The 115,343-nt window shown below is 29.4% G+C and carries 117 protein-coding genes, 2 tRNA genes and 1 rRNA gene (1 of these 120 running past the window's edge); 88 read left to right on the top strand and 32 right to left on the bottom strand.

The genetic code is table 11. The annotated features are described in order from the left end of the window. The 8 genes from pheS to HMPREF9309_RS00565 all read left to right on the top strand — a co-directional run. Positions 1 to 727, top strand: partial view of a phenylalanine--tRNA ligase subunit alpha gene (gene pheS, locus HMPREF9309_RS00600; RefSeq protein WP_231370841.1) — the 3' portion only. Its footprint begins 257 nt before the window's first position; only the last 727 of its 984 coding nucleotides appear in the window; its start codon lies off the left edge, out of view; the stop codon is at positions 725 to 727. Then, positions 724 to 3,051 carry a phenylalanine--tRNA ligase subunit beta gene (gene pheT, locus HMPREF9309_RS00595; protein WP_016645973.1) on the top strand — a complete coding sequence of 776 codons (2,328 nt, stop codon included), beginning with the start codon at positions 724 to 726 and terminating at the stop codon, positions 3,049 to 3,051. The genes pheS and pheT overlap by 4 nt, the downstream gene beginning before the upstream one ends. Beyond that, positions 3,048 to 4,325, top strand: a complete 1,278-nt coding sequence (aroA, locus tag HMPREF9309_RS00590) for a 3-phosphoshikimate 1-carboxyvinyltransferase (protein ID WP_016645972.1) — start codon at positions 3,048 to 3,050, stop codon at positions 4,323 to 4,325. The genes pheT and aroA overlap by 4 nt, the downstream gene beginning before the upstream one ends. Further along, positions 4,315 to 5,142: a 4-hydroxy-3-methylbut-2-enyl diphosphate reductase gene (locus HMPREF9309_RS00585; protein ID WP_016645971.1), complete on the top strand. Its 828-nt coding sequence runs from the start codon at positions 4,315 to 4,317 to the stop codon at positions 5,140 to 5,142. The genes aroA and HMPREF9309_RS00585 overlap by 11 nt, the downstream gene beginning before the upstream one ends. A 104-nt stretch (positions 5,143 to 5,246) precedes the next feature. Beyond that, on the top strand, positions 5,247 to 6,923 hold the full coding sequence (locus HMPREF9309_RS00580; protein ID WP_016645970.1) for a 30S ribosomal protein S1: 1,677 nt from the start codon (positions 5,247 to 5,249) through the stop codon (positions 6,921 to 6,923). A gap of 45 nt (positions 6,924 to 6,968) precedes the next feature. Then, a complete protein-coding gene (gene serA / locus HMPREF9309_RS00575; RefSeq protein WP_231370840.1) occupies positions 6,969 to 8,549 on the top strand; it encodes a phosphoglycerate dehydrogenase in 1,581 nt (526 codons plus the stop codon). Further along, positions 8,549 to 9,421: a Ppx/GppA phosphatase family protein gene (locus tag HMPREF9309_RS00570; protein WP_016645968.1), complete on the top strand. Its 873-nt coding sequence runs from the start codon at positions 8,549 to 8,551 to the stop codon at positions 9,419 to 9,421. The genes serA and HMPREF9309_RS00570 overlap by 1 nt, the downstream gene beginning before the upstream one ends. Continuing rightward, positions 9,418 to 12,150 (top strand): M16 family metallopeptidase, encoded by a 2,733-nt coding sequence (locus HMPREF9309_RS00565; protein WP_016645967.1) that lies wholly within the window; start codon positions 9,418 to 9,420, stop codon positions 12,148 to 12,150. The genes HMPREF9309_RS00570 and HMPREF9309_RS00565 overlap by 4 nt, the downstream gene beginning before the upstream one ends. Before the next feature lie 26 nt (positions 12,151 to 12,176). Here the strand turns inward: HMPREF9309_RS00565 and HMPREF9309_RS00560 are convergent, their stop codons facing one another. The 6 genes from HMPREF9309_RS00560 to pdxR all read right to left on the bottom strand — a co-directional run bounded on the left by HMPREF9309_RS00560 (position 12,177) and on the right by pdxR (position 19,634). Continuing rightward, complete coding sequence (locus HMPREF9309_RS00560) at positions 12,177 to 12,674, bottom strand: threonine/serine exporter family protein (RefSeq protein WP_016645966.1); 498 nt, start codon at positions 12,672 to 12,674, stop codon at positions 12,177 to 12,179. Further along, entirely contained in the window at positions 12,671 to 13,444 is a 774-nt protein-coding gene (locus HMPREF9309_RS00555) for a threonine/serine exporter family protein (protein WP_016645965.1), read from the bottom strand. Before HMPREF9309_RS00555 ends, HMPREF9309_RS00560 begins: the two co-directional genes overlap by 4 nt. Beyond that, the gene (locus HMPREF9309_RS00550) at positions 13,425 to 14,750 is read right to left on the bottom strand and encodes a sodium:solute symporter family protein (RefSeq protein ID WP_016645964.1); all 1,326 of its coding nucleotides are present in this window, start codon (positions 14,748 to 14,750) and stop codon (positions 13,425 to 13,427) included. The genes HMPREF9309_RS00555 and HMPREF9309_RS00550 overlap by 20 nt, the downstream gene beginning before the upstream one ends. A 2-nt stretch (positions 14,751 to 14,752) precedes the next feature. Continuing rightward, on the bottom strand, positions 14,753 to 16,696 hold the full coding sequence (gene bioA, locus HMPREF9309_RS00545) for an adenosylmethionine--8-amino-7-oxononanoate transaminase (protein ID WP_016645963.1): 1,944 nt from the start codon (positions 16,694 to 16,696) through the stop codon (positions 14,753 to 14,755). A 50-nt stretch (positions 16,697 to 16,746) separates the two neighbouring features. Beyond that, positions 16,747 to 18,174, bottom strand: a complete 1,428-nt coding sequence (gene glnA, locus HMPREF9309_RS00540; protein ID WP_016645962.1) for a type I glutamate--ammonia ligase — start codon at positions 18,172 to 18,174, stop codon at positions 16,747 to 16,749. Positions 18,175 to 18,281: 107 nt separating this feature from the next. After that, positions 18,282 to 19,634 carry a MocR-like pyridoxine biosynthesis transcription factor PdxR gene (pdxR, locus tag HMPREF9309_RS00535; RefSeq protein WP_016645961.1) on the bottom strand — a complete coding sequence of 451 codons (1,353 nt, stop codon included), beginning with the start codon at positions 19,632 to 19,634 and terminating at the stop codon, positions 18,282 to 18,284. 102 nt (positions 19,635 to 19,736) lie between these two features. On the opposite strand from pdxR, the gene pdxS reads away from it, so the two are divergent. The 37 genes from pdxS to HMPREF9309_RS00355 all read left to right on the top strand — a co-directional run bounded on the left by pdxS (position 19,737) and on the right by HMPREF9309_RS00355 (position 48,585). Further along, positions 19,737 to 20,618, top strand: coding sequence for a pyridoxal 5'-phosphate synthase lyase subunit PdxS (gene pdxS, locus HMPREF9309_RS00530; protein ID WP_016645960.1), 882 nt, complete (start codon positions 19,737 to 19,739; stop codon positions 20,616 to 20,618). 66 nt (positions 20,619 to 20,684) lie between these two features. Then, complete coding sequence (locus HMPREF9309_RS00525; protein WP_016645959.1) at positions 20,685 to 21,314, top strand: hypothetical protein; 630 nt, start codon at positions 20,685 to 20,687, stop codon at positions 21,312 to 21,314. Between the two features lie 69 nt (positions 21,315 to 21,383). Next, positions 21,384 to 22,643 (top strand): peptidase U32 family protein, encoded by a 1,260-nt coding sequence (locus tag HMPREF9309_RS00520; RefSeq protein ID WP_016645958.1) that lies wholly within the window; start codon positions 21,384 to 21,386, stop codon positions 22,641 to 22,643. A gap of 15 nt (positions 22,644 to 22,658) precedes the next feature. Next, positions 22,659 to 23,165 carry a 5-(carboxyamino)imidazole ribonucleotide mutase gene (purE, locus tag HMPREF9309_RS00515; protein WP_016645957.1) on the top strand — a complete coding sequence of 169 codons (507 nt, stop codon included), beginning with the start codon at positions 22,659 to 22,661 and terminating at the stop codon, positions 23,163 to 23,165. Continuing rightward, positions 23,162 to 24,064 (top strand): glycine--tRNA ligase subunit alpha, encoded by a 903-nt coding sequence (gene glyQ, locus HMPREF9309_RS00510; protein ID WP_016645956.1) that lies wholly within the window; start codon positions 23,162 to 23,164, stop codon positions 24,062 to 24,064. The genes purE and glyQ overlap by 4 nt, the downstream gene beginning before the upstream one ends. Beyond that, the gene (locus HMPREF9309_RS00505; RefSeq protein ID WP_016645955.1) at positions 24,051 to 24,773 is read left to right on the top strand and encodes a Nif3-like dinuclear metal center hexameric protein; all 723 of its coding nucleotides are present in this window, start codon (positions 24,051 to 24,053) and stop codon (positions 24,771 to 24,773) included. The genes glyQ and HMPREF9309_RS00505 overlap by 14 nt, the downstream gene beginning before the upstream one ends. 11 nt (positions 24,774 to 24,784) lie before the next feature. Continuing rightward, the gene (locus HMPREF9309_RS00500; protein ID WP_016645954.1) at positions 24,785 to 25,504 is read left to right on the top strand and encodes a zinc ribbon domain-containing protein; all 720 of its coding nucleotides are present in this window, start codon (positions 24,785 to 24,787) and stop codon (positions 25,502 to 25,504) included. Beyond that, positions 25,504 to 26,652, top strand: coding sequence for a lipid IV(A) 3-deoxy-D-manno-octulosonic acid transferase (gene waaA, locus HMPREF9309_RS00495; protein WP_016645953.1), 1,149 nt, complete (start codon positions 25,504 to 25,506; stop codon positions 26,650 to 26,652). Before HMPREF9309_RS00500 ends, waaA begins: the two co-directional genes overlap by 1 nt. Beyond that, complete coding sequence (locus tag HMPREF9309_RS00490; protein WP_016645952.1) at positions 26,642 to 27,415, top strand: pseudouridine synthase family protein; 774 nt, start codon at positions 26,642 to 26,644, stop codon at positions 27,413 to 27,415. The genes waaA and HMPREF9309_RS00490 overlap by 11 nt, the downstream gene beginning before the upstream one ends. A 60-nt stretch (positions 27,416 to 27,475) precedes the next feature. After that, the gene (ffh, locus tag HMPREF9309_RS00485; RefSeq protein WP_016645951.1) at positions 27,476 to 28,813 is read left to right on the top strand and encodes a signal recognition particle protein; all 1,338 of its coding nucleotides are present in this window, start codon (positions 27,476 to 27,478) and stop codon (positions 28,811 to 28,813) included. Positions 28,814 to 28,892: 79 nt separating this feature from the next. After that, complete coding sequence (rpsP, locus tag HMPREF9309_RS00480; protein ID WP_016645950.1) at positions 28,893 to 29,120, top strand: 30S ribosomal protein S16; 228 nt, start codon at positions 28,893 to 28,895, stop codon at positions 29,118 to 29,120. A gap of 8 nt (positions 29,121 to 29,128) precedes the next feature. Beyond that, positions 29,129 to 29,374, top strand: coding sequence for a KH domain-containing protein (locus HMPREF9309_RS00475; protein ID WP_016645949.1), 246 nt, complete (start codon positions 29,129 to 29,131; stop codon positions 29,372 to 29,374). A 4-nt stretch (positions 29,375 to 29,378) separates the two neighbouring features. Then, a complete protein-coding gene (rimM, locus tag HMPREF9309_RS00470) occupies positions 29,379 to 29,906 on the top strand; it encodes a ribosome maturation factor RimM (RefSeq protein ID WP_016645948.1) in 528 nt (175 codons plus the stop codon). Beyond that, the gene (trmD, locus tag HMPREF9309_RS00465; RefSeq protein WP_016645947.1) at positions 29,903 to 30,589 is read left to right on the top strand and encodes a tRNA (guanosine(37)-N1)-methyltransferase TrmD; all 687 of its coding nucleotides are present in this window, start codon (positions 29,903 to 29,905) and stop codon (positions 30,587 to 30,589) included. Before rimM ends, trmD begins: the two co-directional genes overlap by 4 nt. Beyond that, positions 30,579 to 30,935 carry a 50S ribosomal protein L19 gene (gene rplS, locus HMPREF9309_RS00460; protein WP_016645946.1) on the top strand — a complete coding sequence of 119 codons (357 nt, stop codon included), beginning with the start codon at positions 30,579 to 30,581 and terminating at the stop codon, positions 30,933 to 30,935. Before trmD ends, rplS begins: the two co-directional genes overlap by 11 nt. 99 nt (positions 30,936 to 31,034) lie before the next feature. After that, positions 31,035 to 31,367, top strand: a complete 333-nt coding sequence (locus HMPREF9309_RS00455; protein WP_016645945.1) for a cupin domain-containing protein — start codon at positions 31,035 to 31,037, stop codon at positions 31,365 to 31,367. A gap of 82 nt (positions 31,368 to 31,449) precedes the next feature. After that, on the top strand, positions 31,450 to 32,391 hold the full coding sequence (locus HMPREF9309_RS00450) for an AAA family ATPase (RefSeq protein ID WP_016645944.1): 942 nt from the start codon (positions 31,450 to 31,452) through the stop codon (positions 32,389 to 32,391). Positions 32,392 to 32,395: 4 nt separating this feature from the next. Next, the gene (locus HMPREF9309_RS00445) at positions 32,396 to 33,220 is read left to right on the top strand and encodes a DUF58 domain-containing protein (RefSeq protein WP_016645943.1); all 825 of its coding nucleotides are present in this window, start codon (positions 32,396 to 32,398) and stop codon (positions 33,218 to 33,220) included. 1 nt (position 33,221) lies between these two features. Beyond that, complete coding sequence (locus tag HMPREF9309_RS00440) at positions 33,222 to 33,638, top strand: hypothetical protein (protein WP_016645942.1); 417 nt, start codon at positions 33,222 to 33,224, stop codon at positions 33,636 to 33,638. Then, positions 33,635 to 34,525, top strand: a complete 891-nt coding sequence (locus tag HMPREF9309_RS00435; protein WP_016645941.1) for a vWA domain-containing protein — start codon at positions 33,635 to 33,637, stop codon at positions 34,523 to 34,525. The genes HMPREF9309_RS00440 and HMPREF9309_RS00435 overlap by 4 nt, the downstream gene beginning before the upstream one ends. Next, positions 34,518 to 35,462 carry a vWA domain-containing protein gene (locus HMPREF9309_RS00430; protein WP_016645940.1) on the top strand — a complete coding sequence of 315 codons (945 nt, stop codon included), beginning with the start codon at positions 34,518 to 34,520 and terminating at the stop codon, positions 35,460 to 35,462. Before HMPREF9309_RS00435 ends, HMPREF9309_RS00430 begins: the two co-directional genes overlap by 8 nt. Further along, the gene (locus HMPREF9309_RS00425) at positions 35,459 to 36,490 is read left to right on the top strand and encodes a tetratricopeptide repeat protein (protein ID WP_016645939.1); all 1,032 of its coding nucleotides are present in this window, start codon (positions 35,459 to 35,461) and stop codon (positions 36,488 to 36,490) included. The genes HMPREF9309_RS00430 and HMPREF9309_RS00425 overlap by 4 nt, the downstream gene beginning before the upstream one ends. Further along, a complete protein-coding gene (locus HMPREF9309_RS00420; RefSeq protein ID WP_016645938.1) occupies positions 36,474 to 37,988 on the top strand; it encodes a BatD family protein in 1,515 nt (504 codons plus the stop codon). Before HMPREF9309_RS00425 ends, HMPREF9309_RS00420 begins: the two co-directional genes overlap by 17 nt. Positions 37,989 to 38,093: 105 nt before the next feature. Then, entirely contained in the window at positions 38,094 to 39,371 is a 1,278-nt protein-coding gene (locus HMPREF9309_RS00415) for a hemolysin family protein (RefSeq protein ID WP_034907597.1), read from the top strand. Between the two features lie 66 nt (positions 39,372 to 39,437). After that, complete coding sequence (locus HMPREF9309_RS00410; RefSeq protein WP_016645936.1) at positions 39,438 to 40,418, top strand: putative transporter; 981 nt, start codon at positions 39,438 to 39,440, stop codon at positions 40,416 to 40,418. 276 nt (positions 40,419 to 40,694) lie between these two features. Then, positions 40,695 to 41,123 (top strand): Fur family transcriptional regulator, encoded by a 429-nt coding sequence (locus HMPREF9309_RS00405; RefSeq protein WP_016645935.1) that lies wholly within the window; start codon positions 40,695 to 40,697, stop codon positions 41,121 to 41,123. Further along, entirely contained in the window at positions 41,108 to 43,234 is a 2,127-nt protein-coding gene (locus tag HMPREF9309_RS00400; RefSeq protein WP_016645934.1) for a heavy metal translocating P-type ATPase, read from the top strand. Before HMPREF9309_RS00405 ends, HMPREF9309_RS00400 begins: the two co-directional genes overlap by 16 nt. 78 nt (positions 43,235 to 43,312) lie before the next feature. Continuing rightward, complete coding sequence (locus HMPREF9309_RS00395) at positions 43,313 to 43,651, top strand: hypothetical protein (protein ID WP_016645933.1); 339 nt, start codon at positions 43,313 to 43,315, stop codon at positions 43,649 to 43,651. Next, the gene (locus HMPREF9309_RS00390) at positions 43,648 to 44,286 is read left to right on the top strand and encodes a hypothetical protein (RefSeq protein ID WP_016645932.1); all 639 of its coding nucleotides are present in this window, start codon (positions 43,648 to 43,650) and stop codon (positions 44,284 to 44,286) included. The genes HMPREF9309_RS00395 and HMPREF9309_RS00390 overlap by 4 nt, the downstream gene beginning before the upstream one ends. A gap of 19 nt (positions 44,287 to 44,305) precedes the next feature. Beyond that, positions 44,306 to 44,665, top strand: coding sequence for a hypothetical protein (locus HMPREF9309_RS00385; RefSeq protein WP_016645931.1), 360 nt, complete (start codon positions 44,306 to 44,308; stop codon positions 44,663 to 44,665). Then, positions 44,665 to 44,961: a hypothetical protein gene (locus tag HMPREF9309_RS00380; protein ID WP_016645930.1), complete on the top strand. Its 297-nt coding sequence runs from the start codon at positions 44,665 to 44,667 to the stop codon at positions 44,959 to 44,961. The genes HMPREF9309_RS00385 and HMPREF9309_RS00380 overlap by 1 nt, the downstream gene beginning before the upstream one ends. Further along, positions 44,958 to 45,290 (top strand): hypothetical protein, encoded by a 333-nt coding sequence (locus tag HMPREF9309_RS00375; protein WP_016645929.1) that lies wholly within the window; start codon positions 44,958 to 44,960, stop codon positions 45,288 to 45,290. The genes HMPREF9309_RS00380 and HMPREF9309_RS00375 overlap by 4 nt, the downstream gene beginning before the upstream one ends. After that, the gene (locus tag HMPREF9309_RS00370; RefSeq protein ID WP_016645928.1) at positions 45,259 to 47,352 is read left to right on the top strand and encodes a heavy metal translocating P-type ATPase; all 2,094 of its coding nucleotides are present in this window, start codon (positions 45,259 to 45,261) and stop codon (positions 47,350 to 47,352) included. The genes HMPREF9309_RS00375 and HMPREF9309_RS00370 overlap by 32 nt, the downstream gene beginning before the upstream one ends. 54 nt (positions 47,353 to 47,406) lie before the next feature. Then, positions 47,407 to 47,541 carry a hypothetical protein gene (locus HMPREF9309_RS09190; RefSeq protein ID WP_016645927.1) on the top strand — a complete coding sequence of 45 codons (135 nt, stop codon included), beginning with the start codon at positions 47,407 to 47,409 and terminating at the stop codon, positions 47,539 to 47,541. After that, entirely contained in the window at positions 47,516 to 47,749 is a 234-nt protein-coding gene (locus HMPREF9309_RS00365; RefSeq protein WP_081634526.1) for a hypothetical protein, read from the top strand. The genes HMPREF9309_RS09190 and HMPREF9309_RS00365 overlap by 26 nt, the downstream gene beginning before the upstream one ends. A gap of 60 nt (positions 47,750 to 47,809) precedes the next feature. Then, entirely contained in the window at positions 47,810 to 48,280 is a 471-nt protein-coding gene (locus HMPREF9309_RS00360; protein WP_016645925.1) for a flavodoxin, read from the top strand. 92 nt (positions 48,281 to 48,372) lie between these two features. Then, a complete protein-coding gene (locus tag HMPREF9309_RS00355) occupies positions 48,373 to 48,585 on the top strand; it encodes a hypothetical protein (RefSeq protein ID WP_016645924.1) in 213 nt (70 codons plus the stop codon). A 9-nt stretch (positions 48,586 to 48,594) separates the two neighbouring features. On the opposite strand, the gene acpS is transcribed toward HMPREF9309_RS00355, so the two are convergent. The 4 genes from acpS to HMPREF9309_RS00335 all read right to left on the bottom strand — a co-directional run bounded on the left by acpS (position 48,595) and on the right by HMPREF9309_RS00335 (position 51,642). Further along, entirely contained in the window at positions 48,595 to 48,945 is a 351-nt protein-coding gene (gene acpS / locus HMPREF9309_RS00350) for a holo-ACP synthase (RefSeq protein WP_016645923.1), read from the bottom strand. Positions 48,946 to 49,200: 255 nt separating this feature from the next. Beyond that, positions 49,201 to 51,030: a heavy metal translocating P-type ATPase gene (locus HMPREF9309_RS00345; protein ID WP_016645922.1), complete on the bottom strand. Its 1,830-nt coding sequence runs from the start codon at positions 51,028 to 51,030 to the stop codon at positions 49,201 to 49,203. 1 nt (position 51,031) lies between these two features. Then, complete coding sequence (locus HMPREF9309_RS00340) at positions 51,032 to 51,247, bottom strand: heavy-metal-associated domain-containing protein (protein WP_016645921.1); 216 nt, start codon at positions 51,245 to 51,247, stop codon at positions 51,032 to 51,034. Between the two features lie 17 nt (positions 51,248 to 51,264). Continuing rightward, on the bottom strand, positions 51,265 to 51,642 hold the full coding sequence (locus tag HMPREF9309_RS00335) for an ArsR/SmtB family transcription factor (protein WP_016645920.1): 378 nt from the start codon (positions 51,640 to 51,642) through the stop codon (positions 51,265 to 51,267). Between the two features lie 130 nt (positions 51,643 to 51,772). On the opposite strand from HMPREF9309_RS00335, the gene HMPREF9309_RS00330 reads away from it, so the two are divergent. Continuing rightward, entirely contained in the window at positions 51,773 to 52,690 is a 918-nt protein-coding gene (locus tag HMPREF9309_RS00330) for a DMT family transporter (protein WP_016645919.1), read from the top strand. Here HMPREF9309_RS00330 and HMPREF9309_RS00325 read toward each other — a convergent pair. Then, positions 52,680 to 53,981, bottom strand: a complete 1,302-nt coding sequence (locus tag HMPREF9309_RS00325) for an apolipoprotein N-acyltransferase (protein ID WP_016645918.1) — start codon at positions 53,979 to 53,981, stop codon at positions 52,680 to 52,682. The genes HMPREF9309_RS00330 and HMPREF9309_RS00325 overlap by 11 nt on opposite strands. A gap of 11 nt (positions 53,982 to 53,992) precedes the next feature. Between HMPREF9309_RS00325 and yajC the strand changes: the two genes are divergently transcribed. From yajC to gltS, 14 genes are all read left to right on the top strand, one after another. Further along, positions 53,993 to 54,322 (top strand): preprotein translocase subunit YajC, encoded by a 330-nt coding sequence (gene yajC, locus HMPREF9309_RS00320; RefSeq protein ID WP_016645917.1) that lies wholly within the window; start codon positions 53,993 to 53,995, stop codon positions 54,320 to 54,322. Further along, the gene (gene secD, locus HMPREF9309_RS00315; RefSeq protein ID WP_016645916.1) at positions 54,315 to 55,913 is read left to right on the top strand and encodes a protein translocase subunit SecD; all 1,599 of its coding nucleotides are present in this window, start codon (positions 54,315 to 54,317) and stop codon (positions 55,911 to 55,913) included. The genes yajC and secD overlap by 8 nt, the downstream gene beginning before the upstream one ends. Beyond that, positions 55,900 to 56,871: a protein translocase subunit SecF gene (secF, locus tag HMPREF9309_RS00310; RefSeq protein ID WP_016645915.1), complete on the top strand. Its 972-nt coding sequence runs from the start codon at positions 55,900 to 55,902 to the stop codon at positions 56,869 to 56,871. Before secD ends, secF begins: the two co-directional genes overlap by 14 nt. Before the next feature lie 9 nt (positions 56,872 to 56,880). Beyond that, positions 56,881 to 57,219, top strand: coding sequence for a DUF6394 family protein (locus HMPREF9309_RS00305; RefSeq protein ID WP_016645914.1), 339 nt, complete (start codon positions 56,881 to 56,883; stop codon positions 57,217 to 57,219). A gap of 8 nt (positions 57,220 to 57,227) precedes the next feature. Then, positions 57,228 to 59,675: a leucine--tRNA ligase gene (leuS, locus tag HMPREF9309_RS00300; protein WP_016645913.1), complete on the top strand. Its 2,448-nt coding sequence runs from the start codon at positions 57,228 to 57,230 to the stop codon at positions 59,673 to 59,675. Next, positions 59,672 to 60,220, top strand: a complete 549-nt coding sequence (gene lptE / locus HMPREF9309_RS00295; protein ID WP_016645912.1) for an LPS assembly lipoprotein LptE — start codon at positions 59,672 to 59,674, stop codon at positions 60,218 to 60,220. Before leuS ends, lptE begins: the two co-directional genes overlap by 4 nt. Before the next feature lie 16 nt (positions 60,221 to 60,236). Next, positions 60,237 to 61,394, top strand: coding sequence for a Mur ligase family protein (locus tag HMPREF9309_RS00290; protein ID WP_016645911.1), 1,158 nt, complete (start codon positions 60,237 to 60,239; stop codon positions 61,392 to 61,394). Next, on the top strand, positions 61,369 to 62,187 hold the full coding sequence (locus HMPREF9309_RS00285; protein ID WP_016645910.1) for a M23 family metallopeptidase: 819 nt from the start codon (positions 61,369 to 61,371) through the stop codon (positions 62,185 to 62,187). Before HMPREF9309_RS00290 ends, HMPREF9309_RS00285 begins: the two co-directional genes overlap by 26 nt. Beyond that, positions 62,188 to 65,148 carry a transcription-repair coupling factor gene (mfd, locus tag HMPREF9309_RS00280; RefSeq protein WP_016645909.1) on the top strand — a complete coding sequence of 987 codons (2,961 nt, stop codon included), beginning with the start codon at positions 62,188 to 62,190 and terminating at the stop codon, positions 65,146 to 65,148. A gap of 15 nt (positions 65,149 to 65,163) precedes the next feature. Then, positions 65,164 to 65,373 carry a hypothetical protein gene (locus tag HMPREF9309_RS00275; RefSeq protein ID WP_016645908.1) on the top strand — a complete coding sequence of 70 codons (210 nt, stop codon included), beginning with the start codon at positions 65,164 to 65,166 and terminating at the stop codon, positions 65,371 to 65,373. Continuing rightward, positions 65,374 to 65,787: a type II toxin-antitoxin system death-on-curing family toxin gene (locus HMPREF9309_RS00270; protein ID WP_016645907.1), complete on the top strand. Its 414-nt coding sequence runs from the start codon at positions 65,374 to 65,376 to the stop codon at positions 65,785 to 65,787. Continuing rightward, positions 65,774 to 66,589, top strand: a complete 816-nt coding sequence (locus HMPREF9309_RS00265) for an ATP-binding protein (protein WP_016645906.1) — start codon at positions 65,774 to 65,776, stop codon at positions 66,587 to 66,589. The genes HMPREF9309_RS00270 and HMPREF9309_RS00265 overlap by 14 nt, the downstream gene beginning before the upstream one ends. Further along, entirely contained in the window at positions 66,586 to 67,242 is a 657-nt protein-coding gene (locus tag HMPREF9309_RS00260; protein WP_016645905.1) for a 3-methyladenine DNA glycosylase, read from the top strand. Before HMPREF9309_RS00265 ends, HMPREF9309_RS00260 begins: the two co-directional genes overlap by 4 nt. Positions 67,243 to 67,543: 301 nt before the next feature. After that, entirely contained in the window at positions 67,544 to 68,848 is a 1,305-nt protein-coding gene (gene gltS, locus HMPREF9309_RS00255) for a sodium/glutamate symporter (protein WP_016645904.1), read from the top strand. A 36-nt stretch (positions 68,849 to 68,884) separates the two neighbouring features. On the opposite strand, the gene HMPREF9309_RS00250 is transcribed toward gltS, so the two are convergent. From HMPREF9309_RS00250 to HMPREF9309_RS00210, 9 genes are all read right to left on the bottom strand, one after another. Then, complete coding sequence (locus tag HMPREF9309_RS00250) at positions 68,885 to 69,682, bottom strand: cysteine ABC transporter substrate-binding protein (RefSeq protein WP_016645903.1); 798 nt, start codon at positions 69,680 to 69,682, stop codon at positions 68,885 to 68,887. 125 nt (positions 69,683 to 69,807) lie between these two features. After that, complete coding sequence (locus tag HMPREF9309_RS00245) at positions 69,808 to 70,473, bottom strand: DUF799 domain-containing protein (protein WP_016645902.1); 666 nt, start codon at positions 70,471 to 70,473, stop codon at positions 69,808 to 69,810. 5 nt (positions 70,474 to 70,478) lie between these two features. Then, positions 70,479 to 70,823, bottom strand: a complete 345-nt coding sequence (locus HMPREF9309_RS00240) for a DUF4810 domain-containing protein (protein ID WP_016645901.1) — start codon at positions 70,821 to 70,823, stop codon at positions 70,479 to 70,481. After that, positions 70,823 to 71,485, bottom strand: a complete 663-nt coding sequence (locus HMPREF9309_RS00235) for a CsgG/HfaB family protein (protein ID WP_016645900.1) — start codon at positions 71,483 to 71,485, stop codon at positions 70,823 to 70,825. The genes HMPREF9309_RS00240 and HMPREF9309_RS00235 overlap by 1 nt, the downstream gene beginning before the upstream one ends. A gap of 67 nt (positions 71,486 to 71,552) precedes the next feature. Beyond that, on the bottom strand, positions 71,553 to 72,257 hold the full coding sequence (locus HMPREF9309_RS00230) for an ATP-binding cassette domain-containing protein (protein ID WP_016645899.1): 705 nt from the start codon (positions 72,255 to 72,257) through the stop codon (positions 71,553 to 71,555). Next, positions 72,250 to 72,921 (bottom strand): ATP-binding cassette domain-containing protein, encoded by a 672-nt coding sequence (locus HMPREF9309_RS00225; protein ID WP_016645898.1) that lies wholly within the window; start codon positions 72,919 to 72,921, stop codon positions 72,250 to 72,252. The genes HMPREF9309_RS00230 and HMPREF9309_RS00225 overlap by 8 nt, the downstream gene beginning before the upstream one ends. After that, complete coding sequence (locus HMPREF9309_RS00220) at positions 72,918 to 73,697, bottom strand: ABC transporter permease (RefSeq protein WP_016645897.1); 780 nt, start codon at positions 73,695 to 73,697, stop codon at positions 72,918 to 72,920. The genes HMPREF9309_RS00225 and HMPREF9309_RS00220 overlap by 4 nt, the downstream gene beginning before the upstream one ends. Next, entirely contained in the window at positions 73,687 to 74,631 is a 945-nt protein-coding gene (locus tag HMPREF9309_RS00215; RefSeq protein WP_016645896.1) for an ABC transporter permease, read from the bottom strand. Before HMPREF9309_RS00215 ends, HMPREF9309_RS00220 begins: the two co-directional genes overlap by 11 nt. Continuing rightward, positions 74,628 to 76,160 (bottom strand): ABC transporter substrate-binding protein, encoded by a 1,533-nt coding sequence (locus HMPREF9309_RS00210; RefSeq protein WP_016645895.1) that lies wholly within the window; start codon positions 76,158 to 76,160, stop codon positions 74,628 to 74,630. The genes HMPREF9309_RS00215 and HMPREF9309_RS00210 overlap by 4 nt, the downstream gene beginning before the upstream one ends. Before the next feature lie 110 nt (positions 76,161 to 76,270). Between HMPREF9309_RS00210 and HMPREF9309_RS00205 the strand changes: the two genes are divergently transcribed. The 4 genes from HMPREF9309_RS00205 to HMPREF9309_RS00190 are packed head-to-tail and all read left to right on the top strand — an operon-like array spanning position 76,271 to position 80,385. Further along, positions 76,271 to 76,915 carry a hypothetical protein gene (locus HMPREF9309_RS00205; protein WP_016645894.1) on the top strand — a complete coding sequence of 215 codons (645 nt, stop codon included), beginning with the start codon at positions 76,271 to 76,273 and terminating at the stop codon, positions 76,913 to 76,915. A 9-nt stretch (positions 76,916 to 76,924) separates the two neighbouring features. Further along, the gene (locus HMPREF9309_RS00200; protein ID WP_016645893.1) at positions 76,925 to 78,064 is read left to right on the top strand and encodes a toxic anion resistance protein; all 1,140 of its coding nucleotides are present in this window, start codon (positions 76,925 to 76,927) and stop codon (positions 78,062 to 78,064) included. Positions 78,065 to 78,067: 3 nt separating this feature from the next. Beyond that, the gene (locus HMPREF9309_RS00195; RefSeq protein ID WP_016645892.1) at positions 78,068 to 79,156 is read left to right on the top strand and encodes an LVIVD repeat-containing protein; all 1,089 of its coding nucleotides are present in this window, start codon (positions 78,068 to 78,070) and stop codon (positions 79,154 to 79,156) included. After that, positions 79,153 to 80,385, top strand: coding sequence for a hypothetical protein (locus HMPREF9309_RS00190; RefSeq protein ID WP_016645891.1), 1,233 nt, complete (start codon positions 79,153 to 79,155; stop codon positions 80,383 to 80,385). The genes HMPREF9309_RS00195 and HMPREF9309_RS00190 overlap by 4 nt, the downstream gene beginning before the upstream one ends. On the opposite strand, the gene HMPREF9309_RS00185 is transcribed toward HMPREF9309_RS00190, so the two are convergent. The 6 genes from HMPREF9309_RS00185 to rdgB form a co-directional block, all read right to left on the bottom strand. Continuing rightward, the gene (locus HMPREF9309_RS00185; RefSeq protein ID WP_016645890.1) at positions 80,374 to 80,904 is read right to left on the bottom strand and encodes a hypothetical protein; all 531 of its coding nucleotides are present in this window, start codon (positions 80,902 to 80,904) and stop codon (positions 80,374 to 80,376) included. The genes HMPREF9309_RS00190 and HMPREF9309_RS00185 overlap by 12 nt on opposite strands. Before the next feature lie 11 nt (positions 80,905 to 80,915). Then, a complete protein-coding gene (locus HMPREF9309_RS00180) occupies positions 80,916 to 81,653 on the bottom strand; it encodes an amino acid ABC transporter ATP-binding protein (protein ID WP_016645889.1) in 738 nt (245 codons plus the stop codon). A gap of 2 nt (positions 81,654 to 81,655) precedes the next feature. Beyond that, the gene (locus HMPREF9309_RS00175) at positions 81,656 to 84,691 is read right to left on the bottom strand and encodes an Eco57I restriction-modification methylase domain-containing protein (protein WP_016645888.1); all 3,036 of its coding nucleotides are present in this window, start codon (positions 84,689 to 84,691) and stop codon (positions 81,656 to 81,658) included. Then, positions 84,691 to 85,347, bottom strand: coding sequence for an amino acid ABC transporter permease (locus HMPREF9309_RS00170; protein WP_016645887.1), 657 nt, complete (start codon positions 85,345 to 85,347; stop codon positions 84,691 to 84,693). The genes HMPREF9309_RS00175 and HMPREF9309_RS00170 overlap by 1 nt, the downstream gene beginning before the upstream one ends. Next, positions 85,340 to 85,987 (bottom strand): amino acid ABC transporter permease, encoded by a 648-nt coding sequence (locus tag HMPREF9309_RS00165; RefSeq protein ID WP_034907721.1) that lies wholly within the window; start codon positions 85,985 to 85,987, stop codon positions 85,340 to 85,342. The genes HMPREF9309_RS00170 and HMPREF9309_RS00165 overlap by 8 nt, the downstream gene beginning before the upstream one ends. Before the next feature lie 91 nt (positions 85,988 to 86,078). Then, entirely contained in the window at positions 86,079 to 86,687 is a 609-nt protein-coding gene (rdgB, locus tag HMPREF9309_RS00160; RefSeq protein WP_016645885.1) for an RdgB/HAM1 family non-canonical purine NTP pyrophosphatase, read from the bottom strand. Positions 86,688 to 86,789: 102 nt separating this feature from the next. Between rdgB and HMPREF9309_RS00155 the strand changes: the two genes are divergently transcribed. The 3 genes from HMPREF9309_RS00155 to crcB are packed head-to-tail and all read left to right on the top strand — an operon-like array spanning position 86,790 to position 89,132. Further along, entirely contained in the window at positions 86,790 to 88,097 is a 1,308-nt protein-coding gene (locus HMPREF9309_RS00155; protein ID WP_016645884.1) for an MFS transporter, read from the top strand. A gap of 1 nt (position 88,098) precedes the next feature. Further along, on the top strand, positions 88,099 to 88,773 hold the full coding sequence (locus HMPREF9309_RS00150) for a lysophospholipid acyltransferase family protein (RefSeq protein ID WP_016645883.1): 675 nt from the start codon (positions 88,099 to 88,101) through the stop codon (positions 88,771 to 88,773). 2 nt (positions 88,774 to 88,775) lie between these two features. Then, positions 88,776 to 89,132, top strand: coding sequence for a fluoride efflux transporter CrcB (gene crcB, locus HMPREF9309_RS00145; protein ID WP_016645882.1), 357 nt, complete (start codon positions 88,776 to 88,778; stop codon positions 89,130 to 89,132). A 5-nt stretch (positions 89,133 to 89,137) separates the two neighbouring features. Here the strand turns inward: crcB and HMPREF9309_RS00140 are convergent, their stop codons facing one another. Next, positions 89,138 to 89,329, bottom strand: coding sequence for a YgaP family membrane protein (locus tag HMPREF9309_RS00140; protein WP_016645881.1), 192 nt, complete (start codon positions 89,327 to 89,329; stop codon positions 89,138 to 89,140). Between the two features lie 96 nt (positions 89,330 to 89,425). Between HMPREF9309_RS00140 and HMPREF9309_RS00135 the strand changes: the two genes are divergently transcribed. Beyond that, positions 89,426 to 90,397, top strand: coding sequence for a tetratricopeptide repeat protein (locus HMPREF9309_RS00135; RefSeq protein ID WP_016645880.1), 972 nt, complete (start codon positions 89,426 to 89,428; stop codon positions 90,395 to 90,397). After that, the gene (locus HMPREF9309_RS00130) at positions 90,387 to 91,535 is read left to right on the top strand and encodes an aminoacetone oxidase family FAD-binding enzyme (RefSeq protein WP_016645879.1); all 1,149 of its coding nucleotides are present in this window, start codon (positions 90,387 to 90,389) and stop codon (positions 91,533 to 91,535) included. Before HMPREF9309_RS00135 ends, HMPREF9309_RS00130 begins: the two co-directional genes overlap by 11 nt. Before the next feature lie 26 nt (positions 91,536 to 91,561). On the opposite strand, the gene HMPREF9309_RS00125 is transcribed toward HMPREF9309_RS00130, so the two are convergent. The 4 genes from HMPREF9309_RS00125 to HMPREF9309_RS00110 are packed head-to-tail and all read right to left on the bottom strand — an operon-like array spanning position 91,562 to position 94,062. Further along, positions 91,562 to 92,176 carry a CPBP family intramembrane glutamic endopeptidase gene (locus HMPREF9309_RS00125; RefSeq protein ID WP_016645878.1) on the bottom strand — a complete coding sequence of 205 codons (615 nt, stop codon included), beginning with the start codon at positions 92,174 to 92,176 and terminating at the stop codon, positions 91,562 to 91,564. Continuing rightward, positions 92,176 to 93,375 carry a molybdopterin molybdotransferase MoeA gene (locus tag HMPREF9309_RS00120; RefSeq protein ID WP_016645877.1) on the bottom strand — a complete coding sequence of 400 codons (1,200 nt, stop codon included), beginning with the start codon at positions 93,373 to 93,375 and terminating at the stop codon, positions 92,176 to 92,178. The genes HMPREF9309_RS00125 and HMPREF9309_RS00120 overlap by 1 nt, the downstream gene beginning before the upstream one ends. Position 93,376: 1 nt before the next feature. Then, complete coding sequence (locus tag HMPREF9309_RS00115) at positions 93,377 to 93,823, bottom strand: molybdopterin synthase catalytic subunit (protein ID WP_016645876.1); 447 nt, start codon at positions 93,821 to 93,823, stop codon at positions 93,377 to 93,379. Between the two features lie 17 nt (positions 93,824 to 93,840). Beyond that, positions 93,841 to 94,062 carry a MoaD/ThiS family protein gene (locus tag HMPREF9309_RS00110; protein WP_016645875.1) on the bottom strand — a complete coding sequence of 74 codons (222 nt, stop codon included), beginning with the start codon at positions 94,060 to 94,062 and terminating at the stop codon, positions 93,841 to 93,843. A gap of 93 nt (positions 94,063 to 94,155) precedes the next feature. Here HMPREF9309_RS00110 and nspC point away from each other — a divergent pair, with 93 nt between their 5' ends. The 11 genes from nspC to HMPREF9309_RS00050 all read left to right on the top strand — a co-directional run bounded on the left by nspC (position 94,156) and on the right by HMPREF9309_RS00050 (position 105,907). Beyond that, positions 94,156 to 95,310: a carboxynorspermidine decarboxylase gene (gene nspC / locus HMPREF9309_RS00105; RefSeq protein ID WP_016645874.1), complete on the top strand. Its 1,155-nt coding sequence runs from the start codon at positions 94,156 to 94,158 to the stop codon at positions 95,308 to 95,310. A gap of 323 nt (positions 95,311 to 95,633) precedes the next feature. Continuing rightward, a complete protein-coding gene (locus HMPREF9309_RS00100; protein WP_016645873.1) occupies positions 95,634 to 96,335 on the top strand; it encodes a TorD/DmsD family molecular chaperone in 702 nt (233 codons plus the stop codon). Beyond that, a complete protein-coding gene (locus HMPREF9309_RS00095; protein WP_016645872.1) occupies positions 96,325 to 96,510 on the top strand; it encodes a twin-arginine translocation signal domain-containing protein in 186 nt (61 codons plus the stop codon). The genes HMPREF9309_RS00100 and HMPREF9309_RS00095 overlap by 11 nt, the downstream gene beginning before the upstream one ends. 13 nt (positions 96,511 to 96,523) lie before the next feature. After that, the gene (locus tag HMPREF9309_RS00085) at positions 96,524 to 99,331 is read left to right on the top strand and encodes a formate dehydrogenase subunit alpha (RefSeq protein ID WP_081634525.1); all 2,808 of its coding nucleotides are present in this window, start codon (positions 96,524 to 96,526) and stop codon (positions 99,329 to 99,331) included. 10 nt (positions 99,332 to 99,341) lie between these two features. Continuing rightward, positions 99,342 to 99,950: a formate dehydrogenase FDH3 subunit beta gene (gene fdh3B, locus HMPREF9309_RS00080; protein ID WP_016645869.1), complete on the top strand. Its 609-nt coding sequence runs from the start codon at positions 99,342 to 99,344 to the stop codon at positions 99,948 to 99,950. 78 nt (positions 99,951 to 100,028) lie between these two features. After that, on the top strand, positions 100,029 to 100,991 hold the full coding sequence (locus tag HMPREF9309_RS00075; RefSeq protein ID WP_016645868.1) for a formate dehydrogenase subunit gamma: 963 nt from the start codon (positions 100,029 to 100,031) through the stop codon (positions 100,989 to 100,991). Beyond that, positions 100,992 to 101,780, top strand: a complete 789-nt coding sequence (gene fdhD / locus HMPREF9309_RS08995) for a formate dehydrogenase accessory sulfurtransferase FdhD (RefSeq protein ID WP_016645867.1) — start codon at positions 100,992 to 100,994, stop codon at positions 101,778 to 101,780. Positions 101,781 to 101,786: 6 nt separating this feature from the next. Continuing rightward, on the top strand, positions 101,787 to 102,500 hold the full coding sequence (locus HMPREF9309_RS08990; RefSeq protein ID WP_016645866.1) for a winged helix-turn-helix domain-containing protein: 714 nt from the start codon (positions 101,787 to 101,789) through the stop codon (positions 102,498 to 102,500). 72 nt (positions 102,501 to 102,572) lie between these two features. Then, positions 102,573 to 103,169: a sulfurtransferase-like selenium metabolism protein YedF gene (gene yedF / locus HMPREF9309_RS00060; RefSeq protein WP_016645865.1), complete on the top strand. Its 597-nt coding sequence runs from the start codon at positions 102,573 to 102,575 to the stop codon at positions 103,167 to 103,169. Continuing rightward, complete coding sequence (gene selD / locus HMPREF9309_RS00055) at positions 103,166 to 104,185, top strand: selenide, water dikinase SelD (RefSeq protein ID WP_081634524.1); 1,020 nt, start codon at positions 103,166 to 103,168, stop codon at positions 104,183 to 104,185. Before yedF ends, selD begins: the two co-directional genes overlap by 4 nt. Positions 104,186 to 104,260: 75 nt before the next feature. Beyond that, complete coding sequence (locus HMPREF9309_RS00050) at positions 104,261 to 105,907, top strand: YdgA family protein (protein WP_016645863.1); 1,647 nt, start codon at positions 104,261 to 104,263, stop codon at positions 105,905 to 105,907. Between the two features lie 39 nt (positions 105,908 to 105,946). On the opposite strand, the gene HMPREF9309_RS00045 is transcribed toward HMPREF9309_RS00050, so the two are convergent. After that, positions 105,947 to 107,335 carry an anaerobic C4-dicarboxylate transporter gene (locus HMPREF9309_RS00045; RefSeq protein WP_016645862.1) on the bottom strand — a complete coding sequence of 463 codons (1,389 nt, stop codon included), beginning with the start codon at positions 107,333 to 107,335 and terminating at the stop codon, positions 105,947 to 105,949. Positions 107,336 to 107,480: 145 nt separating this feature from the next. Here HMPREF9309_RS00045 and HMPREF9309_RS00040 point away from each other — a divergent pair, with 145 nt between their 5' ends. The 8 genes from HMPREF9309_RS00040 to HMPREF9309_RS00005 all read left to right on the top strand — a co-directional run bounded on the left by HMPREF9309_RS00040 (position 107,481) and on the right by HMPREF9309_RS00005 (position 114,961). Next, positions 107,481 to 108,326 (top strand): fumarate hydratase, encoded by an 846-nt coding sequence (locus HMPREF9309_RS00040; RefSeq protein ID WP_016645861.1) that lies wholly within the window; start codon positions 107,481 to 107,483, stop codon positions 108,324 to 108,326. A 9-nt stretch (positions 108,327 to 108,335) separates the two neighbouring features. Next, complete coding sequence (locus HMPREF9309_RS00035; RefSeq protein ID WP_016645860.1) at positions 108,336 to 108,893, top strand: Fe-S-containing hydro-lyase; 558 nt, start codon at positions 108,336 to 108,338, stop codon at positions 108,891 to 108,893. 172 nt (positions 108,894 to 109,065) lie between these two features. Further along, entirely contained in the window at positions 109,066 to 110,424 is a 1,359-nt protein-coding gene (purB, locus tag HMPREF9309_RS00030; RefSeq protein WP_016645859.1) for an adenylosuccinate lyase, read from the top strand. 30 nt (positions 110,425 to 110,454) lie between these two features. Then, the gene (locus HMPREF9309_RS00025) at positions 110,455 to 111,855 is read left to right on the top strand and encodes an anion permease (RefSeq protein ID WP_016645858.1); all 1,401 of its coding nucleotides are present in this window, start codon (positions 110,455 to 110,457) and stop codon (positions 111,853 to 111,855) included. Then, on the top strand, positions 111,849 to 112,790 hold the full coding sequence (locus HMPREF9309_RS00020) for a WYL domain-containing protein (protein ID WP_016645857.1): 942 nt from the start codon (positions 111,849 to 111,851) through the stop codon (positions 112,788 to 112,790). The genes HMPREF9309_RS00025 and HMPREF9309_RS00020 overlap by 7 nt, the downstream gene beginning before the upstream one ends. A 359-nt stretch (positions 112,791 to 113,149) precedes the next feature. Continuing rightward, positions 113,150 to 114,661 (top strand): 16S ribosomal RNA (locus HMPREF9309_RS00015). A gap of 144 nt (positions 114,662 to 114,805) precedes the next feature. Further along, positions 114,806 to 114,881, top strand: a tRNA-Ala gene (locus HMPREF9309_RS00010). Between the two features lie 3 nt (positions 114,882 to 114,884). Further along, positions 114,885 to 114,961 (top strand) — tRNA-Ile (locus HMPREF9309_RS00005). Positions 114,962 to 115,343 lie beyond the last annotated feature (382 nt).

The following is a 115,343-nucleotide window of genomic DNA, read 5'->3' as shown; positions in this document are numbered from 1 at the left end:
TTTTGATGAAGGTCTAAATATCGGAGCCTTACATCCTATAACAATAACAATGGATAAAATAATTGAGTATTTTTTATCTCAAAATTTCAGTATTGAAAATGGACCTTTAATTGAAGATGACTTTCATAATTTTGAAGCTTTAAATTTGCCGAAATACCATCCAGCGCGCGATATGCAAGATACATTTTACACATCAGATAATAATCTTTTAAGAACTCATACAAGTCCAGTTCAAATTAGAACTATGCAAAATGAAAAGCCACCTATTAGGATGATAGCGCCTGGAGCTGTTTTTAGAAGAGATTTTGATCTTACTCATACGCCTATGTTTCATCAAATAGAAGGATTAGTTGTTGAGAAAGGGAATAAGGTAAACTTTGCAAATTTAAAATATATTTTAGAAAATTTTTTACGATATATGTTTGGTGATGTAAAAGTAAGGTTTAGACCTAGTTTTTTCCCATTTACTGAGCCATCTGCTGAAGTAGATATAAGTTGTATATTTTGCAAAGGACATGGCTGTAGGGTTTGTTCAAACACAGGCTGGTTAGAGGTTTTAGGTAGTGGTGTGGTAGATCCTAATGTTTTTAAATTTGTTGGATATGAAGATGTGAGTGGATATGCTTTTGGTCTTGGAGTAGAAAGATTTGCCATGCTTTTACACGGTGTGCCTGATTTAAGGTCGTTGTTTGAAGGAGATATTAGATTATTGGAGCAATTTAAATGATAGTAACTAGAAATTGGTTGCAAGAATGGATAGATATTTCACAAATAAATAGTGAAAAATTAGTTAAAATTTTAAATGAAATTGGTTTAGAAGTTGATAGTTATAATGAGATAAGATTGCCACAAAAAGTGGTTATTGGATATGTAAAAAGTAAAAGAGCTCATGAAAACTCTGATAAATTAAATATTTGTGAAGTTGATGTAGGAAGTGAAATTTTACAAATTGTTTGTGGTGCTAAAAATGTAGAAACCGGTCAGTATGTCGCAGTAAGTCTAATTGGGGCGACATTGCCAAATGGCCTTAAGATAAAGCCTGCAAAATTAAGAGGAGTTGATAGTTTTGGTATGATTTGTTCAGCTACAGAACTTGGGCTTCCAAAGCTAAATGATGGCATTATGGTTTTAGATAATAGCATAGGTGATGTTGTTATTGGAAGAGAGCTTTGCAAATATCCACTTTTAAATGATGATATTATTGAGATAGGTCTTACACCAAATAGGGGTGATTGTCTTAGTATTTATGGTGTTGCAAGAGATTTAAGTGCTGCTTTAGATATTTCTTTAAAACCACTTTCATACAGCGATCAAGATGGTCTTTTGGGCATTGGAAGACTTTTAGGAATTCATTCTAATGAAAAAATAAATAGTTTTTTTGAATATAAAGCTTTCAGCATAGAAAAAGAGTTAAAACTTGATTTAATGAAGTCTTTAAGGATAAATTTCGCAGGAATTTCAAAAGGCAGCGTAACTGAAAATTTACTAGCTTATGCAACTTACTCAACTGGAGTTTTACTTAGAGCTTATGATGGGCAAAAGCTTAAAAATAAAGACGATAAGGTTATGCTTGAAATAAGATCTGAAAAATTTGGAAACTCAAGTGTTTATGAAAACAACCAATTTGTTTCTTTAGCGGGAATTTCACAAGATGATAAATTTAAAATAGATGATAACTCAAAACTAGTGATAATAGAGGCAAACTATACAGATCCAAAAATAATAGCCACAGCAACTAATGAAAATAAAGAGTTAAAAGGTGATGAGCATATCTATAGAGCAGTTAGAGGAAGTGAGCCAAAGCTCAGCGTTGGGCTTGAGTATTTATGTAGTATTATCTCAAAAAATGATAGTATAAATTTATACAGTGGCACCCAAAAAGTAAAACCTATAAAAGAACCAAAAACTGTAATTTTCAGTGCTGAACAAATTAACAACATCATAGGAAAAGAAATTTTAAGAAATGATGCAGTTAAAATTCTTAAAAAACTTGGATTTGAAATTGGAATAGAGCAAGATTTAATAAATGCAAAAGTGCCTTTATTTAGACATGATATTGAAAATGTTTATGATATAGCAGAAGAAATAGTTAGAATAGTTGGCATTGATAATATTCCTTCAAAACCACTTATGTTCAATGAACAAAATAGAATAAACAACTATTTTAAAGAGTATAAAAACAAAAAAAATCTAAAAAGAAAAGCTTGCGATAATGGTTTTTTTGAGTGTATTCATTACATTTTTGACAGCGAAGAAGAGCTTTTAAAATTTGGCTTTAAAAAGTGCAAAACACAAATTTTAAATCCTATAACAAGTGATTTAAATGCTCTTAGACCAACTTTAATAAATCACTTATTAAAATCAAGCGTAAGAAACTATAAAAACTCTCAAAGATCAATTAAGCTTTTTGAAATAGGAGCTGTTTTTGATGAAAATACAAAACAAAGTGATAAAGTTGCCTTTTTAATGAGTGGACTCATAAATGAAGCAAGTTTATTAAATACTCAAAAGCCAAAAGAGATAGATTTTATAACTTTTGCTTCAAAAGTACAAAATGTAATTGGTAAATTTAGTTGCAAAGTACCAAATAACGCAATTTCTTATTTAAATAAATTTGAACAAGCTCAAATTATTCAAGATAAAAAAGTAATTGGATATATTGGAAGGGTTGATTTAAGTATTGAAAACGAGCTGGAATTACCTAAAACATACATTTGCGAGATTAATTATGAAGATCTTAAATTTGATGATATTGTAGCTAAGGCATATTCTAAATTTCCAAGCATTGGCAGAGATTTAAGTTTAATCATCCCTAAAAATATGCGCTACGAAGAAGTTAGAGAAGTTTTAAAATCTATAAAAACTAAAAATTTAAAATCTTTCAATTTGGTTGACATTTACAGTGATGAGAGCTTAAAAGATTTCAATAGTGTAACTATTAAATTTGTATTTCAAAGCATGGAAGAAACTTTAGAAGATAGTGAAATTTCGAAAGAACTTGATGAAATTTTAAAAGTTTTAAAAGAAAAATTAAATGTTGGTATAAGATGAAAATTTATGCTTTAAAAACCCCTATAATTGGCGAGCTTTCAAATATAGCTTTTGATAAGTCTATTTCACATAGAAGTGCTATTTTTTCACTTTTAAGTGATAAAGTTTCGGTTATTAAAAACTATCTTTTTGCTGATGATACAAATGCAACTTTAGAGATAATTAAACTTCTTGGTGCAAAAATTGAAATTTCAAAAAATCTAGTAAAAATAACCCCTCCAAAAGAGATAAAAGAACCAAATCAAATTCTAGATTGTAAAAACTCAGGCACTGCGATGAGAATTTTAATGGGGTTATTGGCTAGCAAAAATGGTTTTTTTATTTTAAATGGGGATAAATATTTAAACCAAAGACCAATGAAAAGAGTTACAAAACCATTATGTGAAATAGGAGCGAGCATAGATGGAAGAGATAATGGCGATAAAGCACCACTTTGCATAAGAGGAAACAAGCTAAAATATTTTGAATATGAAAGTAAAATTGCCTCAGCGCAAGTAAAATCTTCTTTAATTTTGGCTGCACTTAATTCAAATGGATGCAAATTTAAAGAACCTGAGTTAAGCCGCGATCATAGTGAAAAAATGCTTATTTCAATGGGTGCTGACATTAAAAGAGATGGTCTTAGCATAGATGTAAATCCTCTTAAAAATGCATTAAAACCACTAAATATTGAGGTTCCAAATGACCCAAGTTCAGCTTTTTATTTTGCCGTTGCAGCATCAATCATACCTGATTCACATATTGTTTTGAAAAATGTTTTGCTTAATAAAACTAGAATTGAAGCCTATAAAGTTTTAGAAAAAATGGGTGCTAATATTGAGTTTATTCAAACACAAAATGATTATGAAAAAATCGGAGATATAAAGGTTAAATTTGCAAAATTAAAAGCTATTGAAGTAAAAGAAAATATTTCTTGGTTAATTGATGAAATTCCAGCCTTAGCCATTGCATTTGCGTGTGCTAATGGAAAAAGCATTATAAAAAATGCAAAAGAGCTAAGAGTAAAAGAGTGTGATAGAATCGCTGTTATGGTTAGTGGATTAAGAGCATGTGGGCTTGAGGTTAGTGAGTTTGAGGATGGATTTAGTGTTGTATCAAAAGGTGAATTAAAACCTGCCATAATTGATAGTTTTGGTGATCACAGAATTGCTATGAGTTTTGCAATTTTAGGTTTAAAAAGTGGAATGATAATAGAAGATGATGAGTGCATAAACGCATCTTTTCCAAATTTTAAAGAAATTTTAAAAAGTCTTGGAGTAAGTGTTGAAAATTGAACTTGCTGATAGTTATGGATTTTGTTTTGGTGTAAAAAGAGCTATAAGAATCGCTGAAAATACAAAAGATAGTGCGACTTATGGCGAGCTTATTCATAATGCTGAAGAGATAAAAAGACTAAAAGAGCATTTTAATGTAAAAACATTAAATACAATGCAAGATTTAGAAAATGAAAATAGTATTATTATAAGAACTCATGGCATTACAAAAAAAGACTTAGATACTTTTAAATCTCAAAATAAAAAGATAATTGATGCAACTTGCCCATTTGTTTCTAAGCCTCAAAACATTGTTGAAAAAATGAGCAAAGAGGGTTATGATATTGTTATTTTTGGTGATAAAAATCATCCCGAAGTAAAAGGTATTATGAGTTATGCACTAAAAAATGTTTTTGTTATTTTAAGTACAGATGAACTTATAGATAAAAAAATTTCAAACAAAGTAGCAGTTGTTTCACAAACAACAAAAAAAGTTGAAGAATTTGCAAAAATAGTCTCTTATTTAATAACCAGATCAAAAGAAGTAAGAGTTTTTAATACAATTTGCAATGCTACTTTAGAAAATCAAAAAGCTGTAGAAAAGCTTGCAAAAAAAGCCGATGTAATGATAATAATTGGCGGAAAAAACTCATCAAATACAAAACAACTTTATTTAATATCAAAACAAATTTGTTCTGATAGTTACCATATAGAAAATGAAAGTGAGTTAAAAAAAAAGTGGTTTAAAGGCAAAAATTTATGTGGCATAAGTGCAGGAGCAAGCACGCCTGATTGGATTATAAAAAATGTTTCAAACAAAATAAAAGAGCTTTCATAAAAATCTAAATTGCATTATTTTAATAAGAATTAAAGCATAATTTAACTAAAATTAAGTCTTAATTTATTCTGCCGTGAATAAAAATTACATTTAAAGGGAAAAAAATGGCTGAGGTGAACGAGAAAGAAGTTCAAAATACTATAGGTGAGGAATTTGAAGATTTTGAATCTATGTTAGAAGAGTCTTTAGAAAAGACTTCAGGTGGTGGTGTTACAAAAGGCATCGTTGTTGCTATAAAAGGTGAAGACGTTTTTGTTGATGTTGATAGAAAAACAGAAGGCGTTTTAAAAGCGTATGAAGTAACTGACAAAGATGGAAATATAACTGTAAAACCAGGCGATGAAATAGAAGTCATCATCACAGGAAACAGAGGTGGAAAACCACTTGTTTCATTTGAAAAAGCAAAAAGAGTTAAAAAAGTAGCTGAGTTTATTGAAAATTTTGATGAAAACAATGAAGTAGATGTTGAAGCTAAAATTGTTTCAAAAAATAGAGGCGGATATATTTGTGTAAACAAAGATGGTGTTGAGTTCTTTATGCCAAGATTACAAAGTGCTTTAAGAGATTCTAACTCTTTAATTGGAAAAACTTACAAAGCAAGAGTTTTTAAAATAGATAAAGAAAATAGTGCTATTTTGATATCTAGAAAAAAGATTCTAGATGAAGAAAGAAAAGTAAAAAAAGAAGTTTTAGATCAAATTTCTCAAACAACAGATGTCATTGAAGGTGTGGTTAAAAAAATTACAACTTATGGAATGTTTGTTGATGTTGGTGGTGTTGATGGACTTGTTCATTATAGTGAAATAAGCTACAAAGGCCCTGTTAATCCAAGCACTTTATTTAAAGAAGGCGATAAAGTTCCAGTTAAAGTATTAAGCTATGATAAAGAAAAAAAGCATCTTTCACTTTCTATTAAGGCTGCAATGCCAGATCCGTGGCTTGAGCTTGCAGAAAGCGGACTTGCTACTGGCGATGTTATAAAAGTAGTTGTTAATAACATAGAGCCTTATGGTGCATTTGTGGATTTAGGAAATGATATAGAGGGATTTTTACACATTAGTGAAATTTCATGGGATAAAAACATTCAAAATCCAAAAGATTTCATAAATGAGGGTGATGAAATAAATGTTGAAGTTATAGAAATAGATACTGAAAAAAGAAAACTTAGAGTAAGTCTTAAAAATTTACTAGAAAAGCCTTTTGATGAGTTTAAGAAAAACTATAAAGTAGGCGATGTTGTAAAAGGAAGTGTGGTAACTATAACTAAATTTGGTGCATTTATTAAAATAGGCACAGTTGAAGGTCTTTTAAGAAACGAAGATGTTTCTTGGGATAGAAATGAAACTTGCAAAGATTTATTAAAAGTTGGTGATGAGGTTGAAGTAAAAATAACTTCAATTGATACAAAAGAAGATAAGATTTCTCTAAGCAAAAAAGATTTAGAAGATAGCCCAATTGCAAAATATGCCGCTAGTCACAAAGTTGGTGACATAGTAAAAGGAACAATAAGAAATATTAAAGATTTTGGTTTATTTGTTGAGCTTGAAGAGGGCGTTGATGCACTTTTAAGAAAAGAAGATGTTTCTAATGTTGAAGATTTAAAAGTTGGCGATGAGATAGAATCAGCAATTGATTATCTTGATACTAAAAGAAATAGAATTAGATTAAGTGTAAAAAGACTTTCAAGGCAGAAAGAAAGAGCTGTTTTAAATGAAATAAATAGCGAAAATGATGATAATATAACTATTGGAGATCTTATAAAAGAGCAACTTCATAATTAATTCTAGGCACTTTTTAAGTGCCTATTTTCTACATAAAGGTGTAAAATCATGAACAAAATAATCGTATGCGATGCAATCAATGAAGCTGGATTTGAAATTCTAGCAAAAGAAAAAGACATAGAAGTAGTTGATGCTACAAATGTTCCAAAAGATGAGCTTTTAAATTTATTAGTTGATGCTGATGTTGCTATAACTAGAAGTCCAACTGAAATAAGTGAGCCTTTTTTAAATGCTGGTAAAAAACTCAAAGCAGTTGTAAGAGCTGGTGTTGGGGTTGATAATGTTGATATTGATGGATGTTCAAAAAGAGGAATAATTTTGATGAATGTTCCAACAGCAAACACAATTGCAGCAGTTGAAATGACAATGTGTCATCTTTTAAACGCGGCTAGAAAATATGTAAATTCTTGCAATGATTTAAAAATAAATAGAATTTGGAAAAGAGAAAAATGGTATGGAACTGAGCTTTATGGAAAAACATTAGGCATAATAGGCTTTGGAAATATCGGCTCAAGAGTAGGAGTTAGATCACTTGCTTTTGGCATGAAAGTAATAGCTTATGACCCATACATCGAACCATCAAAAGCAAAGGATTTAGGCGTTGGTTATACTTCAAATTTAGATGATATTTTAAAATGTGATTTTATAACTATCCATACTCCAAAAACAGCTGAAACAACAAATATGATAGATGAGGCTGAAATTGCAAAAATGAAAGATGGAGTAAGGATTGTAAACTGCGCAAGAGGTGGTTTAATCAACGAAGATGCACTTTTAAAAAATTTGAAAAATGGCAAGATTGCTTATGCAGGAATTGATGTTTTTGTAAAAGAGCCTGCAACAGATCATCCTTTGCTTGATATTGAAAACTTAACCGCAACCCAACATCTTGGAGCAAATACAGTTGAATCACAAAAAAATATAGCTGTTCAAGCAGCCGATCAAGCAATAAGTGCTCTTAGAGGAATTTGTTATCCAAATGCTTTAAATTTACCTATAAAAACAGAAGATATTCCAAATGAAATAAAACTTTATTTAGATTTAATTTCAAAGATGTCATATCTTGCAACACAAATTAATAAAAATCCTATCAAAAATATCAAAATAGAAGTTTCATCAAATTTGAAAAAATATTTAGATCCAATGCTTACTTTCGCATTAGTAGGCGCATTAAAAACTCAACTTGGTGATAGTATAAATTATGTAAATGCCAAGTTTGTAGCTGATGAGCGAGGTATAAAAACAGAAGCCGTTGTTACATCAAGCCTAAATTTAAAAAGTTTAGTTACTGTTAAAGTTATAACTGATGAAGAAGTTACTACTTTTAGCGGTGTTGTGTTTGGGGAAAATGAAGAAAGAATTGTAAATATTAATGGCTTTAAAACTGACTTTAAGCCAAAAGGTAAGATGATTTTCTTAAAGAATAAAGATATCCCAGGATTTATCCGTGATATCAGTGCAATTTTGGCAAAAGAAAATATTAACATTGCTGATTTTAGACTTGGCCGTGGTGAGGAAAAAGACGCTTTAGCTGTTGTTTTAGTTGATGAAGATATAAACAGTGAAATATTAAAAGAGTTAAATAGCGTTGAAGCTTGTATCTGGGCAAGATACGCAAATGTTTGATGAATAAAGACTGTTTGGTTGGAGTTGATTTAGGCTCAAACAGTTTAAAAATTTCTTTGATGAATGCCAAATTTGAAGTTTTAAAAACTGATGAATTTGGCATTCAAAGTGCTTTTGGCTTAAAAGAAAATTTAAGCGATACCGCTAAAAATAAAATCATACTTGCTTTAGAAAAAATATCAAAAAATTATGATTTAAAAAATGCTTTGGCTGTTGCAACCGAAGCTTTTAGAGTTGCAAAAGATAGTGGTGAGTTTTTTAAATTATTAAATGATAAGTTTGGTATAAAATTTGAAGTAATAAGCTCTTTAAGGGAGTGTGAGCTAACAAAACTTGCAGTTTATAAAAGATGTGAAATGCTTGGCATTAATATTAGCAGTCTTGCTATAGTTGATCTTGGTGGGGCTAGTTGTGAAATTGTGCTTGATGAAAAATTTAAAAGCTTTAAATTTGGAATCATAAAAGTTTTTAATAATTTTTTAAATTTAGAAAATATAGAAAAAAATTCAAAATTTATAACAAAAGAAGCAAATGAGTTTTTAAAAAATTTAAAACCAAAAAATATTGTCTTAAACTCTACTATTTCAAAAAAACTACTAAATTTAAAACAAAATTATAAAAATTCAAAAATTTTAGAATTTGATGATTTTAAAAAACTTAAAAAACTTATTTTAAATAATACAAAATCACATCTTAAAAACTCAGATGGGCAAGCCATGGACAGTCAAATTTTAAGTGAAAGAAATTTGCTACTTTGTGGAATTTATCTTTATGAAAATATTTTAAAAGATTTTGATAATTTTATAATTATTGATTATGGTTTAAAAGAAGGTGTTATTATAGAAAAAATTTTAAAAAAGGAAAATTTATGAAAAAAATTATTCTCATTTTATCCATTTTTTTATCTATTTGTTTTGGTTTTGAAAACGATGAAAATCTAAAAATAGGCAAATTAGATAATGGATTTTCATACTATCTTTATAAAAATCAAACTCCAAAAGATAGCATTAGTTTAATCCTTTATTTCAAGGTTGGATCAAGTGATGAGCTTGAAAATGAAAAAGGGATTGCTCATTTTGTCGAACATATGGCATTTAATGGTACAAAAGATTATACAAAAAATGACCTTATTAAAGCACTTGAGAGTTTAGGAGTAAAATTTGGAGCTGATTTAAACGCTGCAACTAGTTTTAATGAAACTATTTATAAACTTGATATAAAAAAAGAAAATTTAGATAAGGCATTGAGTGTTTTATCAAATATGGGCTTTAAGGCTTTGTTTGAAAAAGATGATTTAGAAGCTGAAAAAGGGGTAATCATCGAAGAAGAAAGAAATAGAAAAAATGCCTATGTTAGAATAATGAATCAAGGATTAAAATATTTTTATCCAGATAGTATTTATGCAAGTAGACTTCCAATTGGCGATATGAATATAATAAAAAATGCAACTCCAGCTCTTTTAAAAGGGTTTTATAATAAATTTTACACTCCAAATAATGCAAAATTAATAATAGTTGGAGATTTTAATGAAAACGAAGCCAAAACTCTCATAAAAAAGTATTTTGATAATATAAAAAATAGTGATTTTACAAAAAGAGTGGATAAAAATATAGGTTATTTTAAAGATCTTGTTATTTTTAATCCAAACGATGAAGATATAGCAAATAATTCAGTTTCTATAATGTTTGAGGATACTCCTTATAAAATAAACAGCATTGAAAATTTGGAAAAAGACTATAAAAATAGATTTATTTCAAAAATGTTTTCTTTGCTAAACGAAAAAAGAAAGTCCAAAAGCAAGACGCTTTTAACCACAAATTATTATGATATAAATTTATATAATTTAAAAAAACTAAACTCATTTTATGCAACAGTTATAAAAGATGATGTTAATGCTAGTTTAAGTGAGCTTATTTCAATTATTAAAACAGTTCAAAAAAATGGCTTTAATAAAGATGATTTTTTAATTGCAAAAAAAGAACTTTTAGCACAAAATTTAGCAAATTTTGAAAAAAAACAAAAAAGATATAATTCTGAAATAATTTCTGAAATTTTAAATTTAATAGAAGATGACACAACTTTTTTAAGTCCAAAAGATGAAAAAGAAATAAGTCAAAATATTATTGATAAAATAACTCTTGATGAGATAAATAAAGAGTTTAAAAAAAGTATTTCAAGTAGTGGAGTTTTAGTAAATTTAACAACAAAAAAACCTATTTCTTTAAGCAAAGATGAGTTTAAAATTTTGCAAGAAAATGCTCAAATTTTAAAAGATGATAGTCTAAATTTACCTAAAGTCATTTTAGAAAAAAAGTTAGCAAATAAATCTCCAATAAGCTCTAGTGTCGATAAAAATTTAATATATAAATTTGAGTTTGAAAATGGTGCAAAAGTCTATTTTAAAGAGGTAAATACAAATAAAGATACCATTTATTTTAAAGCTTTTAAAAAAGGCGGTCTTACAAATTTTGATGATATTATAAATCTTAACTTTGCTATAAATATTTCAAATGGAAGTGGAATTGGTAAGTTTAACGATTATGAGGTTAGGAAAATAACAGCTGGACAGATGTTTGAATATAAAAAATTTATCGATAAAACATCTTTAGGGTATATTGGAAATGCTCAAGTTAAAGACTTTGAAAATTTGTTAAAAGCATTTTTTACTGATTTTGAAAATCCAAAAATAGATGATGAGTATCTTAAAAGATATCAAACATTAGCACTTGATCTATTGGCTAAAAATTTAAATCATCCAGATTATAAATTTGAAAAAGAGTTTAATGAGTTTTATTTTAACAACTCCTATAAAATGCGTTTTTCAAGTAAGGATGATATTTTAAATTTAGATAAAAATAACTTAGAAAATATGCTAAAAAAAGCTTTTCTAAACGCAGGAGAGTATGATTTTGTATTTGTAGGAGATATGAGCCCAAAAGAATTTATTAAAATTTCTAAAAACTATATCGGAAATTTAAGTACAGATAAAAATCAAACTTTTATAAAAGATGATGGCATCCGTCAAATTTTAGGAAGAAAAAATTTTACAAGAAAATATTTGCAAGAAAACTCATCTAAAAATAGTATTTTTATAAATAGTTATGATCTTAAATACACACCTAAAAATGCACTTGCATTAAGCCTTGGAACAGATATTTTAAATATACTTTTAAGAGAAAAAATAAGAGAAGAAGATTCTATGGTTTATGGAATTTATGCTCACAACGAGCTTCAAAATAAGCCTTACAAAAAAGCAAGTATAAGTATTTATTTTACAAGCGATGTAAAAAACATAAACACAATAGTCAAAAATGTTAAAAATACAATAAATTTATTAAAAACTTCTTACGATGATGAAAAAGAGCTTAAAAGTGTAAAACTTGCTTTAAAAGTAAAACTAGAAAAACTTTATCAAACCCCAAATTTTTGGCTAAATCAGTTAAGTCAAGATTTGCTTTATAAAAATTATTTTTACAACTATGATGAGATGATGAGTTTAATTGATAGCATAACTTTAAATGATATAAAAAGAGTTGTAAATTTGGCATATAATTTAGATAATTTCATCGTTAAATCAAATATTTATAAAGGCGCAAAATAGTAAATTTGGAGTTTTTTACTCCAAATTTAGTCTAAATATCTTTTTTTAAAATCTTTATTTCTAGTCATTGTAAAAGATTTTTCATAAAAAATTAATATTACAACGCTAACTCCAACAGCTAGAGCAAATATAGCTGAAACTGCTGTTGAGCCGTAGTCAAATATTTCAACTAAATAGTGAGATTTTTTCTTTTCTATATCTGTTTGTATAAATAAAAACATTGCAAGCATTGCTTTGTAAGCATAAAGTCCTGGTATCATTGGCAAAAGTGATGGAAATGCAATTATTTCAATAGGGGTTTTTACCCTTCTAGCTAAAAAAACAGCTACAAAACTTACACAAATAGCGCTTATAAAAGTTGATATTGTGTAACTAAAATAGTTCATAAAAATAACTCTTAGAGAGTATCCAAAACCACCAAGTGTAGCACAAAAAATTAAAATTCGCTTTGGTGGCTTGTTAGCGTATGAAAAACCAAGTCCAGCAATTGCAGCAAATATTGCATCTATTAAAAACGTATTCATGAGATAAGTCCAAAATCTACTAATGATAAAGTTATATAAATTCCAATACTCATACAAAGTATTAAAATAGTAGCATTTACGGCTCTACTAAGTCCTATTAAAACATTTTTATCTAAAATATCAAACATTGAATTTATTAAAGCAATGCCTGGAAAAAGATATAAAATACTTGAACTAATTGAAGCTTCAGGTGTTTTGCTAAATCCAAATTTATATCCTAAATATGCAATAAATGATGAGATAAAAGCACAAAATATATAAGCTATCCTAATATCAACTTTTTTAAAATTCAGTAAAAATTTTGATAAAACTCCACAAAATGTACCAAGAATTACAAATATGGCTCCAAAAATATCTCCACCAAAAAGCCTGCAAAATGCTCCAAAAGCTATACTTGTTAAAGCAAAAGAAATTAAAACATTTCTTTTTTTCTTTGCTATGATTTTTTGATAAATTTCTTTTGTTTCTTTAAGGGTTAAGTTCTCATCACTTACCGCCCAGCTTAATGCACTAAGATCTGAAATAGTTTCTAAATTTATCTCTTTTTGAGTTGCATCTTTTATAAAAGATTTTCTAATTTCAGGGTTTTCTTTGTTGCTTACAGTTAGGTTTATAAATTTAATGAGTATAAATATAGAGGCGTTATATCCATAGTGTGAGGCTATTCTTTTAACGCATCTTATAACTCTTGCATTATACGCTCCCACGCCACTTAGCGCATCTGCATAATCAGCTAAAAAATTTGTAAGTTCATTGATTTCTGGCTTCAACTCTCTCTCCTTTAAAATGTGCTAAAACTGAAATAATAAATGCTAAAAATAAAGCTATAAATGAGTAAATTTTTTCATCACTCATAGCTCCTATAAGTCCAACTCCTCCACCTATAATCATAGCAAATAAACATATATTTTCATTTAATTTTTTCTTACTTATCATAGCTATAAAAACAACTAAAACAACTCCACTTACATAAATATCATTTGCTCCAAGTAAATATCCTAAAATATTTTTTTTGCCAAAAGTAAGAAGTAGGGCAAAAAGACCAAATAAAATAGTAAAAATTCTATAAATTTTTAGCGACTTTGTTTTTAAAATATCATTACAAAAAACGCTACTTGCAGTAATTAAGCATGAATCAGCCGATGAAATAATAGCTGAAAATAAAACTATTAATAAAATAGCTCCTAAAAATGGCGGTAGAGTTTCACAAATATCTTTTGTTAAAATTTGATCATTTATAACAGTTGGATTTATAAAATTTTGTGAAATAAGACCTATTAAAACAACCATGATAGCGCCTATTACAATACCTATAACGCCAAATGCCACGCCAAATTTTGCATCAAATTTGCTTTTTGCACTCAAAACTCTTCCAAAGAGCATTGGGCAAACTACATAGCTTCCACCAATTATAAGCATAAAGTAACTCCATCTTGAAATGGTAAATTTATCATTTAAAAGCTCAAAATTTAAATTTGCTACCGAAACATCTTTTACAAAAATAAACCATAAAATAATTATAAAAAACGTTATAAACATCAACATACTTTGTGCCAAATCACTTTTTAAAATACTTGCTTGACCTGCTAAAATAGAATAAGTAACTATGATAAATGCACTTACAAAAATAGCAAAATTAAATGGAGTTTTTAAAATAGCAGCTAGTATCCAAGCACTTGCTAAAAGTTGTGCTGCTAAAATACTACTCCAAGCAAGAACTATAATAATAGAAGCTATAAACCTTGCTTTTTTTCCTATATAATACTCTATCATTTCAGGCATTGTGAGAGCTTTTGAAATAGCTATTTTTTTAGCTAAAAATATACATAAAACTAAAAGTCCACTTGCTCCGCTTAAAAGCCACCAAATGGCTGGAAAACCAACTTCATAGCTTAAGCTTATTACACCTATTGTTGCACTTCCTCCAATGCATGATGCAATAATTGAGCCACCAACTAAATACCAAGAGGCATTTTTGCTAGAAATTGTATAGTGAGTGACATTTTTAGTTTTTTTAAACTCTAAGTATCCTATAAAATAAATTATAAACAAATATATAAAAAATAATATACTCATTTTTACTCGTATTTTTTAAATTTAATTGCGTTATAAATAGCATCACAAAGAGTTTTTAACTCTTTATTATTTTGTGTAAAATGTGGCATTACATAGATGTTTTTGCCAAAAGGTCTTATCCAAACTCCATTTTCTACAAAAAAACTTTGGATATTTTCTGTATTTACTTCTTTATCAATTTCTACAACTCCAATAGCACCTAAAACTCTAACATCCTTAACGCTTTGAAAATCATAGCATTTAATGAGTTCATTTTTTAATAGTTTTTCTATATGCTTAACTTTTTCTTTAAAATTTGAATTTTCTAAAATTTCTAAGCTTTTTATCGCTACACTGCAAGCTAAAGGATTTGCCATAAATGTTGGACCGTGCATAAAAACTCTGTTATTTTTGCAAATTCCATCAGCTACTTCTTTAGAACAAATTGTAGCCCCAAAGCTCATAACTCCGCCAGTTAGCGCTTTTCCAATGCATATTATATCAGGACTTACATTAGCTATTTTGTAAGCAAACATTTCACCTAATCTTCCAAAGCCTGTTGCAATTTCATCAAAGATTAAAAGTGCATCTATTTCATCGCAAATTTCTCTTAAAAATTTAAGATAATTTTCATGATAAAACCACATCCCACCAGCTCCTTGAACAATTGGCTCAACTATGATGGCTGCAATATCGTCTTTGTTTTCATAGATGATTTTTTTCATCTCTACAAGGCTTTTTTCATCAAAATCAAAACCATATTTAGAGGTTGGTTTTGGCATAAAAATTTGTTTTGCGAGTGTGTTTTTAAACAAAGAGTGCATTCCAGTTACTGGGTCACAAACGCTCATAGCACCAAATGTATCTCCGTGATAACCACCTTTAAAAGTTGCTATTTTTGTTTTATGTGGATTTTTGTTTTGCTGGTATTGTAAAGCCATTTTTAAAGCCACTTCAACACTAACTGATCCACTATCACTATAAAAAATTTTATCCATATTTTTTGGCATTAAATTAAGTAATTTTTTGCCTAAATTTATGGCAGGAGCGTGAGTTAGTCCTCCAAACATAACATGAGAAAATTTATTAATTTGCTTAATTATGGCTTTATTAAAGTCAGTGTTTTTATAGCCTAGATATGCACACCACCAAGAACTCATCCCATCAATTAATGCTTTATTTTGAAATTTTTCATCATCTATATAGATATAGCTATCTTTTGCATTGCTTACGCCATAAGTTTTAAGAGGTTTTATAGATGAGGTGTATGGATGAAAAAGATGATTTTTATCAAACTCTAAGTCAATAAAATCATCAGTTTTTTTATAATTTTTTATAAAATTTCTAAATTTTAAAGATGCTTTTTGAATGCTTAAATTTGGCTCTAAATTTATAATATCACAGTTAAATTTATCTTTTAAATATTCTAAATTTGAAAGGCTTATCTCATCGTTTAAATCACTAAAATTTAACACTATTAAATCAAGTTTTAAACCTCTGTTTTCCAAAGCTTCTATGCTTAAAAGAATTTGATTTATAACACCAAGTTCATTTTTGCAAACTAAAACAACAGGCAAATTTAAAGCCTGTATAAGGTCTATAATGTAGCTTTTTTCATTAAGTGGAACAAAAAGCCCCCCAGCTCCTTCAATAAGTACATTTTCATAATTTTGCAAAAAATCATTGCAGTATTTTAAAATTTCATTAAAATCTATTTTTATATTTTCTTTTTTTGCAGCATACTCTGGTGATGATGGAAATTTTAAGGAATATCTTGGAGTAAAGTTATTTTTACTTGAAATTTTTGTATAGACCATAGCATCGGTTAAAGTATCTGGCGCACATCCACTTTGAACTGGTTTTATGGCAACAGTGTTTAAATTTTCGTCTAAAAAGGCTTTTAAAAGTGAAGAAGTTACGAAAGTTTTACCAACATCTGTATTTGTTGCAGTGACAAAAAAGTTCATTTTATTCCTTAAAAAAGGGGAGAATTTCCCCTTAAATTTTTAAAAGATAATTAGCAAGAATAGGTAGTTTTAAACTCAAATGGAGTAGGTCTTGCCTCATAAGGCCAAACTTGAGTTTCAAATTTAAATCTTTGATATGCTTGTATAAAATCATCACACATAACAGGTTTTAAAAACTCATTATCTCTTATTAAAGATTCCAAGCTTCCTCTTAGTGTGTGAGGGAATTGTTCTATTCCTTTTTCTCTAATTTCATCAAGATGAAGTTCAAATAAATTTATATCCATTGGGCCAACTGGTTCATATTTGTGTTTTATACCATCAATTCCTGCCATTAAAAGTGCTGAAAAAGCTAAATATGGGCAAGCTGATGAATCTGGAAATCTCATCTCAACTCTTGTACTATTTTCACCAGCTCCATAAGGAATTCTAATTGAAGCTGAGCGGTTTTGGCAAGAATATGTTAAAATATTTGGTGCCTCAAAACCAGGGATTAATCTTTTATATGAGTTAATGCTTGGATTTGTAAGAGCTGAAAGGCTTCTAGCGTGTTTTAAAACTCCACCTATATAATATTTTGCCATATCGCTTAAATTTCCATATTTTCCTTTTTCATAAAAGAGATTTTTTCCATTTTTCCAAATGCTTTGATGTACATGCATACCACTTCCGTTATCTCCATAAAGTGGCTTTGGCATGAAAGTTGCGGTTTTTCCGTTTAAGTGAGCTACCATTTTTACAACATATTTATATTTTTGAACATTATCAGCAGCCTCAACTAAAGAGCCAAACTTAACGCCTATTTCACCTTGAGCTTGAGCAGCCTCATGGTGACATACAAAAGTTTCTATTCCAATTTGCTCTAAAACTTGCACCATTTCAGCTCTTAAATCAACCATGCTATCAATTGGCTGAACTGGAAAATATCCGCCTTTTGGTCCTGGGCGATGGCCTGTGTTATAAGAGTCTTTATACTCCTTAGCGCTATTCCATTCACCTTCTTCACTATCTACATTAAACATCGCACAATTCATAGAGTCTACTATTTTTACATCATCAAAAATAAAAAATTCATTTTCAGGTCCAAAATAGCAAGCATCACCAATGCCACTTTCTTTTAAAAAGGCTTCTGCTCTTTTTGCTATAGATCGTGGGCATTTTTCATACATTTTGCCTTTGTAGATATCATATACATCGCAAATTACAATGATTGTAACATCAGCAGTAAATGGATCTAAAAAAGCAGTTTCTAAATCTGGTTTTAAAATCATATCAGATTTATGGATTGGTTGCCAAGCCTCGATTGAGCTTGCATCAAATGGAAGCCCTTCATCGAAATCTTTAGGCAATCTTTTATAATTATATGAAATATGGTGCCAAGTTCCTTTTAAATCTGTAAATCTAAAATCTACAAATGCAACTTCATTTTCATCACAAAATTTTAAAAATTCATCTTTGTTTTTTACAAATTTACCCATATTTTTCTCTCCTTTGGAATAAACTAATTATTTTAACATATTTAGAGTTATTTTTTTATAAAACTTTATAAATTCAGTGTTTTATTTTTTGTAAATTTCAGATATTTTTATAAAAGTATATTTAAGAATTTTTTAACATTTTCCATATTGCAGTTATAATCAATCAAGAAAGAACTATTTTTAGGTGCGTTTTTATAGTAAAAATCACTCATTGTATTTATAAAAAAACCATTTTTAGAAGCAAGTTGCTTTACTTTATCATCAGATAAATTTGATTTTATAAAAGCGTGTGTTTCATTAAAAGTTACATCTGAATTATTTATACTTAGCTCTTTAAATTTATTTAAAAAACCCTCTTTTTTTATTAAATTTTGTCTTTTTAATTTATTTAAAAATCTTTCAAAATATCCATCATTTATAAATTTAGCCAAAGTAAGTTGTTCAAAAATTGGCACGGCCGATGAGTAAAATGACAAATTTTGTTTAAATTTTAAAGTTAAATTTGATGGAAGAGCCATATAGCTAACCCTTAAAGTTGGAAGCAATGTTTTTGAAAAAGTATTTAAAAATATAACTTTTTCATGATTTAAGCTTTTTAGAGTTGGAACTATTTTTTGTCTAATTTCTCCCATATATTCATCTTCTATAATGTATCTATTTTCTTTTAAACTAGCCCATTTAAGTAGTTCGCTTCTTCTTTTTGCTTTCATTAAAATTCCAGTTGGAAAATGTGATGATGGAGAAATATGTGCGATACTTGCACTGCTTTTTAAAAGCTTTTCATAGCTCATTCCTGATTTATCAATGTCTAAAAAAACGCATTTTACACCTAAACTCTTATATATTTTTCCTATTTTTGTATCGCTTGGATTTTCTAGGGCATATATTAAATCTTTATCTAAAAGTTGTGAAATTAAAGTATAGAGGTGTTGCGAGCCAGCACCTATTATGATATTATTTTCATCACAAATTAAATTATGATATTCATATAAGTGTTTTTTTATGGCAAGTCTTAGTTTTAAGGTGCCATTAAATGGGACTTTTTCATAAATTTCATCACTATTTTTTGATAGAACCTCTCTTAAAAGTTTTTTCCAAGTTGATAGTGGAAAAGATGGCTCACTGTTTGTTGAAAAGCTTAAATTTAAAAGATTTTTTTCTTTTAAAAATTTAGCATTTTCATTGAAATTTTGTTTTTTAATAATTGGTTTTATCTGCTTTTGAATGCCCTTGTTTGCGTAATATCCTTTTTTAGGAACCGAGTATATAAATCCTTCCATAATAAGCTGATTATAAGCATTTTCTACAGTTATGACACTTATATTGAGATGGTTTGCAAGCGATCTTTTTGATGGAAGCTTGTCTTTTATCTTTAAGTTTAAGATATCATTTTTAATATTTTCATAAAGTTGTAAATAAAGTAGTTTTTTCGAATTTTTTTCGATATTGTAAGTAAGCATTTCTATCCTAAACTGATATTATTAAATTCTATTAAAATGACTATTGAAATAATACCATATTTTTTTTATAATTTGCAAGTTTTAAAATTATAAGGAGAAAATATGTCAAATTTTTGTGAATTTTTAAAAAATGCTGAAAATGCAACTAAGTCATTTATGGGTGGAGTTATAATGGATGTTGTAACACCAGATCAAGCTAAAATCGCAGAAGCAAGTGGTGCTGTTGCAGTTATGGCGCTTGAAAGAGTTCCAGCAGATATTAGAGCAGCTGGTGGTGTCTCAAGGATGAGTGATCCAAAAATGATAAAAAGCATCATGAATGCAGTTAAAATTCCAGTTATGGCAAAATGCAGAATTGGCCATATCGTTGAAGCAAGAATTTTAGAAAGTATAGGGATTGATTTTATAGATGAGAGCGAAGTTTTAAGCCCGGCTGATAATGTATATCATGTAAATAAGCGTGAGTTTAAAACACCTTTTGTTTGCGGTGCTAGAAATTTAGGTGAAGCACTTAGGAGAATTAGCGAAGGTGCGATGATGATAAGAACAAAAGGAGAAGCTGGAACCGGAGATGTGGTTCAAGCAGTAACACACATGAGATCAATAATGAGTGATATAAGACGCATTTCAAATTTAAATAAAGATGAACTTTTTAATGAGGCAAAAAACTTAGGAGTTAGCTATGAGATGCTTTTATATGTGCATGAAAATGGCTCACTTCCAGTTGCAAATTTTAGTGCAGGTGGCGTTGCAACACCAGCAGATGCAGCCTTAATGAGAGTTTTAGGTGCACAAGGCGTTTTTGTAGGAAGTGGAATTTTCAAGTCAGGAAATCCTGAAAAAAGAGCAAAAGCTATCGTAAAAGCAGCAAAAAATTATGACAATCCTGACATTATTGCAGAAGTTAGTGAAGATTTAGGCGAAGCAATGGTTGGCATAAACGAAGATGAGATAAAAATCATAATGGCAAATAGAGGAATATAATTAATTTTAATCTATTTTAAAAGCTTTGTAAGGTATAATTTAACTATTCTACAAAAGGGCTTTTAAATGCAAAAAGATGATTTTTTACAAAAATGCAAAGATGAGTATAAATTTAATACTCATCAGCTAAGAGAAGTTGAACTTGGATTTGAAAACTCTCTTGGCTTTGATAAGATAGAATTTTATGCAAAAATAAAATTTAACTCTCATCAAATGGCTGAGATAAGAAAAGGTTTTGAAAACTCTCTTGGCTTTGATGAGATTTGCAAATATGCTAAAAATGAGTACAACTCAAACCAAATGTATATTTTAAGAAAAGCTATATTGTCAAATTTTAACCTCGATGAAATTTACCCACTAATTGATAAAACTAAATTTGGTTGGCATCAGATGAGTGAGATAAAAGAGGGGTTTAAAAATAAACTCTCTTTAAAAAAGATAAATTTATTTGCAAAAAGCGAGTTTGGAAATTTAAGAATGGCCGAAATAAGAGATGGTTTTAACCAAGGGTTAAGCTATGAGAAAGTTAGTTTTTATGCAAAAAAAGAATTTAGTCAAAAACAGATGCAAAATATTAAAAATCTTTTGTTAAGTGGTGTAAAAAAATCTGAAATAGAAAAACTTATCCTAACAAAAGAAAAAATTAAAAATAAGCCTACTAAGAAAAAAAGATTTATTGATAGATTTAAATTTTAGCTTCAAAGCACCTTTTAAAATAATTTTTTATATAATGCAAAATTTGGATTTTTAAAAAAAGGAAATATTTTGAAAAAACCTGAGCTTTTATCACCTGCTGGAAATTTAGAAAAACTTAAAATCGCACTAAGTTATGGAGCTGATGCTGTGTATGCAAGTGTAGGAGCTTTTTCTCTAAGGCAAAGAAGCGCAAAAGAGTTTAGTAAAGAGAGTTTTAAAGAGGGCGTTGAATTTACGCACAAAATGGGTAAAAAATTCTACGCCACTATAAATGGATTTCCATTTAATGCTCAGCTTGATAAGTTTAAAACCCATATTGAGTTTTTAAAAGATTTAGGTGTTGATGCCTTTATAATCGCAAGTCCAAGCATTATAAGCTTAGCTAAAAAAATATCTCCAGATACTGAAATTCATCTTTCAACCCAAGCAAATGTTATGAATTATATGGATGCTCAAATTTATTATGATATGGGTGTAAAAAGAGTGGTTGTAGCTAGAGAAATAGGACTAAAAGATGTAATTGCAATAAAAGAAAAAGTACCAAATTTAGATATTGAAATTTTTATTCATGGTTCTATGTGTTTTGCTTATAGTGGAAGATGTTTGATTTCAGCTTTGCAAAGTGGTAGATTTAGTAACCGTGGAAGTTGTGCAAATGATTGTAGATTTAATTATGAAATTTATGCTAAAAATGATGAAAGTGGTGCGTTATTTAAGTTAAATGAAGATGAAAATGGCACTTATATAATGAACTCAAAAGATTTAAATTTAAGTTCTTATGTTGAAAAAATTATGCAAAGTGGAGCTGTTGATAGTTTTAAAATAGAAGGAAGAACAAAATCTCAGTATTACGCCGCATGTTCAACAAATGCTTATAGAATGGCAATTGATGATGCACTTAGTGGTAAATTTAATGCTGAAATTTATCAAAAAGAACTTCATACTTTAAAAAATCGTGGTTTTACAGATGGATATTTAGTAAGTCGTCCATTTGAGAGAAAAGATACACAAAATTTTAACTCAACTTTAGAAGAGGGCACTCATCAAGTTTGTGCAATCACTTTAGATGGTGAGTTTTTTGATGTTAAGTTTAAAATTTCTAAAAACACACCTTATGAAATTTTAGCTCCAAAAGATAGCAAAATTGAAACAATTGAGAATGAAATAGGGAAAATTTATGAAAAATATGGTAAATTCTGGCTTGAATTTAAAGTTTTAAAAGCGAAAAATAACAAAGAATTTGATGAAATTCACAGCGGGAATTTAAATCAAATAATTTCGCCCATAAAACTACCTAATTTCAGTTTTTTAAGAAAAGAAATAGAGTAAAAGAAAGGAAATTAAATGAAATTTGTATCTATTATAATGGGAAGTGGAAGTGATTTAGACATTGCAAATGAGGCAGCTAAGGTGCTTGAAATCTTTGGCGTGAAATACGAAATGATAGTAAGTTCTGCTCATAGAAGTCCTCAAAGAACACATGATTATGTTGTAGCAGCACAAAATAAAGGTTGTGAAGCTTTTATCTGCATTGCGGGAATGGCAGCTCATCTAGCAGGCGTGGTTGCATCACTTACAACAAAACCAGTTTTAGGAGTTCCAGCAGGTGGTGGAGCTTTGGGCGGGGTTGATTCACTTTACTCAACTGTTCAAATGCCAGGAGGTATTCCAGTTGCTACTTTTGCAGTTGGTAAAGCAGGTGCGAAAAATGCAGCTTATTTTGCAAGTCAAATTCTGTCTTTAAGCAATGAAGAGCTTGCTTTAAAAATTAAAAATGATAGAGCAAATATGGCAAAAAAAGTTTGTGAAGATTCAAGTAAAATTGAAATTATCTTGAAGGAAGATAAATGACATTTTCAAAAATAATTTTAACTTTGCAAGATTTTTGGCAAGCCCAAGGTTGTGTGATAGTTCAACCTTACGATATTCCTGCAGGAGCTGGGACTTTTCATCACGCAACTTTTTTAAGAAGTCTTGGTAAAAAGCCTTGGCGAGCAGCTTATGTGGCACCATCTAGACGTCCTGCAGATGGAAGATATGGTGAAAATCCAAATAGATTGGGCGCGTATTATCAATTTCAAGTTATTTTAAAACCAAGCCCTAGCGATATTCAAGAACTTTATTTAAAAAGTTTGGAAGCTATTGGTTTTAATCTTAAAAATCATGACATAAGATTTGTTGAAGATAATTGGGAAAGCCCAACTCTTGGAGCTTGGGGACTTGGTTGGGAAGTTTGGCTTGATGGTATGGAGGTAACTCAATTTACTTATTTTCAACAAGTTGGAGGAATTGCGTGTGAGCCTATAAGTGGTGAGATAACCTATGGCTTGGAGCGACTTGCTATGTATTTACAAAACAAAGAAAATGTTTTTGACATAGTTTGGAATGAATTTAAAGGTGATGTGATAACTTATGGAGATGTTCATAAAAGAAGTGAGTATGAGTTTAGTAAGTATAGTTTTGAGGTAGCTGATACAAATATGCTTTTTAAATCTTTTGAAAACGCCTATAATGAGTGTTTGAAAACTCTTAAAAAAGAATTATCTCTTCCTGCGTATGATTACTGCATGCTTGCATCACACATATTTAATTTACTTGATGCAAGAGGTGCGATAAGTGTAACTCAAAGACAAGATTTTATTCTTAAAATAAGATATTTAGCAAAAGGATGTGCTATTGTGTATGCAAGCAAAGATGATCCTAGCTTAAAAGAAAAATTTAGTGAGTATTTTACAGATGAAAATAGCTGAAATTTATCAAATTTTAGATGAGGTTGCACCTTTTGAAGCTCAAGAAAGCTGGGATAACTCAGGATTGCTTTTGGGAAATATGGACGATGAGTTTGATAAAATTTATGCAAGTATTGATTTAGATTCAAATTTAATTAAAAAAATAGAAAAAAACTCACTTGTTATAACTCACCACCCTTTAATTTTTAAAGGCCTAAAAAGTCTAAATCCTAGCATTTATCCATCAAATTTAATTTATGAGATTATTAAAAAAGATATAAAACTTATCTCAATGCACACAAATTTTGATAAATTTGTTTTAAACAAGTTTGTAGCAAGTGAAATTTTAGGTTATGAAATCACTGAAATTCGCGATTTTTTAGTATTTTTTGAAGTTAATAAAAGTTTTGATGAGTTTGCAAAAGAGATAAAACAAAAACTTAAAATTTCAAATCTAAGAGTTGTAAAGGCAGGTGAGTTTATAAAAACAGCTACGCTTTGTACTGGAAGTGGAGCAGATTTACTAGGAAGCTTTAAATCAGATTGTTTTTTAACTGGAGATATAAAATACCATAGCGCACTTGAAAGCTTAGAAAATAAAATATCTTTAATTGATATAAACCACTTTGAAAGCGAGGCCTATTTTGGGCAATCTTTAGCTAAAAATTTGCAAAAATACAATTTAAATATTATAATAACAAATTCAATCAATCCATTTTTATACATTTAAGAGGAAAATTTATGAACAAAAATTTAGAACAATTAATACAGCTATCAAATTTCGATAAAAATATTGATGGTTTTTCACCAAAAATTGCAGCTATTCAAAAAGAGCTTAGCGATAAACAAAACGAAATTTCAGAAGCTCAAAAAGAAGTTGAAGATTCAAATAAAGAGATAGAGGATTTAGCTGATGAGATAAAAAAAACTGATAATCACATAAAAGATTTAAACTCACAACTAAAAGCAAGTACTAAAAAACACTCAGCCGTAAAAACTGAAAGAGAGTTAAAATCACTTCAACTTGAAGAAGAGCTTACAAAAGATCAGTTAAGTTCTGCAAATGATGAGATAGAAAGACTTGAAAATTTGATGGAAAATAAAAAATCAAACCAAAATGAGCTTTTAGAGAAAGAAAAAGTACTAAAAGATGAGTTTGAAAATATCCAAAAAAGCACAGAAGATGAACTAAAAGATATAGAAAGCCAAAGGGAAAAATTCTATCTTGAAAAAGACAAGCTTGTAAAAAAAATGGATCAAAAAATCATCTCTTTTTATGAGAAAATTAGAAAATGGGCAGGAAATACAGCTGTTGCAAAAGTTAAAAAACAAGCATGTTATGGCTGTTTTATGCATATAAATGATAAAACTTACAGCAACGTTATAAGATCTGATGAAATTGTAACTTGTCCAAATTGTGGAAGAATACTTTATAAAGATTTTAATGACGAAGAAAAATAGTGTTTTATAACTTATTTTCTTTTTTTGTTTGGCTTTTTTTAACTCCTTTTATATTGGTTTTTTCATTTAAAAAAAAGTATAAAAAAAGCCTTCCTGCAAGATTTTTTCTATATAAAAATCCTCCACTAAAAAAAGCTGATGTGCATTTTCACGCTTGCAGTTTTGGAGAAATTTCAGCACTTGAGATTTTAGCTTTAAAATTTGAAAGCTTTTCATTTACAACGACGACTGCAACAGGTTTTGAAAAAGCAAAAAGCCTAAATGAAAATACAAGATTTTTACCATTTGAGTGTTTTATACCTTTTTGGCTTACAAAAAGTAAAGTTTTAGTTGTTTTTGAGGCTGAGCTTTGGTTAAATTTGGTAAAAACTGCTAAAAAAAATGGCTCTTACGTGATACTTTTAAACGCAAGAATTAGTGATAGATCATATAAAAGATATGAAAAATTTAAATTTTACTATAAAGAAATTTTTAAATATATTGATTTAGTATTAGCTCAAAGCCAGCTTGATAAAACTAGACTTTTAAATTTAGGAGCAAAAAACATAGAAGTTGTTGGAAATATAAAAAGTGCAAATTTTAAACCAGCAAGCAAAGATTATCCTAAATTTAGTGAGTTTTTAGTAACCATTGCAAGTACTCATGATGGCGAGGAAGAGCTTATTTTAAATAATATAACGCCAAATAAAAATCAAAAATTTATAATCGCACCAAGGCATCCTGAAAGATTTTGTAAAGTAGCTAAAATTTGTGAAGATTTTGCTAAAAAATTTAATCTAAAATTTGAAAAATTTTCACAAAATTTAGGTTTTAAATCAAATATTATATTGCTTGATACAATGAATGAAGTTATAAATTTTTATAAAATAAGTGATGTTGTTGTACTCGGAGGAAGCTTTATAGACGGTATTGGCGGGCATAATCCAATAGAAATAGCTCAATTTAATAAGCCTTTAATAAATGGTTATTTTTATCATAACCAAAAGGCTTTATTTGAGCTTGTTGATGGTGTAAATTTTAGTGATTTATCAAATTTAAATGAGCTATTAAGTTCAAATTTGAGTAAAACAATGATTAAAAATAAAGCCGATTTAAAAAGTATAGAAAATTTGATAAAAATAAAAATAAAGGAACAAAATGGCTGTTGAAAAAGCATATAAACTTTTAGCTTTGCAAGAAAATATCTCAAACAATGAGGCTAAAAGCTTGATTGATAGCGGTTTAGTTTATTTAAGTGGCAAGAAAATAATTTTAGCAAGAGGGTTAGTTAACACAAGTGCAAAATTTAAAGTAACAAAATTAAAAAAACCAACTATCATTTTTGAAGATGAAAATATTTTGGCTATAAATAAACCTGAGTTTATAAATAGCTTGGATATTGAAAAAAAATATAAATTTCCACTTATTAATAGACTTGATAAAGAAACAAGTGGCGTTATACTCTTAGCTAAAAATGAGGGATTTAGACAAAAAGTTATAAAAGAGTTTAAAAATTTAAATGTAAAAAAAACATATATTGCGATTGTAAATGGTATTGTTAGTGAAAAAATAGAAATTAATGATAAGATTTTAACTATAAAAAATAATAATTCAAAAGGTAGAAATGAAGCATTTTCTAAAATATCAGATAATGGAAAAACTGCTTTTACTACCGTTTATCCATTTATGGTAAGTGGTAAAAAATCACTTGTCAAAATAGAGATTAAAACAGGCAGAACTCACCAAATAAGAGTGCATTTAGCTGCTTATGATCACGCTGTAATTGGTGATGAAAAGTATGCAAAACTAAGCTCAAAAAGACTTTTTTTGCACTCATATAAAACTGAAATTTTAGGATATTCTTTTGTAGCTCCACTAGATAATAGTTTTAACGAGTTTGGTTTTGAGATTTCAAAAGATATGAAATTTTAAGCAAATTTAAGAAAGTTTATTGTAAAATAAGCCCTTTGATTATATTTTAAAAGGTTAGATGTGTTTGTACAAATAGGTGAATCACTTAGATCAGCTGTAAATAAGCTTAGAATTGTTGATGATGAAAAGGCGCTTAAAAATGCCCTTGTAACGCTTAGAAAAGCACTTTTAAAATCAGATGTTCATCATAAAGTAACAAAAGATTTTGTTGCTATGATAGAAGATGATTTAAAAGAAAATGGCATTGGGCAAAAGCAGTTTTTAGACTCAATTAAAAAGAATTTAACAGATATTTTAACAGCTCCAGGAAATCAAGGATTTGTTTATTCAAGCAAGCCACCAACAGTTGTTCTTATGAGTGGACTTCAAGGTGGTGGTAAAACAACATCAACTGTCAAACTTGCAAATAACCTAAAACAAAAAAATAAAAAAGTATTAATAGCTGCTGCAGACTTACAAAGACTTGCTGCAGTTGAGCAATTAAAACAACTTTGCGAGGCAAACGAGATAGATCTTTTTTATATAGAAAATGAAAAAGACCCTGTTAAAGTTGCAAAAGAGGCCTTACAAAAAGCTAAAAAAGAGCTTTATGATGTGCTTTTTGTAGATACTGCAGGAAGACTTGCAATAGATGAAGCTTTAATGAGCGAGTTAAAAGAGGTTAAAAACGCCATAAATCCAGATGAAATTTTTTATGTAGCAGATGCTATGAGTGGACAAGATGGCGTTAGAACAGCTGATACATTTAACAAAGAACTTGGAATAACAGGAGTTATTTTAAGCAAATTTGATGCTGATACAAAGGGTGGAGTAGCTATTGGTATAGCTCATCAAATTGGAGTTCCTTTAAGATTTGTTGGAACAGGCGAAAAAGTAGCCGATATAGAGGGCTTTATACCTGATAGAATTGTCGGAAGAATCATGGGCGAGGGCGATCTTGCTACTTTGGTTGAAAAAACAAGTGCTGTTTTTAATGAAAAAGATGTAAAAGATATAACCAAAAAAATTAAAAAAGGGAAATTTACATTTAATGACTTTGTAAGTCAGCTTGAAAGTGTTAAAAAACTTGGAAATATGAAAAGCTTAATTGGAATGTTGCCAGGAATGGGAAATTTAGCCGAAAGAATAGGCGATATGGATTTAGATAATTCAAAAGAAATAGTTCATATAAAAGCTATGATTGGCTCTATGACACCAAAAGAAAGAGAAAACCCAGATTTGTTAAATAATTCAAGAAAAAGAAGAATTGCTGCAGGAGCTGGCCTAACACAGATGGAAGTTAATAAATTTATAAAACAATTTACAAATGCTTCAAAGCTTGCTAAAAAACTTACAAACAAAGGTGGCATTCGTGGAATGGCATCTTTAATGCAAGGTGGACAAAAATTTCCGGGATAATTTCTCGGAAAGTTTTATTATGAATAAATCTTTTTATTTATAATAAAGCTTATATTAAAATTAACAAGGAGAAAAAAATATGGCAACAGTTGTAAGACTAACAAAAATAGGTCGTAAAAAAAGACCATTTTATCGTATAGTTGTAACAGATAGTAGAAAAAGAAGAGATGGCGGATATATAGAGAGCATTGGTTATTATGATCCTATGACAAATCCTGAAGTTGTTAAATTTGACGCTGAAAGATTAGAGTATTGGAAAAGTGTTGGAGCAAAACTTAGCGAACGTGTAGAGAGAATAACCAAATAGAGCTAGAAATGGTTGAAGAATTTATCAGACAATATGCCCTACTTATATGTGAGTATCCAGAAAAGATAAAAATAGAAAAAGTAAAAATTGATGATAATTTTTATGAAATTATCATTTACGCAGACAAAACTGATACCGGAAAACTCATAGGTAAAAATGGTCAAATGATAAACGCTATAAGAACTGTTGTTCTTGGCTATAAAGCCAAAGATACAGCTTCTTATAAATTTAGTGTAAAAGCCCTAGAAGAGTAGTTTTATGAGCGAGCTTCTTACAGTCGCCAAAATTGGCAAAACCATAGGACTAAGAGGAGCTTTAAAACTACATAATAAAAGTGATTTTATATCACAATTTAAAAAAAATGCTAAATTTTTTTTAAGTGATGGCACTATGCTTGAAATTTTATCTTACAATAGCACTAGCTCACAAGTAATTTTTAAAGATTATGAAAGTATAGAGCTTGCTTCAAATTTGGTAAATAAATTTCTTTATCAAAGCATTGAGGCTACTAGAAAAAATTGTAAATTAAAAAAAGATGAGTATTTCTACTTTGATATAATAGGTCTTGAAGTTGTAGAAAACGGTGAAACATTAGGAAAAGTTGTGGATATTTTAGAAGTTGGAGCAAATTTTTTATTTGAGATAAAAACTGATGAAAAGTTAGTGAGCCAAGGATTTACAAAAAACTTTTTCGTGCCATACATTGATGAATATTTAGATAAAATTTCAATCCAAGCAAAACAAATTTTTACAAAAAATGCAAAACTTATTTTAAAAGAGTCATGAAATTTAACTTTATAACTCTTTTTGAAAATCTTATAAAACCTTATTTTGATGATTCTATACTAAAAAGAGCTTTGGATAAAAATCTTTTTGAAGTTGATTTTATAAATCCAAGAGATTTTAGTAAGGACAAGCATAAAAAAGTTGATGATTATATGATAGGTGGTGGAGCTGGACTTTTGATTGGTACCCAGCCACTAAGTGATGCAATTTTAAATATAAAAAATAAAAATCCCAATACTCATATAATCTACTTAACTCCAGTTGGTAAAAAATTTACGCAAATTGATGCAAAAAGACTTTCAAAAAAAGATAATATTACTTTTATTTGCGGACGCTATGAAGGCATAGATGAAAGAGTTATAGAAAAATATGTAAATGAAGTTTTTTGCGTTGGAGATTTTATCATGACAGGCGGAGAACTTGGAGCTCTTTGCATGTGTGATGCGATTTGTAGAAACATAGATGGAGTTTTAGGAAATGCCAATTCACTGGAAGTTGAAAGCTTTGAAAATTCACTTTTAGAGGCACCATCTTTTACAAAACCAAATATTTTTGAAAATTTATCTGTGCCTTCAGAGTTTTTAAAGGGAAATCACGGTAAAATATCAGCTTTAAAAAATCAAATGGCGAGATTAAAGACAAACTATTTTCGCCCTGACTTAAAGGACAATCATGAGAAATAAATATATACAAGCTTTTGAGGAAGCTCAAGTTTCTAAAAGAAGTATTCCTGAATTCCGTGCGGGCGATACTTTAAGAGTTGCTATAAGAATTACCGAAGGTGAAAAAACAAGAATTCAAAATTTTGAAGGTGTTTGTATAGCTAAAAGAGGAACCGGAACAGGTCAAACTTTTATAATTCGTAAAATTGGCGCAAACAATATTGGCGTTGAGAGAGTTTTTCCACTTTATGGTGAAAACCTTGAAGAGATAAAAGTTTTAAGACATGGAAAAGTTAGAAGAGCAAAACTATTCTATTTAAGAGATAGAAGAGGTAAAGCTGCAAAAATTAAAGAGCTTAGAAAATAATCAAAAATAAAAGAGTTATAACTCTTTTATTGACTTAAATCAATAACTACAACAAAATATAAGTTATAATATCCTAAGATTTTAATAAAGGATATTATGATGCAAATTTATAAATTTAACAAAACTGAATTTGATGGTGTTAATGCTAAGCTTTTATATGAAGATAAATTTTCAAAAGAGATTTGTCTTAGTATGGCAAAAAGCAGTTTTATGAAGGAGCATTTTGCTCCAAGCCCTATAAAAGTTCAGGTTTTAAAAGGTAGTATCGAGTTTGGCGTGGATAATGAAAAAGTTATTTTAAACCAGTTTGATATGATAGCTCTTGATTCTATGGTTAAGCACTCTTTAAAAGCCAACGAAGATAGTATAATAAGACTGAGCCTATCTTTAAATGATACTTTTTCAAGAGTTAAAGAAGTATTAAATAAATAAATTTTATCATATTTTAAAAATATATAAAAATCATTAATCAATCATCATTATAATTTCACTAAAAAATAATATAAGGTGGATTATGATCTTACAAGATATAAAAAAAGAAGTAAGTAAGGTGGTTGTTGGTCAAGATGAACTTATTAATGCTTTACTTATAGGTCTTATTTCAAACGGTCATATTTTGGTTGAGGGAGTTCCAGGCTTAGCAAAAACAACAGCTATAAATGCACTAGCAAAAAGTCTTGGCATAAGGTTTAAAAGAGTTCAATTTACACCCGATCTTCTTCCAAGTGATATTATAGGAACTGAAGTTTATAATGTAAAAACTGGTGAGTTTTATCTTAAAAAAGGACCCGCTTTTACAAACTTGCTTCTTGCTGATGAAATAAATAGAGCTCCTTCAAAAGTTCAATCTGCACTTTTAGAAGTTATGCAAGAAAAACAAATTACAATTGGCGATAATTCATTTAAGCTTGATGAACCTTTTTTGGTTATGGCTACACAAAACCCAATTGAGCAAGAAGGTGCTTATAAGCTTCCTGAAGCTCAGCTTGATAGATTTTTAATGAAAATTTTAGTTGATTATAACACTTACGAGGAAGAGCTTGAAATAGTAAATAGAGTTGTTGTAAAAGGTTTTGAAAATATAAATCAAGTTGCCTCAAAAGATGAAATTTTAAATTTAAAAAATGAACTTAAAAAAATTCATTTTGATGAGGAAGTTAAAAAATATATGATAAAACTTATTTTTGCTACAAGAAAACCTAGTGAATATGGCTTATCTCAAATTAGTGAATTTTTGGAATTTGGTGCAAGCCCAAGAGCAAGTATTGATTTATACAAATCAAGTGCAGCTTATGCGATGATAAATGGCAAAGACTATGTAACTCCACTTGATATCGCAGCTGTTTTAAAAGGCGTTTTAAGGCATAGAATAATGTTAAATTATAAAGCAAAAGCAAAAGATATAACGCCAGATATTATAATAGAAAAAATCCTAAACACTATAAAGGCACCATAGATCAATGAATCGTGCAAAAGAAATTTTTATAAAAGCCAAAAAAAATGTTTTTAACTCAAACTTTGGTCTTTATGAAAGCTTGATAAAAGGCGATGGGCTTGATTTTAGAGAAATTAAAGAGTATGAAAATGAGGATTTAAGGCGTATTAACTATAAAGCTAGTGCAAAAAGTGGTGAGCTAAAAGCAAATGTTTTTAATGAAACAAAACAGATGAATGTTGTTGTAGTTTTAGCTTTAAGCAGTAGTTTAAAATTTGGCTTAAGTAGGCTTAAACTAGATCTTGCAGCAGAAGTTTTTACACTTTTGGCTCTTGCGACAACTATGGGTAAAAATTTGCTTTTTCCAGTTGTTTTTAGTAATAAACCTGAGCTTTTTTATGAGCCAGTTAGTGATGAAAATGAAATCTATGAAATAACAAAAGATATTTTAAACCTAAATACTTTTAAAAAGGAGATTGATTTTAAAAAATTGAGTGAGTTTTTAAATAGTGTCATTAAAAGAAAAGCTGCTGTTTTTTTGATAAGTGATTTTTTAGAAGAGATTGATTTAAGTGAAATATCATATCAAAATGATGTTTATGTGGTTGTTTTAAGAGATTTATTTGAAGAAAATTTGACAACTTTAAATGATGTTGATTTGATAAATCCATTTAACGGAGATAAATTTGAAGCAAATTTGGATGAAATTTCTATTAAAAGATATAAAAAACTTTTAAAAACACATGATGAAAAATTAAAAGAACATTTTTTACAAAATAAAGTTTCTTTTGGCAAAATTTATACAAATGATGAGCCACTTTCAAAGCTCATACAAATAGCAAGGCGTTAAAATGCAAGAATTTGATCTTTTAAAAGAGTTAAAAGATATTAAAGGCATTAGCGAAATTGATTTAAGCTTTTTATATCCGTGGATTTTTTTAATTTTAATTTTATTTTTAATCGCCATTTTTTGTCTTTTTAAAATAATTTTTATGCCAAGATATAAAAAAATCAAAAAAATATCTAAAAAAGAGTTGGCATTTAATGAGCTAAAAAGTATTGATTTTAAAAATGAAAAAGAAAGTATTTATCAATTTAGTCAAAATTTTCCATATTTTTTAGATGAAAATAACAAAGATAAATTTAATGAAATCAATAAAAAACTTGAAATTTATAAATATAAAAAAGATACTCCAACGCTTGATAAAATTTTAAAAAATGAAATTTTAAATTTGATTAAAAGTTTAAAGCCTAAGGACATAAAATGATTGAGTTTGAAAATTTATGGGCTTTTTTAATTCCTTTTATTTATCTCATTTTTTTAAAATTTTGCAAACAAAAAAAAGAAGCTTTTTATTTCTCAAACATAAAAATGCTTAAAAATGCGACAAAAAATAGAACTATTCTAAAAGAAATTTTAAAATTTCTTTTAATTTTATCATTAAGCACAGCTCTTGCAAGTCCTATAAAAAAAGATGAGATAAAATCATCAAACTCACAAGGATATGAAATAGCTTTAATGCTTGATGCAAGTGGTTCTATGAGTGAGGGAAATAAATTTGAAATTGTTAAAGAGATATTAAATGATTTTATAGATAAAAGAAAAGATGATGCCTTGGCTTTAAATGTTTTTGCTGATTTTGCTTACACAGCTATTCCTTTAACTTACGATAAAACAAGTATAAAAAGACTGCTTGAAAAGATAAAACTTGGTATGGTTGGATTAAACAAAACTGCACTTTATGAGGGGCTTTTTTTAACTTCAAATTTATTTAAAGATAGTAATTCCAAAAATAAAATTATAATTTTACCAACTGATGGTATTGATAACGCAGGAACAATTCCACTTGATGTAGCTATAAAAACAGCTCAAAAATATAATATCAAAGTCTATACAGTTGGCGTTGGAAGAGTTGGGGATTTTAATCCAGATGTTTTAAGATATATCGCACAACAAACAGGTGGAAAGTATTACTCATCAAGCTCAAGCAGTGGACTAAAACAAATTTATGATGAGATAGATAAGCTTGAAAAAAGCGAGATAGAATCACAAAAATTTATTAAAAAAACCTATTTTTATTTTTACTTTTTAGGTTTTGGACTTTTTTTAATGGTAGTTTTATTTTTATATGACAATAGGAAAATAAATGTTTGAGTTTTTATATTTAGAAGTTTTATATTTGTTAATAATCCCATTTATATTTATTTTTTTAGTTAGAAAAAGTAGAAGTTTAAAGGCAATTTTTTCAAAAGAAGTAATGAAAGAAATTTATATTAAAAAAAGTGGCTTTTCAAAAAGATTAAGAGCTTATATTTTGATTTTTAGCCTTATTTTTGGCATTATTTCTCTTGCTAGACCAGTTATTACAAATGGCGAAATAAAAATAAAACAAAGCTATATAAATGCAGTTATAGCACTTGATATATCAAATTCAATGAGAGTTGATGATCTTTTTCCAAGCCGTTTTGAATTTGCTAAAAATAAAATTTATAGTTTTTTGGATAATGCGGCAGATAAGCGTTTAGGAGTTGTTGGGTTTAGCAATGAAGCTTTTATGATATCGCCTTTAACAAGTGATTTTAGCTCATTAAAATATCTTATTTCAAATTTAAATTTTTCAAATTTAAATTTACAAGGAACAGATATTTACTCACTTTTAAGATCAGTTGATACTCTTTTTAAAGATGAAAAAAATAAAATTTTGGTTTTATTTAGCGATGGTGGGGATAATGAGGAATTTAGTAAAGAAATTAAATTTGCTAAAGAAAATAAAATAAGCGTGTTTATTTATCTAACAGCAACAAATAAAGGCGGACTTTTTAAAGCACCAAATAATGATGTTGTGCTTTTAAAAGCAAATCAAAGCATTAAAGATTTAGCTTTAAAAACAGGTGGCGCGTATATGCAAAGCTCACTAAATAACGATGATATGAAAGCTTTAAACTCATTAATAAGTTCAAAATTTAAAAATAATGAAACAAAAGATGAAATGATAAAAGATCAAAAAGAGCTTTTTTATTATCCTCTTTGTTTGGCGATAGTTTTATTTTTTATGGCAAATTTTTCCTTGCCTTTTAGGAGAAAAGCGTGAGATATTATATAGGTTTTGTTTTATCAATTTTAGGAATTGTATTGATTTTATTTTTTAAATATCCTGAGTTTTCTACCATTTCAAAAGCAAAAGAGAGTTTTAATTTGGCAGATTTTAAAACAGCTGCCAAAAACTATAAAAAGCTAAATTTGCCAAAAGCAAAATATAATGAAGGTGTGGCAAACTATAAAGATGGAAATTTTAGCCAGGCGTTGCAAAATTTTAACGATGTAAAAGATGATAATTTAAGTTTTGAGAGATTGCATAATTTAGGCAACACGTATGCAAATTTACACGATTTTAACAAATCTATTTTGTCTTTTAAAAAAGCTTTAGAGATAAAAGATGATAATGACACAAGGTTTAATTTAGAACTTGTTGAAAAAATACAAGATCAAAACAAAACTCAAAATAACCAAAATAGTGATAATAATAAAGAGCAAAATCAAGATAAAAATCAAAATAGTAACCAAAACAGTGATAAAAACAAAGAACAAAACAATCAAAACAATAGCGAACAAAACAGTCAAAATTCCAAAGATGAAAACGAGCAAAACAAAAATCAGCAAAACGATAATAAACAAAATAGTGAAAAAAACGAGCAACAAAACGACAAGCAAAACGATAATAAACCAAATGAAAATCAAGAAGATAAAAACAATCAAGAAAATGAGCAAAACAATGAAAAGCAAGAAAATAAAAACAATCAAGAAAATGAACAAAGTAATGAAAGCCAAGAAAACAGACAAAACGAAAACAGTAACATAGCGCAAAAAAGTATTGCAAATGAGCAAAAAAAAGATCAGCAAAAAGAAGATGAAAATAAAGAAAACCAAAATGTTGGCAAGCAAGTTGAAAATAAAAAAGATGATAAAATAGATGAAATTCCAGCAGATATAAAACCAATTAGTGATATGGAAGAAGCAAAATGGCAAAAAGCTTTAGAGCATAGAAATATCGGAACTTTTTTAATGCCTATAGGTGAAAAAAATCATAAAAGTGAGGATAAAAATGTTAAACCTTGGTAGAGTATTTTTAATTTTGACACTATTTATAAATTTAACTTTTTCAAAAGTTAGCTTAACTCTTGATACACCAGTTGTATACGAGGGAAATTTAGCGCAATTTAGCATAGTTGCCGATGGAAATAGGGTTAAATTTCCAGATATTGATGAGGTTGGTGGATATGCTATTTTAGGAACTTCAAGTTCGCAAAATATTAGTATTATAAATGGAGCTAAAAGCAAAACCGTTTCTAAAATTTATGCTTTTAAGCCTTTAAAAAGCATTGAAATTCCAAGCTTTGAAGTTTTAGTTGATGGAAAACTTTATAAAACAGAACCTGCAAATTTAGAAGTTGTAAAGCAAACTCCAAATAAAACTGGCGATGAGTTTATTGTTGAATTAAGAACTAATAAAAATAAGCTTATTTTGGGTGATCATTTAAAGCTTGATGTTGTTTTTAAGATAAGAGCAGATGTAAAATTTGATAAATTTGATTATGAGTTTCCAAAGATAGAACATTTTTTAGTAAAACAGTTAAATGATGTAAAAAACAGCAGCGAAAATGGCTACATAACGCAAACAATATCTTTTTTACTCTTTCCACAACAAGCTGGAAGTTACGAAATATCTCCATTAAAAGCCTATTTTGGAAATACACAAAAAGATCAATTTAGTGATCCGTTTTTTAGCTCATTTTTTGGAAATATAAAGTGGAAAGATACTATTTCAAATTCTTTAAATTTAGAGGTTTTGCCTCTTCCTGGCAATGTTCAAAATTTTGGTAAATTTAGTATTAATGCAACTGTAGATAAAACAAAAGTAAATGCAAATGAACCAGTTAATTTAACACTAAAAATTAATGGCGATGGAAATATAGAAGATATAAAAAAGTTTGATTTAAAGATAGATAATACATTGATTTATCCAAATAATCCAGAGATTAAAAATTACTTAAATAATGGTTTATATGGCGGTGAGTTTTTACAAAAATTTGCTATAGTAAGCGATAGAAATTTTACAATTCCAGCTATAAATTTTAGCTATTTTGATAAAGACTTAAACTCTACAAAAACAATCTCTTCACAAGAGATAAAAATAGAAGTTTTAAACTCAAATTTGCAAAACTTGCCTCAAACTCAAAGCTCACCTAAAATTTTGGTTTCAGATGAGCTAAAAAGTGATAATTTAAACGAAATAAAAGATGAAAATTTATCAAATTTAAAAACTAAAATTAGTAAAAAATATTTAATCTTAACTTTTATTTTGGGATTTATTTTAGGTATTATTTCTATGATTTTGTTTTCAAAAATTAACTTTAAAAGAGAAAAAAAACAAAAACCAATCATAGAAAAACTAAAAGCTGCAAAGAGCGATAAAGAGCTATTTGATTTACTTCTTCCATATATTAAAACTTCTAAATTTATAGATGAAATTTTGGCTTTGCTTGAAGAAAATTTATATAAAAACGCTTCAAATAAAATAGATAAAAGAAAAATCATAGAATATTTTTTAAACATTTGAAATTTACAAAAAAAGAAATTTACCTAAAATAACTCAAATTTTAGGTATAATTTCACATTTTAAAATTAAAGGAAAACCATTTTGGATACGGATCATTCCACTTTTATGCTATTTTTAGCATTTGTTTTTATATTTTTAAATGCCTTTTTTGTGCTCTCTGAGTTTTCAATTGTTAAAGTTAGAAAAAGTAAGCTTGAAGAGCTTATCCATGAAAATGTCCCAAATGCAAAACTTGCTTTAAAAATCACAAATTCCCTTGATACTTATCTAAGTGCTACTCAACTTGGAATTACGCTTAGTTCTCTTGCGCTTGGTTGGATTGGAGAGCCTGCTGTTGTAAGACTTATAGAATCTCCTATAAAAGAGTTTTTTAGTGTAAATGATATAGCACTTCACACAATTGCAGTTGGAATTTCTTTTACTTTTATTACGCTTTTTCATGTTGTTTTAGGTGAGCTTGTGCCAAAGTCTATAGCTATTGCAAAAACTGAAAAAATAGTTCTTTTTGTGGCAAAACCACTTCATGCATTTTGGCTTTTATTTTTACCATTTATAAAGGTTTTTGATATTTTGGCTAGAGCTATTTTAAAGCTAATTGGTATAAAACCTGCAGGTGAAAATGAAATAGCTCACTCAGAAGAAGAGATTAAAATAATTGCAGGAGAAAGCCTAAAAGTAGGAGTTTTAGACTCATTTGAAAATGATATTATTCAAAATGCGGTTGATTTTGGCGATACAGTTGCAAAAGAAGTTATGACTCCAAGAAAAGATATGATTTGTCTAAATAAACAACTTAGTTTTGAAGAGAATTTTAAAATCGTTGTAAATTCCGGCTTTACAAGATTTCCATACATTGATGGAAGTAAAGATAATGTCTTAGGAATGATACATATAAGGGATTTGATTTTACAAAACAAAGAAAAAGATTTTAATAAAATAGTTAGAAAAATTATAATTGTTTCAGAAAACACTTCAATTGCTAAAATTTTGCCAATGATGAATAAAGAAAGAATTTCTGCAGCACTCGTAATTGATGAGTACGGTGGAACATCTGGACTTATTACCATGGAAGATATAATTGAAGAAATTTTAGGCGATATTATAGATGAGCATGATGATAATGTTACAACTTTTAAAAAGTTAAGTGATGATAGCTATGAGTTTATAGGAAGAAGCTATATTGAGGATGTTGAAGACATTATGGGGGTTAAGTTTGACGATGATATAGAGGAAAATACAATTGGTGGATATGCCTTTAATCTAATTGGAAAACTCCCTGTAGTTGGAGATAAAGTAAGTGATAAAAACTGCACTTACGAAGTTTTAGCTATGGATAAAACGGCTATTTCAAAATTAAAAATAACAAAAATAAGTAATTTATAATAAATTTATAAATTTGATTTAGAATTTCAAATTTATTTTACAATTTCATCTAATTTTGGGAGATAAATGTTTAGATCTTTTTTTTGCGATAAAAAATGGCGTCTTTGGGCCTATGGCGGAGTTGTGTTTATACTTTGTTCTTTGGTTTTACAAACTCAGCTAAATGTTGCAATAAACAATTGGTATAAAGATTTTTATGATATGTTGCAAAATATAAAAGATTATAATATTAATGATTTTTGGAAAGAAATTTGGCGATTTTTATATATTGCAATGCCTTATGTTATCGCTTACACAATTACCTCTTTTTTTGCTAGTCATTGGGCTTTTAGATGGAGAGAAGCGATAACTTTTTCATATATTCATCAATGGAAAGAGTGCCATAAAGATATCGAGGGAAGTTCTCAAAGAATGCAAGAAGATATTTATAGATTTGCTAAAATTGTGGAAGATTTAGGTGTTAGAGTTGTAAGAGCTTTTATGACGTTAATCGCATTTACACCTATTTTATGGGCTTTAAGTGATAAAGTTCCACTTCCATATTTAAAAGAAATTCCAGGAAGTCTTGTTTGGGTAGCTCTTAGTATAAGTCTTGGAGGGCTTGTTATATCATGGTTTGTTGGCATTAAACTTCCAGGGCTTGAATACAATAATCAAAAAGCTGAAGCAGCCTTTAGAAAAGAGCTTGTTTATGCAGAAGATGATAAACTAAATTACGCTGATGAAAAAGTTGCAAGAGGACTTTTTAAGGCTTTGCAAAAAAACTATTATAAGCTTTTTTTACATTATGGCTATTTTAATATATGGCTTATTTCATTTTCCCAATTTATGGTAATAGTTCCATATATGATAATGGGAGCAGGGCTTTTTACAGGCCTTATAACACTTGGTATTTTAGTTCAAGTAAGCAATGCTTTTTCGCAAGTTAGAGAAAGTTTTAGTGTGTTTATAAATAACTGGACAACTATAACAGAATTAAGAAGTATTTATAAAAGACTTAGTGAGTTTGAAGAAAATATAAACTATAAAAGTGTGAAATTTTCATAAATTTATAGCTATTTTTTAAACAAATAACAACTTGCTAAAAATATTATTTTAATAAAAATTATCATTAACATTTATCAACTATTTATATTTTTTTAAGTCCCTAAAAGATATAATTTAAAAGAATATATAAACAATGATTTCAAATATCAAAATGTTTTTATAATGATAGCGGAGAAAAGATTGCCCAACTAAAAAACACAACTAAAAAACCGTATAAACTATAAATAAAGTAAAATAATTTATTTATAGTTTATATGTGTTTAAATAAGGTAAAATATGGTTAATGATAGAGTTTTTACTAAATTTTTAAATATGATTTTTCCTGATAGCAAGGATTTTCCTACGCGATCTGCGATTATAAAAATTCTTTTTTACAACAAACATTTAAGCGCAAAAATGATAAAAGAAATTTATGAAAAACAAGAAAAAAATAGTGTTAATATAAGCACCATTTATCAAATAATAAATTTACTTGAAGAAAAAAATCTAATAAAATCCATAAATTTAAAGAATGTTATTTATTATGAGCTTGAAAATGGTTTAAGACATGATCATTTAGTTTGCATAAAGTGTGGAAAAATAGTTGAATTTATTGATGAGAGTTTTTCAAGCTTAGAGCAAAATTTGGGTAAAATATATGAGTTTAACGTAGAAGGTAGGATATTAATTTTACAAGGAGTTTGCAAAAAATGTCAATTGTCATAAAATCAAATTTAAAAGATAGAGTTAGGCTTAAATCAGATCTTTTTACAAAGAAAAATGAGGACTTTATAAATCAAATTTTAGAAGATAAGGTTATAGATTTAAGATTTAATTTAGCTTGCAATTCGCTTATAATAAAATTTAATTCCTTGGAAATTTCTTTAAACGATATACTTGATTTACTCTATGAGTATTTTAAAATTTCTTCAAATTTACCAAAACAAAAGATTGAAAATTCGCTTAAAACTTGCAGCGAGTGTTTGGTTTGTAAAAAAACTCACTCTAAAAAGACTTGGAGAAGAAAAGTTTATGAAATAGTTGGTTTAAGTGTAGTTGCGGTAGTTGTTTTTATAAAAGAACATATTTTAGCAACCCCTTTTTCAGCCATTTCAAATATTGCACTTGGAAGTCTTAGCGTAGTTGCAGCACTGCCACTTTTAAATGAGGCTAAAAATGATATTTTGAATAAAAAATTTAGCCTTGAAACTTTCATGGCATTTTCTTTACTTTTAGCTATTTTTGGTGGTGAGATAGCAGCTGCTTTTGAAGTTATTTATATATTAAGGGCTTCTAGATTATTTGAAGAATATACCGCGCAAAAATCTCGCATTGCAATTAAAAATTTGATAGAAATGGATGTTAAACAAGTATATGTTTTAAATGGTGATATCGAAATACAAACAAATTTAGAAGATGTTAAAAAAGGCGATATCGTAGTTTGCGTGAATGGAGAAAAAATTTGTGTTGATGGTGAGGTTGTATATGGTGAGGGATATGTTGATGAAAGCATTATAAATGGCTATAGTCAAGCTATTTATAAAAAAATCGGAAGTAGTGTTTTTGCAAATACAACCTTAAATGAGGGAAAAATTCATATAAAAGTAAATGCTGTTGGAAACGAAACTTATATTTCGCGTGTAATTAATGATGTTGAGAAGCATTTAAGCTTAAAATCTGCAAGTGAGATTGAGGCTGATAGGCTTGCTAAAAAAGTTTTAAAACTTGGCTCATTTATGACAGTTGCAACACTATTTTTAACAGGTTCTTTTACTAATGCTTTTAGTGTAATGATTATTATGAGTTGTCCATGCGCTACTATTTTAGCAGCAAGTTCCGCTGTTAGTTCGGCTATTGCAAGTGCAGCAAAGAATGGAATTTTGATTAAAGGTGGTGAGCATTTAGAAAAAATGAGCAAAGCAGATATAGTTTGTTTTGATAAAACAGGCACACTAACTACAAATACTCCAGTTGTATTAAGCTATGTAACAAAACTTGATGAGGATGAGTTTTTTCAAGTATTGTCAAATTTAGAGCATAAAAATACCCATCCAATTGCAAAAGCAGTGAGTGGATATTGCCAAAATTTAGGCTTTGAGCCAACTGCAAGCTCAAATAGTTGCAGTGTTGTTGGACTTGGAGTTAAAGGCGAGTTTAATAATAATAAATATCTACTTGGAAATAAAAAATTTATGGTCGATAACTCAATAAGACTTCCATATAATAGTAACTTTTTGAAAAACAATGAGCATGCAACAATTATATTTTTAGCTAAAAACTCTAAATTTGTTGGATGCTTGTCTATATCACATGAGATAAGAGATGGAAGTAAGGAAACTATATTAGAGCTTAAAAAAAGAGGTGTTAAAAAAATAGTCTTATTAACCGGAGATGATGAACTTGTGGCAAATGAATTTGCAAAAGAGTTTGAATTTGATGCTGTTTATCCAAATTTAATGCCTGATGAAAAAGCTAATATAGTAAATTCTTTTTCAAAAAAAGGCGTTACTTTAATGATAGGAGATGGTGTAAATGATACCTTGGCTATGAGTAGAGCAGATATTAGTGTTTCTTTTGCAAGTGGTGGAAGCGAGGCTGCTATAGAAGTATCAAATATCGCTATAACAAACTCAGATCCAAAAGATATAATAAAACTTTTTGATTTAAGCAATTTGGCTTTAAAAAAGGCAAATCAAAACTATAAAATAGGCACTTCAACAAATATATTAGGCTCTATTTTGGCAATGTTTGGCACTATTACACCAGCGGCTGCAGGACTTATACACTTAGCTCATACTGGGGCTATTTTATACAATTCAAGCAAAGTCAAAATTTGATAATGATTTTTAAATGATTTTAAGTTTAGTTTAAAATAAAAAATATGATAATATTCTAAAAATAATAGGAGGAAGTAATTGAAAATAACATCTGAAATGATACTTAAAATTATGTCATATTGCTCTTTAATCCACCATATAAATGGCAGATTAAGAGTTAGAATAAATCCTTCAATTAAGAAGGAGTTGGAAAATTTTAGTAAAGATGAGATTGCAAATTTTAGTGAGAGTTTTAAATCAAGCATTGAAAACTTTGCAGGCATTAAAAATATAAGATTAAATAAAACAGTTGCGTCTCTAACAATAGAATATGATAAAGATATCATTCCAAAAAGTTTTTGGGATAATGTTTTAAATGGAAAAGATTTAGATATCGCAGCTAATAAATTTAATCAATTATTAAAGGATGCAGCGTGAAAAAAGAGTTAAATGATGCCATAATTCATGAAGAACAGGGCATAAAAATGTATGAGGAGTTTGCTTTAAAATTTAATGAGCCTGTTTTTACTGAAATTTTAAATGTTAAAAAAACAGGAAGTGAGTTTTTAAAATCTGCAAATTTGCAAAATGGTAAAAATAATGATTTTTTAAAAGAGATAAGCTTTGAAAATTTAAATAACATAAATGATAAAAATGATGCTATTTTTAAAGCATTATCTTATGAGATCGAAAGTGAAAATTTATATAACGAACTTGCATCAAATGAAGATAATGAAGCTTTAAAAGATCTTTATTTTAGAATCTGGGCAACCTCTACAAACGAGTATAAAAAAGCTTTGCAAAATTTGTTAAATTTAGAAACTTTTAAAGATGACGAACAAAATTTTAAAGAAGATAAACATATAAATAAAGACACAAATGCCTTTAATTATACAAAGGAGCTTAGCGAGGCATTAGAAAAACTAAAAAATGGTAAAATGACTGCAAATGAAGCTTTAAATTTGCTTCAAAATCCAAATATATCATTTATTGGCGGAGCGTTAATAGGAGCTTTAGGCGGTGTTTTGGTAAATCAACTTTTAGATAAAAACAACAATAGTCATGAAAAATAATTTTTTAAAGGAGAGAAAAATGGCACTTCCATTTATAGCAGGTATTGCAGTAGGAGCAGGATTAATAGTCGCTTATAACAATAAAAGCAAGATAAAAAATACTATCTTAGAAAAGGCTCAAAAAACAAAAGAGTTTGCAAGCGATTTAAAAGATAAAGTTTGTGATAGCAAGTGTGATTGCGAGGAAGCAAAAGAAGATATTATCAAAGATTGCGAAAAAGCAAAAGATAGTGTTATCAAAGAGGGTGAAAAAGTAAAAGAAGGTGCTAAAAAAGCTGTAAATAAAACAAAAGAAGCTGTTTCAAAAGAAGTAGAAAATTTAAAAGAAAAGACTACTAGAAGTACTAGAACTTCAAATAAGCCAAAGGAAGATAATTAATGTTTAAAACATCAACTAGTAGGCTTCCAGCCGATCATTTTATAAGTGGGGCACTTTTTGGTGGTATGACTGCAACTGCACTTGAGTTTTATAGTAATAAGCAGTCAAGTTCAAAAGATAAAGTCAAAAATATAAGTAAATTTGCTATTGAAGGTGGTATCGCCACATCATTATCAATAAGTGCATCAAATAATATTGTTCAAAAGCAGTATTTAAGTGCTGCTTTTGATATGGCACTAGGAATTGGACTTATTTTAGCTATTGAAAATATATTAAAAACGGAGAATGAAAAATGACAAATCCATATATAAAAGAAGCAAAAGTTGAAGTAAAAAATGAGTTTAAAGATGCGACTATAAACTCAGGTGAAAAACTAGGCTTAAACGCAACTTCAAATCAACCAAACTCAGGAATTTTAGGAAATTTACTTCCAAATTTTAGTTCTGCAAATTTTTTGCAAGGTGCAGTAGTTGGAGCAATAGCTGCTTATGTTTTAACTAATGAAAATGCACAACAGACAATTTTTAAATCAATTGTAAGAATGGGCAAACTTTTTGAAGCAGGAAAAGAAGAGCTTAAAGAGAGATTTGAAGATGCAAAAGCAGAAATTGAAGCAGGACAATAATATAGAGTTTAAAATTTTTCATAAAAGTAAAAACCGAGTTAGGTTTTTACAGCCTGAGCTAAGTTTAAATTCTGATATCAAAGCTTATGAAGATGCCATATTAAAACTTGATAATGTTACAAATGCAAGAGTTAATAAAACTATAAAAAGCGTAACTGTAAATTTTGAAAATGTAGACTTAGATAAATTACTAGGTGAAATTTCAAAACTTGAAATTCCAGTTTTAGAAAATGAAAGTGATGATATAAGTAAAGCTGAGATTATAAAATCTTTAATTTCACTTGGGCTTATGCCTATTATTAGAAACAAAGATATAAACACCTTAATAAGCTTGTTTGCCTCATATCCACTTTTAAAAGATGGATTAAGTGAGCTTTTAAAAAGCGGTCTTACTTCAAAAGTTTTAGAGGCAATGGCAGTTGGAATTTCACTTTCAAGAAAAGATTTATTAGCTGCAAATAGTACAAATTTGATGTTAAATATCGGCGAGTATATTGAAGAGAGCACAACTCATAAAAGCGATGATTTAATTAAGGCTTTGGCAAAGCCAGCTATCAAAGAAGCTTGGGTTGAGGTTAATAAAAATGGTAAAAAAACTCTTGTTAAGACAAAAACAGAAGATATTAAAGTTGGAGATATTGTAGTAGTTGGAAGTGGTGAAAGCATTGCAATAGATGGATATGTATTAGAGGGAAATGCAAGTGTAAATGAAGCCTCTATGACAGGCGAAGCAGAAGCTATTGCCAAAAAACATGGTGATAGAGTTATGAGTGGAACTGTTGTTGAAGATGGTAAAATTAAAATTTGGACTGAGCTTGCTGGAAAAGATACAAGTACTGAAAGAATTCGCCACTACATACAAAACTCACTCAATGAAAAATCTAATGTAGCTCAAAAAGCAACAAAACTAGCCGATAAGTTAGTGCCTATAACTTTAAGTTTGGCTGGATTATCATACTTTATAAATAGAAATATGACAAGTGTAGCTTCGGTTTTACAAGCTGATTATTCATGTGCTTTAAAGCTTGCTACTCCAGTAGCTTTTAAATCAAGCATAAGTAAAGCTGGAAATAACGGTATGCTTATAAAAGGTGCTAAATCATTAGAAGAACTAGCTAGTGCAGATACTTTTGTTTTTGACAAAACAGGAACCATTACAAGAGGAATTTTAGAAGTTATTGACATTATAAGCTTTGATAAAGACTGGAAAAAAGATGATGTTTTAAATCTTGCAGCAAGTGCTGAAGAGCACTATTTTCATCCAATTGCAGAAGCTGTTGTAAGTGCGGCAGAGAAAAAAGGATTTAAGCATATGCATCATGGAGAGGTTGAGTTTATTGTGGCACATGGGCTTAAAACACATTTTCATGGCAAAGAAGTAGTTATTGGAAATAGACATTTTTTAGAAGATGATGAAAATATTTCATTTAAAGCGCACGATACAAAGATAAGAAATGAGCTAAAAGATGGAAATGCACTTTTATATATTGGCTATGATAAAAAGCTTCTAGGAATTATTGTTATGAAAGATGAAATTCGCTCAAATGCTAAAAAAACTATTAAAAAGTTAAAAGAACTTGGCGTTAAAGAAGTGATTATGCTAACAGGAGATATTGAAACAAAAGCAAAAGAAGTTGCAGATTTATTGGGCATTGATAAGGTGTATGCAAATATGCTTCCAACTTCAAAAGCAGAAGTTATAGATACTCTTGTAAAGGAAGGTAAAAAAATTGTATTTTGTGGCGATGGGATAAATGATGCACCATCTTTAACAAAAGCAAATGTTGGAATAAGCATGAAAAGAGGTGCTGACATAGCAAGAGCAGTTGCTGATATTAGTCTTTTAAAAGATGATATTTATGCAGTTGCTCAACTAAAAGAGTTGGCAAATGAAACTTTAAAACTAGTTGATAGAAATTTTAATGCCACAGTTTTAATAAACTCAGCGATACTTTTAGGTGCAACTTTAGGAAAATTAAGTCCTATTTCAACAGCGGTTTTACATAATGGAACGACGATAGGACTTCTTTTAAATTCAATGAAGGGTGTGAAAATTCAGTAATAAAACAGCTTTAGTATGATATAATGACATTTATTATCATTACAAGGAAATTAAATGCCATTTTTTATACTAAATGCAGTTTTATTTACTGCGACAACGGTGATGACTTATGATACAATCTCAAAAGCAAAAACAAAATTTGATAGAAAAAGAAGACGAGAGCTTGAAAAAAGCAAAAACAGAGATTAAAAAACCTTTTTTAGATGATATGAGCAAGAAAGAGCTTGCTAAAATTGGTCTTAGTGTCTCAATGGGACTTACTGTTTTAAGTGCATTTTCATTAAGAAGTAGATTTTCTAAAAATTTACATGTTATTTCTGGAGCTTTAATGGTTGGATTTGCATTTTATCACAATTCACTTTATGATAATAAAACTCCTGCAAAAAAAGATAAATAACCTTTTTGGCTATAATTTAGTTAATTTAACTGCATTTATAGTTAAATTAAAGGAGATAAAATGACATTAGTAGTTTATTTTAGTGCAACTGGAAATACTGCAAATTTAGCTAAAAAAATTAGCAAAATAACAAATGGTGAAATTTATGAAATAAAACCAAAAGTGCCTTACATAGACAAAGATCTGGATTGGTGGGATGACAAATGCAGGGCAAATACCGAAATGAGAGAAAATTTACGCCCTGAAATTTTGGGTGAAATTGACATTTCTAAATTCGATACTATTTTTTTAGGATTTCCGATTTGGTGGTATAAAGCCCCAGTTATTATAAATTCTTTTTTAGAAAAATATGATTTTAATGGCAAAATTATAATCCCATTTGTAACTTCTGGAAGCAGTTCGTATGGTGATACAAATTTAGCACTTTTAAACTCTTGCAAAGGCGGAATTTTAAAAAATGGCGTTAGATTTGATGTAAATATCAGTCAAAACGAGCTTGAAAAATGGGTAAAAAACTCACTTAATAAATAAAAAAAATAAATTTATCAAAATCGCTTGAAATCTCTTGCAAAATTAATGTTTTTTTGATATAGTTGCGAAATTTTATTTTTAGGAGAATGTTTATGACTTATGATGAGTTAGAACTTGAAGCTTATCTTTTAGAAATTTTGGAAGAATATAAAAACTTTGATAATATGGACGATGAGGAATTATACGAGCTTATGAGCAATGTTGCAAGTTATATGGATGATGATTACGAGGAAGCTTATGAGTATGTAACGCAGTTTGGACCAATTGACAAAAAAAGAATTTTAGCTCTTGATTTACCAAGATAAAAAAGCGATTTATTGAGTTTCTATCATAACAGCTGCGATGGCAAAACCTCCATCGTGGCTTATGCTAAGATTTGAGCCTTTTATTTTAAATTTGTTTTTTATCTCATCTTTAAATTTTATAAGAGGAGCGTTTTTATCACTTTTATAAATTTCAATATCTAAAAACGAAAATTCATTTCCAATCCCAACACCAAGAGCTTTTGAAACAGCTTCTTTTGCGGCAAAAAAACCTGCTAAGGTTTCATCACTTTTTACTAAGCTAATTTCTCTATCATTTAAAACTCTTTTTAAAAATTTTAATCCATATTTTTCTTTTAAATTTGAAATTCTTTTTATGCTTACTATATCAACTCCAAGCATTTTTTCCCTTTTGTAAATATGTTTTTATTATCTCTAAATTTAACTTGAAATTTACTAAATTTATATTTATCTGTATTGATAATAATTTTTTAAATACACTATAATTAAAGATATGTTTATACTGATGGCGGAGGGTACGCCCCACCTTGTAGATCAAGCGTATAAGTCACCTCGCCATCATGAAAATTACTCATTTAAAAACTTCTACTTTAAAAAATTTTAAAAAACTCCATAACTCCAAATAAGGCTAAATTTTTAAAGTTTTTTAGCATAAGAAAAAGTTCTAAAAGAATTTAGTATCGCCAAAATGGTAACTCCAACATCAGCAAATATCGCCATCCAGATATTTGCTAAACCGAAAATCGCTAAAATCATAACTAAAACTTTCACGCCGATTGCAAAGACGATGTTTTGCGAGGCGATACTTATGGTTTTTTTAGCTATTAGCATCGCGGTTTTGATTTTTGAGATATCATTATCCATTATGACTATATCGCTTGCTTCCATGGCAGCGTCCGTTCCAAGCATGGAAAATCCAACATCCGCTCTTGCTAAAACCGGAGCATCATTTATCCCATCGCCGATATATGCAACTGTGCTATTTTTAGACTTTTTGGCGATGATTTTTTCTAAATTTGTTAGCTTATCAGCTGGTAAAAGCTCAGCAAAAACTTCATCAATGCCAAGTTTTTCTTGTATATTTTTAGCAACTTTTGATCTATCGCCTGTTAGCATAGCTGTTTTTATGCCACTATCTTTAAGCCATTTTATAAGCTGGGCCGAGCCATCTCTTAGTTCATCTTCAAATGTTAAATACCCTGCAAATTTACCATCAACTGCCACAAATGATGCAGTTTGTGTAATCTCAGGCAAGTCAAACTCACTTAAAAGCTTTTTATTTCCTATTTTTACATTTTTTCCAAAAATTGTCGCTTTTATGCCAAAACCTGGGATTTCTTCAAGATTTGTTACGGCTTTTTCATCGATTTTTTCATTATAAGTATTTATGATAGAAAGTCCGATAGGATGGGTGCTGTGAGCTTGTGCGTAAGCTGATAACTTTAAAAGCTCATCTTTATCTATAAAACTCTCATTTACCACATCTTTAAGGACAAAATTTCCTTTTGTTAAAGTTCCAGTTTTATCAAATACAAAGTTTTTAACCTTAGCTAAAACTTGCAAATAATTACTTCCTTTAACCAAAATTCCTTTTTTACTAGCCCCGCCAATTCCTCCAAAAAAGCTAAGTGGAACTGAAACCACCAAAGCACAAGGGCAAGATACTACTAAAAAGATTAGTGCTTTATAAATCCACTCTTTAAAATCCCCCACAAACATCGGCACGACAAATGCGATGATTAGAGCTAAACCAACTACAATAGGGGTGTAAATTTTAGCAAATTTGGTAATGAATTTTTCCTGTGATGATTTTTTAGAAGTCGCATCTTCAACAAGCTCTAAAATTTTGCTAACCGTTGAAGTCTCAAACTCGCTTGTTACTTTTACTTCTAAAAGTCCGTTTATATTTACGCTTCCACTTAAAATCTGAGTATCTTTGCCAACTTCAAGCGGAAGTGATTCGCCAGTTAGAGCTGATGTATCAAGGGTTGAGTTTCCTTTTATGATGATGCCATCAAGTGGGACTTTTTCACCTGGTTTTATGACGATTATATCACCAAGTTTTACATCATTAGGATCAACTTTTTTTGAGCCATCACTTGTTTTTAAATTTGCATAATCAGGTGCGATACTCATGGCTTCTTTTATTGATTTTCTTGAGCGATTTATAGAGTAATCTTCAAACGCTACGCCTATTTTATAAAATAAAATTACCGCTACAGCCTCGATTTGTTCTCCGATGAAAAATGCCCCAATCGAAGCAATTCCCATCAAGAAATTTTCATCTAAAAAGCCACCGTTTATTAAGCTTTTACAAGCTTTTATTAAAATTTCAACTCCAACTACCAAATATGCAAAGATTAAAAATACAGTTTTTAGCTCAGCATTTGAAACCAAATAAGAGGCTATTACAAATATTACTGAGATTAAAATTTTTTGTATATCTTTTTTTAAAGCTTTATTCATTTTATACCTCTAGTATAGTATCTGGTTCAAGCTTTTTGATGACTTGTTTTATTTTTTCAATGATTTCATCTCTTCTATTTTCATCAAAATCAATTTTCATAGTAGTGGTCAAGAAATTAACACTTACACTATTTACACCATCAAGTTTGGCAACATTTGCTTCTATTTGTGCTGCGCAATTTGCACAATCCAAATTTTTTAAATTAAATTTTTTCATTTTTTATCCTTTAATATTTACTCACTTATATGAGTTAAACCCTGTTTTAAAATATAGCTAATATGCTCATCTAAAAGTGAGTAATAAACAACTTTTCCATCGCGTCTGTTTTTTACAAATTTGTTTTGTTTCAATACTCGAAGCTGATGAGAAATGCTTGATTGACTCATATTTAAAAGTGCAGCTATATCGCAAACACACATTTGATTTAGGCTTAAAGCCCATAAAATTCTAACTCTTGTACTGTCTCCAAAAATTTTAAAAAAATCAGCCAATTCATTAAGCGAAGTATCATCTGGCATTTTTGTTTTTGTATTTTCAACCACTTCTTTGTGTATAACTACACTTTCGCAAATTTCTTGGCTATCTTCTAAAATTTTTTCTTTTTTGCCCATCGCAATCTCCCATTAATTAAATTGATATATGAATATATGTTCATACGTAGAATTGTATTGAATTTATTCTTAAATTTTGATAAATTTAGCACCATTAATTTAAAAATATAAAAAAGTGAAATAGTTTGAAATGAAAATAAGCAATAAAAGTTTAAATTTAGCTCCATTTTTTGTAACAATTGGCGCCATAAGCTATGGCATTCCTGCAACCATATATAATACTGCTTTTAAACATGGTGTAACAAGTGGAGTTTTGCTTTGTGGTATGTTTCTTTTAGGATTTATTATGTTTTTTGTGCTTGTAAAAATTCTAGCCAATAATCATAAAATTTTAAAAATTACAAAATTAAAGGTAATCATAAGTGGAAGTAGTATTGCCTTAACAAATACATTTTATATGATTTCTCTTATACATACAAGTGTCGCTGCGAGTGCTGTTTTGCTTATGCAATCAGTTTGGATTTCTATTTTAATAGCTTGTTTTGTAAATAAAACAATGCCATCACTTTATCAAATTTGTGTTGTGGTTTGCATAATTTTTGGCACAATTTTAGCAACTGATTTACTAAATCAAAATATTAAATTTTCATATCTTGGAGCTTTTTTGGCTTTGCTTTCAGCCATAACTTATGCTTTTACTATCCAATTTACTAAAAATTTAGCCTTAAACTTAGATCCCATTATAAAGGCAAAATTTATGTGCTTTGGAGCATTTTTAACTATTTTTGTTATATTTATTATTTTAAATATTTTTGGTTTTAACTCAGATTTAAAAAATTTAGATTTTAAAATGCTTGAAAAAAGTTTTATATTTAGTCTTTTGGCTGCATTTTTCTCTCTTATTGTCCCACTTGTTACATTTTCATATTATATGAAAAAATTACGCCCAGGAATTGGAGAGATAATAACTTCAGTTGAGCTTCCATCAGCTATATTTTTTGCCTATGTTTTTTTAAATCAAAATGTAAATTTAACTCAAATTATAGGAGTTTTAATTATTTTAATAAGTGTTGTTTTTGCAAATTATGAGAAAAAAATTAAAGATTAAGACTTTTTAAAACTCTTTTTATCCATAAACTTTTTGGTTTTATAATCTCACTTTTACTACCATTTACACTGTGATAAACTGTTGTGTTATATTTTGTGGCAAAATATTTTATTAATGTTTTTTGTAAAAAAGGCTCAGTTGATGGCACAAACCAACCATTATTTGATATGGCAACTACAAAATTTGGCGAGTTTTTATAAATCTCAGGTCGCGTAGCTTCATAGCAAATTGCATTTGTAATTTTTGCACCATTAACTTTATAAAAGCTTACATTTTTTGCCTTTGTAAAATCCTCTGCACCGTTAAAAAAAACTTTGTTAAAAATATTTTTTAAAAAATTTGGTAAAGGAATTTCTTCCCCAAAAGGAACTAAAATATACTTATCAAAACGCGATATTTTGCCATTTTGAAATAAAAAAGCCGAGTTGTAAATTTGATTATTTTCAAAAGCTAAAGCTCCTGTTAAAATAGAAATTTTAAAAGATTTTTCTTTTAGCTCTTTTTCTAAATTTTTCTCTAAATTTAAATAAGCCACAATAGCATTTTCAGGAAAGATGATAAACTCAAAATTATTATTAATTGCTTCATCAATTTCTTTTAAAACTGCATTAATTTGTGGATTTTTATACTCATTTAGCCATTTTATATCTTGTGAGATAGTTGTATTTACAAGCTTGGTTTTAAAGCCAAAATCATAGCTGTAATTCTCAAAAATTTGAAGAGAAAGGCAAAGGCAAACTATAAAAATAAAAGCTTTTTTAAATTTATTTTTTATCTCATAAAGAGCGATAATTCCTAAAAATATAAAAGCTAAACCGCGGATATTTGGCTCAAAAATACCAGGCATTAAAACTAATTCTAAATTTAGCCAATTAAAATTGAATGGATAAAAATAACTTATTAAAAGTAGCATTACCATTTTATAAAATTTATTATTAAACCAGCCACATATTAAAAACAAAATCCCATATACAAAAGCTATAAATAAAATTTCTAAAGGTATTAAAAAACTAAGTCCGTAAAATTTCAAAGAAAAACTAACCCAATAAAACCATAAAATTCCTATAAAAAATCCTGTGAAAAAAAATGCAATTTTATTGCAATTAAATAGCTTATAAAAGCCGTATATTGCGATAAATGGCGAGATGAATTCTAAAAATAAATTATTAAAAATTCCACCAAAATTTTCAGATAAAAAACCTAAAAATATAAAATTTGAGATAAAAACAGATATAACAAAGCCTTTTATAATTTCATTTGTGGTAAAATAACGCTTTATTAAATTTTTCATAAAGGACTTACATGGAACAAGGAAGCGTTTTAGGGACATTTTTTCCTTTCATAATCTTTGGTCTTATTTTTTATTTTTTACTTATTAGGCCACAGCAAAAACAAGCAAAAGCTCATGCTTTAATGCTTGCAGGACTTCAAAAAGGCGATAAAATAGTAACCTCTGGTGGTCTTAAATGTACGATTATACAACCAGGTGATGATTTTATCAAAGTTTCGCTTAATGATAGCACAATTGTTGAGATCGCAAGAACAAGCGTAGCAAGAAAAATAGAAAGATTAGAAGAGGCACCAAAAGTAGAGAAAGACTCTAAAAAACAAGAAAAGACAAAAAATGCGTAGTGGAAAAGTTACATATAGATTTATTGTTTTAATAATAACTTTTGTATTTTCTGTTATTTTTTCAATTCCTTCTTTTTTGCAAATTGACAAAATGCCAAAAATAAACTTAGGACTTGATTTACAGGGTGGACTTCATATGCTTTTAAATGTTGATTTAGATGAAGCAATAAGTTCTAAGATTAAATCCGTAGCATCAAGTTTAAGCTATTCAGCAGGTAAAGAAGATCTTTTATATAGTGACTTAAAAATTGAAAGTAATTACTTTGAGTTTGAAGTTTTAGATAAAGATGAGATGAATAAATTTGATGCCATTTTAAATAAAATAACAGGGCTTAATATCCAAAAAAATGGTCAAATTTATAATGTTTCTTTAACTGAAAACGAAGTTATCTCAACAAAAGAATATGCTATTGATCAAGCTGTTGAGACTATAAGAAACAGAATAGATCAGTTTGGTTTAAGTGAGCCAACAGTTGCAAGACAGGGAAAAGAAGATATTTTAGTTGAAATTCCAGGAGTTAAGAGCAATGAGGATAAGCAACGTGCAAAAGACTTAATAGCAACTTCAGCTCATTTACAGCTTATGGCACTTGATGATAAAAGACAAGATAGAGCTCATCTTTTAACTAAAGCTCAAGCTGCAAGTTTTGGTGATATTATACTAAATGATGCTAAAAATCCTGAGCAAAAATATGTTGTAAAACAACTTCCAGTTTTAGATGGTTCAATGCTTGTTGATGCAAGAGTTGGATTTGATCAAGCAAATCAACCGGTTATAAATTTCACACTTAACTCTGAAGGTGCTGCAATATTTGGTGATTTTACAGGAAGCAATGTAGGAAAAAGACTTGCTATTGTTTTAGATGATAAGGTATATTCTGCACCTAGAATAAATGAAAGAATAGGTGGTGGAAGTGGTCAAATAAGTGGTGGATTTACCATGGAAGAAGCAAGAGATGTTGCAATTGCATTAAGAAGTGGAGCTCTTTTAGCCCCTGTTACAATGGGTGAAGAAAGAACTATTGGACCAAGTCTTGGTGCTGATAGTATAAAACAAAGTAGTTTTGCTTTAGCTTTAGCATCTATTTTAATAGTGGTATTTATGGTACTTTATTACGGACTTGCTGGAGTTGTAGCAAATATTGCATTGGTTGTAAATATTTTATTTTTAGTTGCGATAATGGCACTTTTTGGAGCTACATTAACACTTCCTGGAATGGCCGGTATAATTTTAACCGTTGGTATGGCAGTTGATGCAAACGTTATCATTAATGAAAGAATTAGAGAGATGCTTAGGCATGGAAATAGCATAAAAAATAGCATTGAAAAAGGCTATCATAAAGCAATGAGTGCTATCATCGACTCAAACTTAACTACTTTGATAACTTCAGCTGTACTTTATGCTTATGGAACAGGTCCGGTTAAAGGCTTTGCCGTTACTATGAGCATAGGTATAATAGCTTCTATGATAACAGCGATTTTAGGAACACATGGAATTTTTGATTTACTAGTAGACAAGATGGAAAGAAGCAAAAATACAAAACTTTGGTTTGGTTACAAAGTTAGAAAGGCTGAAAATGCAAATATTTGATAAAGATAAAATTTATAATTTTATGGGTGTTAGACACCTATTTTTTGCAATTTCTTTGATTTTGATGTTAGGATCTATTTTTTTACTAGGAACTCAAGGGTTAAAATTTGGAATAGATTTTTCAGGTGGAACTTTAATTCAAATAAAATATGATAGTAAAGCTCCAATTGAGGATATTAGGCATAAATTAAATCAAGTAAATGAGTTAAAAGGTGCAAGTGTAACTGAGTTTGGAAGCAATGAAGAAATTACTATAAGATACTCAGGATCAAACGAATCACTTGGAAATGATGTAAGTGCTACTATTAGTCAAATTTTAAAAGATACTGGAAATTTTGAGATAAGAAGAGTTGATGTTGTTGGGCCAAAAGTTGGAAATGAGCTAAAAAAAGGTGGCTTGATGGCGGTTATTATCTCACTTATTGCCATACTTATTTATCTTGGTGTGAGATTTGAGTGGAGATTTGCTCTTGCTGCAGTTCTTTCTGAGGTGCATGATATTTTAGTTGTTCTTGGTTTTATCTCATTGATGAAAATAGATGTAAATTTAGACACCTTAGCCGCAGTTTTAACGATAATTGGATACTCTTTAAATGATACAATTATTATTTTTGATAGGATTAGAGAGGGCATACAAGAAAGTAAAGAAGATTGCATAAATGGAGTTATTAACGAGTCAGTTTCAAGAACTTTATCAAGAACTGTTTTAACATCATTTACTACATTAATAAGCGTTGTTGTGCTATTTTTATTTGGTGGAGATATGATAAATGATTTTGCTTCTATTGTTATGGTAGGAGTTATTTTTGGAACTTATAGCTCTGTTTTCATTGCAAGTCAAGCTTTAATCTTCTTTAATTTTAATGTTAAAAATTACCGCGCATTTTTAGCCGAAAAACAAAAAAGAAAAAAAGAAAAAGAAAAAATGCGTGCAATGTATGAAAAAGGCACACTTTAAGGAGTTATAATGAATTGGGGACGAGTTGTTCATGTATTTTTTACTTTGATGAGTTTTACCACAATTGCAGGGTATTTATATATGCATAGCGGAGTTGCTTTATTTGTCGCTGCAAGTATAAATTTAATTTCAACTCTTTTAAAAATAGGTGTTAGAAATTTGCTTTCCACAGAGCTTTTTGCAGCTTCTGTGGTTGCAGATTTGCATTTAATTCCAGCTTTTATAATTTATATTGTAAATCCAAATATGAATCTTATCTATTCATTAGTTATAGGCGCAGGTCTTGCAAATCTTTTTTCAATAGTTTTAACTATTATAGAAGCAGCAAAATATAAAGATGAATTTTAGGAGAAAAAATGGCTTATGAAGCTAAAGAAATAGAGAAAAAATGGCAAGAAATTTGGTTAAAAAACGGTGAGTTTGAGCCAAAAGATGACTACTCTTTGCCAAAAAAATACATTTTAAGTATGTTTCCATATCCAAGTGGAAAAATTCACATGGGGCATGTTAGAAACTATACTATTGGTGATGCTATGGCAAGGTATTATAGAAATCAAGGCTTTAATGTTTTGCACCCAATAGGTTTTGATAGTTTTGGAATGCCAGCTGAAAATGCCGCTATTAAACACAATATCCACCCAAGAGTTTGGACTTACGAAAATATTGATTATATGATAAAAGAACTTGACAGTTTAGGATTAAGTTTTTCTAAAAAAAGACTTTTAGCAACTTCAGATCCACTTTATACAAAGTGGGAGCAAGAGTTTTTTATAAAAATGTATGAAAAAGGTCTTGTTTATAGGAAAAATGCGATCGTAAACTGGTGCGAGCACGATAAAACAGTTTTAGCAAATGAGCAAGTTGAAGATGGAAAATGCTGGCGTTGTGGGCATGAAGTAATACAAAAAAATATGCCAGGATATTATCTAAAAATCACTGATTATGCGGATGAGCTTTTAAATGATTTAAAAAAATTAGAAGGAAAATGGCCACCTCAAGTTATCACAATGCAAGAAAATTGGATCGGTAAAAGTGTGGGGTTAGAATTTTTCTTAAAATTCGATGAAGAGAGTAAAAATTTACTTGATGGAATTCCTGGATTTAAAGTCTTTACAACAAGACCTGATACAATTTATGGAGTAAGTTATACCGCAGTTGCACCTGAACATAAAGTAGTTGAAAAGCTTTTAAATAAAAATTTACTTGATGAAAAAACAACTAAAAAGATAAAATCCATTTTAAAGCAAAGCCCAAGACAAAGACAAGAAAGCGATAAAGATGGAGTATTTTTAAATTTATATGTTATCCATCCACTAACTAATGAAAAAATTCCTGTCTGGCTTGCAAATTTTGTTTTGGCTGATTATGGAGATGGTGCTGTTATGGCAGTTCCTGCTCATGATGAAAGAGATTATGAGTTTGCAAGTAAATTTAACCTTGCTATTAAGCAAAGTATTAAGCCACAAAATGGTAAATATGATAGCTCAAAAGCTTTTATTGATGATGGAATTTTAGTTAATTCTGATGAGTTTACAGGACTAAAAAGCAAGGACGCAAGAGAAAAAATTATAGCTAAATTTGAAAATTTAGGAATTGGCAAGAAGGTTGAAAATTTTAAACTTCGTGATTGGGGAGTTAGTCGCCAAAGATATTGGGGCGCACCAATTCCAATGATTCATTGTAAAACTTGTGGTCTTGTTCCAGAAGCTTTGGAGAATTTACCAGTAACCTTGCCAGAAGATATAAAAATAACAGGTGAGGGAAATCCACTTGATAAACATCCTACTTGGAAAAGATGTAGTTGTCCAAAATGCCATAAAGAAGCAGTTAGAGAAAGTGATACTTTGGATACTTTTTTTGAAAGTAGTTGGTATTTTGCTAGATTTGCAAGCGATGAAAAAACTTGGCAGAGCTCAGCTTTTGATGAAAAAAGTGTAAATTATTGGATGAATGTAGATGAGTATATCGGAGGAATTGAGCATGCGATTTTACACCTTTTATATGCAAGATTTTTTCAAAAAGCTTTAAGGGATTTGGGTTATTTAAGAGATAGTGAGCCATTTTCTAATCTTTTAACACAAGGTATGGTTTTAAAAGATGGTGCTAAAATGAGTAAAAGTAAAGGAAACACAGTTGATCCTGATGAAATAATCAAAAAATATGGTGCCGATACTGCAAGAATGTTTATTTTATTTGCTGCTCCGCCTGCAAAAGAACTTGAATGGAATGATAGTGCTGTTGAGGGAGCTTATAAGTTTTTAAATAGACTTTATGATAGAAGCATAAATGTTTATAAAACCAATGATATTCCAAAAATCAATCACGCTTCTTTAAATAAAGAGGAAAAATATGCAAGATTGAAAGTTTATGAAGCATTAAGCAGGGCAAATGAAGTTTATACAAAAAGTTTTGCTTTTAATACTCTAATAGCAGCCTCAATGGAAGCACTAAATGCTTTAAATTCGCAAAACAATCAAGATGTTTTAACCGAAGGGTTTTGGATAATTTTAAATTTACTTGAACCTATTGTGCCACATATTGCAAATGAGTTAAGTGACGAGCTATTTAATAGAAAGAATTTTTCTAAAATAGAAATTTTAGATGAAGTTTTTGTAAAAGATGCATTAAATTTAGCAGTTACAGTAAATGGAAAAAGAAGAGCTGAAATAGAGGTTGATAAAAACCTAAGCCAAGATGAAATTATAAGCTTAGCCAAAGAAAAAGCCGCTAAATGGCTTGAAAATAAAACCATTATAAAAGAAATTTATGTAAAAGAAAAGTTAGTAAATTTGGTGATAAAATGAAAAAAATAGCACTTTTTTTAGCTTTATTTTTTATGGTTGGATGTGGATATAAGCCAGTTTCTAAAATAACTTTTGATATTTTAGGAGATAGTATTTTTGTAGATGTTATTATGAGTAAGACAGATCCGCAAAATACAGTTGCTATAAAAGATGCTGTTAGAGAAGGTGTTGTTTATAGACTGCATAAAAAATTAGCCCCAAGAAATGTAGCTCAAAGCTATATAGAAGTTTCTATAAACTCTCTTTATTTTTCAGCCTTAACTTACGATCAATACGGCTATGTTACAAGCTATAGAGCAAATTTAAGTCTAAATTTTAAAACTAAGCTAAAAGATGGAAGAGTTGTAAATTTAACAGGAACTGGTGATCATGATTTTAGAGTTACAAAACTTTTAAAAAGCGTAAGAGATACAAGCTCAGTTATAAGTGATCAAGAAAGATATAGCGCTATACAAAATGCTTCTTTGCAAGCTTTTGATGAGTTTATAGCGGCTTTATCAATAGAGGGCTTAAAAAATAAAAATAAAGAAAATATTCAAAAGTAGGTTTGAAAAAGAGTAAATGAGTTTAGAAACATATCTTAAAAATAAACCAATTTTTTATAAAAAAATAGACTATGAAAGAATGCCAAGAGCTTTTAATAGCATAAAAGACAAAATTATTTTAAAGCCAATTATCCATATAGTTGGAACAAATGGTAAAGGCTCAACCGGTAGATTTTTAACACTTTTAATAGAAAGCCTTGGCTTAAAAGTAGGACATTATACAAGTCCGCATATTTTTAAATTTAATGAAAGATTTTATAAAAATGGTGATATTGTAAGTGGTGATGAGCTTAACAAAGCTCATGATAAGCTACAAAATCTATTAAGCGATGAGTTTAAAAACTCACTTTCTTATTTTGAATATGCCACATTATTGGCTGCAATTTTATTTAAAGATTGTGATTATTGGGTATTTGAAGCAGGTATGGGTGCTGAGTTTGATGCTACAAATTGTTTTGATAAGAGCTTATCTCTTTTTACACCTATTGGACTTGATCATATGGAAATTTTAGGTAATAGTATAGAAAAGATAAGCCATACAAAGCTAATAAGCATGGCAAAAACAGCTATTTTAAATGATGATATGAATGAAATATCAGTTAAAATTGCCAAAGATATAGCTTTGCAAAAAGGTTCAAATTTAAGTTTTGCAAGCCAAAATTTAACCAATCTTGAAAAAACTGAAATTAAAAACTATATCAAAAAGTACGCTCTTGCAAATTTTCAAATTTCAAATTTAACTCTTGCATTAGCTGGTGCAAAAGCTTTAAATTTAAATCCTGATTTAAAAAATCTAAAAAAACTTAATTTAAAAGGCAGGCTTGAAAGGGTTGATGAAAATTTATTAGTTGATGTTGGTCATAATGAGCTTGCAGCACAGAATTTACTAAAAGAGTTAAAGAATCAAAAATTTACTCTTATTTATAATGCATTTTTAGACAAAGATTATAAAAACGTATTAAAAACCCTAAAACCAATTATTAAGGAAGTGCAAATTTATGATTATAAAAGTAGCTATAGAGAGCTTGCCACACCATATATTAAAAAAACCTGTGATGATTTAGGTATAAAATGTCTTGATTTTCAAAGTCTAAAAAAAGATGAAAATTATTTATTATTTGGATCATTTATGCTTGTAGAGGAATTTTGTGAACACTTACATAAGTATAACTGATAAAAATGGTAATAAAAAATACGAGTTCTCATCAAATTTTTTTAGAAATTTAAAGCTAATTCTTATTTTAAATTTTGCTATTTTTTTGGTTTTAATTTTAACAATTACATTTTTAATTTTTTCAAAAAATGGTGTAAGAGATGAATTAATAAATTTAAGATCACAAAATGAAATTTTAGAAAATGAGTTAAACTCTCAAAAAAATAGTGAGCAAACTGAAGAACCAAATAACTTAGAACTTGCACTTGCTTTAAGTAAAACCTCTTTAAAAGAGCAAAAACCAAAAAATATTTTGGTTGCTGAAAATTTAGAAGGCAAATTTATAAAATCAATCCCAAATAACTTTCCAATCACAAATAAAGGCATAACTTCAAGCTATGGGCAAAGAGTTCATCCTATAAATAAAATTTCAAGATTTCATCATGGTATAGATTTAAGAGCTGAGCTTAAAACACCGATTTATGCCACTGCTGATGGCTTTGTAAAATACGCCGCACTATCAAATACTGGATATGGATATTTAGTTATCATAACTCATAATTATGGTTTTGAAACAAGGTATGCGCATATGTTTGATAAAGATGTTGTCAAAGTAGGTCAGTGGGTAAGAAAAGGTGAGCTTATAGGATATAGTGGAAATACAGGACTTAGCAGTGGTCCACATCTTCACTATGAAGTTAGATTTTTAGATCACTCTCTTGATCCACTTAGTTTTATTAAATTTAATAATATTTTTTATGATGAGAGAAAAGTTCCTTGGCAAGGTATTTTAAGAGCTATTTCGGAGTTTTAAATGCAAAGTGAAGTTTATGAGTATTTTTTAAACAACCACAAAGATATTTTGATATGTGAAGATGACAAAGAGGCATTCAAATGCTCTCAAGCTACTAAATTTGCAGAGTATGAAAGCTTTATTTTACCTGATTTTAGAGCTGTAAAAGGTGATGATTTAAGATCTTTTTATGGTGAACTTATTGGCATAAGCAAAGAGCTTAATAGCTTTTATAAAAGCAAAGCAAAGAAAAAAGTTATAATAACGCCTATTAAAACAATTTTAAATCCCCTTCCTGCAAAATCTCACTTAAAATCAATTTTTATAAATTTTGGTGATAAAATAGAACAAAATGAATTTAAAGATGAAATTTCAAGACTTGGATATGAGGTTGTAGATATTGTTCAAATGCAAGGAGAGATTAGCTTTAGAGGTGAGATTATCGATATTTTTCCTATAAATAGTGATGATCCTTTTAGAATTTTACTTGATATTGATGAGGTTGAAAGTATTAGAAAGTTCGATCTAATCACTCAAATAAGTGATAAATTTGAACTTGAAAGCTTAGAAATTTCGCCATTTATTGCGAATTTAAATAAAGATGAGTTTGATAAGATGAGTCAAAAGATCAAATCTTTGCAAAACAATGCTTTGATTGATGATATGAACTCTTTGGGATTTTGGGCAATTGATGGCTTTATAAATTATTTAGAAAATTTCAGTTTTATTAGCATAAAAGACTTTAAAGAAAGCGAGTTTGAGAGTTTAAATATACCTAAAAATTTAGAAGTTTTACCAAAAGCTAAAATTTATAAAGACCTAGATATTACTTTTTCAAATGAACTTTTGGAATTTCATAAAGAAAAACATATTAAAATACTAGCTTCAAGCCAGGCGATATTTGAGAGTTTTGACCTTAAAAATAGTGATAATGTAGAGCTTATAAAAAGTGATTTAATCCTAAATTTGATAAGCAAAGATGAGATAATAATTTCTCTAAATAAAAAAGCCTCTAAAAAAAGAACAAGAAAAGCAAGTATTGTAATTGATGAACTTAAAATTGGCGATTTTGTCGTCCATGAAAACCATGGAATAGGCAAATTTGCAGGACTTGAAAAAATCACTGTTATGGGAGCTACAAAAGAGTTTGTTTCTATCTTGTATCAAAATGATGATAAGCTTTTGCTTCCTGTTGAAAATTTAAATTTAATTGATCGCTATATCGCAGACTCGGGCGCTGCTATTTTAGATAAGCTTGGAAAAGGAAGTTTTGCAAAAATTAAAGAGCGTGTTAGAGTTAAGCTTTTTGAAATAGCTTCTAAAATCATAGCTTTAGCTGCAAAAAGAGAACTTATAAAAGGAAAAGTTATCTCTTTAAATAACCCTTTAATTTTACAAGAGTATTCAAAATTTACAAGTAAAGCCGGTTTTGTCTATACAAAAGATCAACAAAATGCGGTTGATAATATTATAAAAGATTTTCAAAGTGGTAAAGTTATGGATAGGCTAATAAGCGGAGATGTTGGTTTTGGAAAAACTGAAGTTGCAATGAATGCTTCATTTTTAACTATTAAAAACGGCTTTCAAGTTCTGTTTTTTGTGCCAACTACGCTTCTTTCATCACAGCATTATCAAACCTTAAAAGAGAGATTTAATGGATTTAATATAGATGTTTATAGGTGTGATAGATTTACAAGTACTGCTAGTAAAAATGCTTTGAAAAGGGCATTAAGTGATGGAAAGCCTTTGATTTGTATAGGAACACACGCACTTTTAAATTTAAAAGCTTCAAATTTAGGACTTATAATCATAGATGAAGAGCATAAATTTGGAGTAAAGCAAAAAGAAAAATTAAAAGAACTTTCTAATAATTCCCATCTTTTAAGCATGAGTGCAACTCCGATTCCAAGAAGTTTAAATATGGCATTAAGCTCCATTAAAAGTTATAGCACCTTACTAACTCCGCCAGATGATAGATTAGATGTTAGGACTATTGTTAAAGAATTTGATGAAAAAATTATAAAAGAGGCGATTTTAAGAGAGCTTAGAAGAGGCGGGCAAATTTTTTATGTGCATAATCACATCGCTTCAATTAACAAGGTAAAAAATGAGCTTTTAGAACTCTTGCCAAATTTAAAAATTTTAGTTCTGCACTCAAAAATTGAGCAAAAAACAACAGAAAGTGAAATAGAAAAATTTATAAATAAAGAGTATGATTTAATGCTTTGCACAAGTATCGTAGAAAGTGGCATCCACATGCCAAATGCAAATACAATGATAGTAAATAATGCAAATAAATTTGGCATGGCAGATCTTCACCAGCTTAGAGGACGCGTTGGAAGAAGCAGTATACAAGGGTATTGTTATTTTTTAATTGAAGATAAAAATGCTTTAAGTAAAGACTCGTTAAAACGCCTTGTCGCACTTGAGAGTAACTCATTTTTAGGAAGTGGTTCTGTTTTAGCTTATCATGATTTAGAAATCAGAGGTGGGGGAAATTTAGTCGGAGAGGCTCAAAGTGGGCATATTGAGGCTATTGGATATAGTTTATATTTAAGAATGCTTGAAGATGAGATAAACGCACTTTTAAATAAAAAATCAAACACACTTACAAATGTTGATATAAAGCTTAGTATAAATGCTTTTTTAAACTCAGAGTTTATAAAAGAAGATAGATTAAGACTTGATTTATATAAAAGATTAAGTAAGGCTCAAGATGAGAGTGAAATTTATGATATAAAAGCTGAGGTTGAGGATAGATTTGGTAAAATAGATGAGTTTTCTAAGCAGTTTTTTTGGCTTATGATAATAAAAATTTTAGCTATAAAACATGGTTTTAAGCAAATTTCAAACTATGAGATGAATATAACTTTAACAAAACTTGATGATTCAAAAGTTGTTATAAAATCAAATAGTAAAGATGATGATGATATCTTGGAGGCAATTTTAATATATTTGCGAAAACTTGATAAAACTAAATAATTTTAAGGAGATAAAATGCGTATAAATTATGCCTTAAATGATGAGGATTTTTTAAACTCACTAAGTTCTTTTGACCTAGAAATGGTTGAAAAAGTTAAAAAGCTTTATTTAGATTGGCTTGATAAGCATAAATTTAGCGAAAATAAATTTGAAGAATTAAGAGCTTTTATGAGAAAAACTTTGCAAAATCCCAAAAATTTAGAAATTTTTAAAAGGCTAGATTAAATGAATTATTTAGATATGAAGCAAGTTATAAGTTTGCACGATGATATAATGGATGAGATTAATGGTTTAAAAGGCTATAATAAAACTCAAGCAAACTACCTAGAAGCCGCACTTGAACACATAACAAATAATGAATATTATTTAACTTTTTATGATAAATTGGCCCATTTGATTTATTCTATTATAAAATTTCATCCATTTTATAGTGGCAATAAAGCAGTTGCAATTTACGCTGGAATGGCCTTTATGCTTATAAATAAAAGCGATATTGCAAATAATGAGCTTTTAATACAAGATTTTTATACAAAAATGGAAAATGCTTCTGTGAAAATAGATAAAAATGAGATAACAAAAGATGATTTAATTCAAATTTTAACTGAGATTTTAAAAGGTACAGGTTATGAAAAGCTTTGATAATTCAAATTTGGACAATGAAAATTTTAAAATTTCAAAAAATATAGATTGGAAAACAACCAAAGCCGCTATTTTTAGAAAGAGCAAAAACGCTTTAAAAAAAGTTAGCGATATAGATTTTGTAGATATTGATTTGCTTGTTGGGCTTGATAGGCAAAAAGATGAAATTATAAAAAATACTAAAAATTTTTTAGATAACAAAGGTGCAAACCACGCGCTTTTATGGGGAGATATGGGTTGTGGAAAAAGCAGTCTTTGCAAGGCTGTTTTTACTATGTTTTTTAATCAGAGCTTAAGAGTGATTGAAATTTCAAAGCATGATTTAGAAAGCTTGATAGATGTTTTAGATGAAATTAGAGAAATTAATGAGTATAAATTTATAATATACATTGATGATTTGAGTTTTGAAGATGGTGATTTTAGCTATAAGTTTTTAAAACCTGTATTAGAAGGAAGTATTGAACTTCCGCCAAAAAATGTCTTAATTTATGCCACTTCAAATCGAAGACACTTAGTAAATGAAAAGATGAGTAATGAAATTCATGAAAAAGAAGCTGTTAATGAAAGGCTCTCATTGGCTCAAAGATTTGGACTTCAAATAAGCTTTTATGAGGGTGGATTTAGCGAGTATCTAGACATAGTTGATAGTTATTTTAAGGGCTTTAAAGGCGATATTAGCGAACTTCATTTAAAAGCCAAGCAATTTGCAATGCTTAGAGCAAGTAGAAGTGGCAGAGTTGCAAAACAGTTTTATTTAGCTTTTAAAGATGAGTTTAAAAATGATAAAAGTGAGATTAGATGAGTAGTAATGAGTTGTTTGAACTTTTATATAATGAAATAAATTTGAAAAATCACTTTTGGTGGCCTAATTATGGTACTTTTGAAGTAGTAGTTGGAGCAGTTTTAACCCAAAATACAAAGTGGCAAAATGTTGAAAGCTCACTTTCAAACTTAAAAAATAAGGGCGTTTTGAGTATAGAAGGAATTTTAAGTTTAGATGATGAAACTTTGGCAAATTTGATAAAACCAAGTGGTTTTAATAATGTAAAAACCAAAAGACTTAAAAATTTATTAAGTGCTATTAGTTTGGAATTTGGCGACTTTGAAAATTTTAAAGACAGTGTTGATATGGAGTGGTTAATTTCTCAAAAAGGCATTGGAGCTGAGAGTTGCAGTGCGATTTTATGCTACGCGTGCGAGCGTGATGAGATGGTTGTTGATAACTACACGATAAAAATACTTAATTTTTTAAACTATGAGTTTGAAAGTTATCTTGAAGCTCAAGAATGGCTTTGTGGAGTGGATTTTGATATGCTTAGTAAAAAGTATGATTTTAAAAGTTTAAATGAGCTATATTGTGCGTATCATGGGCTTTTTGTCGAGTTTGGAAAAGAGCATATTAAAGGGTATAAATTTTCAGAACACGCTAAAAATTTACTTGCAAAACTTATGTAAAATTAATGCAAATATATTTTTTAAAATAAAAATACCAATACTGTCAATAAGTGCTAAATGTGTAAATTTTTTATATTATAACTAAGTTATTTATTATGATTAAATTTGCATTTTTTGATAGAAAATATGGCATTTTATCATATTTAAAATATTTTATAATTTAAAACCAAATCAAGCATATTTACTAAATTTATACAGAATTTATGCAATTTGCAATAAATTTGCAAATTTATATAAAAAATAAAGCTTCAAATAAAGAAAAATATGCTAAATTTCATAAATCTTAACAAAAAGGATTTGTATGGAATTTACTCAAATTTCAGATGGTGTTTTTAAAGCAAATTTTGCTTTTTTAGAAATTATTAAAAAAATAGCTGGTAGTGATATTTTCTACCGCGTAAATTTGGACTTTTATGCTACTTTGATATCTGTTTGTGCAGTGCTTTATATAGGAGCTAGAATCACTAAAAATATTAAATTTTTAGATAAGTATAGTATTCCTATTCCAGTAACTGGTGGTCTTATTGTAGCTATCGTTTTGTTTTTAACTCAAATTTTATTTAATGTAAAAATTGGCTTTCAAGAAAGCATTAAAGACCCACTTATGCTTATGTTCTTTACCTCTGTTGGTCTTGGTGCTGATATTGCAAGTTTAAAAAAAGGTGGAAAACTTTTAGTTTTATTTGGAATTTCAGTTTGTCTGTTTTTATTCGTGCAAAATATCATTGGTGTAAGTGTTATGACAATGATGGGAGAAAATCCTTTGCTAGGACTTCTTGCTGGATCTATTACTCTAAGTGGAGGACATGGAACAGGTGCTGCGTGGGGAGACGTGTTTAGCAATGCTCCATATAATTTTATAGCTGCAAAAGAAGTTGCTATGGCAAGTGCTACTTATGGACTTATTGCAGGTGGTCTTTTAGGTGGGCCAATAGCACAAAGCATTATAAGAAAATACAATCTTAAATCAAACGAAGTTGAGGTTGAGCATGATACTAGCGATGAAGTTTTTGCAGAGCCACAAGTTGAAAGACTTATAACCGCTGGATCATTTGTCCAAAGTCTTGGACTTTTTGCTCTTGCTATGTTTATAGGAACTACAATTTCTGCTCTTACAAAAGGCTCTGTTATAACTTTACCTACTTTTGTTTGGTGTTTGTTTTCTGGTATTGTTATAAGAAATACACTAAGTTATGCAAATATTCATCAAGTTTTTGATAGAGAAATAGGCGTTATAGGAAATGTTAGTTTAGGCTTATTTCTAGCAATGGCAATAATGACTTTAAATTTAGTTGAGCTTACAAAACTTGCTGTTCCTTTAATTGTTTTACTTGCTATTCAAACCGTTGTTATAGCAATTTATGTTAGATATGTGACATTTGGAATTTGTGGAAGAGATTATGATGCGGCTTGTTTAGTTGCTGGACATTGTGGTTTTGGTATGGGTGCAACCCCAACAGCAGTGGCAAATCTTCAAGCAGTAACTTACAACTTTGGACCATCAAGAATTGCATTTATTGTAGTTCCTATAATGGGCGGATTTTTTGTAGATATTGCAAACGCTTTAACTATTAAATTATTTTTATTCTTACCGATGTTTGCTTAATGTTTTTGTTTAACCCCTTAAATAAGGGGTTAAGTTTTACTCTTCAACCAAAACAGAGGCTGGATTTATACTATCACCATAAATAGGCTTTATAGTTTCATCATAAGCCTTATGAAAGAATTTCTCACTATTTAGTTTTGTAATGAGTTCATTTATCCATTTTAATAACTCTTTATTTCCTTTTTTCACAGCTGGAGCTATAACATCATGATCGCCAATGCTTTCGATGCCTACTTTAAACTCAGGATTGCTTTTAACCCATGCAAATAAAAGTGTATTATCGTGAGCTAAAGCTTCTCCACGACCATCAAGCAAGGCTGCAAAAGTTTCAGTATTTTGATCAAATTTCATAGTTTTTAAATCTTTATAATTTTTTGTAAAATAAATATCCGCAGTTGTTCCTTTGTTTAAAAGTAAAGTTTTTCCTTTTAAATCATCAACGCTTTTTATATCGCCATTTTTACTAACAACACCGATACTTACTTTCATATATGGCTTTGCAAAGTCAACAACTCTTGCTCTATCTTTTGTTTGAGTAAAATTTGCTAAAATTACATCAACTTTATTAGCTCTTAAAAAATCAACCCTGCTTGCAGCCTCAACAATTGTATATTCTACTTTGTTTTCATCACCAAAAAGTGCTTTTGACATCTCTTTTGCTAAAGCTACATCAAAGCCTTGATTTTTACCATTTTCATCAATATATCCAAATGGAGGCTTATCACCAAAAACACCTATTTTGATGCTTCCACGCTCTTTTATCTCATCAAGCGAAGCCGCATTTACTAAATTTAAGGCAAAAAATATACCTAAAAATAGTTTAAAAAATTTCATATTATCTCCTTTAAAAAATTTATGATAGTATTTGATTATAGATTAAATATTTTATAAATTATAAATAAAATTTTTAATTTTTAATAAAAATAGTGGTAAATTTTTAGAAATTTACCACTATGGTTTTAATTTTGAGTTAGCTGTTTATCTTGCCCATAACTTGGTGAGCGAGGTCCTTTTAGTATGCAGTCATGACAATCAGTTGCAAAAACTGAATTTGAAGCAATTACTGACATATCATATCCACTATCAGCTATTGTATTTGCTATTTGGTCAATTGCCGCAGTTATAAGCATTCCAATAAGTCCTTGATTTGAATTAGCTGAATTATTACTTACTAATGTTTTTTTATCCCAAAGAGTTTTTCCAGTTTTTAAATCAACCAATTTTACATCTGCTTCAACTGTGGTTTGGCTATTTAAAATGGCATAGCTTGTGCCGTATTTTGTAATATTTATATAAAGCACACTATCAGCGCCAAAGATCTCTTGAAGCTTGCTTAAAGGAATGTTTTTGATATCATTTGCATCATAAACACCATTAAATTTAAAAGTGTCATTTACTAAAGCCACAGGAAATACATAATACCCAGCTTCAGCCAAAGGCATAGTTGCATTTGCAAGCATAGCAGGAGAAGCTTTTATATCAATTGATTCATTTGTTGGCATTACAACCAAGATTGATTTTGGTTTTGACTCCAAAAATGCCGAGTAGTCATAAATTTCAGGCTTTTTAGCACAACCTACAAAAATAAAAGATAATATCAAAGTTATAAAAATGCTATTTTTCATCTTTTTTACCTTTGTTTGATTTTTTTCAAAAACTCGATGTAAGTTTTTGACTCAGGATAAAGCTGTGCTTCTTTATCAAGGTAGCTAATAAACTTACCGTAATTTCCCAAATTTGAGTATAAAAGCCCAAGATGGGCATAAACTCCTGGTGCAATAGGTTTATTTTTTTCATATGATTTTTGAATCAATTTTTCTAAATTTTCAATTTGTTCGTTGATATCACCATCTTGCTTTGTGTATTCATAAACAGACTTTGCATAAGTTCCATCCCAGTAATAAATGCTTTGATTTTTTGTTGCACAACCTACAAAAAAGACAGCCATCAAAACAAGAAAAATATATTTTTTCATTATTTTATTTTCCACTCGCCACTATCTATCGCACTTGCAAGGTTATTTACAGCTTCATTAATTGACAGACTTAAAACTTTTCCATTTAGTGTTGAGTCATATCCAGCAGTTCCGCCAAAGCCGATAACTTCTCTATTTGATAGTTCAAACTCTCCTGCGCCTTGAGCTGAAAAAACAACTTCTGAAGTGCTTACATCAACGACATTTAGATTTACTTTTGAGTAGGCAACTTGTGTTTTTCCTCTACCCAAAATCCCAAATAGCTGATGATCGCCATGAGTTTTTCTGCCAAACTCAACAACATCGCCTGTTATTACATATCTTGCGCCTTTTAAGTTTTGAGCTTTTTTACTAATTGCGCTCTCTTCTTTCATCGCTCTTAAATTTGTTCTATCCAAAACTGAAAATCTACCAGTTTGTTGCAAGCTAGTTATTAGGATAGTTTGAGCTTGGTTGCCAAGTCTATCTTCACCATCACTAAAAACTCCATTATTATAAGAGCTTTGGTTTGAAAATCTGCCTATAGAAACAGAAACTTTTTGGCCGCTATAATTTGTATTTGCGATGGCAACTTTTGGAACGCTTATTGCTCTTTGGCTCTCACTTGCACATCCACACAAAAAAACAACTCCAATAAGAGCTGTAAAGATTAAATTTTTCATCTATTCTCCTAGTGTTAAAATTTAGTTTCATTCTATCTTTTTTGACTTATTACAGCTTTAAAATTTTTTAATCTTGGCTAAATTTATCCAAAATTTCACTATTTTGAAGGTCGCTAAATTTGCCAAAAAATATCACCTTTCCTTTTTCTAAAATAAGGACATTTTTTGAAATTTCTTTTGCAGCTTCTAAATCGTGAGTTATAAAAATAATGCTTTGTTTTAATTTTTTTAAAACATTTAAGACTGAGTTTTTGTTTTCCTCATCAAGTCCAGCGGTTATTTCATCACAAATTAAAATATCAGGTTTAATTAAAAGAGCTTTTAAAATGCCTATTCTACTTGCCTCGCCACCGCTAATTTCGTGAGGAAATTTTTGTAATATTTCTTGATTTAAATTTAAAGTTTCAAATAAATTTTTTACATCGTTATCACTAAATTTTAAATGCAAGTATTTTTTTAGTAAATTTATACCTGTTTTTATCCTTAGTGTCGGATTTAGGCAAAGTTTTTGAGTTTGCATGATAAGTGAAATTTTTTTATTTAGATTCTTGTTTTCTCCATTTAGTAAAATTTCGCCATTTGTTGGCTTTTCTACTGCACTTAACAAATTTGCTAATGTGCTTTTTCCACTTCCACTAACGCCTAAAATTGCTAGATTATCTCCATTTTCAAGGCTGAAATTTATATCATATAAGACTTGAATTTTTTCTGTTTTTTTGTTTATGTGCTCTTTAAAATCATAAAATTTATCAACATTTTTAACTTCAAGCATTTTTTAAAACTCCATTTTGCATCGTATAAAACTCATCTGCCACTGCATTTGCCACATTTTTTTGATGAGTTATAAATAAAATTTGAAGTTCATCTTTAAGAGAGTTTATGATTTTTACTATGCTTTTTTGATTTTGTGCATCAAGGCTTGCTGTTATCTCATCACAAATCAAAACTTTTGGTTTTAGACAAAGTGCTATTGCAATTTGCACTCTACTTGCCTCACCGCCACTTAATTCATACGGAAATTTATGCCAAAGCAAATTTAAATCATCAAATAAAAGCTTTTCAAGAACTTCAAAAGCCTCTTTTTTGGGCTCACTTATGCGGTCTTTAAGATATAGAAAAAAATTATCTCCAACATTTAAAAGTGGATGAAAACTTGCCTTTGCGTTTTGAAAAACAAGAGCGCAAATTTTACTTCTAAACTCTCTTAGTTTTTCGCCATCTAAAGATAAAATATCATTTTGAAAAACACTAAATTTATCTGCACTTAGCTTAAATTCATCATCAAAAAGCTTAATAAAACTTTTTGCAAACATTGACTTTCCAGCTCCACTTTCGCCCATTATACAAACACAGCCATTTTTTTTCATTGTAAAATCAATATTTTTTAAAATTTGCACTTTTTTATAAAAAAGATTTAAATTTGAAATTTCAATCATATCTTTATGCCTTTATCATCTGGCGTTATGGAAACTATGCAAAAAATTAGTAAAAATAGCATAAATCCAGGAAAGAATGCAACCCACCAAGCCCCCATAAAAAGAGCATTTGTGCTTTCATTTATCATTAGTCCCAAACTTATCATATTCAAATCCCCAGCCATTCCAAAAAAACTAAGTGTGGCTTCGTGTGAAATCGCATGAGCTGAGTTTATGGCAAAAAGCGATAAGAAAAGTCCCTTTAAATTTGGCAATACTTCATAAAATAAAACCTTAAATTTACTAGCTCCAAGGCTCATTGATTGGATTATAAATGGTGATTGGTAAAGTAAGTTTATGCGACCTATAAAAACTTTTGCTGAACTCATCCATGAAAAAAGTGAAATTACTAAAATTATACTTATAATCCCACCGCCAGTAATTGAGGCAAAAGTTAGAATAAATAAAATATTTGGTATGCTTAAAAACGCATCAATTCCGCTTTGTAAGCTATTTTGTAAAGGTTTTATAAGACTAAGTGAAGCGTATAAAAATGCAATTATTGTTGCGATAAATCCGGCAATTGTTCCTATTATAAGTGAGTTTTTAAGCCCATAAAGTGTTCTTGAGAAAATATCTCGCCCTAAAAAATCACTTCCAAAAAAATGAGTTGAATTAGGCGCTAAATTTGTGTTAGAAAAATCACTTAAATTTGGATTAAAAGGTGCTATAAAGCTTGAAAAAACAGCTAAAATTACTAAAATTATAGTAATAAAGAGTATGATTTTATTTCGCATAGTTTCTCTTATCAATTAAAATTGCTATAATTTCAGCCGCTAAATTTGCCAAAATTACAAAAATAGCACTTAGTAAAATAGCTGCGAGTACTACAGGATAGTCTTTTGCTATTATTGATTTAAGTGCTAACTCTCCAATGCCAGGATATGAAAACACACTTTCTATGACATAACTTCCTGCAAAAACACCACCTATCATAGTCCCAAAATATCGCACAATATCACTCATTGAGCTAAACAGTGCAAGACGGTAAATTTGAATATTTTTTATCCCTCTTGCATAAAGAGTTTGGATAAAATCTGTGTTTAGGTTTGAGATTATAATATCTCTTATAAATTTAACACTTGTAGCAAGATGTGGTAAAACAATCGCAAAAATAGGTAAAATAACATGTTTTAGGCTAATTCCACTAACACCAAGATAATTAGCTCCTGAGCTTGGAAGAAGACCTAAAGCTATACTAAAAACATAGATAAATATTAGACCTAACCAAAAATTTGGCATACACATTAAAGAAAAAGTTGTTAAATTTATAAAAGTATCAATAAATTTATTTTTAAAAACAGCGCTTATTAGTCCTAAAATAAGCGAAAATACAAATATAAAAAATGACGCAAAAATTAATAAAACAGTGCTATTAACAAGCCTTGTTTTAAACATTTCATAGATATCTTCACCACTTACAAAACTTTTTCCAAAGTTTAAATTTAAAGCATTTTTAAGCCAAGAAACATACTGCGTAATAAGACTTTTATCTAGCCCTAAATTTGCTAAAATTTGATTTTTCATAGCTTGCGACATAGCTTCAGGACGTGAAAACATCGCACTTGTTACATCGCCTGGTAAAAAATAAAGCAGTGAAAAAACTAAAAATGATAAAACAAAAAGCAGCCCAATGCTATAGGCTGCTTTTTTTAAGATTAAACTTATCAATTTTTAAAGTTCCACTCTTCTAAATTCCATAAAAATCCTGCACCATGGTGACCTAAAATTTGTGTTTTTATGCCAGTTAAATTTTTATTATATGCTAGATTGTAGTCTAGATATGCGATAAAAATATAAGGAGGATTTTCATAAAGCGCATCTAAAAACTCCTTATAATAAGCTTTTCTTTCTTCTAAATCCCCAGTGCTTCTTGCTTTTTTAAGAGCTTCATCTACTTTTGCATCTTTGTAGTGACTATAGTTCCAGCCGTTTTCATTTATATCACTGTCTGCAAAGCCTCCAAAAATTCTATATGTGTGAAAGTCAGGATCAAACGGACTTCCCCAGCCAATTAAAAAGCTATCAACTTTGCTTATTTTAAATGCAGTTTTTGGCTTTGCAAAAGCTTTTGCATCAACGCCGTATTTATTTAACTCAGAGCTTATAACTTTTGACATAGCAACTCTTAAAGGATCTGAGTTAAAGCTGTAAATTTCAAAACTTAAAGTTTTGCCATCTTTTTCATAAATGCCTTTTTTGTTCTTTTTCCAACCAGCTTTTGTTAAAATTTCATCACCTTTTTTAGGGTTAAATTCATAAACTTTATCGCTTTGTATGTAGTTTTGGATTGGGTTGTTTGCTACGCTTCCGTGAGTGTGAAGCAAAGTTTTTACCATATCATTTTTATCTATAAAATAATTTAGCGCAACTCTAACATCTCTATCTTTTAAAATTTCATTATTATAGTTAAACATCAAAGCTCTATAATCAGCACTTTTAAACTTTAAGATATTTAAATTTTTGCTATTTTTAGCCATTTGGACACCGCTAAAATCAATCAATCCCGCATCAAGCTCACCGCTTTTAAGTTGCATTAATCTAACATTTGCATCAGGAACTACTTTTAAAAATACTTTTTTAATTTTTGGAGTGCTTTTATAAAATTTTTCATTTGCTACAAATTCTATACTCTCACCTTTTTTCCAATTTACAAATTTATAAGGTCCTGTTCCGATAGGATTATCGTTAAATTGATAAGTTGCTATATCTTTGCCTTCTAGTAAGTGTTTAGGAAGCACACCAAAGCTTAGCGCATCTAAAAATGGTGGAAAAGGTGTATCAAGTGTAACTTTTATCTTATAATCACCCAAAATCTCAACATCTTTTACCATTTCATAGTTTGCAATAGCAGGTGCATTTAGTTTTTTATCTTTTGCACTTTCTATTGTAAATTTAACATCTTGGGCGGTAAATTTAACTCCATCATGCCAGTAAGCATCATCTCTTAAATCAAATGTATAAGTTAGTCCATCTTTGCTTACTTCCCAACTTTTCGCAAGATCAGGAGTTACTTTTGTATTTTCATCGTGTTTTGTAAGACCTGAAAAAAGTAGGCTTAAAGCTGGATCGTGATCCTCATCATATAAAGGATTTAAACGGCTCGATTCGTTTTCGATCCCAACAACTAAAACATCTTTTGCTAAAGCGAAATTTAGAACAAAAGATATTAGTAAAAAAAGCTTAAAAATATGCTTCATTTCATATCCTTTTTAAAAAATTAGCATATTATAATATTTATTTAGTAAAAGTATTATTAAAGTAAAGCTAATTTTTGCTATAATTTCATTTAAAATTTATTAGGAGTGATATGTTTGATATAGTTTTATATTTTCTAAGGAAAAACCCAATTTTCTTTTATACATTTTTACTAATTTTTTTGCTTATTTATAGCTATTTTTTGGGTTTTGTTATGTTTGATATATCAAACGATTTTTTAAATGATTTATTTTTTGTTTTGGCTATTTTTTTATTTTTTTGGTTTTTAGCTTTTTATTTTAGTTTTTATAAAAAAAAAGAAATTTATATTTTAGAGTATGAAAAAGAAAAATTTGATTTTTTAAAAAATGTTATTATAGATGAGTACTCGTTAAAAAAAGACAAAAATATTTTTGAAAAAATAGAAACTATAAAAATTTTTGTTAATAGACATTTTCATAAAAAAAGCCTATTAACTTTTAAAATTTTAAAAGTTATAAATCAAACCTTAAGCGTTTATATAGAAAATTTAAAAGAAGAAAAAATGATAAAAAAAGCAATATCATCAACTTCAAATTTAGAAAAAACTAAATTTCTAAAATCAAAATTTAGTAAAATAAAAGAGCAAAACAATTCTTTGTTAAATATTTTAGATGAATATATTTTTGAACTTGGAAGTAAAAATTTAAATGATAAAGAGGTTATTTTGCTAGAATTTGAGTTAAAAAATACAATAGATTTGTTAAAAAATATATAAGGAATAAAAATGAATGACCTAGTAGCTTTGCTTCAAAACAGAGAAATTAACACTGAAAATTTGATTTTTAAAGACGAAATTAGTAAAAAACTTAAAGATGAAATTTCTAATAAAACAGTTGAGCTTTTAAAAAAATTGACAAACAAAAGTGAAGATGAGATAAAAGAAATTTTAAATATCATAACTAATGATGAGATAAATAAGCTTGAAAGCTCATCTGTGCTTCTTTCAAAAAGCTTGCTTGATTTTGAAAAAATAGAAGATAATAAAACAAACTCCATAAGCAGGGAAATTTTAAATTTAAATAATGAGTTTGAAAAAATAAATCCTAATAATTATAATTTTAAAGAAAATAAATTTTTATCATTTTTACCTTTTATAACAAAGCCAATTAATAGATATCTAAACAAATTTAAAAGTATTAAAGAAAATATTGATAATATTATTTTAAATTTAGAAAATGCTCAAAAACTCTTAAAAGAAGATAATATCACGCTTATAAATGATAAAAAAAATTATAAAAAAGTAGCTATTTCGCTTCAAAGAAAAAGTATAATGTTTCAAACACTGCTTGAATGCATAGAACAAAATTTATCAAATTTACAAGGTGATGAAAAAGAATTTTATGAAAAAAGTATAGTTTTAAATTTAAGTAAAAAATTAAGAAGTATTTATGAAATTTTAGCGGTTACAAGGCAAGGAATTTTTTCAACTAATATTTTAGTAAATACCAATGAAGAATTAATTGAAAATATAACAAACATTAAAGTTGTAACTAAAAGGGCAATTGAAATAGGCGTTTCTATGGCGGTTTGTTTGGAAAATCAAAAAAATGTAATTAATGTTGTAAATCAAACTAAAAATTTTACAAACGAACTTATTTTACAAAACTCAAACGCCATAAAAGACCAAAGTGCAACAATAAGCCAAATTTCAGGGGCTTCAACGCTTGATTTGGAAGTTTTAAAAACTTCATTTGAAAATATAAAAGAAGCTATAAATATAATAAATTTATCAAAAGAAGAAAGCTTAAAAAAACTTAAAAGTGAGATCAAAGCTTTTGAAGACTTAACAGCGAATTTTGAAGAAAAAATACAAAAACAAGAAAAAGAAAACGAGCTAAAAGAAAAGTTTAAAATAGAAGATTAAAAAATGAAAAATCAAAATAAAAGCTTTAAAAATAAAATTCTTTTTTTAGTTTTTTTAATAATTGTGATAACTCCACTTATTTTTATGGTTTTTAAATATGACAAGAACCAAGAAAAGGTAGTTAAGGTTGAGAAAAAAGAGATAAATTTTGATGGAAGCGATGAGTATATTTATAGAAAAGATTTTAAATCAAGTGTAAAAATTCCTTTTGAAGTGCGTAAAATGATTATTTCACACGATAAAACAAAGCTTTTTGCTTTGGGGCATGATAGAGACGGTTTTGCTGTTGTTGACATCTCTAAACTAAGTAATTTAAAAATAGAAAAAATTTATTATTATCCAAAGGCAAAATATAGCGTTGAAGATACAGACATGAAAGAAAGTAAAGATGGTAAATTTTTGTATCTTGTAAGCCCAAATTTAGGGGTTTTAAAATTTAATGCAAAAACTTATGAAATTGTTGGAAAATTTAGTGAAAAATTCATCTCAAAAATAACTTTACTTGATGATATTGCATTTTTAAAGCATAAAGATGGACTTTTTAGTTTAAATTTAAAAAGTATGGAAAAAATAGGAGAGTTTAAAACTTGCCAAAGTTACAATTTTATTGAAAAAGGCGATATTTTAGTTTTTGATAAAAATACTGCTTATATGAGTGATTTTTGTGGGCTTCATATTTTAGATATTAAAAATCCAGACAAAATAAAAGAAATTTCAGTTGCTAAAGATAAAATAAATACACCAATATCTTTAAAAATTTCACAGGATAAAAAAACTTTGTTTGAAAATAGTCTTGATGGTATTAATAAATATGATTTAAGCAATCCTTTAAAGCCTTTATTTTTGGATGAATATGTTACAAATGCTAGAGTTTATAATTTTCATTTAAGCAGAGGACTGATTTTGGCTAATAGAAACAAAGATGGAAAAGATGATGTTTTGGTGCCAGGACTTGATTTGTTAAATAGTGATTTTTTGGTTATAAAAAGTTATTTTATGCCAGAGGCAAGAGTTGTTGATGGAGTTATCTTAAATGATGAAATTATTTTTAAAATAGATGCTGGTTTTGATGCTTTTATAGGCACGATATGAAAAAATTCAAAAATAAATTTATATTTTTTATAATTTTAATTTTAATTGTTACACCTTTTTTAGTAAAAAAAATAGCAAATTTTCAAAATAAGCAAGATTTTAGTAAAAATACAACTTTTGTTGATGAAAATAATAGCGAATTTATCTATAAACAAAAATTTGAAAATAAAACTGCAGTCTGGAATAGGGAGTTTTCAAAAAATGGGTTTGACTACATATATCAAATTTCTAAAATAAATAATAATTATTTGTTTGTTGGTGAAAAAGAAAATAAAGGTTATGCTACTTTGTTAGATAAAAATGGATTAGAAATTCATCAGTTTAATTTTAGAAGTCATGGGCGTTCTTATGGGTGCTTGATGAGTGATTTTTTAATTTTAGGTGGAGATAACGAGGCGTTTTTAATAGATAGAAAAACTTATAAAAAGATTAAAAAATTTGAAAATTTTGACAAAGCTATCTGTTATGATGATTTTTTGATAGCAACTGATAAGAAAAATAGGCTTTATAAAATATCGCAAAATGGAAAAATAATTTGGGATAAGAAAGTTACAAAAAAGGATAATTTTGAGACGGTTTATACTTACTATGCAAACTCAGACTCCCCAAGACAAAATCGCATAATAAAAAATGAAATTTCGTATTTAAAAAAGCTTACAAAAAATAGTTTTTTAATAGTGCTTAATTATAAAAATTTACTTGAAATGAACTTTGATGGTAATGTTAGAAGCGAGCAAAATATTAATTATAGCTTTGAAGATGCGATGAAAATAGATAGTGATTTATTTATTTTGGCGTCAAATAACGATAAGCTTTATTTATTAAAAAATACAAAATTACAAAATAAGTTATTTGAAGATTTCATATTTTCAAGCCATTTAGCTAAATTTAAAGATGGTTTTATAACTGCTACTATGTCAAAAAATGGCGATAGAAATACACTATTTGTAATTTATTTTAACAAAAATGGAAAATTGATTAATAAAACTATACTTGACGATGAGGTAAGTCATAAGCAAAATTTAAATATATTTTCTATGCAAAATGAGGCTTTTTTAACTGGAAATCTTAACTATACCATAAAACTCCCACCTCAAAAAATAAAAGACAAAATAATTTCATTTAAAGAGTATAAAAGCGAGGCTTTTATTTTTAAAATAGATGAGAATTTTCTAATAAATAGTGAAAATTCTAATAAATTTCCAAAAGACAACCTTTTAAATTTGTAGTTTTGTTTTAAAAAATTTATTCCACGCAAAAATAAGATATAAAAATAAAATTGCCTTTAAGATTATAAATAAAATGTAGTTTTTATCCATAAAGATGGCAGTTAATGATATTATGGCGTAAAAAACGGAGAAGTATTTAAAGTCTAAAACAGAGCTTATTTTTGAAATTTCATCATAAATTTTATAAAAAACAAAAAAACCTAAAAAAGGCAAGATTATAACAATAACATAAAGCCAAATGTTTGGTTGTTCTGATATAAAAACCATCGCTGCAATAATGGAAAAGGCGATGTATAGAAAAATAAGAATTTTCAAATTTCTTATAAGATTGTTTTTTAAAAAGCTGAATGATTTTAGAGTTTTATACATAAAAACAAAACCAGAGATTTGCATTGTAAGTATTGTGTAAGAATTATCTAAAAACTCAAATAAGCCAAGATATCTAAAAAACCTTAAAATTTCAGCTGCGGCAAAAAATAAAACATAAGAATAAGCGTTGATTTTTAAATTTTCTACCATTTTTTTGCCATTTATTTTTTAAACTCAAACATATTTAAAAATTTCTTTGCGCGATCGGTTTTTGGATTTACAAAAAACTCCTCTGGTGTTGAAATTTCAACAATTTCACCTTTATCCATAAAGATAATTTTATCTGCTACCGCTCTTGCAAAAGCCATTTCGTGTGTTACGATAAGCATAGTTCTTCCCTCTTTTGCCAAATTTAGCATAACATCTAAAACTTCTCTAACAATCTCAGGATCAAGTGCAGCTGTAACCTCATCAAAAAGCATAATTTCAGGGTTCATGCAAAGACTTCTAACGATTGCAATTCTTTGTTTTTGTCCGCCTGAAAGCTCTCTTGGATAGGCATTTTCCTTATCTTTAAGTCCTACTTTTTCAAGCCAAAACCTTGCTTCATCCATTGCATCATCTTTGGTTCTTTTTTGAACTTTTAGTGGTCCTAAAATGATATTTTGCATAACATTTAGATGATTAAAAAGTTCATAACTTTGAAATACCATTCCCACTTTTTGACGAATTTCTCGCCATGAATTAAAGTTTTTATCTATTTTGGTGCCTAAAATTTGCATTGAGCCACCTTGTATGGCTTCAAGTCCATTAATACATCTTAAAGTTGTGCTTTTGCCACATCCAGAAGGTCCTAAGATAACAACAACTTCGCCCTTATTTACACCAAAACTAATGCCTTTTAATGCGTGGTTATCGCCGTAGTATTTATCTATATTATCAAGTTTTAAAATTTCCATTTTTATCTCATTTCATTTTCTATAAATTTAATCTCATCATCGCTTAAATCAAAAAGTTTATAAACTAAATCATCAGCATTTTTATCAAGTTTTGAAATTTTGCTTTGTAAATTTAAAACTTCATTTTTATCATGCATAAAAATTCTCTCCCACTGGTTTTTGAAATTTCGCTCATCGAGTTTATCTTTAAATTTAAGTTTTAAAGCTTTTGTAAATTCATCTATAAACTCATCAAATTCTAAAAGTTCAAAATTTTCAAGAGTTTTTGGTAGTTTGTCTAGTTTTAACTCAGTTAAAAAAGCATTTTTTGTAGTTTTTAAATTTTCATTTAAATTTAAAAGTTCATTTGCCAAATTTTCAAATTCACTCATTTTATCAGCTGGAATTTGTGGAATAGGGAGTCTTTCTATAAATTGTTTGGTATATCTTACGCCACTTCCCAAACTGATTGAAATTTGAAACATATACCACTCTAAAATTTTAGAATTTAAAACCAATAAAAGATATAAATTTAAAGGAGTCATTATATATGCACTATTTCCACAATAAATTCCTTGTTTAGCAACACTAAATTGTGATGAAGTTGCAATATCACTCCAAACTATTTTATCTTTTTCAAATTCGCCTAAATATGCACAATTTCTAAGATTATAAAGTGTTTTTCCTTTATCGGTTCGTTTTGAAAGTTTTGGTTCAAATTTATCAAGATAGTTTTTTAAAGTTGGATATTCATTTATATCGATAAAACTAAACTCATCATATCCGTTGTGAGTGTTTATCAGCCACAAATTCGCCCATTCAAAACTATATCTTTTTATATCTCGTCCTCTTAAAATCGGCTTTATTAAATTTGATGTTTTTTCTTTTTCATCTAAATTTTGGCAGCTGTTTAGTAACTCATCTCGGGTTTTTGTATCGATTATAAAAGCTTCATTTAATCCAGTTAAAATTCCTCTATAAATTTGTATATCCCAATTTTTAAGAGGAGTTCCTTTTTTTTCAAGTTTTGACTTTATGGAAATTTCAGTATTGTTTAAAAAAGAAAAAGTTTTTTTATCAAGTGAGCTTTGTAAGATAGAGTTTGGTTTTTCATCTAAATTTGTGCTAAATTTAAACTCATTATTTTGATTAATTTCTTTTTTAAAAACAGTTATAGCACTATCAACAGTGGCATCTTCAAAAATTTTAATTTCGTTAAAATCAACTATATTTTTAAAGCTTGTATTTTTTAGTAAAAACTCACGCAAATTTTCACCATATTTTGCACGAAAGAATTTATTAGAACAGATAAATCCTAAATATCCACTTTCTCTTAAATTTTTTATACCAAGTTCATAAAAATAAGCATATAAATCAGCAGTGCCATTATAAATTTCATAAATTTTTTCTAAAAAAGGTTTTTGGTCTTTTATGCGTTCTTGCCTAACATAAGGTGGATTTCCAATAACTGCGTCGAATTTAATATCTTTAAATGGAAAATCTAAAAGCGAGTTTGCGGTTTTTATGTTGTTACTTAAATTTGTAAGTTTTCTACCAACTTGGGCTGAGCGAAGCCATAAAGAAAGTTTTGCTATTTCAGTGGCTGCTTGGTTTATATCAACGCCATAAAGGTTGTTTTCTAAAATAGTAGTTTCTATATCAAACAGCCCAAGCGCATCTCCATCAAACTCACGCCTTAAATCATCGCAAAATTTATGCTCATTTATTAAAAAATTCATCGCTTCGTTTAAAAATGCTCCACTTCCACAAGCTGGATCTAAAATCTTTAAATTTAGTAAAAAATCTTTATAATCATAAATAATTTTTAGGTTTTCTAACTCTTTTTTAGTTAGTTTTTTTTGATTTTTAGGAAGTGGTAGGTTTTCTAAAATTTCTCTTTTAGGCTTGCAAATCTCACCTAAGGTTTTAGAAACGATAAATTTAGTAATAAACTCAGGAGTGTAAAAAATGCCATCTTTTTTTCTTTGGGATTTGGTTTTATCAAAACTACCTCCGTGAATGTTTGCAGTGATCTCTTCTAAGTCATTTAGGCTTTGCTCAAAAATATGACCTAAAATATTTACACTTATTTCACTTGCAAAGTCATATTGGCTTAGTTTTGATGCGTTTAGTGCATCATCATCAATTAATAAATTATCAAGTGCTTCATCGCTTGCAAAAAGTCCGCCGTTATAGGCCTTAATGCCAAGTTTTTCATCACCTTTATTTATAGCATTAAAGTAAAATTTATACATTTCATAAAGGCTGAAATTTGTATATTTTTGGTTTTTAAAGTCTTCTTCGATGGTTTTTATCGTGTTTGGTTTTAAAAGTGCTTTGTCTTCTGCAAATAAAATAAAAATAATCCTATCGCAAAGCTTTGAAGTGTGAGATAGAAGTTCGTGTTTGTTGATTTGTGGGTTATTAATAATCAAATTTTCAAATAAATTTAGTCTAAAATTTGAGTAATCTTTATAAAGCTTTTTTGAAATTTCGTTTTCGAAATTTAGTGATTTTTCTTTTAAGATAAGTGGAATTTGGTTTTTGATACTTTCAAAACTAAGAAGTAAATAAAACTTTTTAAACTCGTTAAAGTTCAAATTAAAAAGATCAAATTCTATAAATTCAACTTTTTTATCTATATAAAATCTCAGTTTAGCAAAATTTGAAATGATGATAAAACGTGAATTTGCGTGTGAGTTGTGATAGTTAAAGGCTTGATTTTCAACCTTGTTTAAATCTTTTGTGTTTGTATCTTTTAACTCTATAACGCCGATAACTTCGTTATTTACGATGATTACGCCATCTGCTTTTTTAGCGTCGGTTTCATTTTTCATCTCTCTTTTTAGGTTAAAATTTTCAGGATTTGTGGTATCAAGAGTATAGCCAAGAGCGTTTTCAAAAACATCTTTTAAAAAACCATCTTGATAGACTTCTTCTTTAAAAGTTTTTATTGCATCTTTTTTATCTTGAAATTTCTTAAACTCTTCATAGGCTTTTAAAAGCTTATTTTCATCTAAGTTTTTAATTGAGCTTTCAACAATCTTTTCTTGAAACATTAATTCCACCTATTTTCTAGAATTTTTGATAGCTTTGATACTGGATAGCAAATCGCAAAATATAGGAAAAATACAAATCCATATACGATTAAAGGGGCATAGTTATTTGTAAGTAAATTTAGCTCTATTATTTGTTGAGAGACTTTTAAAACTTCTACAACGCCTATTAAAACAACTATTGAAGTGCTTTTTATCATTCTGCTAAGTAGGTTTATAGCTCCTGGGATAAGGCGTCTAAGTGCTAGTGGGATTATGACATAAATATAAATTTGAAATTTTTTGAGTCCTAGGCTTGCTGCACTTTCAAAAGTGTGCTTTGGTATGCTTAAAACCGCACCTCTTACTAAATCCATCATTTCAAAAACACCCCAAATGCTAAAAACTACGATTGAAGCTGTTATGGCAGAAAAGGAAAAAATCGAACTTAGCCCAAAATAAACTATAAAAAGCCAAACAAGTTGTGGCATAATGCGGACTATTTCAAGACAAATTTTTAGTATTATATAAATAATTTTGTTTTTTGAACTCATCAAAACACCCAAAATAAGTCCGCCAATGAGTGATATTATGATAGAAATAAGTGAAATTTTAACTGTGATCCAAAGTCCAGCCATAAGACGTAAAAAATTTGTTTCATTTAGTATGACATCAAACATAGCTTAACCTTTTTTCTAAAAGTGTAAGAGCTAGTGAAATTGGCAAAATGATTATTAAATATGAAATAACTAGCATAAATAAAGCCTCATTTGTCATATAATAAATACCCATAATATCTTTTGCAGCATATACTAAATCCGCAAGCGCTACAACGCTAACAACCGAAGTTTCTTTTATTAAAAATATTATATTTGCAGAAATTGAAGCTAGGCTTATCCTAAATGCTTGTGGTAAGATGACATAAAAAATAACTTGATTTTTAGATAGACCTAAGCTTAAACCTGCTTCAACTTGGGCCTTTTCAACTGCTTCAAAACCAAGTCTAAAACTCTCAGCCATATAGCTTCCACCTAAAAAAGAAAGACCTATAACCGCACACTCAAATCCATCAAGTTTTAATCCAAGCTTTGGAAGAGCAAAATATAAGAAAAAAAGCTGTATCAAAAGTGGAGTATTTCTTGAAATTTCTATATAAATATCGCAAATTCTACTTAAAAGTTTAAATTTATGGGCTTTTATCCATGCTATAAAAAGTCCAATTATTATACTTATTGATATACCTAAAAATGCAAGTTTTATCGTTAAAATAGCCGCTTTAACAAACATCGGCGAAAACTCTTTTATAAACTCAAAATCCATAAATTCCATCTAATCCTTAATAGTTTTATCACAAAAATAATTTAGACTATTTTAGCCTTATTTTCTTAAATTTAATAAAAATAAATTAAATTTAGTATCTTTTTTCAAGCACTTTTAAGATATGTTTCATAAGCTCCAAACCCCTGCTTCTATGTGAAATTTTAAGTTTTGTTTCTTTGTCAATTTCACCAACAGTTTTATTAAATCCATTTGGAATAAACATAAAGTCATACCCAAAACCGTTATTTCCTCTTTCTTCATTTATGGCAAATCCATGCATGAATCCATGAGTTGTATAATCTCCAAATTTTGAAGATATTGCAATACAGGCTGTGTAAAATGCTGGTGTTTTGCTTAAATTTAAAGCATTTAATTCATTTATTAGTTTTGTTCTATTGCTTTGATCTGTTGCGTTAATGCCAGAAAATCTAGCTGAGTAAATTCCTGGTTTTCCACCTAAAATAGGCAAGGAAATTCCACTATCATCACTTAAAGTAATAAAATCATTAATTTGCTTTTTATCTAATGCATTAAAAATAGCCTTTGACTTAATAAGTGCGTTTTCTTTAAAAGTTTTTCCAGTTTCTTCTATCTCAAAAGGTGTTAAAATTTCATTTAAAGCATAAATTTCATAAGTTTTTAAAAAATCTTTTATCTCTTTTACTTTGTCCATATTGTGCGTTGCTAGGATTATTTTCATAAATTTATTCCTTTTTTAAAAAATAAGTTCTAATTTTATCTAAATTTTTAATTCATTTTAAGAGTTATGATAAAATAGGCGTTTTTAATTTAAGGAAATTATATGTTAAAAACTGTTTTGTCGCTATCATTTGTTGTTGGAAGTAGGTTTTTTGGACTTTTTATAATACTTCCAGTTTTTGGACTTTATGCTTCAAATTTAAACAATTCAAACACAATGCTTGCTGGAGTTGCGATAGGAATTTATGCGCTTATGCAGATGATTTTTCAAATTCCATTTGGTGCTATGTCTGATAAATTTGGTCGTAAAAATGTGATGAGTTTAGGGCTTGTTATTTTTATCATAGGTTCGCTTATTTGTGGCTTTACAAATGATATTTATTGGATGATTTTTGGTAGATTTTTACAAGGAAGTGGGGCAGTTGGATCTGTGGCTATTGCTATGATAAGTGATTTTACAAGTGAAGAAAAAAGAGGCAAAGCAATGGCGATAATGGGCATGATGATTGGCACTGCTTTTGGATTTTCGATGGTTTTAGGACCTTATTTAAGCGCAAGATATGGGCTAGGAGTTTTATTTCACATAAGCACAGCTCTAACGCTCATTTGTATTATTTTACTCTATACAACTGTGCCAGAAGAGATAAAAATTTCTTCACTTCAAAAAAAGGTTTCTATAATTGAAATATTAGTTCAAAAAGATTTAGCTTTGATGAATTTAACAAATTTTTTACAAAAAATGCTTTTAACAATGACTTTTTTTGTAATTCCAATTGTGCTTGTTACAAAACTTGGATTTATGGAAAAAAATCTTTGGATAGTTTATAGCATATCTATGGTTTTTGGCTTTATTGCTATGGGAATGGCTGGATTTATGGGTGAAAAAAGAGGGCTTTCAAAAATGATTTTACTTTTAGGGATTTCATTTTTTATATTCTCTTATGTTTGTTTTGTTGTGGCTAATTCTAAAACACTTTTTATAATAGGGGTTATTTTATTTTTCATAGGCTTTAATATGCACGAGCCAATTATGCAAAGTGCGGCATCAAAATTTGCAAAATCAGACCAAAAAGGAGCGGTTTTAGGTGTGTTTAACGCAGCTGGATATTTTGGAACATTTGTAGGTGGAATTGGCGGTGGTGTCATGCTAGAAAATCTTGGCATTCACTATTTAGCTGCTATAATTGCAATAATTTGTATAATTTGGTTTTTACTTTTAATAAGCCTTACAAATCCAGCAAATTTTAAAAATATTTATCTAAAAAATAGTGAAAATTTTGATTTAAGTAGTCTTGAAAACAGAGTTGGATTTATAGAGGCTTATAGAAAAAATTCTGAAATTGTGGTGAAGTTTAATAACAAATTTATAAGCGAAAATGATGTTAAAAAAGCTCTTAATATAAAGGAGTAAAATGGCTAAAATAAATGGTGTAATTTATGCTGTTTGGTGTTTTTTAAGTATAGCAGTTGTTGTTATTTTATTTTATATAGTTCCTAAAAAAAACTATAAAATTCGTAAAATTTGGGCAAAAATTCAAAGATTTGTAATTGGCTATAAAATAGAAAAAATTGGCGAATTTGATGAAAAAATAGATATGATTTTACTAAATCATAAAAGCATGCTTGATATTATCATTTTAGAAGAAATTTATCCTAAAAACCTAGCTTGGGTGGCAAAAAAAGAAATCGGAGATTTACCATTTTTTGGTAAAATTATAAAAACTCCAAAAATGATAGAAGTAGATAGAAAAAATAGCCGTTCAATTGTCTCTCTTATAAAAGATGTAAAAGATCGCTTAAGTAATGACAGAGTTATTGCTATTTTTCCAGAAGGAACAAGAGGGCGTGGCGAAAAAATGCTTAAATTTCAAGATGGCGCAAAGGTTTTAAGTCAAAAACTAAAGCTAAAAATTCAGCCAATTGTTTTAAAAGATACGCTTTATAATTTTGATGTGAAAGAAGTTAAAATTAGAAGTGGAAAAATAAAAGTAAATTGCCTTGAAATGATTGATTTAAGCAAGCCACAAGATGAAAACTGGTATAAAAATTTGCACGAAGTTATGCAAAAAACTTATGATGAGATGTAAAAATGAGCTTTAAACTTTTACTTTTAGTAGGATGTGGTGGGTTTTTAGGTGCTATTTTAAGATTTTTAATTAGTGCTTTTTGTTTTAAATTCATGCCTTTAAATTTTCCTTATGCAACATTGATAGTAAATGTGCTTGGTGGATTTTTAATAGGATATTTTACAAAAATGGGATTAAATTTAGAGTTAAAAAGCTTTTTAATAGCCGGATTTTTAGGAGCTCTTACTACTTTTTCAACTTTTAGCGTAGAAAACATAAGCCTACTTCAAAATGCCAAATATGGATTATGTCTTTTAAATGTAAGTTTAAGTTTAGTGCTTAGTTTTGGAGCTTGTTATTTAGCCTTAAAATTTAGCTAAAAAAGTTAAGCTGCTTTTTTCTTTTTTGCATCTTTTTTATATTTTCCAAGTAAAAAATAAATCGGACAAAGTTCACTAACACCACTTACTAGCGGTATCAAGCCTAAAAAACACCACCAAGTTGGATTTATAAGTCCAAAAATTAGCAAAATCAAAAACCCCAAAGTTATTCTTAAAACTCTATCTATAATATTCACAAATTTCACCTTTTAAAAATAATTTAAAAATTATATCCAATTTTAAGCTTATTTTATATAAAATGATAGCTTATAATAATTTTTAAAGGCATTAAGTTGAAAAAAATAATAATTGTTTTATTTATTGTGGTTTTAGCCATTTTTGGTTATGCGATATTTACCTCTGCGGATTCAAAAGATGTTTTGACCAAAAAAATATATTGTGTTTTTAATAAAGAAAAAAGTTGCTATGATTTAGGAGTTCATTTCTTAGAAGATAAAACTTATGATTTAAACTCTTCGATTGTGTTTTTTGATAAATCATGTAATCTTAACAACCCACTTGCTTGCAATCACTTAGGATATATTTATCAAATCGGTGCGACAAATAAACCAGATATTAATAAAGCAAAAGAGTATTATCAAAAAGGTTGTGATAAAGGTCTTGCGTTAGCTTGTAACAATAACGGTTATCTTTATGAATCAGTTGATAAAAATCTAAAAAAAGCTTTAGAGTATTATAATAAATCATGCGATCAAAACAACACTTTTGCTTGTAATCGCGCGGGCATTATTTATCAAGGTGATGAAAAAGACTTAGTAAAATCAATAAATGCTTTTATAAAATCTTGCAATAACGGAGATCCAACAGGTTGTAACAACTTAGCAGTGTTTTATCAAAATGGCGTTGTTGTTGAAAAAAATTTAAATTTAGCTGCTGAGCTTTATGCAAATTCATGCGAGGCAAAAAACTACACAGCTTGCAACAATTTAGCTATTTTTTATCAAAATGGTATTGGTGTTGAGCAAAATCCAGCAACAGCAATTAAACTATATGATTTAGCTTGCGCAAATAATGAGGGCTATGCTTGTTCAAATTTAGGATATTTGGTTCAAAACGGCATAGGAATTGAACAAAATATAGAGCTTGCTTTAAATCTATACCAAAAATCTTGCCAACTTGGCAATGAAACTGGTTGTAATATGCTTAATAGCCTAGCACAAGCAATAGAAGAGTTTAAAAAACAAAATAGAACTCAAACAAATCCTGAAACCAAAGAAGAGTCAAGTCCAGCAATTGTCAGATAAGACTATCATAATTGGCGGTGGAGTAGGCGGGCTGTTTTTAGCCGCACTTTTAAACTCCACCAACATAACTATTTTAGAAAAAAACTCATCACTTGGTAAAAAACTTCTTGCAAGTGGTGGAGGAAAATGCAATATCACAAATGAAAATATCTCTTTTAAAAAAGATTTATTAAAATATTATCTTGGTGATAAAAACTTTATAAATCAAATCATTTCAAATTTAAACTATTTAGAAGTTTTGGAATTTTTCAAACCTTTAAAATTTGAAAAAGTAAAAAACTCACAATTTTTTTGCAAAACTGGTTCAAAAAGTGTTTTAAATCATCTAAAAAGTAAAATCACAAATCCAAAAATTTATTTAAATACCGAAGTTTTTGATGTTGTAAAAAATGATGATATTTTTAAAATTTATACAAATAATGGAAATTTTGAATGTAAAAATTTAATAGTAGCAAGTGGTGGATTAAGCTGTCAAAATCTAGGAGTTAGCGATATAGGATATAAAATAGCTTCTAAATTTAGTCATGAAATTTCTACTTTAAATCCAGCATTAGTTGGTTTTAGCGTTCAAAAAGATGAGTTTTGGTTTAAAAAAATAAGTGGAGTTTGTTTTAGCGCTAAGGCAAAAATACTTCAAAATAATAAAGTTTTAAGTGGTGATTTGCTTTTTACTCATCGTGGCATTAGTGGGCCTTTGATGATGAATGCTTCACTTTTTTGGCAAAAAGGAAAAATAAGTATTAACTTTTTACCAAATTTTGATTTTGATAAATTTAAAAACTCAAAAAAACAAATTACTTCTATTTTACCACTGCCAAAAAGCTTTATTAAAGAGTTTTTAAAAAAATCAAATTTAGAAGATAAACAGTTTTTTAAACTCTCAAATTTAGAATTTCAAACTTTAAAAAAACTACAAAACTATGAGTTTTCACCTGCTGGAAATTTTGGATATAGCAAAGCTGAGATAACAAAAGGTGGGATAAAAACTGATTTTATAGATGAAAATTGTCAAAGTAAGCTTGTAAAAAATCTTTATTTTATAGGCGAAGTTCTTGATGTTGGTGGAATGATAGGAGGATTTAATATCCATTTTGCATTTGCTTGTGCAAAAGCTGTGGCAAATTGCTTAAAAAATTAAAATTGTTTTTAACATAGGTTAAAATTTTAATATCCATTGTAAAAGTAGTGTCCAAGTCCTATTGTAAAGATAAAATTTCCATAAAGAGAGTGCTCTACCCAGCAAAGCAGGGTTGAGTTTGATTTCAAATAAGTTTTTATAAATAAAATTCCACCAAAAAAACTAAAAATAACAGCTATTAAATTTCCATAAAGTAGATGCACAAGAGCAAATATTAAAGCATTTATAAAAATAAAGAAATTTTTATTTTTAAATAAATTAATATATCTTAATGTAAAAAATGTCCTAAATATAATCTCTTGAAAAAATGCTGATAAAATGGGGTAAAATAGCATTACTAAAATCCAGATATCTATTCTTTGTTTTGGTAGAAATAAAAAACTATTTCTTGAGAAAACAAAAGTAAAAATAGTTAAAAAAATGGATAAAATTAAAAATCTTTTAAAAATATCTTTAAACTCATCAAATTTAAAACCTTTAAAAAGATTTAAATTTGCTTTTTTTATATGATAAAACGCATATAAACTCCCAAGCCAAAGGACAAAAAACATATAATTTTTTGGTAAAATTTGCAGCATAAAAAGAGCTGGAATGAGTAAAAATATTATTAAAAGCTCAATATATAAAAAAACTTGTTTCATCAAAGCATCTTTAAAACTTTTACAACATCGCCTTTTTTATATCCATTTAACTCTTTTGGGATAACTAAAAGTGCAGCTTCATTATTTAAGTTATTTACAATTGCACTTGAACCATCTTTTTTGCCTTTTAAATTTACTTTTAAAACTCCGTTTTCATCATTGTTTAAATTACATGCACTAAATTCTAAAAATGGTGATTTTTTTATATATTCTTCATCTAAAACTGCATTTATATAGTGGTTTTTTGGCGCATTAAAAAAACTTTCAATTAAAATTCTTACATATAAAATGCACATTACCATTGCAGAAAATGGAAATCCAGGGAGTGCAAATATATATTTATCACCTGCTTTAGCTATTTTAATATGGCGTCCTGGCTTTATAGCCGCACCATTTATTAAAATTTGGCAATTTTTGCTTAAAACTTCTTTTACAAAGTCAAAATCTCCCATGCTAACGCCACCTGTTGTAATTAAAATATCACAAAAATTAAGTGAATTTAAAATTTCATTTTTTACTTCATTTTCTTCATCTTTTACAAGTGGTAAAATTATTGGCTCACATCCCATTAATTTTAGCATTGAAGCGATTGCTATGTGGTTTGAGCTTCTAATTTGAGCATCATTTTCAATCATCTCACCAAGATCTTTTATCTCGCTTCCACTAGATAAAACGCAAACTTTTGGCTTTATAAAAACACTTATATGAAATTCGCCAAGTTCTGCTAGAAGGGCTATTTCAGAATAGCTTAGTTTTGTGCCTTTTTTTATTAAAACTTCACCTTTTTTATAACTTTCACCAATTTTTCTAATGGCAAACCCTTTTTTAACTGGTTTTAAAATTTCTATAAAACCATCATCTACTTTTACATTTTCAACAGGCACTAAAGTATCGCTATTTTCAGGCATTAATGAGCCGGTGAAAGTTTTAATACATTCATTTTCTTTTAGGCTAGAAATTTCAAATTTTCCAGCTGGATTGCTTCCTAGAATTTTAAATTTTTTATTATTTTCATCAAATTTGATTGCATATCCATCCATGGCTGAGGTTTTAAATTTTGGATAGTTTTCTTTTGCAATGATATCGGTTGCAATATAGCGGTTTAGAGCATTTGTTATAGCAACTTTTTCTATTCTATTCCAAGGAATTATATTTTCTTTTAAAATTTCAAGAGTTTTATCATAATCCATAAATTCCATTTTATTCCTTTAAAAGCCCCGCACCAGCTAGTTTAAAAGAGCGATTTTTAGCATAAATTCGCTCACCATTTTTAACATCATATTTCCAAATAGGGGCATTTGCCTTAAAGTCTTCGACAAAATCATTAATAAGTTTTAAAGCAAGTTTTCTTTGTTTTGATGCTACTGCTGTAAAATATGAGCTTTCGCCAACTTTTACATCATCAAAAGAGTGAGCAAAAAAAAGTTTTACGCCATCATTTTTTAATCTTTCTTGCCAATTGTTAAACCAATTTTGTAAAAGTGCTTCATAAATATCAAAGCTAAGTGCTTCGACATTATCATCATCTCTAATAATTCCACTAAAAGTTATAAAAGCACCTAGATTTTTATCTTTTATTTCATCGTACCATTTTTTATAAAGAGCGTTTGTATCAAGCCCGCCTTTATAAATTTCTATTTTTTTCATAAAATTCCTTTTAGTTTTTATCCGCCACAAACTGGTGGTAAAATCGATACTTTATCTCCATTTTTAAGCTCTTTATCTAAATTACTTATTATCTTATCATTTATAGCAACTGCTGATATTTCAAGCCACTCTTTTAAGCTTTCATCTTTGTTTAAAATTTCTTTTAACTCAGCTAAATTTGAAGCTTTTACTTCTAAATCATCCTTTTTTATAGGACCTAAAAACTCAACCCTTATCATTAAATTTCCTTTTTAAATTTTTAAACTCATTTTATCAAAAGTTAATAAATTCATATATAATAGTTTAAAATTTTAAAAATCAAAAGGCACAAAATGAACATTAACGATATCAAAACACCAGCTTATGTCTGCTATCTTCCAAAACTCATTAATAATTTAGAAATTTTAAAAAGTGTTGGTGATGAGAGTGGGGCAAAAGTGCTTTGTGCATTAAAAGGTTTTGCCTTTAGTCTAGCAATGCCCTATGTTGATAAGTACCTTTGGGGAGCAACTTGCAGCGGACTACATGAGGCTAAATTTGCAAAAGAGTTTATAAAAAATGGCGAAATTCACACCTATTCACCAGCTTTTAAAGATGAAGATTTTGATGAGATTATGCAAATTTCAAATCATATTGTCTTTAACAGCCCAAATCAAATTTCAAAATTTAAACAAATGGCACTTGATAAAGGCATAGAGTGTGGTCTTAGGATAAATCCAGAAAGCTCTTTTTCGCCAAAAGATATTTACAATCCTTGCGCTAAATTTAGCCGTCTTGGAACAACAAAGGCAAATTTACTAAAAGCTCTAAAAGAGGATAAGAGTTTGCTTGATGGCATTGGCGGACTTCATTTTCACGCACTTTGTGAAGAAAGTAGTCAGAGTCTAAAAAAAGTTTTGGATAAGTTTAAAGCTGATTTTGGCGAGTTTATCCATGGGGTAAAATGGGTAAATTTCGGCGGTGGACATCACATAACTAAAAAAGGTTATGATATAAAACTTCTTATAAATTTGATAAAAGAGTTTAGGGATGAGTTTGGAGTTGATGTTTATTTAGAGCCAGGCGAGGCTGTTGGCTGGGAGTGTGGGGATTTGATAAGTTCTGTTTTAGACATCGTTGAAAATGAGAAAAATATCGTTATTTTGGATACTTCAGCTGAAGCTCACATGCCAGATACCGTGCTTATGCCTTACCGCCCAGCTGTTGTGGGTGAGAAAAAAAGTGGTAAGTTTGAGTATAGATTTGGTGGAAATACTTGCCTAGCAGGAGATATTGTAGGGCTTGAAGAAGGAGATGCTGATTATAGGTTTGACAAGCCTTTAAAAGTTGGCGATAGGATTATATTTAAAGATCAAATTCACTACACCATTGTAAAAAACACAACATTTAATGGCATAAAGCTACCTGATTTAGTTTTGGTTGATGAAAACGCAGATGTTATAAAAAAAATAGAGTTTGGATATGAGGAGTATCGCCGTAGAAATTAAATTTACAAAAATAGCTAAATTTACAAAAATTTGGCTATTTTTCCTTTAAGAAAAAAATAAAATTTTACTTAAATTATAGCATTTATAAATTTAATATAAATTTTATAAATTAATTTAAAAACTTAATAAAACAGATAAAAGAATAATTATATAACCACAAATATCTAGCTTATAAGCTATCAAAGAAAAAGATTAAAAGAAATATTCAAAAATAGCATATTTAAGTTAATTTTAATTTTAAAATCTAATTTTATTTTTTATGAAACAAAAAGAATAATTTTGATAAAGTTACTTATGAATAAATATTTTTAAAGGCAATTTTTATGGAAAATGAAATTTTGGATGCAAGAATTTTTTATTATTCGTTATTTTCCAAATTTTTCGTTTTTAGTTATGAGAGCGATAGATTTGAAGGTGTAAAAGAGGCTTTAAATTTGCTTTTAAATTATGCTATTGATGAAAAAAGTGCAATTTCACTTAAAAATTTGGCAGAAAATTTTGATGAAGAGCTTTTAATAACTGAGTATGATGATATTTTTCACTCACCTCCAAGTCCTGTAAGAACTACAGTAAGCTATTATAATGAGGGTTATGAAAGTTCACTTAGTTGTTTAGAGATAAAAAAAATATTAGCTAAAACCAAATTTAGAAGAGATAGCGTTAAATTTATTGAAAATGAGGATAATTTTGGGTTTTTATTTGTTTTAATGAGTGAGTTTATAAAATTTGGAAAATCAGAAGATAAAAATTATTTAGAATATGCAAAAGAAATTTTTACCAAATTTTTAAATCCTTTCATTGATGAGTTTATGAGTGCTATTTATATTCATAGAAGTTCAAATTATTATAAAGATGTTGTAAATTTACTTATGAGTTTTGTTGAGCTTGAAAGAGTTTTTTACGGTACTTCAAAGCCAATCTTACATAAGGAGATAAAAGTTAAAAACAATCTTTCAAGATCTGAAAAAATAAGACGAGAAGTCAATAAGTTAAAAAGAAGTAGAGGTAGTAGAGATGGATTCTAAAAGAAGAGATTTTTTAAAAAAATCAGCTATTAGTGCAGCTGTTGGAGTTGGCGCAGTTGGCGCTTTAGAGGCTAGAGAGCCAAGTAAAAAGATAAAAAATAGTAGTGGTAAAAAACCTGAAATTTTATACCAAGAAACCAAAAGTTGGGAAATTTTTTATAAAAATTCAAAATAAATAAGGAGGTAAAATGTCGCAAGTTGATATACAAAGTCCAAAAATTGGACGAAGGTCATTTTTAAAAATGGCAGCATTATCTGGCGCTTTAGCTGGTGCTTCAACTTTAAGTTCAGCCAAAGCTACTAGAGAAGCAACAAGTAATGAACTTTCAAATCCATACCCTGGATCTAAAAAAGTAAGAACTGTTTGTACAGCCTGTTCAGTAGGTTGTGGGATAATAGCTGAGGTTTTAGATGGTGTTTGGGTTAGACAAGAAGTTGCTGAGGATCATCCATTTAGCGTTGGAGGGCACTGCTGTAAAGGTGCTGATATGGTTGATATGGCAAGATCATCAGTTAGGCTTAAATATCCAATGGTAAAAGAAAATGGAAAATGGAAAAGGATAACCTATAAAGAAGCTATTGAAAATATTGGTGCTCAACTGAAAAAATATATGGATGAAAATCCAGAGCAAACCATGTTTATTGGCTCAGCTAAAATGAGCAATGAGCAAGCTTATTATATCCGCAAATTTGCGGCAATGTATGGAACAAATAATATAGATCATCAAGCTAGAATTTGACATAGTGCAACAGTCGCCGGTGTGGCGAATACTTGGGGTTATGGCGCTATGACAAACTCACTTAATGATATAGCCTTTTCAAAAGCTATAATTATATTTGGAGCAAATCCAGCAGTTAATCATCCTGTTGGTTTTAGACATTTTTTAAAAGCAAGAGAAAATGGTGCTGTTATGATAACTATAGATCCTAGATATACTCATACAGCTGCAAAAAGTGATTATTTTGCTCAAATTAGACCAGGAACAGATATAGCTTTTATATATGGAATGCTTCACATAATATTTAAAAACGGCTGGCAAGACAAAGAGTTTATAAATAATCGTGTTTATGATATGGAAAGCATTGAAAAAGAGGCTTTAAAATGGACTCCTGAAGTTGTTGAAGATGTAACTGGAGTAAAAAAAGAAACTTTATTAAAAATTACAGAAGTTTATGCTAAAAATCGCCCAGGAACGCTTATTTGGGCTATGGGTTTAACACAACATACAATAGGCACATCAAACACAAGACTTGCTCCTATTTTACAATTAGCTCTTGGAAATGCGGGTAAATCAGGTGGTGGATGCAATATTTTAAGAGGACATGATAATGTTCAAGGCGCAAGCGATGTAGGTTGTTTGAGTGAAAATTTACCAGGATATTATGCATTAAATGAAACTAGCTGGAGACATTATGCAAACGTTTGGAAAGTAGATTATGAGTGGCTAGTATCACGCTTTGTAAGTAAAGAGATGATGCATAAAAGCGGCTTTACTCTTTCAAGATGGTGGGCAGGTGTATTAGATGGTAAAAATGGAAATGATAAAATTCACAATGCCAACACTAGTCTAAAAGCACTTGTTGTAATGGGTAATGGTATAACATCAACTGCTCAACAAGTAAAAGTTCAAGAAGGACTTGATAATTTAGAGCTTTTAGTTATAACTGATCCTTTTGTAAATGAAGCTGCTGTTATAACAAATAAAAAAGATAATATTTTCATTCTTCCAGCTGCAACTCAATATGAATGTTCAGGTACCGTTGTAGCTACAAATAGAAGTGCTCAATGGAGATTTAAAGCAATTGAGCCAATGTATGAGAGTAAGCCTGATGAGTATTTTTTATTTGAACTTGCTAAAAAACTCGGTTTTTATGATGAGTATGTGAGATCTTTAGGCGATGGAAAAGGAAATTTCCAGTGGCCAGAAGATGCAACAAGAGAATTAACTAATGGACTAAAAAGTATAGGATATACTGGTTGGACTCCTGAGAGAATTAAAAACCACACTCTTCATTGGGATAAATTTGATAAAAAAACATTAAAAGGTTTTGATGAGTGCAAAGGTGAATATTATGGACTTCCTTGGCCATGCTGGACTACAAAACATCCAGGAACTCCAAATTTATATGATATAACTAAGTCTGTAATGGATGGTGGAACTGGTTTTAGAAACAATTTTGGTTTAGAGCATAATGGCATTAGCCAGCTTGCTATAGATGGACCTATTGGTTCACCAATAAATAAAGGCTATCCTCAAATAACAAAAGATAATATTGAAGAGATTTTAGGCATAACATTAACTGATGAAGAAAAAGAGAAAATGGGAAAATCATGGAGTACTGATACAAGCAACATAATTGCTGAAAAATGTATGGAAAAAGGTATCGCTCCTTATGGAAATGCAAGAGCAAGAGTAAGAGCTTGGAATTTCCCTGATGAGATTCCAATTCACAGAGAACCACTTCATTCAAGAAGACATGATTTAGCCAAAAAATATCCAAGTTATGAGGATAAAATAGATCATTACAGAGTTGATACTAAGTATAAAAGCGTTCAACTTGCTAAAGACTATAGTAAAGAGTTCCCTATAAATTTAATTACAGGAAGACTTGTAAATTTAAACGGTGCAGGTATGGAAAATAGAGCAAGCCATTTCTTAGCAAGACTTACGCCTGAAATGTTTTGTGATATAAATCCAAATTTGGCTAAAAAATATGGTATTAAAGATGGTGATATGATGAAAATTTCTAGCCCAGAGGGAACTTGGATAAAGGTAAAAGCTAGATTTACTTATGCGGTAAATGAAGTATCTGTGCATTTGCCATTCCACTTTACTGGTGTAATGCAAGGAGTTGATATGTCTAAGAATTACCCAACTGGAACAAGGCCATACGCAATAGGTGAAAGTGCTAACACAGTTACAAACTATGGATACGATATATTTTGTCAAATTCCTGAAACAAAAGGCGGACTATGCCGCATAGAAAAAGCATAAGGAGTAGTTTATGTCAAATACAAGAATGAAATTTTTATGTGACTTGGATAGGTGCATTGATTGTCATGGCTGCACGGTTGCGTGTGATAGTGGACATGAGTTACCTCTTGATGTAAGAAGAAGAAGAGTTTATACTCTTAATGAAGGTGTTGTTGGTAAGGAGTATTCAGTTTCAATTGCTTGTATGCACTGCACTGATGCTCCTTGTGCGCAAGTTTGTCCGGTAAATTGTTTTTATATAAGAGATGATGGGATAGTTTTACATGACAAAGACACTTGCATAGCTTGTGGATATTGCTTATATGCATGTCCTTATGGAGCACCACAATTTCCTAGAAATGAAACTAAATTTCTACCAAAAGGTGTTATGGATAAATGCACTATGTGTGCTGGAGGACCTGAAGAAACCCATAGTGATGATGAGTTTCATAAATATGGCCAAAACCGTATAGCAGAGGGTAAAGTTCCACTTTGTGCTGCTATGTGTTCTACAAAAGCACTTTTGGTTGGAGATAAAAAAGTTGTTGATAAAATATATAACGACAGAGTTGAGCTTAGGGGTTATAATACAGGTTCTTTAGGAACATTGGATGAATATCCTGGAAATTCTTGGAAGTAATTAGTTTTTTTATGAAAAGTAAAATTTAGATTTATGTTGTATAATAATTAAATCTAATGTTTTTTAAAAGGTTTAAAGATGAGAAAAATTTTTATTTTGCTTTGCTCTTTTGCTGGGCTTTTTGCATATAATGAGGAATTTAAAAAAGCAATTCAAGACAATAGCAGCGTTTGGGGAAAAGCTAGGGTTGAAAATATAGACACTTATTACAACAATCCTTTTGCTGAATGGTTTGTTTGGCTTCAAAGTAGTGGTTTTTTTGCAAATTTAGCTTTATTTGCAATAATTGCTGTCTTAGTTGCTTTTGTTGGGCACTATGCTATTGTAGGACCAAAGTCGTTTTCACACGATCATGGTAAGGTTTATGCTTTTAATGTTATAGAAAGGCTTACTCATGCAGTTGCGGCACTTTCTTGGGTTATCCTTGTTCCAACTGGTATTATAATGATGTTTGGAGAGGAATTTGGTGGAGGATTTTTTGTAAGATTATGTAAAAATTTACATGGAATAGCCACTATTTTATTTGCTATAGTTTTACCATATATGTTTTTTAAGTGGCTTTTTAGAATGCTTCCTGCAAGCTATGATGCAAGGTGGGCAATTATGGTAGGTGGATATCTATCAAAGAACAAAAAGCCAATTCCAGCAGGCAAATTCAATCTTGGACAAAAAGCTTGGTTTTGGGTTTGTATGGGTGGTGGATTTGTTATGGTTATAACAGGTGCTTTGATGTATTTTTTAGATACACAAATTCCTGTAGCAAATGGCGCGTTTTTAGGAATGACACAAATAGATATTTTAAGATTAAGCGCTATAATTCATAATATTTTAGGTGCAGCATGTGCTGTATTTTTACTTGTTCATATTTATATGGCAGTATTTTGTATAAAAGGCTCAATCCACGCTATTATAAATGGATACAAAGAAGAAGAAGAAGTTTATATACTTCATCATTATTGGTATCAAGAACTTCTTAGAAAAGGTAAAATTAAACCTTCTGTTTTTGAAAAAGAATATACAAATTTAAAGCCAGTTAAATAAATGAACCCTGTTGCTAGTACCAAAATCATCAAAATTAAATCTTTTGAAAAGTTTGATTTTGATGATACCTTGGTAATGGAAGTTAGACTTAATATTTTTTTAAATGAGAAAAAAGTGATTTCATTAATGGCAACACCAACTGATGAAAAAGCCTTAGCAATTGGGTATTTAATAAGTGAAAATTTAATAAATTCGCTTAATGAAATTTTAGATATTAAAATTGATAAAGATAGTGAATTTGAAGTAAATATTAAATTTAAAATATTAAATTCAAACGATACAAGCATAAAAAATTTACAAAAAAACTCATCTGTAATAAGTGGTTGTGGAAGCGCAAAAACTGCAAATTCATTTTTGGATATGAAAGGTGAGGCTATAAAAAACTCTTCAACTTTTAGTTCAAGTTTAATTTTATCAAGAATGAGTACTTTTTATACAGAGTGCGATTTATATGAAAAAACAGGTTGTGTTCATACAGCAAAACTTTTTATAAATGATAGTGAGTTTTATATAGGCGAAGATATCGCTCAGCATAATACCATAGATAAGGCCGTTGGCAAAGCTATTTTAAATAAAGCAAATTTAGAAAATTCGTTTTTAATGGTAAGTGGAAGATTAAGCTCAGAAATGGTCGCAAAGGCTATAATGCATAAAATTCCACTTCTTGTTTCTAGAACTGCTGCCACATATTTAGGAGTAGTGTTAGCTAGGAAATTTAATCTTACGCTTTGTGGTTTTGCAAGAGGAAACTCTATGAATATTTATAGTTTTGAAAAAAGGATAATTTAAAAATTTATGGAAGAGTTTATTTTAAAACTAGCAAATGAAGATAAAAAGCTAAGTTGTGCAGCTGCTTTTAAAATAGCTAAAGAACTAGATATTGATATATCAGAAGTTGGAAAAAAAGCCGATGAAATGGGTATAAAAATTTCTAATTGTGAGCTTGGACAATTTGGTAAATTTAAACATGATATCCCAAATGATGATGTAGAAATTTTTTTAAAAATAAAGCCTTTTTTAGATGAAAAAAATAGAATTAACTGCATGGAAGCAAGAAATATAGCTAAACAAACAAAAGGATTTAAAGCTATAAGAGGTGTTTTAAAAAGTCATAAAATAGATGTTAAATATTGTAAATTAGGTTGTTTTAAAGAAAAGAAAGGAAAAAAAGTGGTTGTAAAAACTAAAATTTGGATAGAAAATAGTGATGGAGAACTTTTGTTTGGTAAGGGTAAAACCGAGGTTTTAGATGTTATTGATCAAACTGGTAGCATAAAAAAAGCTGCAGAATTATTAGATATGAATTATAAAAAATGTTGGAATCATCTAAAAATTTTAGAAAAAAACTTTGACAATGAGCTTTTTGAGACAAAACCAGGTGGTGGAAAAGGAGCAGGAACTTCGCTAAAACCAAAAGCTCATGAACTCATGAAAGCTTATAAGCAACTACAAGCGGACATAGAGGAATTTTCTAATAAAAGATTTAAAGAGCTTTTTTTAAATAAATAAAACTTAACAAAGATTTGATATAATTAACCTTAGCTTTGAGTTCAAAGAAAACTTTATATAAAAGGAAAAATTATGAAAATTGATTGTAGAAATTTAGAGTGTCCAGCTCCTTTAATAAAAACAAAAGAGGCGCTAGAAAGTCTTAAAATAGGTGAAAGTTTAGAAATTTTAGTAAATAATATTGCTCCAAGAGAAAATATTAAAAGATTTTTAAACACAAATGAGTTTAGCTGTGAAATAAGTGAAAAAAATGGCGAAACTTTGATAAAGACTATAAAAACAAAAAATCTAATCTCGCCATCAACCGATGGTTATAACTGCGAAATTTTGCCCCAAAAAAGAAAAAAAGTTATATTTTTAAACGAAGATAGAACTGGAAGTGGAGAAGTTGGCAAAAATTTATTAAGCAAATTTTTGGGTGCTGTTTTGAATTTGGACAATAAGCCAGTTGCTATAATTTGTGTAAATAATGCTGTTTTTATGACTACAGATAGATCGCACGTTAGCTATCAAGTTCTTAAAAAACTAGAAGAAAGCGGAATTAAAATTTATAGTTGTGGAAGTTGTCTTGAGGCTTATAAATTAGTTGATAAGTTAAGCATTGGCGAGATGACAAATGCCTATGAAGTAATGCAAATGTTAAGCGAATTTGAAGTGATAAAACTTTGAAATATAGAAATTTTAATTTGACAAAATTTGTAAAAGCTGCTGGTTGAGCCGCTAAAATAGACCCGGCGGGTCTTAACAAAAGTTTAGATGGCATAGTGGAAAAAAGCAAGTTTTTACTATCAAATACGACAAATAATGAAGATGCGAGTGTTTTTAAACTAACAGATGATATAGCCATTGTCCAAACGCTTGATTTTATAACGCCTGTTGTTGATGATCCATTTGTTTTTGGGCAAATAGCAGCTGCAAATTCTTTAAGTGATGTTTTTGCTATGGGAGCAAAGCCACTAAATGCGCTAAATATAGTCGGTTTTGATAGCTGTCATTTCTCAAGCGAGATTTTAGCTGAAATTTTAGCTGGTGGAAAAAGTAAAGTCGTTGAGTGCGGCGCAGAGATTGTTGGTGGTCATAGTATAGAAACACCTGAGATGTATTATGGCTTAAGTGTTACTGGCAAGGTCCATCCAAATAAATTTTGGAGCAATAATACCTCTAAAATAGGAGATTTGCTAATCTTAACTAAGCCTCTTGGAATGGGTATTTTGAGCACTGCAATTAAGGGTGATATGTTAAGTTTAGATGAGATAAAAGAGGCTATTTTTCACATGACTCAGCTAAATTTTTATGCGCTAGCTGCTCTAAAAGGCTTAAAAGTAAATGCTTGCACTGATGTTACTGGTTTTGGACTTTTAGGACATGCAAGCGAGATGCTTAATGATGAGATTTCCATTTCATTTTATAAAGATAAAATTCCTATCTTAAACGAAGCTGTAAAGTGTGCAAATTTAGGTTTAATTCCTGGTGGGGCTTATAGAAATTTAGAGTTTGTCAAGAAATTTACAAATACTAAGCCTGATATAGTGCTTTGCGATCCACAAACAAGTGGCGGGCTTTTAATAGCAGTTAGCCAAAAAGATGCTAAAACAGCTTTAACAAATTTAAAAAACGCAGGTTATGAAAACTCTCAAATCATTGGTGAAGCAGTCCCTAAAAAAGAGTTTGATATATATATTTAATTGATAAAATTTTTAAATTTATATGCTTTTTATTTAAAATAAAATATAATTAAACTACGAAAAAAAGGATATATTATGAAAAAAGTATTAGTGGCGATTTTATTTATAATTTTAGTTTTGGCAGGTGTTTTTTGGATAGTAAGCTCAAAAACAACCGATAAAATAGCTAATGAATATATAAGTAGCTTTAACATGAATATGCCAAAAGAATTAAATGTTAAACACTCCTATACAAAAGAAGCAGGGGTTTTGCATATAGTAAGCGATATAAACTATACAAAAGAGTTTTTAAATAAAGAGTTTTTAAATATATTTGATGAAGATTTTATCGTAAGGATTAAAGTTGATATCCAAAATTCAGTTTTAAATTTAATCAAAGGATATGAAGCTAGTGGAACAATGGAAGCACTTAGTTATCAAGATGAAATTAAAAAACTTTTTAATTCAACGAAGTTTTTGAAATTTACACTTAAAGGTGATAAAAACTCTTTACATAATGGAAAATTTATTTTAAATGAGATAAATTTTAAAGATGATGGAAAAATTCATGCAAGTGAGTTTGTTTTAAATATGAATTTTAAAAAAAATCTTTTAAAATCCCTAACTCTTACTCAAAAAGGCTCTAGTCTTAATACAGATGAAATTTCTGCAAGTTATGATGAATTATTTCTTGAATACATCTATGATAAACCATTTGATATAGATGAAATTCTAACTCACATAGCAAATTCAAACTCAAATTGTTCTATTAAAAATTTAAAAATAAAATTTGATGATTTTGATTTTTTTGTAGCAAACATATCTCAAGAAGATAAAATAAATGATAACAATACTAAAAAATTTGAGTTTAATTCTATTTTAAATGCAAATGGAATCCAAATAAAATTTAATAATGAGCGTTTACCAGTTGATAAATTTGGGTATAACATTACGCTTGAAAATATCGATAAAAGTTTTATAGATAAGGTTTTAAAAGCTAGTTTTGGAGAATTAAGCGATGAAGAAATAGATAAATTTGGACTTGAGTTTTTAGCACAAAATCCTAAAATTTCAATAAATAATTTCGGCTTTAATGATAGCGACGGTAAAAATTTTAATTTAAATTTAAAAGCTGGGCTTGAAAATTTTGATGAAAGCAAGCTTTTAGATATTTTAAATTATGCTTTTTTAAGTGGCGATTTAAAAGTATCTAAGAAATATTTTGAACTATTTTTTGATGACTTAATGACAAAAGAAGAGATGTTTAAAGATGCTATCGTGGCAAGTGGAATTTTAAAAGATGAAAAAGATAGTTTTGTAACTAACTTTGTTTATGATAAGTCAAAACTCGATATTATCGTAAATGACAATGTTAGTTTAATGGGGCTTTTTTTGGGTTTTCCACTTGGCTCGCTAGAAGTAGATGAAGATGACTTTGAGCAAAGTGTTTTAAATTTAAAAACTTTAGTTTATGATATCGCTACTTTTTACACATCCCAGGCTAAATTTGCAGATGAAATTTCATATATGACAAATGTTAAAGTTGATGAAATTTCAAACTCTGGGGCCTTTTTAAAAGTTAAAGGTAAAAAATGTATAAAAATTTCTACAAAAGATAATAGTATTTTAGAAGTTTCAAAAGGCGATGATAAAGATGATGAAATTTGCAATGATTTTTATAAACTAGATGAAGCAAAAGAGCTTATAAAAGAGTATGATTTAAGAAGCAATTTGTTATTTTAGTTATTTAGCCACTTAAAAAATAAGTGGCTTTTTTAAAAATTACAGATATCCAAACATACTAGCAAAAATATAACCAAATATAGAAGATGTAATAACTCCAATTAAACCTGGAATTATAAAGCTATGATTTATAACAAATTTGCCAATATGAGTAGTTTCACTTCTATCAAACTGAATAGCTGCAAGGTCACTTGGATAAGTTGGAAGTATATAGTATCCATAGCAGGCTGGTGCAAAAGCTATGATAACTCCAAGAGGAACGCCTATACTTATAGCAAGTGGAACAAAAGCACTAAGTGCGGCTGCTTGTGAGTTTACAAATTTAGAAATTAGCAAAAGCATAACCGCATATGTCCAAGGATGCTCCATAACTACAGCTCCTAAGGTCTCTTTTAGCATAGACATATGACTTGCAAACATAGTATCAGCCATCCAAGATATTCCAAAAACGGCAACCATTGCTACCATACCTGATCTAAAAATGTCATTTTTGCTTATTTTGCTTGCATCAACTTTGCAAAATATTAAAATGATTGAGCCTGCAAGAAGCATAAAAATTTGAATAGTATCAGTCATGCTCATAGGTTTTAAAACCCCTTTTGCATTTGTAAAGGCAGGGCGAAGCTCGCTAAAATATCCAACTATCGCAACTATAGCTATAGCAGTTAAAAATATCCACATTGCCATCCATTTTGTTTTTGATAGTTTTTGATCTAAAAATGTAGCGTTATCTCCATAGACATAGTTTTTAAACTCAGGATTTTTTAGTTTTTCTTGAAAAATTGGATCTTTATCAAGATCTTTTCCTCTAAACATACTAAATATACCAACAGCTAAAACCCCTATGTAGGTTGCTGGAATTGTTATTTTAAGTAAGTCTGTATAGCCATCGAAACTTGCTAGTGGGTGAGATGAGTCAAGCATAAAAGCAGTTAAAGTTACAACAGCAACGGAAACTGGACTTGCTATAATACCCATTTGGCATGCGATAGTGCTTGCAGCCATTGGTCTTTCTGGTCTAATGCCGTTTTTTATGGCGATGTCATAAATTATTGGCAAAACTGTATAAACAACATGTCCCGTTCCACAAAGAACAGTCAATGTGCAGGTTACAAAAGGTGCCAAAATACTTACATATTTTGGATTTTTGCGAAGAATTCTTTCAGCAATTTGAAGCATAACATCAAGACCGCCACTTGCTTGAAGCGTAGCACTTGCAACAACAACTGCTAAGATAGTAAGCATTACTGAAATTGCTGGTTTTCCAGGAGCTACCCCAAAACCATAAACTAAAACTATAAGCCCTATGCCTCCTAGCATACCAAGAGCAACTCCGCCTTTTTTAGCTCCATAGAAAAGACAAATCAAAACTATTAAAAGCTGTATAAAAAACTGAGTGCTATCACTTAGATTCATTAAAAAATCCATGAATACTCCTTTTTAGAGTGAAATGATTTAAAATTATACTAATTGAACTATTAAGAAAAGTTTATATATTGCAAATTTCTTAAACCTTTATTAAAACAAATATATGTATAATAAGTAGAATTTATAATTTTTAAAAGGTAAAAATATGAAAATAATTCATTATAAAGATATAGTAGAAAATATCGCAAAACTTTGCAAACAGGCTTGTTGTGTCGTAACACCAGACTTAAAACAAGCTTTTAAAAAAGCAAAAGAAGATGAGAAATCACCACTTGGCAAGAGTATAATAGGCACAATTTTAGAAAATGCCGATATAGCTGAAGCAACTGGTATTCCATTGTGTCAAGATACAGGAATGAGCGTTGTGTTTGTTGAGATTGGGCAAGATGTAAGAATAGAAGGTGGCTATATAGAAGATGCCATAAATGAGGGCGTTGCCAAGGGATATACAGAAAATTATCTTAGAAAATCAGTTGTAAATGATCCAATCTATGAGCGTAAAAATACCAAAAACAACACTCCTGCAGTCATTCACACAAGAATTGTAAAGGGTGATGTTTTTAAAGTAAGGCTTGCACCAAAAGGCTTTGGAAGTGAAAACAAAAGCATACTAAAGATGTTAGTTCCAGCTGATGGGCTTGAGGGTGTTAAAAAGGTATTTTTAGAAGCTGTTGAACTTGCTGGGCCAAATGCCTGTCCTCCTTTGGTAATTGGTGTTGGAGTTGGTGGCACTATGGAAAAGGCAGCCTTAATGGCAAAATACGCAGCCGCAAGAGATGCAGATAGTAAAAATGAAGATCCAAGATATGCAAAGCTTGAAGATGAGCTTTTAGAGTTAGCCAACAAAACAGGCGTTGGACCGCAAGGGCTTGGTGGAACCAAAACGGCTGTTAAAGTAAATGTAGAGTGGTATCCAACCCACATAGCAGGACTTCCAGTAGCTATTAATATAAATTGTCACGCTGCAAGACATGCTGATTTTGAACTTTAAGGAGATAAAATGTCAGATGCTAAAAAAATAACTTCACCTATAACTAAAGATGTCGTAAAAACTTTAAAAGCTGGAGATAGGGTTTTAATAACTGGTACTATAATAGCAGCAAGAGATGCGGCACATAAAGCTTTGACCGAGGCTTTGAAAAATGGAGAAAAGCTACCTGTAGATCTTAAAAATCAAACCATTTATTATGTAGGGCCATCTCCAGCACGCCCAGGAGATGCTATAGGATCAGCTGGTCCAACAACAAGTGGTAGAATGGATAAATACACTCCAGCAATACTTGATCTTGGTGTAAATGCCATGATAGGAAAGGGCTATAGGAGCAAAGAAGTAGTCGAAAGTATGAAAAAAAATTGTGTTGTTTATATGGTAGCAATTGGTGGCACTGGAGCTTTGATAAGCAAAAGTATTAAAAAATATGAAGTTTTAGCTTATGAAGATTTAGGTCCTGAAGCTATTGCAAGACTTGAGGTTGTTGATTTTCCAGCAATTGTTGCGATTGACTGTGAGGGAAATGACTTTTACAAAGCAGGTCAAGCACCATATAAAGAAATTTAAATCAAATTTGGCCCAAATTTGGCCCAAATTTTATAGCTTTGTTTAAAATTTTAAAACTGCGTTTATTTTTATTTTAGACATTATCATTATATAAAAAAATTAAATTTAAAAAGGTCAGAACTTGACAAATTTATAGATTAGAATTACTTAAATTCTTTAAAAAGGAGAAAAGATGAGTAATTCTAGTATGATCGACAGTAAAGTTTTTGGCGTGCTTTTTTCAAGCGAGGCGATGAAAAAGGTTTTTAGTGATGAAAATAGAGTTCAAAAGTGGCTTGATACAGAGGCAGCACTTGCAAGAGCTCAAGCAAAACTTGGTATAATAAAGCCGCGTCGTGCCGAGCAAATTACCAAATTTGCAGATGCAAAACTTCTAAATATAGATGCAATTGGTGAGAATTATAAAAGTTCCATAACAATTGTTCCGTTACTAAAAGAGTTTAAAAAAGTTTTTGATGATGACAGTGGAGAGTTTGTTCATTGGGGTGCTACAAGTCAAGATATCATGGATAATGGCCTAGTGCTACAAATCAAAGAAGCTATTGAAATTTTAGAAAAACTTCTAACAAAAACTTATAAAGATGCCCTAAATTTGGCTAAAAAATACAAAAACACAGTAATGGCAGGAAGAACGCATGTTATCCACGCACTCCCTATAACATTTGGCTTTAAGGTTGCGATGTGGGCACAAGAAATCAGGCGAAATTTAGACAGGCTTAAAGAGGCAAAACCACGAGTTTTAACAGGTCAGTTAAGTGGTGCGGTTGGCACAATGGCTAGCCAAGAGGGCAAAGGCTTAGAAATGCAAAGGCTTATGATGGAAGATCTTGGTCTTAATGTGCCTGTTATTTCGTGGCATCCAAGCAGAGATAATATGGCTGAATATGTTAGTGTTTTAGCACTAATTGCAGGGACAATCGGACGAATTTCAAAAGAGATTTTAAGTCTTCAAAGAACTGAAATTTGTGAAGTTGAAGAGCCATTTTTTATGGGAAAAGTTGGAAGCTCAACAATGCCTCATAAAAGAAATCCACAAGTTTGCGAAAATATCATCGCTCTTGCAAGGATTGTTCGCTATCAAGCACCTTTAATGGTAGAGGCGATGTGGTGCGAAAATGAAAGAGATTGGGGTTGTGAGTTAAACGAATGGGACGCCATTCCAAAGGCATCAATTCACCTTGCAGCCGCACTTGAAAAGCAAAATGATGTGCTTGAAAACTTAATTGTCTATCCTGAAAATATGAAAGAAAATTTAAACAAACTTAAAGGTGCGATGTTAAGTGAGGCGGTTATGCTTCATTTAGGTGAGAAAATCGGCAGAATGCACGCACACGAAATCGTTTATGAGGCTTGCATGAAAGCCTTCAAGGATAAGACAGAGGTCATTGATACTTTGCTTGAAAAAGAGGCTGTTAAAGAAAATTTTACTAGAAAAGAGCTTAGAGACATTATGAAACCTGAACTCTATACGGGGCTAAGTGTTGAGTTTGTAGATAGAGTTTTAGATGATAGTAAAAGCTTTTTTAAATAAACTGTTTAAATTTAGCAAAAGGAGGAAATTTTGGTAAATTATAAAAAACTTATTACCCTCTTTGTTGTTGGGCTTGTAATTTGGTTTATTCCACATAGTGATGCACTTAGCAAGGAAGCATGGCAACTTTTTGCTATTGTAGTTGCTACTATTTTGGGGCTTATTTTACAGCCCCTTCCCATCGGTGCAGTTGCATTTATTGGCGTTGCGGCTGCCATGCTTACAAATACACTCTCTGTAAAAGAAGCACTGACTGGCTTTGGAAGTGGAACTATTTGGTTGATAGTAAGTGCCTTTATGATTGCAAGGGGTTTCATAAAAACGGGACTCGGTAGAAGAATAGCATATAAAATTATTTCTATTTTAGGCGACAGCACTTTAAGGCTTGGATATTCTATAGTTATAAGTGATGCGATAATTTCACCTGCTATGCCAAGTAGCGGTGCTAGGGCTGGTGGCGTTCTTTTTCCAATAGTAAAAAGTATTTCAAGTGCCTTAAACTCAGAACCTGACGATAGTAGGAGAAAAGCAGGGGCGTATTTTATGCAAACTTTGTGGCAAGGCAATGCTATAACAAATGGTATGTTTCTAACATCAATGGCTGGAAACCCGCTAATTGCAACTTTGGCTTTATCTAGTTTTGGAGTACAAATTTCATGGGGTCTTTGGATAATGGGGTCAATCGTTCCCGCGCTTTGTTCACTTGCGGTAATTCCTTTGGTTTTATATATCATTTATCCACCAGAGATTAAAAAATATCCACAAGCAAAAGAAATTGCCAAAAAAGAGCTTTTAAATTTGGGTAAAATGAAATTTGAAGAAAAAGCTATGCTTTGTGTGTTTATTGTGGCTTTAATTTTATGGGCAACGGGTGGATTTACCGGTATTGGAGCGACAACGGTTGCAATGCTTGCGGTTGTTGCTTTGCTTTTAAGTGGTGTTTTATCGTGGGATGAAATTTTATCAGAAAAAGCTGCGTGGAATACATTGATTTGGATGGGTGGGCTTATTTCACTAGCTGGTGGATTAAACACTCTTGGATTTATCGGTTGGTTTGCGAACTCAGTGTCTACTTCATTTAGTGGAATTTCGTGGATTACAGCAACTGCTGTTTTGCTTCTTATCTATGTTTTTTCTCACTATTTTTTCGCTAGTCTTACAGCTCATATAACTGCGATGTATTCAGCATTTGGAGTTGTTGCTATAGCATGTGGGGCACCAAGTATGTTAATAACTTTAGTTTTTGCATATGCGTCAAATTTAATGATGCCAATCACACATTATGGCGGTGCACCAGCTCCGATAATCTTTGGAAGTGGTTATGTAACGCAAAAAGAGTGGTGGAAACTTGGCTTTATCATAACTGTTATAAATTTGTTGATTTGGTCGATAATTGGTTCAATTTGGTGGAAAGTTTTAGGATTATGGTAACAAAAACAACTGAAATTTTGCTATTTTTGCAAGAAATTTCATCAGGGCGTGAGATAAATTTAAACTCTTACGCCCTAAGTAGAGGACTTAGTGAGCGTACATTAAGGCGTTATGTTAGTGATATAAGGGCGGTTTTTGGAAGAGATTTTATAGAAAAACTTGGAAATGGAAATTATGTGTGTAAAAATAAAGAATTTTACAAAGCTTTTATGATTCCATACCAAAAAGCAGATGATACTGAAAAATTAATCGAGCTTTTACATACGATAAATCCTGGTTTTTCGGACTTTTTACCGCCTGAACATAAAAAACTTGGGGTTAAGCTTGCAAGAGAACTTGGTGATATTTTCCTTATAAAAGGAAGTCCACACGAAGAAAGTCCAAACCTAAAAATATTTTTAAGCGTTAAAAAAGCCGTTAAATTTAGAAGATATGTGAGTTTTAATTATGAAGGTGTTTGGTTTAGCGATGTAAAATTTTTAAAAATTATCTATTCAAAAGGTAATTGGCAAGTTGCAATGATTGATGAAAAAGAGTCTATAAACAATGGATTTAGAGTAATTAGGCTAAATTTTATAGATGAGATAATGTTAAGTGAAAAAACTTTTCATACCGATTTTGAAGCCTTGAAATTTATACAAAACTTTGAAACTTTTTGGGACGGATATAAAGTAAAGCCTTATTTGTGCGAGGTTTTTGTCAGTGATGAGGTTTTGAAATATTTTAAGAAAAAGAAATTTTTTGGGTCACAAAAAATTACTGAAAAAAAGGATATTAATGGCTTTACGAAAATTGAATTTATGATAACAAGCGATGACATGATTTTAATGCTTGCAAGACGCTTTTTCCCTAATTTTATTATAAAAACTCCCAAAAGTGCGAAAGTTAAATTTGATGAGATGATAGAAAAGTATTTAAAACTTTCAAAAATTTAACAAACCTTTATCGTAATTCATAACAATTTATAACTATCTATAATAATTTAAAACATTTTCCCCCACTTTAATCAAACTTTAAGCTTTATGTTTGTATAATTTCATTTCCGTTTTACAAAAGACCTCTTAAACGAGTTGTTTAAACAGTTCTTTTTTATAAAAAACGAGTTTTTTAAATTATTAATGTTAAACTATAAAAATCAAATTTTAAAGTCAATCTTTGAAATCTAAACAAGTGATCGATTGAGCTAGAAATTAAAAACAATACCTTTATATTATATATAAAGGTATTAAATAATAATTTATTTTTATTTAAAGATAAATAATAAAAGTTTTTAGATTAAAAACTTCATAATATTTTTATGGAGAGTTTGATCCTGGCTCAGAGTGAACGCTGGCGGCGTGCCTAATACATGCAAGTCGAACGATGAAGTCCTAGCTTGCTAGGATGGATTAGTGGCGCACGGGTGAGTAATATATAGTTAATCTGCCCTACACAGAGGAACAACAGTTGGAAACGACTGCTAATACCTCATACTCCTATTTGGCATAAGTTAAATAGGGAAAGTCTTTTCGGTGTAGGATGAGACTATATCGTATCAGCTAGTTGGTAAGGTAATGGCTTACCAAGGCTATGACGCGTAACTGGTCTGAGAGGATGATCAGTCACATTGGAACTGAGACACGGTCCAAACTCCTACGGGAGGCAGCAGTAAGGAATATTGCGCAATGGGGGAAACCCTGACGCAGCAACGCCGCGTGGAGGATGACACTTTTCGGAGCGTAAACTCCTTTTATCAGGAAAGAATAATGACGGTACCTGATGAATAAGCACCGGCTAACTCCGTGCCAGCAGCCGCGGTAATACGGGGGGTGCAAGCGTTACTCGGAATCACTGGGCGTAAAGGACGCGTAGGCGGATTATCAAGTCTTTTGTGAAATCTAGTGGCTTAACCACTAAACTGCTTAGGAAACTGATAGTCTAGAGTAGGGGAGAGGTAGATGGAATTCTTGGTGTAGGGGTAAAATCCGTAGAGATCAAGAAGAATACCCATTGCGAAAGCGATCTGCTGGAACCTAACTGACGCTGAGGCGTGAAAGCGTGGGTAGCAAACAGGATTAGATACCCTGGTAGTCCACGCCCTAAACGATGTATACTAGTTGTTGCTTTGCTAGTCAAGGCAGTAATGCAGCTAACGCATTAAGTATACCGCCTGGGGAGTACGGTCGCAAGATTAAAACTCAAAGGAATAGACGGGGACCCGCACAAGCGGTGGAGCATGTGGTTTAATTCGAAGATACGCGAAGAACCTTACCTGGACTTGACATCCTAAAAACATCTAAGAGATTAGAAAGTGCTAGTTTACTAGAATTTAGTGACAGGTGCTGCACGGCTGTCGTCAGCTCGTGTCGTGAGATGTTGGGTTAAGTCCCGCAACGAGCGCAACCCACGTGTTTAGTTGCTAACAGTTCGGCTGAGCACTCTAAACAGACTGCCTTCGTAAGGAGGAGGAAGGTGTGGACGACGTCAAGTCATCATGGCCCTTATGTCCAGGGCGACACACGTGCTACAATGACATATACAGTAAGACGCAATATCGCAAGATGGAGCAAATCTATAAAATATGTCCCAGTTCGGATTGGGGTCTGCAACTCGACCCCATGAAGCCGGAATCGCTAGTAATCGTAGATCAGCCATGCTACGGTGAATACGTTCCCGGGTCTTGTACTCACCGCCCGTCACACCATGGAAGTTGATCTCACTCGAAGCAGGGATGCTAAAATAGCTACCTTCCACAGTGGTATCAGTAACTGGGGTGAAGTCGTAACAAGGTAACCGTAGGAGAACCTGCGGTTGGATCACCTCCTTTCTAGAGTACAAATAGATATTCTCTCACAAGATATCTATAAGAAAGATATAAGTATTAATTATACTTATAGTGTAATAGACAAACTAACTCAATCATCCTTGTTTAGTTTTCAGAGATTGTTTTAAGATTAATAATAGAGCTAAAGGGGAATTAGCTCAGCTGGGAGAGCGCCTGCTTTGCACGCAGGAGGTCAGCGGTTCGATCCCGCTATTCTCCACCATAAGGGCCTGTAGCTCAGCTGGTTAGAGTGCACCCCTGATAAGGGTGAGGTCATAAGTTCAAGTCTTATCAGGCCCACCATTAAAAACATCATAGTAAAATTATAATCTATAGTTTAATATATACTGTTTTATAAAAATATAAGATAATCTAAGATAAAATACCTACCTTTATTTTTATAATCCAATAAAGTCTAATTAGAGAGTTAATAACTAATTAATTTTCTAATTAGATTTTATAATCTAAATGTTATTTAAATTATCATTGTTAAAAGTCACAAAAAGTTTTAATAAAATAAAACAATTTTACAGGACTTGTTAAAGCTTTATATCTATATAAATATAAAAGCAAATCTTTTAAATTTAACTGTTATCAAGTTTAAAAGTTTAAAGATTATACACGAAACAATAAAGTTTTTAAAACTTACTTTATAGTTTATAATCTCTTTCCGTCTTAATTTATA

This window comes from Campylobacter ureolyticus ACS-301-V-Sch3b (genome assembly GCF_000413435.1).
Classification (GTDB): domain Bacteria; phylum Campylobacterota; class Campylobacteria; order Campylobacterales; family Campylobacteraceae; genus Campylobacter_B; species Campylobacter_B ureolyticus_A.
This window is presented reverse-complemented; position numbering and strand designations above follow the sequence as displayed.

Bases quoted from the DNA above. Each gene is read 5' to 3' on its own strand.
- HMPREF9309_RS00210 (WP_016645895.1), bottom strand. From the start codon at position 76,160: ATGAAGCATATTTTTAAGCTTTTTTTACTAATATCTTTTGTTCTAAAT.
- HMPREF9309_RS00345 (WP_016645922.1), bottom strand. From the start codon at position 51,030: ATGAATAAAGCTTTAAAAAAAGATATACAAAAAATTTTAATCTCAGTA.
- HMPREF9309_RS00475 (WP_016645949.1), top strand. From the start codon at position 29,129: ATGGTTGAAGAATTTATCAGACAATATGCCCTACTTATATGTGAGTAT.
- nspC (WP_016645874.1), top strand. From the start codon at position 94,156: ATGAACATTAACGATATCAAAACACCAGCTTATGTCTGCTATCTTCCA.
- leuS (WP_016645913.1), top strand. From the start codon at position 57,228: ATGGCTTATGAAGCTAAAGAAATAGAGAAAAAATGGCAAGAAATTTGG.
- bioA (WP_016645963.1), bottom strand. From the start codon at position 16,696: ATGAACTTTTTTGTCACTGCAACAAATACAGATGTTGGTAAAACTTTC.
- HMPREF9309_RS00355 (WP_016645924.1), top strand. From the start codon at position 48,373: ATGACTTATGATGAGTTAGAACTTGAAGCTTATCTTTTAGAAATTTTG.
- HMPREF9309_RS00125 (WP_016645878.1), bottom strand. From the start codon at position 92,176: ATGAAACAAGTTTTTTTATATATTGAGCTTTTAATAATATTTTTACTC.
- HMPREF9309_RS00035 (WP_016645860.1), top strand. From the start codon at position 108,336: ATGTCAGATGCTAAAAAAATAACTTCACCTATAACTAAAGATGTCGTA.
- HMPREF9309_RS00200 (WP_016645893.1), top strand. From the start codon at position 76,925: ATGAATGACCTAGTAGCTTTGCTTCAAAACAGAGAAATTAACACTGAA.
- glyQ (WP_016645956.1), top strand. From the start codon at position 23,162: ATGACATTTTCAAAAATAATTTTAACTTTGCAAGATTTTTGGCAAGCC.
- HMPREF9309_RS00405 (WP_016645935.1), top strand. From the start codon at position 40,695: ATGGTTAATGATAGAGTTTTTACTAAATTTTTAAATATGATTTTTCCT.
- HMPREF9309_RS00115 (WP_016645876.1), bottom strand. From the start codon at position 93,823: ATGAAAAAAATAGAAATTTATAAAGGCGGGCTTGATACAAACGCTCTT.
- HMPREF9309_RS00505 (WP_016645955.1), top strand. From the start codon at position 24,051: ATGAAAATAGCTGAAATTTATCAAATTTTAGATGAGGTTGCACCTTTT.
- HMPREF9309_RS00195 (WP_016645892.1), top strand. From the start codon at position 78,068: ATGAAAAATCAAAATAAAAGCTTTAAAAATAAAATTCTTTTTTTAGTT.
- HMPREF9309_RS00565 (WP_016645967.1), top strand. From the start codon at position 9,418: ATGAAAAAAATTATTCTCATTTTATCCATTTTTTTATCTATTTGTTTT.
- HMPREF9309_RS00270 (WP_016645907.1), top strand. From the start codon at position 65,374: ATGAATTATTTAGATATGAAGCAAGTTATAAGTTTGCACGATGATATA.
- yajC (WP_016645917.1), top strand. From the start codon at position 53,993: ATGGAACAAGGAAGCGTTTTAGGGACATTTTTTCCTTTCATAATCTTT.
- HMPREF9309_RS00380 (WP_016645930.1), top strand. From the start codon at position 44,665: ATGTTTAAAACATCAACTAGTAGGCTTCCAGCCGATCATTTTATAAGT.
- HMPREF9309_RS00430 (WP_016645940.1), top strand. From the start codon at position 34,518: ATGTTTGAGTTTTTATATTTAGAAGTTTTATATTTGTTAATAATCCCA.
- HMPREF9309_RS00095 (WP_016645872.1), top strand. From the start codon at position 96,325: ATGGATTCTAAAAGAAGAGATTTTTTAAAAAAATCAGCTATTAGTGCA.
- HMPREF9309_RS00305 (WP_016645914.1), top strand. From the start codon at position 56,881: ATGAATTGGGGACGAGTTGTTCATGTATTTTTTACTTTGATGAGTTTT.
- HMPREF9309_RS08990 (WP_016645866.1), top strand. From the start codon at position 101,787: ATGGAAGAGTTTATTTTAAAACTAGCAAATGAAGATAAAAAGCTAAGT.
- HMPREF9309_RS00240 (WP_016645901.1), bottom strand. From the start codon at position 70,823: ATGAAAAAATATATTTTTCTTGTTTTGATGGCTGTCTTTTTTGTAGGT.
- HMPREF9309_RS00455 (WP_016645945.1), top strand. From the start codon at position 31,035: ATGCAAATTTATAAATTTAACAAAACTGAATTTGATGGTGTTAATGCT.
- HMPREF9309_RS00560 (WP_016645966.1), bottom strand. From the start codon at position 12,674: ATGAATACGTTTTTAATAGATGCAATATTTGCTGCAATTGCTGGACTT.
- HMPREF9309_RS00260 (WP_016645905.1), top strand. From the start codon at position 66,586: ATGAGTAGTAATGAGTTGTTTGAACTTTTATATAATGAAATAAATTTG.
- HMPREF9309_RS00020 (WP_016645857.1), top strand. From the start codon at position 111,849: ATGGTAACAAAAACAACTGAAATTTTGCTATTTTTGCAAGAAATTTCA.
- HMPREF9309_RS00420 (WP_016645938.1), top strand. From the start codon at position 36,474: ATGTTAAACCTTGGTAGAGTATTTTTAATTTTGACACTATTTATAAAT.
- gltS (WP_016645904.1), top strand. From the start codon at position 67,544: ATGGAATTTACTCAAATTTCAGATGGTGTTTTTAAAGCAAATTTTGCT.
- HMPREF9309_RS00225 (WP_016645898.1), bottom strand. From the start codon at position 72,921: ATGATTGAAATTTCAAATTTAAATCTTTTTTATAAAAAAGTGCAAATT.
- HMPREF9309_RS00275 (WP_016645908.1), top strand. From the start codon at position 65,164: ATGCGTATAAATTATGCCTTAAATGATGAGGATTTTTTAAACTCACTA.
- fdh3B (WP_016645869.1), top strand. From the start codon at position 99,342: ATGTCAAATACAAGAATGAAATTTTTATGTGACTTGGATAGGTGCATT.
- pheT (WP_016645973.1), top strand. From the start codon at position 724: ATGATAGTAACTAGAAATTGGTTGCAAGAATGGATAGATATTTCACAA.
- HMPREF9309_RS00235 (WP_016645900.1), bottom strand. From the start codon at position 71,485: ATGAAAAATTTAATCTTTACAGCTCTTATTGGAGTTGTTTTTTTGTGT.
- purB (WP_016645859.1), top strand. From the start codon at position 109,066: ATGAGTAATTCTAGTATGATCGACAGTAAAGTTTTTGGCGTGCTTTTT.
- HMPREF9309_RS00250 (WP_016645903.1), bottom strand. From the start codon at position 69,682: ATGAAATTTTTTAAACTATTTTTAGGTATATTTTTTGCCTTAAATTTA.
- pdxR (WP_016645961.1), bottom strand. From the start codon at position 19,634: ATGCTTACTTACAATATCGAAAAAAATTCGAAAAAACTACTTTATTTA.
- HMPREF9309_RS00045 (WP_016645862.1), bottom strand. From the start codon at position 107,335: ATGGATTTTTTAATGAATCTAAGTGATAGCACTCAGTTTTTTATACAG.
- HMPREF9309_RS00110 (WP_016645875.1), bottom strand. From the start codon at position 94,062: ATGATAAGGGTTGAGTTTTTAGGTCCTATAAAAAAGGATGATTTAGAA.
- HMPREF9309_RS00435 (WP_016645941.1), top strand. From the start codon at position 33,635: ATGATTGAGTTTGAAAATTTATGGGCTTTTTTAATTCCTTTTATTTAT.
- HMPREF9309_RS00580 (WP_016645970.1), top strand. From the start codon at position 5,247: ATGGCTGAGGTGAACGAGAAAGAAGTTCAAAATACTATAGGTGAGGAA.
- HMPREF9309_RS00410 (WP_016645936.1), top strand. From the start codon at position 39,438: ATGTTTAGATCTTTTTTTTGCGATAAAAAATGGCGTCTTTGGGCCTAT.
- HMPREF9309_RS00100 (WP_016645873.1), top strand. From the start codon at position 95,634: ATGGAAAATGAAATTTTGGATGCAAGAATTTTTTATTATTCGTTATTT.
- glnA (WP_016645962.1), bottom strand. From the start codon at position 18,174: ATGGGTAAATTTGTAAAAAACAAAGATGAATTTTTAAAATTTTGTGAT.
- HMPREF9309_RS00500 (WP_016645954.1), top strand. From the start codon at position 24,785: ATGAACAAAAATTTAGAACAATTAATACAGCTATCAAATTTCGATAAA.
- HMPREF9309_RS00400 (WP_016645934.1), top strand. From the start codon at position 41,108: ATGTCAATTGTCATAAAATCAAATTTAAAAGATAGAGTTAGGCTTAAA.
- HMPREF9309_RS00325 (WP_016645918.1), bottom strand. From the start codon at position 53,981: ATGAAAAATTTAATAAAGCGTTATTTTACCACAAATGAAATTATAAAA.
- HMPREF9309_RS00440 (WP_016645942.1), top strand. From the start codon at position 33,222: ATGCAAGAATTTGATCTTTTAAAAGAGTTAAAAGATATTAAAGGCATT.
- HMPREF9309_RS00150 (WP_016645883.1), top strand. From the start codon at position 88,099: ATGGCTAAAATAAATGGTGTAATTTATGCTGTTTGGTGTTTTTTAAGT.
- HMPREF9309_RS00230 (WP_016645899.1), bottom strand. From the start codon at position 72,257: ATGCTTGAAGTTAAAAATGTTGATAAATTTTATGATTTTAAAGAGCAC.
- HMPREF9309_RS00490 (WP_016645952.1), top strand. From the start codon at position 26,642: ATGGCTGTTGAAAAAGCATATAAACTTTTAGCTTTGCAAGAAAATATC.
- HMPREF9309_RS00340 (WP_016645921.1), bottom strand. From the start codon at position 51,247: ATGAAAAAATTTAATTTAAAAAATTTGGATTGTGCAAATTGCGCAGCA.
- HMPREF9309_RS00205 (WP_016645894.1), top strand. From the start codon at position 76,271: ATGTTTGATATAGTTTTATATTTTCTAAGGAAAAACCCAATTTTCTTT.
- HMPREF9309_RS00330 (WP_016645919.1), top strand. From the start codon at position 51,773: ATGAAAATAAGCAATAAAAGTTTAAATTTAGCTCCATTTTTTGTAACA.
- pdxS (WP_016645960.1), top strand. From the start codon at position 19,737: ATGTCAAATTTTTGTGAATTTTTAAAAAATGCTGAAAATGCAACTAAG.
- HMPREF9309_RS00570 (WP_016645968.1), top strand. From the start codon at position 8,549: ATGAATAAAGACTGTTTGGTTGGAGTTGATTTAGGCTCAAACAGTTTA.
- HMPREF9309_RS00375 (WP_016645929.1), top strand. From the start codon at position 44,958: ATGACAAATCCATATATAAAAGAAGCAAAAGTTGAAGTAAAAAATGAG.
- HMPREF9309_RS00220 (WP_016645897.1), bottom strand. From the start codon at position 73,697: ATGCGAAATAAAATCATACTCTTTATTACTATAATTTTAGTAATTTTA.
- HMPREF9309_RS00180 (WP_016645889.1), bottom strand. From the start codon at position 81,653: ATGGAAATTTTAAAACTTGATAATATAGATAAATACTACGGCGATAAC.
- mfd (WP_016645909.1), top strand. From the start codon at position 62,188: ATGCAAAGTGAAGTTTATGAGTATTTTTTAAACAACCACAAAGATATT.
- HMPREF9309_RS00245 (WP_016645902.1), bottom strand. From the start codon at position 70,473: ATGAAAAATAGCATTTTTATAACTTTGATATTATCTTTTATTTTTGTA.
- acpS (WP_016645923.1), bottom strand. From the start codon at position 48,945: ATGCTTGGAGTTGATATAGTAAGCATAAAAAGAATTTCAAATTTAAAA.
- HMPREF9309_RS00190 (WP_016645891.1), top strand. From the start codon at position 79,153: ATGAAAAAATTCAAAAATAAATTTATATTTTTTATAATTTTAATTTTA.
- HMPREF9309_RS00170 (WP_016645887.1), bottom strand. From the start codon at position 85,347: ATGTTTGATGTCATACTAAATGAAACAAATTTTTTACGTCTTATGGCT.
- HMPREF9309_RS00175 (WP_016645888.1), bottom strand. From the start codon at position 84,691: ATGTTTCAAGAAAAGATTGTTGAAAGCTCAATTAAAAACTTAGATGAA.
- HMPREF9309_RS00360 (WP_016645925.1), top strand. From the start codon at position 47,810: ATGACATTAGTAGTTTATTTTAGTGCAACTGGAAATACTGCAAATTTA.
- secF (WP_016645915.1), top strand. From the start codon at position 55,900: ATGCAAATATTTGATAAAGATAAAATTTATAATTTTATGGGTGTTAGA.
- HMPREF9309_RS00050 (WP_016645863.1), top strand. From the start codon at position 104,261: ATGAAAAAAGTATTAGTGGCGATTTTATTTATAATTTTAGTTTTGGCA.
- lptE (WP_016645912.1), top strand. From the start codon at position 59,672: ATGAAAAAAATAGCACTTTTTTTAGCTTTATTTTTTATGGTTGGATGT.
- HMPREF9309_RS00155 (WP_016645884.1), top strand. From the start codon at position 86,790: ATGTTAAAAACTGTTTTGTCGCTATCATTTGTTGTTGGAAGTAGGTTT.
- fdhD (WP_016645867.1), top strand. From the start codon at position 100,992: ATGAACCCTGTTGCTAGTACCAAAATCATCAAAATTAAATCTTTTGAA.
- HMPREF9309_RS00265 (WP_016645906.1), top strand. From the start codon at position 65,774: ATGAAAAGCTTTGATAATTCAAATTTGGACAATGAAAATTTTAAAATT.
- crcB (WP_016645882.1), top strand. From the start codon at position 88,776: ATGAGCTTTAAACTTTTACTTTTAGTAGGATGTGGTGGGTTTTTAGGT.
- purE (WP_016645957.1), top strand. From the start codon at position 22,659: ATGAAATTTGTATCTATTATAATGGGAAGTGGAAGTGATTTAGACATT.
- rplS (WP_016645946.1), top strand. From the start codon at position 30,579: ATGAGAAATAAATATATACAAGCTTTTGAGGAAGCTCAAGTTTCTAAA.
- HMPREF9309_RS00185 (WP_016645890.1), bottom strand. From the start codon at position 80,904: ATGGTAGAAAATTTAAAAATCAACGCTTATTCTTATGTTTTATTTTTT.
- trmD (WP_016645947.1), top strand. From the start codon at position 29,903: ATGAAATTTAACTTTATAACTCTTTTTGAAAATCTTATAAAACCTTAT.
- aroA (WP_016645972.1), top strand. From the start codon at position 3,048: ATGAAAATTTATGCTTTAAAAACCCCTATAATTGGCGAGCTTTCAAAT.
- secD (WP_016645916.1), top strand. From the start codon at position 54,315: ATGCGTAGTGGAAAAGTTACATATAGATTTATTGTTTTAATAATAACT.
- HMPREF9309_RS00040 (WP_016645861.1), top strand. From the start codon at position 107,481: ATGAAAATAATTCATTATAAAGATATAGTAGAAAATATCGCAAAACTT.
- rdgB (WP_016645885.1), bottom strand. From the start codon at position 86,687: ATGAAAATAATCCTAGCAACGCACAATATGGACAAAGTAAAAGAGATA.
- HMPREF9309_RS00335 (WP_016645920.1), bottom strand. From the start codon at position 51,642: ATGGGCAAAAAAGAAAAAATTTTAGAAGATAGCCAAGAAATTTGCGAA.
- HMPREF9309_RS09190 (WP_016645927.1), top strand. From the start codon at position 47,407: ATGCCATTTTTTATACTAAATGCAGTTTTATTTACTGCGACAACGGTG.
- rpsP (WP_016645950.1), top strand. From the start codon at position 28,893: ATGGCAACAGTTGTAAGACTAACAAAAATAGGTCGTAAAAAAAGACCA.
- HMPREF9309_RS00445 (WP_016645943.1), top strand. From the start codon at position 32,396: ATGAATCGTGCAAAAGAAATTTTTATAAAAGCCAAAAAAAATGTTTTT.
- HMPREF9309_RS00370 (WP_016645928.1), top strand. From the start codon at position 45,259: ATGCAAAAGCAGAAATTGAAGCAGGACAATAATATAGAGTTTAAAATT.
- HMPREF9309_RS00165 (WP_034907721.1), bottom strand. From the start codon at position 85,987: ATGGATTTTGAGTTTATAAAAGAGTTTTCGCCGATGTTTGTTAAAGCG.
- HMPREF9309_RS00550 (WP_016645964.1), bottom strand. From the start codon at position 14,750: ATGAGTATATTATTTTTTATATATTTGTTTATAATTTATTTTATAGGA.
- HMPREF9309_RS00385 (WP_016645931.1), top strand. From the start codon at position 44,306: ATGGCACTTCCATTTATAGCAGGTATTGCAGTAGGAGCAGGATTAATA.
- HMPREF9309_RS00450 (WP_016645944.1), top strand. From the start codon at position 31,450: ATGATCTTACAAGATATAAAAAAAGAAGTAAGTAAGGTGGTTGTTGGT.
- HMPREF9309_RS00290 (WP_016645911.1), top strand. From the start codon at position 60,237: ATGAGTTTAGAAACATATCTTAAAAATAAACCAATTTTTTATAAAAAA.
- rimM (WP_016645948.1), top strand. From the start codon at position 29,379: ATGAGCGAGCTTCTTACAGTCGCCAAAATTGGCAAAACCATAGGACTA.
- HMPREF9309_RS00415 (WP_034907597.1), top strand. From the start codon at position 38,094: ATGCTATTTTTAGCATTTGTTTTTATATTTTTAAATGCCTTTTTTGTG.
- HMPREF9309_RS00075 (WP_016645868.1), top strand. From the start codon at position 100,029: ATGAGAAAAATTTTTATTTTGCTTTGCTCTTTTGCTGGGCTTTTTGCA.
- HMPREF9309_RS00525 (WP_016645959.1), top strand. From the start codon at position 20,685: ATGCAAAAAGATGATTTTTTACAAAAATGCAAAGATGAGTATAAATTT.
- yedF (WP_016645865.1), top strand. From the start codon at position 102,573: ATGAAAATTGATTGTAGAAATTTAGAGTGTCCAGCTCCTTTAATAAAA.
- HMPREF9309_RS00120 (WP_016645877.1), bottom strand. From the start codon at position 93,375: ATGGAATTTATGGATTATGATAAAACTCTTGAAATTTTAAAAGAAAAT.